The sequence below is a fragment of the Lentzea sp. JNUCC 0626 genome (genome assembly GCF_043632865.1).
Taxonomy (GTDB): Bacteria; Actinomycetota; Actinomycetes; order Mycobacteriales; family Pseudonocardiaceae; genus Lentzea.
Genome location: NZ_CP171636.1, coordinates 57,672 through 165,914 on the forward strand (window position 1 = coordinate 57,672; position 108,243 = coordinate 165,914).

Annotated in this window: 117 protein-coding genes (1 of these 117 cut by a window edge); 42 read left to right on the plus strand and 75 right to left on the minus strand. The window is 70.3% G+C overall.

What is annotated here, in order from left to right; genetic code table 11:
- The 22 genes from JNUCC0626_RS49850 to JNUCC0626_RS49955 form a co-directional block, all read right to left on the minus strand.
- Window positions 1-227, minus strand: partial view of a hypothetical protein gene (locus JNUCC0626_RS49850; protein ID WP_394622454.1) — the beginning only. The gene continues 553 nt to the left of window position 1, outside the view; 227 of the gene's 780 nt are visible here — the first part of the coding sequence; its start codon is at window positions 225-227; its stop codon lies off the left edge, out of view.
- Window positions 220-2,142 carry a type IV secretory system conjugative DNA transfer family protein gene (locus tag JNUCC0626_RS49855; RefSeq protein ID WP_394622455.1) on the minus strand — a complete coding sequence of 641 codons (1,923 nt, stop codon included), beginning with the start codon at window positions 2,140-2,142 and terminating at the stop codon, window positions 220-222. The genes JNUCC0626_RS49850 and JNUCC0626_RS49855 overlap by 8 nt, the downstream gene beginning before the upstream one ends.
- A 6-nt stretch (window positions 2,143-2,148) precedes the next feature.
- The gene (locus tag JNUCC0626_RS49860; RefSeq protein WP_394622456.1) at window positions 2,149-3,612 is read right to left on the minus strand and encodes an ATP/GTP-binding protein; all 1,464 of its coding nucleotides are present in this window, start codon (window positions 3,610-3,612) and stop codon (window positions 2,149-2,151) included.
- A complete protein-coding gene (locus JNUCC0626_RS49865; RefSeq protein WP_394622457.1) occupies window positions 3,612-3,995 on the minus strand; it encodes a WhiB family transcriptional regulator in 384 nt (127 codons plus the stop codon). Before JNUCC0626_RS49865 ends, JNUCC0626_RS49860 begins: the two co-directional genes overlap by 1 nt.
- Entirely contained in the window at window positions 3,995-5,494 is a 1,500-nt protein-coding gene (locus JNUCC0626_RS49870) for an SCO6880 family protein (RefSeq protein WP_394622458.1), read from the minus strand. Before JNUCC0626_RS49870 ends, JNUCC0626_RS49865 begins: the two co-directional genes overlap by 1 nt.
- Window positions 5,495-5,499: 5 nt before the next feature.
- Window positions 5,500-7,653 carry a hypothetical protein gene (locus JNUCC0626_RS49875; RefSeq protein ID WP_394622459.1) on the minus strand — a complete coding sequence of 718 codons (2,154 nt, stop codon included), beginning with the start codon at window positions 7,651-7,653 and terminating at the stop codon, window positions 5,500-5,502.
- Between the two features lie 48 nt (window positions 7,654-7,701).
- Window positions 7,702-8,391 (minus strand): hypothetical protein, encoded by a 690-nt coding sequence (locus JNUCC0626_RS49880; protein WP_394622460.1) that lies wholly within the window; start codon window positions 8,389-8,391, stop codon window positions 7,702-7,704.
- Window positions 8,392-8,407: 16 nt separating this feature from the next.
- Window positions 8,408-8,740: a hypothetical protein gene (locus JNUCC0626_RS49885; protein ID WP_394622461.1), complete on the minus strand. Its 333-nt coding sequence runs from the start codon at window positions 8,738-8,740 to the stop codon at window positions 8,408-8,410.
- Window positions 8,737-9,951 carry a MinD/ParA family ATP-binding protein gene (locus tag JNUCC0626_RS49890; RefSeq protein ID WP_394622462.1) on the minus strand — a complete coding sequence of 405 codons (1,215 nt, stop codon included), beginning with the start codon at window positions 9,949-9,951 and terminating at the stop codon, window positions 8,737-8,739. Before JNUCC0626_RS49890 ends, JNUCC0626_RS49885 begins: the two co-directional genes overlap by 4 nt.
- Before the next feature lie 7 nt (window positions 9,952-9,958).
- Window positions 9,959-11,074, minus strand: coding sequence for an NlpC/P60 family protein (locus tag JNUCC0626_RS49895; protein ID WP_394622463.1), 1,116 nt, complete (start codon window positions 11,072-11,074; stop codon window positions 9,959-9,961).
- A 5-nt stretch (window positions 11,075-11,079) separates the two neighbouring features.
- Window positions 11,080-11,742: a hypothetical protein gene (locus JNUCC0626_RS49900; RefSeq protein ID WP_394622464.1), complete on the minus strand. Its 663-nt coding sequence runs from the start codon at window positions 11,740-11,742 to the stop codon at window positions 11,080-11,082.
- Window positions 11,727-13,034, minus strand: coding sequence for an MFS transporter (locus tag JNUCC0626_RS49905; RefSeq protein ID WP_394622465.1), 1,308 nt, complete (start codon window positions 13,032-13,034; stop codon window positions 11,727-11,729). The genes JNUCC0626_RS49900 and JNUCC0626_RS49905 overlap by 16 nt, the downstream gene beginning before the upstream one ends.
- Window positions 13,031-13,726 carry a hypothetical protein gene (locus JNUCC0626_RS49910; RefSeq protein ID WP_394622466.1) on the minus strand — a complete coding sequence of 232 codons (696 nt, stop codon included), beginning with the start codon at window positions 13,724-13,726 and terminating at the stop codon, window positions 13,031-13,033. The genes JNUCC0626_RS49905 and JNUCC0626_RS49910 overlap by 4 nt, the downstream gene beginning before the upstream one ends.
- A 24-nt stretch (window positions 13,727-13,750) precedes the next feature.
- A complete protein-coding gene (locus JNUCC0626_RS49915; protein ID WP_394622467.1) occupies window positions 13,751-14,872 on the minus strand; it encodes a DUF3558 family protein in 1,122 nt (373 codons plus the stop codon).
- A 120-nt stretch (window positions 14,873-14,992) separates the two neighbouring features.
- Window positions 14,993-15,649, minus strand: a complete 657-nt coding sequence (locus JNUCC0626_RS49920; RefSeq protein WP_394622468.1) for a DUF3558 family protein — start codon at window positions 15,647-15,649, stop codon at window positions 14,993-14,995.
- A gap of 88 nt (window positions 15,650-15,737) precedes the next feature.
- Window positions 15,738-16,322, minus strand: a complete 585-nt coding sequence (locus JNUCC0626_RS49925; RefSeq protein WP_394622469.1) for a hypothetical protein — start codon at window positions 16,320-16,322, stop codon at window positions 15,738-15,740.
- A gap of 97 nt (window positions 16,323-16,419) precedes the next feature.
- On the minus strand, window positions 16,420-17,103 hold the full coding sequence (locus tag JNUCC0626_RS49930; protein WP_394622470.1) for a hypothetical protein: 684 nt from the start codon (window positions 17,101-17,103) through the stop codon (window positions 16,420-16,422).
- A 47-nt stretch (window positions 17,104-17,150) separates the two neighbouring features.
- Window positions 17,151-18,161 (minus strand): L,D-transpeptidase, encoded by a 1,011-nt coding sequence (locus JNUCC0626_RS49935; RefSeq protein WP_394622471.1) that lies wholly within the window; start codon window positions 18,159-18,161, stop codon window positions 17,151-17,153.
- Between the two features lie 15 nt (window positions 18,162-18,176).
- Window positions 18,177-18,320: a hypothetical protein gene (locus JNUCC0626_RS49940; RefSeq protein WP_394622472.1), complete on the minus strand. Its 144-nt coding sequence runs from the start codon at window positions 18,318-18,320 to the stop codon at window positions 18,177-18,179.
- A gap of 25 nt (window positions 18,321-18,345) precedes the next feature.
- On the minus strand, window positions 18,346-20,301 hold the full coding sequence (locus JNUCC0626_RS49945; RefSeq protein WP_394622473.1) for a S53 family peptidase: 1,956 nt from the start codon (window positions 20,299-20,301) through the stop codon (window positions 18,346-18,348).
- Between the two features lie 358 nt (window positions 20,302-20,659).
- Complete coding sequence (locus tag JNUCC0626_RS49950; protein ID WP_394622474.1) at window positions 20,660-21,070, minus strand: hypothetical protein; 411 nt, start codon at window positions 21,068-21,070, stop codon at window positions 20,660-20,662.
- A 137-nt stretch (window positions 21,071-21,207) separates the two neighbouring features.
- Window positions 21,208-22,161: a hypothetical protein gene (locus JNUCC0626_RS49955; RefSeq protein WP_394622475.1), complete on the minus strand. Its 954-nt coding sequence runs from the start codon at window positions 22,159-22,161 to the stop codon at window positions 21,208-21,210.
- A 1,127-nt stretch (window positions 22,162-23,288) separates the two neighbouring features.
- On the opposite strand from JNUCC0626_RS49955, the gene JNUCC0626_RS49960 reads away from it, so the two are divergent.
- Window positions 23,289-24,491, plus strand: coding sequence for a cytochrome P450 family protein (locus JNUCC0626_RS49960; RefSeq protein ID WP_394622484.1), 1,203 nt, complete (start codon window positions 23,289-23,291; stop codon window positions 24,489-24,491).
- Window positions 24,492-24,539: 48 nt separating this feature from the next.
- Here the strand turns inward: JNUCC0626_RS49960 and JNUCC0626_RS49965 are convergent, their stop codons facing one another.
- Window positions 24,540-26,957, minus strand: a complete 2,418-nt coding sequence (locus tag JNUCC0626_RS49965; protein ID WP_394622476.1) for an ATP-binding protein — start codon at window positions 26,955-26,957, stop codon at window positions 24,540-24,542.
- 641 nt (window positions 26,958-27,598) lie between these two features.
- Here JNUCC0626_RS49965 and JNUCC0626_RS49970 point away from each other — a divergent pair.
- Entirely contained in the window at window positions 27,599-28,666 is a 1,068-nt protein-coding gene (locus JNUCC0626_RS49970) for a hypothetical protein (protein ID WP_394622477.1), read from the plus strand.
- Window positions 28,667-28,672: 6 nt separating this feature from the next.
- Here the strand turns inward: JNUCC0626_RS49970 and JNUCC0626_RS49975 are convergent, their stop codons facing one another.
- On the minus strand, window positions 28,673-29,284 hold the full coding sequence (locus tag JNUCC0626_RS49975; RefSeq protein WP_394622478.1) for a hypothetical protein: 612 nt from the start codon (window positions 29,282-29,284) through the stop codon (window positions 28,673-28,675).
- A gap of 290 nt (window positions 29,285-29,574) precedes the next feature.
- Here JNUCC0626_RS49975 and JNUCC0626_RS49980 point away from each other — a divergent pair, with 290 nt between their 5' ends.
- Window positions 29,575-29,844 carry a hypothetical protein gene (locus tag JNUCC0626_RS49980; protein WP_394622479.1) on the plus strand — a complete coding sequence of 90 codons (270 nt, stop codon included), beginning with the start codon at window positions 29,575-29,577 and terminating at the stop codon, window positions 29,842-29,844.
- A gap of 28 nt (window positions 29,845-29,872) precedes the next feature.
- Here the strand turns inward: JNUCC0626_RS49980 and JNUCC0626_RS49985 are convergent, their stop codons facing one another.
- The 6 genes from JNUCC0626_RS49985 to JNUCC0626_RS50010 form a co-directional block, all read right to left on the minus strand.
- Complete coding sequence (locus JNUCC0626_RS49985; RefSeq protein ID WP_394622480.1) at window positions 29,873-30,256, minus strand: hypothetical protein; 384 nt, start codon at window positions 30,254-30,256, stop codon at window positions 29,873-29,875.
- A 137-nt stretch (window positions 30,257-30,393) separates the two neighbouring features.
- The gene (locus JNUCC0626_RS49990; protein ID WP_394622481.1) at window positions 30,394-30,954 is read right to left on the minus strand and encodes a hypothetical protein; all 561 of its coding nucleotides are present in this window, start codon (window positions 30,952-30,954) and stop codon (window positions 30,394-30,396) included.
- A 36-nt stretch (window positions 30,955-30,990) separates the two neighbouring features.
- Complete coding sequence (locus JNUCC0626_RS49995) at window positions 30,991-31,206, minus strand: hypothetical protein (RefSeq protein WP_394622482.1); 216 nt, start codon at window positions 31,204-31,206, stop codon at window positions 30,991-30,993.
- Complete coding sequence (locus tag JNUCC0626_RS50000) at window positions 31,203-31,574, minus strand: hypothetical protein (RefSeq protein ID WP_394622483.1); 372 nt, start codon at window positions 31,572-31,574, stop codon at window positions 31,203-31,205. Before JNUCC0626_RS50000 ends, JNUCC0626_RS49995 begins: the two co-directional genes overlap by 4 nt.
- 25 nt (window positions 31,575-31,599) lie before the next feature.
- Complete coding sequence (locus tag JNUCC0626_RS50005; protein WP_394622291.1) at window positions 31,600-32,250, minus strand: hypothetical protein; 651 nt, start codon at window positions 32,248-32,250, stop codon at window positions 31,600-31,602.
- A 449-nt stretch (window positions 32,251-32,699) separates the two neighbouring features.
- Complete coding sequence (locus tag JNUCC0626_RS50010; protein ID WP_394622292.1) at window positions 32,700-32,888, minus strand: hypothetical protein; 189 nt, start codon at window positions 32,886-32,888, stop codon at window positions 32,700-32,702.
- Window positions 32,889-33,033: 145 nt separating this feature from the next.
- On the opposite strand from JNUCC0626_RS50010, the gene JNUCC0626_RS50015 reads away from it, so the two are divergent.
- From JNUCC0626_RS50015 to JNUCC0626_RS50030, 4 genes are all read left to right on the plus strand, one after another.
- Window positions 33,034-33,417 carry a hypothetical protein gene (locus tag JNUCC0626_RS50015; protein WP_394622293.1) on the plus strand — a complete coding sequence of 128 codons (384 nt, stop codon included), beginning with the start codon at window positions 33,034-33,036 and terminating at the stop codon, window positions 33,415-33,417.
- 160 nt (window positions 33,418-33,577) lie between these two features.
- Complete coding sequence (locus JNUCC0626_RS50020; RefSeq protein WP_394622294.1) at window positions 33,578-33,826, plus strand: hypothetical protein; 249 nt, start codon at window positions 33,578-33,580, stop codon at window positions 33,824-33,826.
- Window positions 33,827-33,855: 29 nt separating this feature from the next.
- Window positions 33,856-34,200, plus strand: a complete 345-nt coding sequence (locus JNUCC0626_RS50025) for a hypothetical protein (protein ID WP_394622295.1) — start codon at window positions 33,856-33,858, stop codon at window positions 34,198-34,200.
- Between the two features lie 45 nt (window positions 34,201-34,245).
- Window positions 34,246-35,154, plus strand: coding sequence for a hypothetical protein (locus JNUCC0626_RS50030; protein WP_394622296.1), 909 nt, complete (start codon window positions 34,246-34,248; stop codon window positions 35,152-35,154).
- A gap of 13 nt (window positions 35,155-35,167) precedes the next feature.
- Here JNUCC0626_RS50030 and JNUCC0626_RS50035 read toward each other — a convergent pair whose 3' ends face one another.
- Window positions 35,168-37,690, minus strand: coding sequence for a DEAD/DEAH box helicase (locus tag JNUCC0626_RS50035; protein ID WP_394622297.1), 2,523 nt, complete (start codon window positions 37,688-37,690; stop codon window positions 35,168-35,170).
- A gap of 251 nt (window positions 37,691-37,941) precedes the next feature.
- Between JNUCC0626_RS50035 and JNUCC0626_RS50040 the strand changes: the two genes are divergently transcribed.
- Window positions 37,942-38,532 (plus strand): hypothetical protein, encoded by a 591-nt coding sequence (locus tag JNUCC0626_RS50040; protein WP_394622298.1) that lies wholly within the window; start codon window positions 37,942-37,944, stop codon window positions 38,530-38,532.
- Window positions 38,533-38,738: 206 nt separating this feature from the next.
- Here the strand turns inward: JNUCC0626_RS50040 and JNUCC0626_RS50045 are convergent, their stop codons facing one another.
- Both JNUCC0626_RS50045 and JNUCC0626_RS50050 read right to left on the minus strand, forming a co-directional pair.
- On the minus strand, window positions 38,739-39,242 hold the full coding sequence (locus JNUCC0626_RS50045; protein WP_394622299.1) for a hypothetical protein: 504 nt from the start codon (window positions 39,240-39,242) through the stop codon (window positions 38,739-38,741).
- A 107-nt stretch (window positions 39,243-39,349) separates the two neighbouring features.
- A complete protein-coding gene (locus JNUCC0626_RS50050; RefSeq protein ID WP_394622300.1) occupies window positions 39,350-40,270 on the minus strand; it encodes a hypothetical protein in 921 nt (306 codons plus the stop codon).
- A 326-nt stretch (window positions 40,271-40,596) separates the two neighbouring features.
- On the opposite strand from JNUCC0626_RS50050, the gene JNUCC0626_RS50055 reads away from it, so the two are divergent.
- A complete protein-coding gene (locus tag JNUCC0626_RS50055; protein ID WP_394622301.1) occupies window positions 40,597-41,520 on the plus strand; it encodes a helix-turn-helix domain-containing protein in 924 nt (307 codons plus the stop codon).
- Window positions 41,517-41,726, plus strand: a complete 210-nt coding sequence (locus JNUCC0626_RS50060) for a DUF397 domain-containing protein (RefSeq protein WP_394622302.1) — start codon at window positions 41,517-41,519, stop codon at window positions 41,724-41,726. Before JNUCC0626_RS50055 ends, JNUCC0626_RS50060 begins: the two co-directional genes overlap by 4 nt.
- A 112-nt stretch (window positions 41,727-41,838) precedes the next feature.
- Here the strand turns inward: JNUCC0626_RS50060 and JNUCC0626_RS50065 are convergent, their stop codons facing one another.
- The 16 genes from JNUCC0626_RS50065 to JNUCC0626_RS50140 form a co-directional block, all read right to left on the minus strand.
- Window positions 41,839-42,870, minus strand: coding sequence for a DUF5131 family protein (locus JNUCC0626_RS50065; protein WP_394622303.1), 1,032 nt, complete (start codon window positions 42,868-42,870; stop codon window positions 41,839-41,841).
- The gene (locus tag JNUCC0626_RS50070) at window positions 42,867-43,472 is read right to left on the minus strand and encodes a hypothetical protein (RefSeq protein ID WP_394622304.1); all 606 of its coding nucleotides are present in this window, start codon (window positions 43,470-43,472) and stop codon (window positions 42,867-42,869) included. The genes JNUCC0626_RS50065 and JNUCC0626_RS50070 overlap by 4 nt, the downstream gene beginning before the upstream one ends.
- A gap of 78 nt (window positions 43,473-43,550) precedes the next feature.
- Complete coding sequence (locus JNUCC0626_RS50075; protein WP_394622305.1) at window positions 43,551-44,735, minus strand: hypothetical protein; 1,185 nt, start codon at window positions 44,733-44,735, stop codon at window positions 43,551-43,553.
- A 95-nt stretch (window positions 44,736-44,830) separates the two neighbouring features.
- A complete protein-coding gene (locus JNUCC0626_RS50080) occupies window positions 44,831-45,028 on the minus strand; it encodes a hypothetical protein (RefSeq protein ID WP_394622306.1) in 198 nt (65 codons plus the stop codon).
- A gap of 188 nt (window positions 45,029-45,216) precedes the next feature.
- Window positions 45,217-46,179: a DUF1643 domain-containing protein gene (locus JNUCC0626_RS50085; RefSeq protein ID WP_394622307.1), complete on the minus strand. Its 963-nt coding sequence runs from the start codon at window positions 46,177-46,179 to the stop codon at window positions 45,217-45,219.
- Window positions 46,176-46,382 carry a hypothetical protein gene (locus tag JNUCC0626_RS50090; RefSeq protein WP_394622485.1) on the minus strand — a complete coding sequence of 69 codons (207 nt, stop codon included), beginning with the start codon at window positions 46,380-46,382 and terminating at the stop codon, window positions 46,176-46,178. The genes JNUCC0626_RS50085 and JNUCC0626_RS50090 overlap by 4 nt, the downstream gene beginning before the upstream one ends.
- A 519-nt stretch (window positions 46,383-46,901) precedes the next feature.
- A complete protein-coding gene (locus tag JNUCC0626_RS50095; RefSeq protein WP_394622308.1) occupies window positions 46,902-47,684 on the minus strand; it encodes a metal-dependent hydrolase in 783 nt (260 codons plus the stop codon).
- A complete protein-coding gene (locus JNUCC0626_RS50100) occupies window positions 47,681-48,286 on the minus strand; it encodes an AAA family ATPase (RefSeq protein ID WP_394622309.1) in 606 nt (201 codons plus the stop codon). The genes JNUCC0626_RS50095 and JNUCC0626_RS50100 overlap by 4 nt, the downstream gene beginning before the upstream one ends.
- A complete protein-coding gene (locus tag JNUCC0626_RS50105) occupies window positions 48,283-49,149 on the minus strand; it encodes a hypothetical protein (protein ID WP_394622310.1) in 867 nt (288 codons plus the stop codon). Before JNUCC0626_RS50105 ends, JNUCC0626_RS50100 begins: the two co-directional genes overlap by 4 nt.
- Window positions 49,146-49,892: a diguanylate cyclase gene (locus tag JNUCC0626_RS50110; RefSeq protein ID WP_394622311.1), complete on the minus strand. Its 747-nt coding sequence runs from the start codon at window positions 49,890-49,892 to the stop codon at window positions 49,146-49,148. The genes JNUCC0626_RS50105 and JNUCC0626_RS50110 overlap by 4 nt, the downstream gene beginning before the upstream one ends.
- Before the next feature lie 206 nt (window positions 49,893-50,098).
- Entirely contained in the window at window positions 50,099-50,374 is a 276-nt protein-coding gene (locus JNUCC0626_RS50115) for a hypothetical protein (protein ID WP_394622312.1), read from the minus strand.
- A 92-nt stretch (window positions 50,375-50,466) separates the two neighbouring features.
- Window positions 50,467-51,042, minus strand: a complete 576-nt coding sequence (locus JNUCC0626_RS50120) for a hypothetical protein (protein ID WP_394622313.1) — start codon at window positions 51,040-51,042, stop codon at window positions 50,467-50,469.
- 114 nt (window positions 51,043-51,156) lie between these two features.
- On the minus strand, window positions 51,157-51,741 hold the full coding sequence (locus JNUCC0626_RS50125; RefSeq protein WP_394622314.1) for a hypothetical protein: 585 nt from the start codon (window positions 51,739-51,741) through the stop codon (window positions 51,157-51,159).
- Window positions 51,742-52,176: 435 nt separating this feature from the next.
- A complete protein-coding gene (locus tag JNUCC0626_RS50130) occupies window positions 52,177-52,404 on the minus strand; it encodes a hypothetical protein (RefSeq protein WP_394622315.1) in 228 nt (75 codons plus the stop codon).
- Between the two features lie 795 nt (window positions 52,405-53,199).
- On the minus strand, window positions 53,200-53,526 hold the full coding sequence (locus tag JNUCC0626_RS50135; protein WP_394622316.1) for a hypothetical protein: 327 nt from the start codon (window positions 53,524-53,526) through the stop codon (window positions 53,200-53,202).
- Window positions 53,527-54,061: 535 nt separating this feature from the next.
- Window positions 54,062-54,886, minus strand: coding sequence for a ParA family protein (locus JNUCC0626_RS50140; protein ID WP_394622317.1), 825 nt, complete (start codon window positions 54,884-54,886; stop codon window positions 54,062-54,064).
- A gap of 244 nt (window positions 54,887-55,130) precedes the next feature.
- Here JNUCC0626_RS50140 and JNUCC0626_RS50145 point away from each other — a divergent pair, with 244 nt between their 5' ends.
- Both JNUCC0626_RS50145 and JNUCC0626_RS50150 read left to right on the plus strand, forming a co-directional pair.
- Window positions 55,131-55,733, plus strand: coding sequence for a hypothetical protein (locus JNUCC0626_RS50145; protein WP_394622318.1), 603 nt, complete (start codon window positions 55,131-55,133; stop codon window positions 55,731-55,733).
- Window positions 55,734-56,178: 445 nt separating this feature from the next.
- Entirely contained in the window at window positions 56,179-57,993 is a 1,815-nt protein-coding gene (locus JNUCC0626_RS50150) for a hypothetical protein (protein WP_394622319.1), read from the plus strand.
- A 591-nt stretch (window positions 57,994-58,584) separates the two neighbouring features.
- Here the strand turns inward: JNUCC0626_RS50150 and JNUCC0626_RS50155 are convergent.
- The 3 genes from JNUCC0626_RS50155 to JNUCC0626_RS50165 form a co-directional block, all read right to left on the minus strand.
- A complete protein-coding gene (locus JNUCC0626_RS50155; RefSeq protein WP_394622320.1) occupies window positions 58,585-59,193 on the minus strand; it encodes an HD domain-containing protein in 609 nt (202 codons plus the stop codon).
- Between the two features lie 5 nt (window positions 59,194-59,198).
- Window positions 59,199-60,293, minus strand: a complete 1,095-nt coding sequence (locus JNUCC0626_RS50160; protein ID WP_394622321.1) for a helix-turn-helix domain-containing protein — start codon at window positions 60,291-60,293, stop codon at window positions 59,199-59,201.
- 82 nt (window positions 60,294-60,375) lie between these two features.
- Window positions 60,376-60,984 (minus strand): GntR family transcriptional regulator, encoded by a 609-nt coding sequence (locus JNUCC0626_RS50165; RefSeq protein WP_394622322.1) that lies wholly within the window; start codon window positions 60,982-60,984, stop codon window positions 60,376-60,378.
- A gap of 214 nt (window positions 60,985-61,198) precedes the next feature.
- Here JNUCC0626_RS50165 and JNUCC0626_RS50170 point away from each other — a divergent pair, with 214 nt between their 5' ends.
- From JNUCC0626_RS50170 to JNUCC0626_RS50205, 8 genes are all read left to right on the plus strand, one after another.
- Window positions 61,199-61,453, plus strand: coding sequence for a hypothetical protein (locus JNUCC0626_RS50170; RefSeq protein ID WP_394622323.1), 255 nt, complete (start codon window positions 61,199-61,201; stop codon window positions 61,451-61,453).
- Between the two features lie 40 nt (window positions 61,454-61,493).
- The gene (locus tag JNUCC0626_RS50175) at window positions 61,494-62,453 is read left to right on the plus strand and encodes a hypothetical protein (RefSeq protein ID WP_394622324.1); all 960 of its coding nucleotides are present in this window, start codon (window positions 61,494-61,496) and stop codon (window positions 62,451-62,453) included.
- Between the two features lie 181 nt (window positions 62,454-62,634).
- On the plus strand, window positions 62,635-63,420 hold the full coding sequence (locus JNUCC0626_RS50180) for a hypothetical protein (RefSeq protein WP_394622325.1): 786 nt from the start codon (window positions 62,635-62,637) through the stop codon (window positions 63,418-63,420).
- Between the two features lie 2 nt (window positions 63,421-63,422).
- The gene (locus tag JNUCC0626_RS50185; protein ID WP_394622326.1) at window positions 63,423-64,778 is read left to right on the plus strand and encodes a hypothetical protein; all 1,356 of its coding nucleotides are present in this window, start codon (window positions 63,423-63,425) and stop codon (window positions 64,776-64,778) included.
- 126 nt (window positions 64,779-64,904) lie between these two features.
- Window positions 64,905-67,331: a hypothetical protein gene (locus JNUCC0626_RS50190; RefSeq protein WP_394622327.1), complete on the plus strand. Its 2,427-nt coding sequence runs from the start codon at window positions 64,905-64,907 to the stop codon at window positions 67,329-67,331.
- A 113-nt stretch (window positions 67,332-67,444) separates the two neighbouring features.
- Window positions 67,445-68,149 (plus strand): hypothetical protein, encoded by a 705-nt coding sequence (locus JNUCC0626_RS50195; protein ID WP_394622328.1) that lies wholly within the window; start codon window positions 67,445-67,447, stop codon window positions 68,147-68,149.
- Between the two features lie 209 nt (window positions 68,150-68,358).
- Window positions 68,359-69,192, plus strand: coding sequence for a hypothetical protein (locus tag JNUCC0626_RS50200; RefSeq protein ID WP_394622329.1), 834 nt, complete (start codon window positions 68,359-68,361; stop codon window positions 69,190-69,192).
- A 176-nt stretch (window positions 69,193-69,368) separates the two neighbouring features.
- The gene (locus JNUCC0626_RS50205) at window positions 69,369-71,393 is read left to right on the plus strand and encodes a M3 family metallopeptidase (RefSeq protein WP_394622330.1); all 2,025 of its coding nucleotides are present in this window, start codon (window positions 69,369-69,371) and stop codon (window positions 71,391-71,393) included.
- A 179-nt stretch (window positions 71,394-71,572) separates the two neighbouring features.
- On the opposite strand, the gene JNUCC0626_RS50210 is transcribed toward JNUCC0626_RS50205, so the two are convergent.
- Together JNUCC0626_RS50210 and JNUCC0626_RS50215 are read right to left on the minus strand one after the other, a co-directional pair.
- Entirely contained in the window at window positions 71,573-72,853 is a 1,281-nt protein-coding gene (locus tag JNUCC0626_RS50210) for a GGDEF domain-containing protein (protein ID WP_394622331.1), read from the minus strand.
- Window positions 72,854-73,300: 447 nt separating this feature from the next.
- On the minus strand, window positions 73,301-74,557 hold the full coding sequence (locus JNUCC0626_RS50215) for an MFS transporter (RefSeq protein WP_394622332.1): 1,257 nt from the start codon (window positions 74,555-74,557) through the stop codon (window positions 73,301-73,303).
- Window positions 74,558-74,803: 246 nt separating this feature from the next.
- Between JNUCC0626_RS50215 and JNUCC0626_RS50220 the strand changes: the two genes are divergently transcribed.
- The 4 genes from JNUCC0626_RS50220 to JNUCC0626_RS50235 all read left to right on the plus strand — a co-directional run bounded on the left by JNUCC0626_RS50220 (window position 74,804) and on the right by JNUCC0626_RS50235 (window position 79,780).
- The gene (locus JNUCC0626_RS50220; protein ID WP_394622333.1) at window positions 74,804-75,811 is read left to right on the plus strand and encodes a helix-turn-helix domain-containing protein; all 1,008 of its coding nucleotides are present in this window, start codon (window positions 74,804-74,806) and stop codon (window positions 75,809-75,811) included.
- Window positions 75,812-75,969: 158 nt separating this feature from the next.
- Window positions 75,970-76,611: a hypothetical protein gene (locus tag JNUCC0626_RS50225; RefSeq protein ID WP_394622334.1), complete on the plus strand. Its 642-nt coding sequence runs from the start codon at window positions 75,970-75,972 to the stop codon at window positions 76,609-76,611.
- A gap of 384 nt (window positions 76,612-76,995) precedes the next feature.
- Entirely contained in the window at window positions 76,996-77,664 is a 669-nt protein-coding gene (locus JNUCC0626_RS50230) for a Crp/Fnr family transcriptional regulator (RefSeq protein WP_394622335.1), read from the plus strand.
- A gap of 376 nt (window positions 77,665-78,040) precedes the next feature.
- Window positions 78,041-79,780 carry a hypothetical protein gene (locus tag JNUCC0626_RS50235; RefSeq protein WP_394622336.1) on the plus strand — a complete coding sequence of 580 codons (1,740 nt, stop codon included), beginning with the start codon at window positions 78,041-78,043 and terminating at the stop codon, window positions 79,778-79,780.
- 110 nt (window positions 79,781-79,890) lie between these two features.
- Here JNUCC0626_RS50235 and JNUCC0626_RS50240 read toward each other — a convergent pair whose 3' ends face one another.
- From JNUCC0626_RS50240 to JNUCC0626_RS50320, 17 genes are all read right to left on the minus strand, one after another.
- Entirely contained in the window at window positions 79,891-80,655 is a 765-nt protein-coding gene (locus JNUCC0626_RS50240; RefSeq protein WP_394622337.1) for a hypothetical protein, read from the minus strand.
- On the minus strand, window positions 80,652-81,239 hold the full coding sequence (locus tag JNUCC0626_RS50245) for a hypothetical protein (RefSeq protein ID WP_394622338.1): 588 nt from the start codon (window positions 81,237-81,239) through the stop codon (window positions 80,652-80,654). The genes JNUCC0626_RS50240 and JNUCC0626_RS50245 overlap by 4 nt, the downstream gene beginning before the upstream one ends.
- Window positions 81,240-81,265: 26 nt before the next feature.
- Window positions 81,266-81,826, minus strand: coding sequence for a hypothetical protein (locus JNUCC0626_RS50250; protein WP_394622339.1), 561 nt, complete (start codon window positions 81,824-81,826; stop codon window positions 81,266-81,268).
- Window positions 81,827-81,883: 57 nt separating this feature from the next.
- Entirely contained in the window at window positions 81,884-82,183 is a 300-nt protein-coding gene (locus tag JNUCC0626_RS50255) for a hypothetical protein (RefSeq protein WP_394622340.1), read from the minus strand.
- Window positions 82,184-82,276: 93 nt separating this feature from the next.
- Window positions 82,277-82,441 (minus strand): hypothetical protein, encoded by a 165-nt coding sequence (locus JNUCC0626_RS50260; protein WP_394622341.1) that lies wholly within the window; start codon window positions 82,439-82,441, stop codon window positions 82,277-82,279.
- 127 nt (window positions 82,442-82,568) lie between these two features.
- Window positions 82,569-83,591, minus strand: a complete 1,023-nt coding sequence (locus tag JNUCC0626_RS50265; RefSeq protein WP_394622342.1) for a hypothetical protein — start codon at window positions 83,589-83,591, stop codon at window positions 82,569-82,571.
- A complete protein-coding gene (locus JNUCC0626_RS50270; RefSeq protein ID WP_394622343.1) occupies window positions 83,584-84,210 on the minus strand; it encodes a hypothetical protein in 627 nt (208 codons plus the stop codon). The genes JNUCC0626_RS50265 and JNUCC0626_RS50270 overlap by 8 nt, the downstream gene beginning before the upstream one ends.
- A gap of 35 nt (window positions 84,211-84,245) precedes the next feature.
- Window positions 84,246-84,779, minus strand: a complete 534-nt coding sequence (locus JNUCC0626_RS50275) for a hypothetical protein (protein ID WP_394622344.1) — start codon at window positions 84,777-84,779, stop codon at window positions 84,246-84,248.
- Window positions 84,776-86,017, minus strand: coding sequence for a tyrosine-type recombinase/integrase (locus JNUCC0626_RS50280; RefSeq protein ID WP_394622345.1), 1,242 nt, complete (start codon window positions 86,015-86,017; stop codon window positions 84,776-84,778). Before JNUCC0626_RS50280 ends, JNUCC0626_RS50275 begins: the two co-directional genes overlap by 4 nt.
- Window positions 86,018-86,126: 109 nt before the next feature.
- Entirely contained in the window at window positions 86,127-87,470 is a 1,344-nt protein-coding gene (locus tag JNUCC0626_RS50285; RefSeq protein WP_394622346.1) for a hypothetical protein, read from the minus strand.
- Entirely contained in the window at window positions 87,470-87,841 is a 372-nt protein-coding gene (locus JNUCC0626_RS50290; RefSeq protein ID WP_394622347.1) for a hypothetical protein, read from the minus strand. The genes JNUCC0626_RS50285 and JNUCC0626_RS50290 overlap by 1 nt, the downstream gene beginning before the upstream one ends.
- Window positions 87,842-87,845: 4 nt before the next feature.
- Entirely contained in the window at window positions 87,846-88,127 is a 282-nt protein-coding gene (locus JNUCC0626_RS50295) for a hypothetical protein (protein ID WP_394622348.1), read from the minus strand.
- 161 nt (window positions 88,128-88,288) lie between these two features.
- Window positions 88,289-88,564 carry a hypothetical protein gene (locus JNUCC0626_RS50300; protein WP_394622349.1) on the minus strand — a complete coding sequence of 92 codons (276 nt, stop codon included), beginning with the start codon at window positions 88,562-88,564 and terminating at the stop codon, window positions 88,289-88,291.
- 88 nt (window positions 88,565-88,652) lie between these two features.
- Complete coding sequence (locus JNUCC0626_RS50305; protein WP_394622350.1) at window positions 88,653-89,111, minus strand: hypothetical protein; 459 nt, start codon at window positions 89,109-89,111, stop codon at window positions 88,653-88,655.
- A gap of 5 nt (window positions 89,112-89,116) precedes the next feature.
- Entirely contained in the window at window positions 89,117-89,365 is a 249-nt protein-coding gene (locus tag JNUCC0626_RS50310; RefSeq protein WP_394622351.1) for a hypothetical protein, read from the minus strand.
- Window positions 89,366-89,370: 5 nt separating this feature from the next.
- Window positions 89,371-89,880 (minus strand): hypothetical protein, encoded by a 510-nt coding sequence (locus JNUCC0626_RS50315; RefSeq protein WP_394622352.1) that lies wholly within the window; start codon window positions 89,878-89,880, stop codon window positions 89,371-89,373.
- Window positions 89,877-90,167, minus strand: a complete 291-nt coding sequence (locus JNUCC0626_RS50320) for a hypothetical protein (RefSeq protein WP_394622353.1) — start codon at window positions 90,165-90,167, stop codon at window positions 89,877-89,879. The genes JNUCC0626_RS50315 and JNUCC0626_RS50320 overlap by 4 nt, the downstream gene beginning before the upstream one ends.
- A gap of 163 nt (window positions 90,168-90,330) precedes the next feature.
- Here JNUCC0626_RS50320 and JNUCC0626_RS50325 point away from each other — a divergent pair, with 163 nt between their 5' ends.
- The 9 genes from JNUCC0626_RS50325 to JNUCC0626_RS50365 all read left to right on the plus strand — a co-directional run bounded on the left by JNUCC0626_RS50325 (window position 90,331) and on the right by JNUCC0626_RS50365 (window position 96,467).
- Window positions 90,331-91,605, plus strand: a complete 1,275-nt coding sequence (locus JNUCC0626_RS50325) for a hypothetical protein (RefSeq protein WP_394622354.1) — start codon at window positions 90,331-90,333, stop codon at window positions 91,603-91,605.
- 82 nt (window positions 91,606-91,687) lie between these two features.
- Entirely contained in the window at window positions 91,688-92,134 is a 447-nt protein-coding gene (locus JNUCC0626_RS50330; protein ID WP_394622355.1) for a hypothetical protein, read from the plus strand.
- A gap of 114 nt (window positions 92,135-92,248) precedes the next feature.
- Window positions 92,249-92,638, plus strand: a complete 390-nt coding sequence (locus tag JNUCC0626_RS50335) for a hypothetical protein (protein ID WP_394622356.1) — start codon at window positions 92,249-92,251, stop codon at window positions 92,636-92,638.
- A gap of 34 nt (window positions 92,639-92,672) precedes the next feature.
- Entirely contained in the window at window positions 92,673-93,209 is a 537-nt protein-coding gene (locus JNUCC0626_RS50340) for a hypothetical protein (protein WP_394622357.1), read from the plus strand.
- Between the two features lie 82 nt (window positions 93,210-93,291).
- On the plus strand, window positions 93,292-94,482 hold the full coding sequence (locus JNUCC0626_RS50345) for a hypothetical protein (protein WP_394622358.1): 1,191 nt from the start codon (window positions 93,292-93,294) through the stop codon (window positions 94,480-94,482).
- A 56-nt stretch (window positions 94,483-94,538) separates the two neighbouring features.
- A complete protein-coding gene (locus JNUCC0626_RS50350) occupies window positions 94,539-94,880 on the plus strand; it encodes a hypothetical protein (RefSeq protein WP_394622359.1) in 342 nt (113 codons plus the stop codon).
- 168 nt (window positions 94,881-95,048) lie between these two features.
- Window positions 95,049-95,564, plus strand: a complete 516-nt coding sequence (locus tag JNUCC0626_RS50355) for a hypothetical protein (protein ID WP_394622360.1) — start codon at window positions 95,049-95,051, stop codon at window positions 95,562-95,564.
- Window positions 95,561-95,836 (plus strand): hypothetical protein, encoded by a 276-nt coding sequence (locus tag JNUCC0626_RS50360; RefSeq protein WP_394622361.1) that lies wholly within the window; start codon window positions 95,561-95,563, stop codon window positions 95,834-95,836. The genes JNUCC0626_RS50355 and JNUCC0626_RS50360 overlap by 4 nt, the downstream gene beginning before the upstream one ends.
- Window positions 95,837-96,014: 178 nt before the next feature.
- Window positions 96,015-96,467, plus strand: coding sequence for a hypothetical protein (locus JNUCC0626_RS50365; RefSeq protein WP_394622362.1), 453 nt, complete (start codon window positions 96,015-96,017; stop codon window positions 96,465-96,467).
- A gap of 60 nt (window positions 96,468-96,527) precedes the next feature.
- Here JNUCC0626_RS50365 and JNUCC0626_RS50370 read toward each other — a convergent pair whose 3' ends face one another.
- Together JNUCC0626_RS50370 and JNUCC0626_RS50375 are read right to left on the minus strand one after the other, a co-directional pair.
- Entirely contained in the window at window positions 96,528-96,833 is a 306-nt protein-coding gene (locus JNUCC0626_RS50370) for a hypothetical protein (protein ID WP_394622363.1), read from the minus strand.
- Between the two features lie 83 nt (window positions 96,834-96,916).
- A complete protein-coding gene (locus tag JNUCC0626_RS50375) occupies window positions 96,917-97,699 on the minus strand; it encodes a hypothetical protein (RefSeq protein ID WP_394622364.1) in 783 nt (260 codons plus the stop codon).
- A 312-nt stretch (window positions 97,700-98,011) separates the two neighbouring features.
- On the opposite strand from JNUCC0626_RS50375, the gene JNUCC0626_RS50380 reads away from it, so the two are divergent.
- From JNUCC0626_RS50380 to ligA, 6 genes are all read left to right on the plus strand, one after another.
- Complete coding sequence (locus tag JNUCC0626_RS50380) at window positions 98,012-98,551, plus strand: hypothetical protein (protein ID WP_394622365.1); 540 nt, start codon at window positions 98,012-98,014, stop codon at window positions 98,549-98,551.
- A 179-nt stretch (window positions 98,552-98,730) separates the two neighbouring features.
- Window positions 98,731-99,246 (plus strand): hypothetical protein, encoded by a 516-nt coding sequence (locus JNUCC0626_RS50385; RefSeq protein ID WP_394622366.1) that lies wholly within the window; start codon window positions 98,731-98,733, stop codon window positions 99,244-99,246.
- Between the two features lie 138 nt (window positions 99,247-99,384).
- A complete protein-coding gene (locus JNUCC0626_RS50390; RefSeq protein WP_394622367.1) occupies window positions 99,385-99,720 on the plus strand; it encodes a hypothetical protein in 336 nt (111 codons plus the stop codon).
- A 435-nt stretch (window positions 99,721-100,155) separates the two neighbouring features.
- Entirely contained in the window at window positions 100,156-100,830 is a 675-nt protein-coding gene (locus JNUCC0626_RS50395; protein WP_394622368.1) for a hypothetical protein, read from the plus strand.
- 169 nt (window positions 100,831-100,999) lie between these two features.
- Window positions 101,000-101,176 (plus strand): hypothetical protein, encoded by a 177-nt coding sequence (locus JNUCC0626_RS50400; protein ID WP_394622369.1) that lies wholly within the window; start codon window positions 101,000-101,002, stop codon window positions 101,174-101,176.
- Between the two features lie 258 nt (window positions 101,177-101,434).
- Entirely contained in the window at window positions 101,435-103,498 is a 2,064-nt protein-coding gene (ligA, locus tag JNUCC0626_RS50405) for an NAD-dependent DNA ligase LigA (protein ID WP_394622370.1), read from the plus strand.
- A 90-nt stretch (window positions 103,499-103,588) separates the two neighbouring features.
- Here ligA and JNUCC0626_RS50410 read toward each other — a convergent pair whose 3' ends face one another.
- Complete coding sequence (locus JNUCC0626_RS50410) at window positions 103,589-104,086, minus strand: hypothetical protein (protein ID WP_394622371.1); 498 nt, start codon at window positions 104,084-104,086, stop codon at window positions 103,589-103,591.
- Window positions 104,087-104,366: 280 nt separating this feature from the next.
- Between JNUCC0626_RS50410 and JNUCC0626_RS50415 the strand changes: the two genes are divergently transcribed.
- The 3 genes from JNUCC0626_RS50415 to JNUCC0626_RS50425 all read left to right on the plus strand — a co-directional run bounded on the left by JNUCC0626_RS50415 (window position 104,367) and on the right by JNUCC0626_RS50425 (window position 107,416).
- Window positions 104,367-104,906 carry a hypothetical protein gene (locus JNUCC0626_RS50415; protein WP_394622372.1) on the plus strand — a complete coding sequence of 180 codons (540 nt, stop codon included), beginning with the start codon at window positions 104,367-104,369 and terminating at the stop codon, window positions 104,904-104,906.
- Between the two features lie 187 nt (window positions 104,907-105,093).
- Window positions 105,094-106,764: an exonuclease domain-containing protein gene (locus JNUCC0626_RS50420; RefSeq protein ID WP_394622373.1), complete on the plus strand. Its 1,671-nt coding sequence runs from the start codon at window positions 105,094-105,096 to the stop codon at window positions 106,762-106,764.
- A 34-nt stretch (window positions 106,765-106,798) separates the two neighbouring features.
- Window positions 106,799-107,416, plus strand: a complete 618-nt coding sequence (locus JNUCC0626_RS50425; protein ID WP_394622374.1) for a hypothetical protein — start codon at window positions 106,799-106,801, stop codon at window positions 107,414-107,416.
- A 171-nt stretch (window positions 107,417-107,587) separates the two neighbouring features.
- Here the strand turns inward: JNUCC0626_RS50425 and JNUCC0626_RS50430 are convergent, their stop codons facing one another.
- Entirely contained in the window at window positions 107,588-107,866 is a 279-nt protein-coding gene (locus tag JNUCC0626_RS50430) for a DUF397 domain-containing protein (protein ID WP_394622375.1), read from the minus strand.
- Window positions 107,867-108,243: the final 377 nt, after the last annotated feature.

A 108,243-nucleotide genomic window follows, 5' to 3' on the forward strand; every position in this document is an offset into this window, starting at 1 on the left:
GCCAGCTCGCCTGCCTGCCCGGTGACCCGGCCATCCAGCTCGTCGACTTGACCGCCGAGCTCGTCCAGCCGCCAGGTGTGCTGCTCGCTGGTGACGGCCAGCTCAGTGACGACTTCCGGCAGCATCTCCTCGTCGAGAATTGGCACCTCCTCCTGAGGTACCTCTTCCGGAACGTCCGACCCGGCGTGCTGTTCCTCCTCGGCCGGTCCGGTCTCCTGCTCATCCATGACCGGCACCTCCTGAGGCCGGGTCGACGTCGTCGGGCTCGGTGTCGACGGGCTCGACGGGCATCCGTCCTCCACTCGCCGCGACCAGCTGCCGGGTCTCGGTGCGGGAGCGTTGCACCCGCTCCTGCAGGTCAGGGGTCTCCCACCAACCCGGAAGGTCCACCACGGCGCCGGGCAGGTTGCGGTAGAACAGCAGCGCCTCGCCGTCGGACAGCTCACGGATCCGGTTGCCGGTCAGAGCGCGCTGCATGCGCTGGGAGACGGTCACCTGGCTGCGGTCCGGGCCGCTGGAGATGCTCGCCTGGTCGATGGCTCGCTCGGGCAGCAGCCGCGACATCTCCTCGAGGTCGCGGGAGTTGGACAGGCCACCGAGGATCAGCTTGATCGAAGCGTTGTCCCAGATCTCGGTCGCCTGTTCCGGGCCCCAGCGCTGCCGCAGCTGCGAGAGCGACTGCACGTAGACATAGAGCTGGATCCCGCGTCCGCCGGAATCGGCCATGAGGCTGGCCAAGTCGTCGAGCGGGGTGACATTCGCGGCCTCGTCCAGAACCGCGCGCAGGGGCGGGTCCAGGCGCAGGTCCCCGGCCGCGGGCGCCGCCAGCTGCTCGGCGGTCGGATGCTGGGAGAGCACATCGGCCCTGTGCAGGATCTCCTTGGCCAGCGCGTTCACGATCGGCGCCGCGCTGTTCTTGCGGCCGCGGCTGACCAGGTAGAGCGTGTCGCAGCCGCCGCGGATGAACGCGTCGATGTCCAACTGCTCGTCGTCGGGTCCAGGGCTGCACGCTGCGCGGGTGGCCGGCGAGGCCAGCGGCCGCAGCAGCAGCGCCAGCGTCGAGTAGATCGCCCCGGCGCCGGAGGAGTCGTTGTTGGACGCCGCGCTGTCGAGGATCTTGCGCAGTTCGGCAGCGACACCGAACGCGGCGCGGGTGTCGGTATCGAGGATCTCCGCCGGTTTGCGGGACTGGGTGTTGGTCCACAGCCGCAGCTCGTCGACGCCCACGTCCGCCAGCGCGGCCGCGTGCAGCAGCGCCGCCATGACGCCCTCGGCCTGGCCGCCGAAATAGCCGGAGCCCTTGGTGTCCCCGAGCGGCCGGGCCGAGCAGATCGCGATGGCCCGGCGCAGCGCGACGTCGTAGTCCTCGCAGCCGACGATGGGCGACCACCGCAGTCGCCGCGTCCACGGTGTGCGGCCTTCGGGGTCGAACACCATGATCCGGCCCCGGCGGCCGCGTTCCATCATGGTCAGTTCCAGCAGGTCGAACCGGGTACTGGTGGCCATCACCGCGCCCGGCGCGCGAACGACGTCGGCGACGGCCTGGCGGCCGGTCTTGCCCATGCGGACCGGGGCGAGGACGAGCTTGGAATCCTCGTGCGTGGCGAACAGCGGGGAGCCGGTGCCGCGCTGCAAGGCGAACCGCGCCCCGGCTTCGTCGGGGTCGACGTGCCGTTCCTCAGCCAGCGACGGCCGTAGCCGGACTGCGCCCTTGGCCACCGCCTTCTGCCCCAGCCGCGCGTCCAGGACGTGCGCCTGAGCCAGCCCGGAGCGCTTCTCGGCCTTGCGCAGTCGCACCCGCCGCCGCCACGCGGAAACCCACGCCCACAGCGCCGTTTCCGCCAGAGCGACGACCACGACCAGCACGTAAGTCAACGCGGCAGGGCCCGGCCGCGGATCACCCGGCCACGCGGCGGCCGGGTCACCGGGGGAGGAGATCCACCTGCTCACGATCGAGGGCAGCGCGCGGAACTCCGGCCACGCCCAGCCGCTGCCCGCCAGCGCCCCCGACAGCGCCGCGCCGAGCAGGCCGGCGACCAGGATGCTGATCGCCAAGGCGGCCAGCATCGGGTAGAAGATGCCGACCATCGGTCGGGTCGGGGAGTGCGGCTGGGACTGATCCTGCTGTTCAGGGGCGGTCACGGCTGCTCACCCCCGGACCCCGGTGAGCGCGCTGTCGGTGTCGGTCAGCGCGATCTCGCTGGGCGAGCGTTCGTGCCGCAGCAGGATCGGGTCCCGGCTGCCGACCTTGAGCAGGCACGTGCCCTGTTCCAGCGCCATGATCGTTTCCTCGGTCCCGGCCGGGAGGTTGTAGAGCTCGACGCACGCCTCGGCGTCGTCCTGGCTTCCCTGGCCGTAGATGAAGACGGTCTCCGCCTCCTGCAACAACGACCGCGCCGGGCTGTCGATCGGCAGGTCGGACACGTGGTGGAACCCGGCCACCGTGGCGAGCCCTAACCCACGGCTGAGCTTGGTGTTGCGCTTGAAGATCTCGCCGACCGAGCCCTCCGCGACGTGCCAGCCCTCCTCGACCACGTTCACCGTCTGCTGGGCCCGCTCGGACCTGCGGGCCAGCATGTTGAACTGCCAGGTGTTGATCAACACCATCACCACGCGCAGCGCCGGGCCGTCGACCGGCAACCCCGAGATGTCGAAGTGCGTGAACCCGCTCGGGTGGTCCAGGTGCACCTCAGGCGAGGTCTCGCCGTCGACCAGGCCCGCCAGGTCCTCTTCGAGGAACCGCTCGAGCGCGAACGCCGGATCGAGACCCCACTCCTGCAACTCGCCAGAAGTCCTGTTCAGAGCCTCGGCGTCCTCGTCCGCCGGATGCAGCAGGTGGTGCACGACGTCGCCGATCACCGGCACCCGGTCGCGTTCGCGGGCACCGCGGGTGGCCGACATCAGCGCCATCCGCAGCGCCTTGCCTTCCCGCTCGGTGACCGGCCGCCCTAGAGCCTCGGCGAGCACCGCGCGCAGCAGCATCATCTGGCCGGTCGGCCGCCCGAGGGCGCTGAGGTCCGCGCCGGCGTCGTCGACCTGGTCCCCGCCCAGCGCGATGACCGGGTCCAAGAGGTTGAGCCTGGACCCGGTGCCGTCGGTGGTGAACCGGATCGACGGCGCTCCCAGGAACCTGGCCAGGGCGGTGTACTCGCCGAGACCGGACTGGAGCTTTTTGTCCAGCACGACCACGCGCCTGTCCTGCAACAGCAACTGCCGGGTGCACGCCCACGTCTTGAGCAGCGAACTCTTGCCCTTGCCGACGTCGCCGATCACGGCCGCGTTCACCGAGGAGATCTTCTTGTCCTCGTAGGCGATGAACGGGTCGTGCGTGACCAGCTGACCGCTGAGCAGGTCGGTGCCGACGATGAGCCCGCGGTAGGACGTGGGCGGGGAGCTGAGCGCGAGGTTGAGCGCCTCGGCCTGCCGGGTCGTGGTGTGCATCGGGTCGATGCGCGGCTCGTACCAGCCGGTCTTGTCCAGCCACCGGCGCCGACGCGGCGGCGGCAGGAATGTCGGCTCGCGCGGCGGGGCAGCCGGTTCCGGCGGCCGCCAGCCCACTGTCGGCGCTGCGGGGCGCCGGGCGGGGGCGCGGTGGCTCGGTCGCAACGACATCACGCGACCTCCTGTTCAACCGGGTCCTCGACGAGCACCGCATCCTGCTTCTGCTCGCGCCACAACCGCGCCAGCACCTGAAAGTCCGGTTGGGCGACCCCGCCCCAACTGCCGTATGTCTCGCCGCGCAGCAACGCGCTGGCCAGGCACTCCTGCCTGACCGGACAGCCCCGGCAGAGGCCTTCGACGCGGTCGCGCTCGACCGCCAGGGCTTCCCGCGAGAACCGCATGCCGTCAGGCGGGAAGAACGCCTCGGGGTCGGCGTCGCGGCACCGACGGCCCTCGGCCGCCTCGACCAGCGCGTGCAGCTCTCGCGCGTCCTCACCGGTGAACCGGCTGATCGAAGCCAGCCGGCGGTGGTGGAAGGGCATCGGCTTGCGCATCACGCCACCGCCATTCCGCGCGCGAGCGGATAGGTCGCCAACACCGCGGCGTCGTGCCAGGTGTCCTGCCAGTCCAAATCGGTCAGCGCGCTCTGTGCGGCCTCGTTCGCCACGCGCATACAGGCCCGCCGCAGTTCGGCCGGATCGGCGGCGGTGACCGAGATCGCCATCGACCAGTCCACGCCCTGATGCCCGGAACCGGGCGCGAGGTCCCGCAGCCGCCGCCGCGACGCCGAGAGCATGACCTCGTCGGTGCCGTCGTCGACCCGGCCCTTCTCCGCGTCACCGACCAGCGACGCGCCGTCCTGCGCGACGTCGGCGACGGCCTTGGCGCGCGCGACCTTGTCCGGCACGAACTCCATCCGGACCGACAGCGTCCTGATCACCGAGGGGTTGACCTTCGTCAGCAGCGGCGCGAGCCAGCGCGGCCCCAACGGTGCCGGAGCGATCCCCTCGCGCGGCAGGATCGCGGTGCGCGTGTGCCAGGTGTCGTTGACGACCAAGCGGTCCCGCTCGGTCGTGTAGGACTGCCAGCAGTTGCTCCACCGCACGCCCTCGTGCTGGTCGATCGGCCACCGCGGGTCTTGCAGCGACCGCAGCACCGCGCAGGTTCGCTGCTCGCCCAGCACCTGCGGCCGGGTCAGCTCGGCCCGCGCGGCAAGGTCGGCCATCCGCGCGAGTTCTTCGCGCACCAGGCCCGCCCAGCCGGCGACGCCCTCGCCATAGGACTGGCTCTCCTCGTAGAACTCCGGCGTCAGCGGGATCCGCGCGACCAGGTAGTTGCGGTGCTGCTCGGCGGCGTGCGCGGTGAGGTCGACGAGCTCCTCGTAGGAGGCGATCAGCGCGTCCAGCCCCGGTCGTTGCGAGACCCGTTCGGCGATGAACCCGCGGTGCATCACCGGGTCGTGCGGCACGATCCGGTTGATCTGCTGCAGTCCGCGGATGAAGCTGCCCGCCTTGGCCAGCTGTGCGAGCAGCACGCCGTAGCGGATGGACACCGACTCGTACGCGCGGTCGGTGCGCAGCCCGGAGGCTTGGCCTTGGACCTCCATCAGCACGCTGAGGTACTGCTGCTCACCCGGGTTGTGGTGGCGCAGGATGAACAGCTGCTCCCATCCGGTGCCGGACAGGTCCAGCGGCTCGACCCGGCCCAGCGGAGTCGGCAGTTCCCACAACGGGCCGGCGAGGTCGTCGGGGTCGCTCTGATGGGCCTGCGCCGGGCTGATGAACACGGTGTGCCCGCGGCGCCGACGTCGCCGCCAGCGCACCGCCCACACCCAGCTCTCCGCGATGGACCTGCGTCGCGACCACGGGTTGACCACGAGATAGGTGCCGCCGAGCACCGCGAACCCGCTGATCGCCCCGGACATGCCGCCGACGGCGATCCACAGCAGGAACGCGAGCATGACGGCCACACCGAGCGCGACGTAGGCGGGCTTGCTCAGCGAACCGAACAGCCCGCGCCGGCCGATCTCGCCACCGAGAACAGCGATCCTCATCTCGATCACTCCTCCCTGGTCGCGTCGTCGTCGAGGTCGGGCAGGTGCCGGTTGTGCGCGGCCTGCCGGGTCTTGTTGATCGCGGCGGCCCCGACCTGCGCCCCGGCCTGGGCGACCACGCTCATGCCTCCCGTGGCCACGCCGGTGCCCACGGTCGCCGCAGTTGTGCCTGCTGTGCCTGCCGCCCCCGCCGTGCCCGCAGCCGTCGTGGTCGCGGCACCGGTGCCCGCTCCGCTGGTCGCCGCGGCCTTGCCGACCTGCTGCTGTCCTGCTCCGCCGCCGCTTCCGCCCGTCCCGGCGGTGACCGGCGAACTCGTTCTGGGCTGCGGTTGCTCGTTGGGCTTGTTCTGCTGCTGGGAGTAGGTCTGTTGGATGGAGTGCTGGCCGCCGCCCTCGCCGCCGGTGGAGGCGGCGGGCTGGCTTCCGCCCCCGCCTCCGCCGGCACCGCGTCCACCACCACCCATCGCGGCACCCACCACGGCGGAGGTGCCGAAGCCCGGTGAGGGCTGCGAGTCGTGCGAATCGGCCGCAGTCGGCAACAGCGGCGCGTACTTGAGCAGCGAGAACGGCGCGAAACCGGCCACGATCAGCGCGACGATGACCAGGACGATCTGCGTCAGCAGCGCGATGCCGCCCTGCTTCATCGCCGGTTCGCTCAAGTTGCCGTCGATGAGCGCGAAGACGACGCCGAGCAGGAAGAACAGCAGCGGTTTGGAGAACAGCACTCCCAGGTAGGTCAACGGCACCTTCAGCGCCTTGCGCCGCCACTTCGGGTGCACCCACATGCCCCATGCCAGGCCCGCGACGACCGCCGACAGCGGCAGCGCGATGCTCTGCATGGCCAGACCCACGAACACGGCGAAGGCGCCGACCACCATGAACAGGAACAACAGCAGTCCGATGAACGCCCCGCCGGGGATCAGCGCCGAGGTCACCGAGCCCAGCAGCGCGAGCTTGGCGACCGCGTTGGTGAGGAACCCAGCGTCCCAGGCGGCGATGCCGTTGGTCAGGCCGTTGACCGCCTCGCCGAGCACCGCGCCGATCGCCGGGGCGAACACCATCAAGAACACGCCCATCGGCAGGTGCTTGACCAACGCCTCCTGCAGGTCCTCCCGGCCACCGCCGCCTGAGGCCGTCCGGGCGATCATCAGGATCGCCATGAACGCCATCACGACCAGCCCCAGCCCGGTACTGGCGGCGTAGGTTGTTAAGAACCAGGGCGAAGATGGATCGAAGTTGCCTATCCCCGCTAGTCCTTGCAGGACTTTCGTGGTGAAGTCCACGGCGGATCCGTGCAGGCTGTTGGCCATGTCGTCGATCGCGTCGCCTGGATTGGCGATGAATTTCACGACGTTGATGGCGAATTTGACGATGCCGATGAACGCCTCGACGATGACCTTGCCGCCGGTCCAGATAGCCTCACCGACCATGCCGAAGAATTGACCGATCTTCTCCAGCCAACTGGTGTTGTCGTCGATGAATTTTGTGATCCCGGTGAACAGCTGCGCGACGCTGAAGTTCCAGTCGATGCAGTCCTGTTTCTTCTCCGGGTTCATCGCGGTGCGCGAGCAGTCCAGGAAGAACGCCTTCTGGCAATAGGGCGCGTTGCCCTCGCCGCAGGCGTTGGTGAACTTGTCGATCGTATCGTCGAGGTAGCTGCTGGCGTGCTTCTTCATCGCCTCCAGCGACTCGGCATCCGGTGCGGCCGCCCAGGTGAAGCCCCATGCGTTGGTCGCTGGATTGGTCCACTGCTTGAGGTTGTCGGCGCAGTACCTGCTCCCGGCGCGCAGCGTGTACGCCTCCCTGCCCTCGACTACGGCAGGGAACGTCTTGGGAAGGTTCGGCGGCTCCTTATTGACGTCGATGTTCGGCGGGATGTTGAGCGGATCGGTGATCCAAAACGCCTTGCGCGCCTCGGGGGGAGTACTCCAGTACAACAGTCGAGGTTCCTGGAACATCACCGCGTTGATGTACGCCCCGACATCACCACCACGATCCTTGCACGCTCCGTGAAACCACGGTGCGTCCAGGAATTCCTTGGTTCCGCCCACATACTGTTTGAGTTCGGATGGGAATCCAGGTGGAACCTGTCCGATCGTTGCCGGTGGCTGTGCCAGCGCGGCGGGCGCTGAAAAAGCCATCAGCGCCGCGATCGTCATGAACAGGACGATTAGCCGTTGGAACATACTCCCCCCATGCGCGTGCCTTTACTCGATGAAGAACGTGTAGAGCCCGTTCGTCAGCGGAGGCAGATTCGAGCCATTGCCGTTCTGACCGGGCTGCGGTCCGGAGACCGACTTGAACGAGGTGACCTTCCAGTCCTCGCGCTCCCACGCGAGCTGGTAGGTCACGGTCGACCACTTCGCGGCGGTGAGCGTGCCCCCGCCGATGCCCGTGGTGGACCCGGTGGAGACGACCCAGACCTCGACGGTGGCCGCCGAGTCGCTGAACGCCGTCACACGAGTGGTGGCGGGCAGCTTGTTGGTCTGGTCGTCCCCGCTGGTGTTCTTGCCTTCCGACAGTGCTTCCCGCGTCTGCTGGTCGGCGTTGCTGGCGATCCAGGTGGACTTCACCGTCTCCGGGTCGGCCTGGCCGTGCGCGACAGCGACCTGCACCTGGATGGCGTTGGCCGCGGCGGTCGCGGCCCCCGCCTTGTCGCGCGTGTACCCCGAGGGAACGCCCTTGTCGACCTTCGCCGGGCCGTGCGGGGCACCGAGCCCGCCCTGGGACGGTGTGCTCGTCGACGAGCCACCGGTGGACTGCTGCCCGCTGGTCGCCGGGAACACCCAGCGGCCCAGCGCGAAGACGCCGACCGCCACGACGACCAGGGCGATCAGCCACAGGATCCAGCCGCGGCTGCGCTGCGTGGGCTGTGCGGGAGGTGCGAAGTTCGCCATCTGTTTCTCCGGTTCGTCAGAAGAGGGCCACTACTGCACCGAAGATGATCCCTAGGGCGGCCAGGCCGGCCAGCGCGAACCCCGACCTCTTGGCACTCTCGGTGTGCTCGTGGACGCTGGTCTGGTAGCCGCCCTTCTTGGCGTGCTGGAGCTCCAGCACCGCTCGGATCGCGCCGAAGGCGGCGATCACGAAGGCGATGCCCCAGATCCCGGCCAGCAGCTTCTGCCACGCCTGCGTGAACTGGAGCCCGAAGACGTTGAAGTCCGGCACCACGCCGTCGAAGGGGTTCCTGCTGCCCGGTGCTTGCTGGGCGAGGAAGTCCGTCGCCGCGCTGAGGTAGTCGATCATTCTCCTTGGGCCTTTCGTAGCGGCAGGTTCGTCACCGACGCCTGGAACTCCCCGGTGCCGCCCGGCTGACCGGGCACCGGCTGCTGCTGGTGCTGGTGCTGCGTCGGCGGGGGAGCGGCCTGCGGTGGTGGTTGCATCTGGTCGGGCCGGGTGCTGCGCACGGCGGCCAGCCGGTCGGCGACCGCGGCCGCGGCGGTGACCCAGGCGCGTCGCGAGGTCTCGCTGAGGCGCGTGTAGACCACGGGCCGTCCGCCCGCCAGTTGCGGGTCGAAGGGCACCTCGACGACCACCGCGCAGCGGGAGGCGAAGTAGGCCACCATCCGCTGCCGGACCTCGGCGCTCGGCGGCGCCGAGCTCGGGCCGATCACGACCACCGCGCTGGCCACCAGGTCGGGCCGGCGTCGTCCCAGGACGTCGAGCATCCAACCCGCGGCGGCCGCGACGTCGGGCTCGAGGGTGATCGGCACGACCAGCTGGTGCGCGGCGGCCGCGGCCCACTGCCAGTTGGGGCTGCGGACGTTGTTGCCGGTGTCCATGAACGTCACCCGGAAGTAGCGGGCCATCAGCACCGCGATGCGGCCGCACTCGCCCGAGCCGATCTGCTCGGCCCGTGCGGGGTCGTTGTCGCTGGCCAGCACCTCGGCCCGCGACGGTTGCGAGCGCAGGTAGTGGCTCATGTCCCCGGCGGTGCCCACCGGGCTGGCCAGCCGCTCGAACGCGCCGAGCAGGTGCCACACCGAGGTCTGCGGCTCGCTGACCTCCGCTCGGTCGGCCAGCGTCCCGCGCGACTCGTTGTTGTCCCAGGCCGCGACGCTGCCTCCGCGCAACGCAGCGAACGTGTGCGCCAGCAGCAGCGTGGTCGTGCTGACCATCGAGCCGCCCTTGGGATTGGCCACCATGACCAGCCGTGTGCCGCCCAGGTGCTGCCGCACCGCGACCTCGGCCTGCCGGTATCGCGCCTCGTCACGGCCAGGCTTCGGCTTGAACAGGCCGAACGTCCAGCGCCGCACGCGCCCGCGCCACCCCCACTGCGCGGGATCGGCGGTCACCGACGGCGGCTGCGTCATCAGCCCGCCCAGCCCGTCAGCCTCGCCTTGGCGCACCGGCACCGGCGGCGGCCCGACCGGCACCGCCGCGCCCGGAACTCCCGTGCGCGTCAGGTCCACCGGTTCCTCGACTCCGTACCCGGATCCATCTCCAGGTTTCGACATCTTTCATTCACCCCCCTGGAATTGGTCGAGCTCCGACATTGCGGAAATCCCCACCAGTTCGCACTTTCGACACTTTGACCACGTCGCCGCTTTGCGGGGCCTCCAACATCATGTGCTGGCCGTTGATCTGCCCCAGGTACATGGCGACGTGATGGGTTCCCCAGAACAGCAAATCCCCAGGTCGGGCCTGGCTGAATGGGACAGTCATCTTCGCGTTCGTCAATTGCGAGTTCGACGGCCGCGTGATTTTCACCCCCGCTTGCGCGTAGCTGTACAACGTCAGCCCCGAGCAATCGAAACCGATTTTGTTGTAGTCGCCGTGCTGATCGGCGACGCCACCGTCTCTCACGCCTTTCGTCGGGCCGTTGGCATCGCCGCCGCCCCAGGCGTAGGTGGTGCCCAGCCACGACAGACCCGCGGCGACGGCCGTGGCGACCTGCGGTGTGGCCGTCTGGATCACGCCGGACACCCCGGCCTCCGCAGGCAAGGTCACCTCGTTGCCGCGCACCTGCACCTGGATCCGGCCCTTGACCGACTTGTCCGAGCAGTCCAGCGGCGGCCCCGACCCGTCGAACAGCGCCGCGACCGCCGCCTCGGCGAACGGCTGCCACTTCGTGTAGTGGCCCGGCAGGCCTGAGCGCTCGACCTCCTCGGCCAGCTCGGCGTTCGTCCGCGGGTCGGTCTCGTAGTTGGGCGCCCGCTTGGTCAACACGGTGAAGAAGCCCTTGCTCGCGGGCTCCGGGTCGGTGCGGTCGTACCCGACGTAGGCGTTGAACGGACCGGGGGCGATCTGTTGGAACAGACCGACCGCGTTGCCGTTGGTCGCCTGCGGGTTGAGCGTGGACTCCTGCATCGCCGCCTGCAGCGCGACCACGGCGCCGCGGCGCGTGATCGACATCCCCTTCGCGACACTGAGGATCTTCTGCACCGAGTCCATCTGCACCGGCGAGAGCGAGATCCCGCCGTAGCTGCCGGTGCCCGGCTGGTTGGGCGTGGCCCCCGGCGCGGTGCACGTCGGCGGCTTGATGATCTGCGCCTCGGCGTCGTCGGGCTGCACGAACACCAGCAGCGCCGCGACGATCAGCACCACCGGGATCAAGGGGATGAGCAGCCATTTCTTCATCGCGCTCAGCCCGCTTCCACGTGCACATCGACCAGCCACCGCCCGTCGGCCTGCCGGATCACCGAGCGGGTGGTGATGACGGGCAACACCTGGAACGGCGTGTCGGCGGCGAGCTGGGTGCGGTCGGCGGTGAGCACCACGTAGACCTGGTTCGGGCCGTGTGGCGCCTCCGGGCTGACCTCGGCGGTGACCTTGTCGCAGCGGTTGGTCAGCTTCTGCTCGACCACGCTGCGGTAGGTCGCCGGGCTATCTCCGGCGGCGAGGTCCGCGGCCTTGCCCGCCGGCGTGGCGAACACCGAGGCCCGCTCGACGTTGTGGTTGATCGGCTCGCGGTAGTCCATGGCGCACCACTGCGTCATCCAGGCGCGAGCGACCACGACCGGGTCGGCGAACGTCGCGGTCGAGGTGTCCGGTGCGGGCGGCGCGGGCGGCACCGTCGACGGCGTGCCCACCCGGCCGGGCGACGGCGTGATCGGTGAGACGGGCGGCAGAACCAGGCGCGAGCCCGATGTCGGCGACGGGCTGGTGGCCTGCGTCGACCAGGTCGGTCCGCTGGGCTGCTGTGCGTCGGTACCGGGGCGCGCGGAGCACCCCGACACGGCGACTGCCGCCGCGGCCAGAGCCACGGCGGTGAGCGTGATTGTCCGCGCGGTCATCGCAGTGGCCACTGCAACGAGGCACCCTCGGGCACCGGCGAACGATGGGAGGGCAGCGCGTCCTCGCGCAGGCCGGGCGCGGCCGGGCCGGTCACCGCCAGCAGCGCGCACGCCACGGCCGCGATCGCCGCCGCGATCGGCGTCAGCGCGGCGACCCCTGTCCAGATCATGACCGCACCGCCGACCAGACCACCCAGGCCCATGCCCAGGTAGATGGCCGATCCCGCCAACGCAAGCAGCAGCCCCGAGCGGTGCGGGGAGAGTTCGACCAGCCACGCGTTGAGCGCGGGGTTGATCACCCAGCTGGCCACGCCCCACAGCACCGTCGCGACCACTCCGGCGATCGGGCTGTTCACAACCGGAGCGAGCAGCAGCAGCACCGCGGCGACGCCCGCGTTGCCGGCGACCATCGGGGCGCGCGGGCCGAACCGGTCGGCGGCGCGCCCGCCGAGCACGTTGCCGGTCACCGCGCCCACGCCGTACCCGGCCAGCAGCACCGTCAGCGGAGCGCCCTGGCCGTGGGCGTGGTGCGCCGCCACGGCCGACAGGTAGGGGTAGACGGTGAACGACGACGTCCACGCCAGCAGCCCGCCGCCGAGTACGGCCAGGACGCGGCGCTGCCCGGCGGCGGCGAGGCGTTCGCGCAGCGACAACACCGGGGGAGCGGCCACAGCGGGCACGACCGTGGCGACGGTGGCGGCGGCGACCGCGCACAGCGCGGCCACCAGCGCCAGCACCGCGTGGTAGCCGATCAGCGAGGCCGCGGCGTTGGCGCTGGGCACCCCGATCAGCAGGGCGGTGGCGATCCCGGTCAGCACGACAGCCATCGCCCGCGCACGCCGGTGCGGTGCAGTGGTCTCCGCGGCCAGGCCCACGGCCACGGCGGTGGCGGTGGCCGCGCCAAGGGCGGTGACCACGCGCGCCGCCGCCAGCACCGCGAATCCCGGCGCGAGCGCGGCTGCGGCGTTGCCCGCGGCCGCGACCAGCAGGGCGGCGACCAGCAGGGTGCGCCGCTCCCACCGCCCGGTGGCGACCGCGAGCACCGGGCCGGCCAGCGCGCAGGTGAGGGCGAACACGGTCACCAGCTGACCGACGGAGGCCAGGCTGGTGTGCAGGTCCGCACTCATCCGTGGCAGCAGCCCGGTCACCGCGTGGCCGCTGGTGCCCACCGCGAGGGTGGCCAGCGCCAGCGCCCAGGTGCTGCCCGGTGTGCGCGGCATGGAGTCCGCGGCCGACGCCGGCACCGCGCGCAGCCGGGTGGGCTGCGCGCGCCGGTGGCGGATCGCGGGGCGGGTGGAGGTCACTTCGCCCTCGCGGTGATGGCGTTCACGAGCGCGTCGGCGATCACACACGGGTCGGTGCCGAAACGTCCGTTGGTAACGGACGCGCCGCCGACGCCGTTGCCGAGCTTGGCCATGGCGATGCAGCTCTTTCCGGACTTGGGATCGTCGGGGAATCGCTGGATCAGGCCCGCCTTGCCGTTCCAGGTCTTTGCCTCGGCGCCTTGGCGCTTGGCAGGGTCGGCGTTGAGCTTGTCGCCGCCGGCCCAGACGACGCTGACGATGAAGTAGCCGCCCGGCGTGCCGGTGCTGCTCCCGTCAGGGTTGATCGCGACCTTGCCGCTGTTGTCGAACGCGCAGCGGATGTCGAACGGGTCGTCCTTGCCCGGCTGGCGCAGCTGCGGGGTGTGGGGCTTGCCGTCGTCGGGGCGGACTTCGGCGGGGAAGTCGTTCCAGGTGATCGTCGAGCACGGATCGAACGGGGCTCCCAGCTCCTGCGCGGTTTTCGGCTTGTTCAGGTCCCCGAGGACGAGCGAGCCCTCGGCGCGGCCGGCGCGCCGCTTCTCGATGCCGGGATCGGCCTGAGCGGTGCCGGTGGCACCGGTCCCGGCCGGTCCTGCGGCGTCGGTGTCGGGACCGGTGCAGGCCCCCGTGCCCAGCAACGCAGCCGTGACGAGAAGCAGGCCAGCCGTCGTTCCCTTTCGGATGGTGATCATGGTGTTTCCCCCTGATGGTGCGGTTCAGCGCAGTGAGGCCAGCAGGACCTCGGCGGCCTTCGACGCGAGTTCGCAGGTCTCCGCGCGGGTCTCGACGACCTGGTAGGACTTCTGCGCGTCGGGCTTGCTCTGGTCGGCTTGCAGCGCGACGTCCTCGTCGGCGATCACGGTCAGCGAGCAGGTGTTGCCCTTGGCTCCGCGCATTTCGCTGGCGACGCCCGGCTTTCCTGCGACGGTCATGGCCTTGTAGTCCTTGGCCGCCGGGTTGCCGATCAGGGCCCGCGGGTCGGTGTCGATGCCGACCTCGGTGGTGACCAGCCCGCTCAGACCGGGCTTGGCGCCGGGTGTGGCGGGCGAGACCGTGCACGAGAACGGGTCGGAGGTCCTCGTGCGGATCGGGCCGCCCAGGGCGTCGGCGAGCGCGTCCAGCCCGGCGCACGGGTCGAGGTCGGCGATCCGCAGGGTGGGGCTGGTGACCTTGTCGGAGCGGGTGGCCGGTTCCTTCCAGTACTTGCCGACCTCGGCGAGGTACGCGGTGGCCACCTGGCATGGCGTCTTGGGTTGCGCCTCGGTGCTGGAACGGCGTACCCGCAGTTCGATGCCGGTGTCGGTGCCGAAGCCCATCACGTAGCTGCACGAGCGGTCGTCGGCGGCGGCGGCACCGCCGGGCGCGGGCAGCTTGAAGAACGCGATGTCGGCGATCTGCTCCTGGGTGGCCTCCTGGCGGCGGCCCTCGTCCAGGTCGACCCCGACCGTGGCGGTCAGCGTCCACGTCGCCAGTTGCAGCGGGCCCGGCGTCAGTTCCACGTCGCAGGCGTTGAGGCTGGTGCCGGGCATGATCTCGTCCGGCTGCATCCCGGTCACCTTCGCCGCGGCCTCCGGCGAGTGCAGCGCGCACGGGTCGACCTTGCGCATCACCGCGTGGGCGGCCGCCCCGGCGTCCTGGCCGGGGGAGGACTTCGTTCCCGTTTTCGGCGCCGCCCCCGACGTCGACGTCGAGGCCGCGGCCGACCCGGAGGTGGCGGCGTTCGGGCCTTGTTCGGCCACCGGTGTGCCCGCCACGGTGGTGGCACAACCGGCGAGCGTCAGCAGCAGTCCGGCGGCCGCGATCCAGCGGCTTGGTGAGCTTCTCCTTCTGGTGTGCATGGTTCCCCCTGTCTTCTCGGCTGTGGTGGCGTCAGGCCGCGGCTGATGTCGTCGACGCCGCGGCGGCTGCGGCTGTGCGCGCACCGGCCGGGCTGGTCGTCGACCGGGCTCGCGTGCTGGTCACGGCTTCGCCGCGATCGTTTCGGCGAGACCGCGGGCGACCGCGCAAGGGTCGACGTCGGGGAACTCGCCGTTGGTGGCCAGGACCCCGCCGACGCCGCCGCCCGGCAGCGAGACGAGCGCGCCGCAGTTCGGTTCGCCGCTGGTCCGGTTCTTGCCCTCGCGCAAGATTCCGGTCCGCCCGCCGAAGGTCGTCGCTCCCGGTTTGGCGTCCCGGTTGGCCTCGGCGGCCGGATCGGCGCTCATCCGTCCTGGCGCGGCCCGGAAGATCGTGACCAGGAAGTGCTTGCCCTGGGGGTCTCGCGCGTCCGGTCCGCTGTTGTCGTACTGACACGCCGCGTCGTAGGGCTCGCTGCCCTTGGCCGTCACCCTGACCGGCTTCGCGTTGCTGTCGGCAGGGCGCACCGCGGCCGGGAACGCGCTCCAGCCCACCTCGCACGGGTCGAACGCTCCGCTTCCGTTGGACGTCGTGGGCTTGGCGCCGGTGGAGGGATCCGCTTGGGCTGGTCCCGAGGCCGTGGTGGACGCCGCGCTGGTGGAACCGGCGGGCGCGGCCTTGCCCGAGGCGGTCTCGGTGGCCGGGGAGCTGCAGGCGATGACGGACAGGCCGATCGCCGCAGTGGCGACGGCGGTGCTCAGGAGTCGGGCGGTGATCACGGTGAGGTCCTTGTCGTGGTCGGATTCGAGGCCGCTCCGCGCTCGAGGCGCGGTGCGCGGCACGTCTTGCCGTGGGAAGGCCGAAGGGTCACCACATCGGCTCCCAACCGGGCCTGGCCTGCGCGTAGTGCGGCAACCTGCCGGGCGCTCGGTGGGTCAACAGCCGCCACAGGACCGTCTCGTGCACCAAGGCGGCGGGACGTCCGCCGCACAGCAGCGTCGCCCGCGCACGCAGCGCGGGTTCGTCCTCGCGCGGCGGTCCGGCCAGGCGGGTCACGTAGTGGGTGGAGCGCTGCGCGTCGGCCAGGACCCGGCCGAGCGGGATCTGCCCGGCGTCGAGCTGTTCGCGGCGGGCCAAGTCCAGTCCGGCGGCCGGCTCGTAGACCAGCGCGCTCACCGCGGCCACGCGGAAGGCCTCGGTGCCCAGCGCGGCCACGAGGTAGCCGTCGCGGGCGGTGACCTGCGTGCCGGGCGGCACGTCCAGCAGCAGCGCCTCGTGCTCGTCGACCAGGCGGCGCTCATCGGGCGAGCGCGGCTCGCGGCGCAGATCGAACCCGGCCCACCAGCGCAGCGCGTCGACGAAGCGGGGAGCACCCCACACCAGGCGGGCCAGCACATCCACCCGGTGGGCGAGCTCGACGTCCAGGCCGGGCCGGGAATCGGTGTGGATCATGGCGTACCTCCTCCTGTGGTGTGGGCTCTGAACAGGGCTTTGGGGCGCGGACCGCCCCCTGGGGAAGCGGGGGCGGTCCGCCGGACTAGCGGTCGTGTCAGCCGGTCACCGGGTGGTGGCCGTCCTTGATCTCGGGCTGCGGCGCGGGCTTGACGGGCTTGTCGCCCGGCTTCTGCGTCCCGGTCGGCTTCTGCGTGCCCGTGGGCTGCTGCGTGCCGGTCGGCTGCTGCGTCGGGTTGCCGGTCGGCGGGTTGCTGGTCGGCGGGTTCGTCGTGGGCGGCGTGCCCTTGCCGCACTTCACGACGCCGACGGTGATCGTCTGCACCGGCTTGTCGCCCGCACCGAGGATCTGGATGGTCGCGCCGGCCCCGCCGCCGAAGGACACCTTCAACTTCGGGTCGCTCGGCGCTGCCCCGCCGTGCGAGTACGTGGTCACGCCGTCGGCGCACTTCGCGGTGACCGACCCGATGCTCTTGCCGCCGGCGGTGACGTTGCCGATCGTCGCCTCGGCCATGCCGGCCCCGGCCTTCACGGTGATCCCGGTGGCGCTCCAGCCCATGCCGGACACCGAGCCCGACGCGGTCTTGACCGCGCCGTCGCTGCTCACCGAGGGCTGGGCGGCCTTGGATTCCACGCCCGAGGCCGAGACGCCGTAGGCGGTGGACGTCGTCGCCTGCGCACTGGCGGGCGAGCCCGTGAAGATCATCGTGAGCGCCCCTGCCGCGAGCGCACCGGCGCCCAGCCCGGCCAGAAGTGTTCGTGAATGGGTAGTGCGGACCACTGGTCCCCCCTTGTCGTGGTGTGGCCCATCGGGCCGATTACGGGTATTCACTTGATCAACACCGCCGTCCCGAGCGGGACCTTGGTGAGGACTTGCAGGGCCTCCGGCGGAACTCGGATGCAGCCGTCTGAACTGGGCTTTCCGTACACATCCGCGGTCGGCCAGGTATGCACGCCGACGGTCCCGGGACCGCCGCCGTACGACTCGTAGGTGTCCGAGTGCGCCCCCAGGGGCAGCACGATCGGAGAGAAGGTGGGCTTGGCCTCGCGGATCGCCGCGAGCAGGAACGTCCGCCCGGCCGGAGTGACCGAGGACGGCTTGCCGGTCCCGACCGTCCAGCGGCCCACCTCGGCGCCGTCGGTGGTCAGCGTCAGCTCGAACTTGCCCCGGTCGACGGTGATCACGCTCGGCGTGCTCGACACGGTGACCGCAGGGTCCTCGACGTACATCCACGCGACGGAACCGTTGGGCCGCAGCGGAAGCCCAACCAGCGCCCACCCTGGCTGTTCGGCGACGATCGGCAGCCACGTGTCGCTCAAGGTCTGGTGCGGCGCGATGCCGATGGGCTGCTGAGCGGGCACCACCGCGACCGGGTCACCACCGGGCGAGGCGAACACGGGCACCGCGGCGTTCGGGTGCACCACCTTCCCGCTGGGCGCCTGATCCGGCGCGGGGTCGCGCGGCGCGTTCGGCGCCTCTCCGAACGTCGTGGCCTGCGGAAGCGTGGCGAGCTCGCTGTCGCTGACCGGACGCGGCGCAACCACCGGTGCGCCGTCGGCCTCGGCCGCAGCGGGTGGCAGCTCGCTGGTGGCCACGGAGACGGTGCTCGCCGCCGGGCCGGAGGAGGTCCGGGTGGCCAGCGCCACCACAGCCAGGATCACGGCGACGGCGACCAGTCCGCCGATCGCCATCAGCACGGGCCTGCGACGCCGCATCACCGCGGGCGGTTGCTCGAACGAGGACCGCTCTCCCGAGGGGGTATTCGGGCCGGTCGCGGGGTCTTGCCGCTCGTCGTCCCGATCCGCCGGTTCGGGCCGGTCGCCGTCGTCGTCGATCACTGGGCACCTCCTTCCTCACTTGTTGGGGGGCATGAACGGGTGGTGTGCGTGCCGGACGTCCCCGACAGCGGCGGAACGCACCCCACCCGCGTCCAGGGGATGCCGCGCCGCCCACCCGGCCGTTCCGGCAAGGTCGAGCCGGTGGGCGACGCGGCGCACCGTCGGTCCTGTGGACCGATCGGGATTACTTGCCGAGAGAGGTGAGGAACGCGGCGTTGGGAGTGCCGACGCCGGTCACGTTGTCCCAGCCCGTTCCGCTCTGCAGGGACTGCGGCTTGGCGTCGAACTCCGCCAGGTAGCTGCCCTGCTGGTTGGGGACGGTGACCTTGCCGTAGCTGATCATGTAGGGCGACCAGACACCCGCCTGAACAGGCTTGACGTCGGTGACCGCCGCCTTGCCCGCGAGCTGGTAGATCGCCGCGTTCAGGAAGCCCATCCGCTCGACGCCCTGACTCTGCTGGGCGTTGGCGACCAGCGCGGCGACGATCGGCGCGGCGGCCGAGGTGCCCCCGGAGGCGTACTCGACGTAGCCATCCGCGGTGGTGAAGCCGACCCCGATGCCGGTGTAGGCGTCGGCGAGCGCGGAGATGTCGGGCGTGGCCCTCTTGCCCTTGGCGACGCCATCCGGGACGACGCCCTTCTGGTACTCGGGCTGGTCGAACAGCAGCGACGTGCCGCCGCCGGCACCACCGGCGAACCGGCCGTCGGCGTCCTGCTGCGCGGCCCAGGTGTTGCCGGACTGGGTGTAGCCGGCGATCTCCCACCCGGCCTGGAACTTGACCTTGTTGTCACCGCCGAGCGCGACCGAGGTGCCGCCCACGGCCGTCACCCATGGGTGGCTGGCGGGGAAGTCGGCCTCGACCTTGCCCAGCGCGGATCCGCCGGAGTTGTCGCCGGCGTCGCCGCTGGAGAAGGTGATCGCCTGGCCCTGGATCGCGGCCTGCAGGGCGATGCCGTCCATCTGCTGGCGGTTGGCCGCCGCCACCGAGGACTCGCCGGTGTAACCCCACGAGTTGCTGATCACGCTGGCCTTGTTGTCCTGCACGGCCTTGTTCAGCGCGTCGAGCAGCGTGTAGCAGGAGGTCGCGCCGTAGTAGACGATCTTCGACGCGGGGGCGATGGTGTGGATGGCCTGCACGTCCAGGGCCTGCTCACCGGCCCAGCTCTCCGGCCCGCACTTGTCCTGGTTGTCGTAGGCCGGCGGCAGGACCGCGCTGTACTGGCCAGCGGCCAGCTGCGGCGAGCCGAAGGTCTGCGCGGCCCGGTTGGTGTCGGACACGATCGCGGCGTGGTTGTACGCGCCGATGATCGCGACGGTGCTGTTCGCGCCGGTGTTTCCGCCGCCCAGACCGTAGATCGCACGCATCTGCGGGGTGTTGTAGCCGCAGATCAGGTTCGACTGGTTGCCCGCGCCGAACTTCTGCGGGGCGCTCGAGTTGTTCGCCTCGCCCCAGTACCGCGCGCAGGACTGCGGGTCTCCCGGTGCCGCCGGGGTCACGCCGGGACGCGCGCCGTTCGGGGCACGCCCCGCGACCTGCTTCGGCGCGATGGTCAGCTCGCTGTCGTCCAGGCCGAGGACGGCCTGCACCGACCCGCGCAGCTCGCGGGGCACCGACACCGCCGACTCCGGGGCGGCCAGCTCGAACGCGCCCTTCTTGGTGGTGTGCTTGAACTTCGACAGCTTCACCCGGAACGCGGTCTGGAGCGTGCCGACGTTGCCCTCGACGCTGATGAAGTGGCGGTTGTCCGACACGCCCTTGACCTTCAGGCCCTGGCTGCCCAGCCAGGCCGAGACGCGGTCGACGGTCGACTTGTCCGCGGCGAACCGGTCGACGAACTGCTTCGCGGACAGGAACTTGCCGTGCTGAGGACTGCCAGGCGTCGTCACGGCCCGCGCAAGGGCCTCGGCGCCGCGCGGGTCCTTCAGCGCCAGGGCCACCTGCACCTGGCGGACTTCGCCGTCCGCGACGTCGCCGACCCTGGCGCTGGGCGTCGCCCAGGTCGGGGCACTGCCCTCGATCGTGGTGCGGTCACTGTCCAGGGCCGTCGGAGTCGCCTGCGCCGCAGTCGTTCCGCCGATCCCGGCCAGCACCGCGCAACTGGCAAGCACTGCCGCCGCGCGGGATGGTCGTACAGCCATGTAAAGCCCCCGATTTCATTGCTCTACCGGACACACCGGACCCGTGCGATGTATGGCCTCATCGCGGGCTGTGAATGGGCGCAGCGGAATGCGGAACAAGGCGCAGAAATGCCCTTGTATGAAATCCCCCTGCGTGGCGACTCTGTCGCCCCCGGTGCCGCCAGCGTCCCCTCTGCTGGCCTCTGACCAGCGCCGATGCGCCGGACGGGTTCACTCTGCAACGTGACGAACGTAGTTGTCAACCAATTCTAAGTCTTTTGTTGAGCGTCTTTTTCTGACGTATTTTGCACAGGCTTAAGCGCCCGGTTCCAAAAGGAAAAGCCGGGTTAGCAAAGGCTGACGGTTTTCTGTTTTGTGACTAGCGGTCCACGGGAGTCACCTTTTCCGTGACGAACGCGCGGCCCGCGCTGCACACCGATGCCCCGGCCTCGGGCACGTACCCGGTGATCCGTACTCGCTGGACGGCTGGCTGCTCCCCGCGGGCGGCGCGATGCTCGTTGTCGGAGGCCACGTCGCCGGTGAGCTGGAAGCTCTGACCAGCAGCGGTCTCCAACCGGATGCAGCCGGGGTGCGAGCTCATCCAGGTCACCGTGCCCTCCACCGTGACCTGCGGCCCACGCTGATCCGGCGGTGGCAGCGCCACCGACGCCGCGGCGCTGGAGTTGGCGGCCGACGACGGCGGGGGAGTCGGCGTGGGACCGCTCGAACACCCCGCCAGCACCGCCAGCGCGCCGCCGAGCAGGACCGCGTAGCCGTGTGCCCTACGCATCCACGTGTCTCCCCAATCACCTGTTCTCCCCTCTTCCACCGGCAGCACGGTGTCCGCCGGTGCTCCCCTGACTGCGCCCCGAGTCGGGCATGCCCGACCAGGGCGACGTGGTGAGCCTGTTCGCAGCCCGTCGCGGCTCATCCGGCTTCCTCGATGTCCGGGGCCTGCGTGCGGCTGGCCAGACCGGCCGGGACCGGCGCGGTCGAAGGGCGCCGCAGTGCGACGCACTGGCGGGTGGGCTGCAAGGTCCGGGCGGCGTGCAGGGTGCCCGCGGCCAGGATCAGCGAGTTCGGCTCCCGCATGCGCGGGGCCAGCCGCACCAGCAACTCGAAGGCCCGCCGCTTCTCGAACCCGCTGCCCAGCAGCCACACCGCGCGCGGCAGGTAGTCGCAGCGGCGGATCGCGTAGATCTCGCCGGTGCGTTCGACGTAGCCCAGCGACCACGGCCCGGCGCGGTCCAGGTCCCCAGCGAGCGGGTCGTCCTCGTCGCCGTCGCGCCGCCAGGCGTGGCCGAACTCCTCGACGCCGGCGATGGTCTGGCCGGCCCATCCGTTCAGGGTGGCGCGCCGGGTGTCGGCGGCCAGGAACGACTCCTCGTCGTCGAAGGTGATGACGCTGGTGGGAACGGCGGGGGAGCGGCGCCAGCCCTCAGCCGCCTCGCGCAGCAGCCCGTCCGGCGCGTCGAGCTGGATGACGAACTCGCGCAGCACCTCCACCAGCGTGCGGGCGTCCTCCAGCGTCTCCACCGTGGCGTCGTGGTCGAGGATGGCCTGCTTCAGGGCGATGTGCGCGGCCCGACGGCGGCCGCGGGCACCCCAGCCGCGCGCCGCGTCCTCGGCGGCGGCCGCGGCACGTGCCTGCGCGACGGCTTGCTCGGCGTCCTCGGCCTTAGCCACGAGCGCGGCGACCAGCGCGCGCAGTCGGCCCTCCAGCCGAAGCAGGTCCTCGGCCGCATCGGCGGACAGGCCCAGCCCCCCAGGGCCGATCAGCCATTCGTCGATGGGCTCGGGCACCGGGTCGGCGCGACGGCCTAGGCGGAGCACGAGCCCGGCTTCGGTGTGCTTCCAGAACGGCTGGCGGTGCGGTGACATCCATCCCCTCCCCGAGATGTTGTGACTCCGGCCGGCGTGCCGTCGTGCTCGGCGAGCACGGGCGACACGGCACGCCAGCCGGTGTCTCCTCTCCGGTCAGCAGTGGTGTGCTGACCCGCAGCCGGACGGCGGGTTCCTCCCCGCCCCGCCGCCCGGCTTGAGCCCTGTCCCCGGCGCGGTTCCGGGTAACGGGGCCATGAGCACGAGGGGAGCAGCGCTATCGGTGTGGTGCTGAGCAGCGCGGGCGACCAGTGCCCCGTCCTGGGACCTGGTCTCGCCGTACGCGCGCTCATGCCACTGCCCCCCTTGTGCCGATGTCGTGTGGTACTCCCGTGTCTCCGAGTGATTCACCGGCCCCCTGCGCTGGTGAAGCCCCCGTTCGGAGAGGGGGAGTCGACTGGAACGGCATCCCGAAGTGACGCTGTCCAGAATCCCTATCGACGTGACAACAATAGGACAAACCTTCTCCCTGTCAACGCGATCTGGAAGAATTTCTGCACCCGTTTTTAGTCATCCACGAAAAGGCTAAGGGCGAACACGTAGCAACCGGCGAGACCACCACGTAGTGACACACCGGCCGTAGTAACTCCTGTTCAGAGCGTTGATCAACCGGTTGCCCGCACACGTTGTCCTGTCGTCGTGCCTGATCACACATCGGGTATCGCCGACTACGCGGCGTCGGTGCTTTAAGTCTGATCACCGAGCTTTTCAGAGTCATTTGAAGGCGAATAGACCTCGTTTTCGGCCGTCACTACGTGGCAATTATCAATGGCCTACGTGGTGCCTGGAAATGACTACGTGGTCCGATCTTCCGAAAATACGTGCTCGCCCTAATGGTGTGCGTCCTCATGATCAACGATTCTCGAATTCGGCACGCACCTATCGCGTGCCGGCAGTCGCCGCGCGCTGCGGGCCTCGTCCGCTCCCCGCCCGGCCCGTGCCGTTCGCCGGTGCGGCTGCCGTCGGCTGACGGGAAGAGACCGGACCGTGAGAGCACCGTGTGCCGCCGCTCGCGGTCTCGTGCCGGAGCAGGTCCCCGGCTTCCCGCCGCTCATCCCGACGCCCACGCGATGCCGCTGCACTCCGTGCCGGTGCAGGGCGTCCATCAGGAAGGAGCCGTCGTGACGATGACGGAGACACCGCTGTTCGGCGACGGGTACTGGGACACCTCGCTCGAGGTGGCCGACGCGTTGCGCGCCGAGGCGACAGCGCACCGCGCCACGCTGCCCAACCAGATCAGGGTGTGGGTCATCGGCCACTACGCGCACGCCCGTGCCGCGCTGGCCGATCCCCGGTTGAGCAAGGACATCGGCGGCCTGACCGCGATCATCCGCGGTCAGCTCGCCGAGACGGGCCAGGCGGACGCGCTGTCGAACATGTTCAGCCCGCACATGCTGTTCAACGACGACCCGGCGCACGCACGACTGCGTGGTCTGCTCACCGCGAAGTTCACCCGCGCCCGCGTGCAGGCCTTGAAGCCGCGGGTCGAGCAGCTCACCGACACGCTGTTGGAGGTCCTGCCCCGGGACCGGCCGATCGACCTGATCGACCGGGTCGCGTTCCCGCTGCCGCTGACCGTGATCTGCGAACTGCTCGGGATCCCGACGGAGGAACGCGGGCCGCTGCGGGACTGGACCGCCGCGCTGATGGAGGACCTGCCCGAGCGGACCCTGCCCGCCTCACGGGCGATGGAGCAGTACTTCACCGAGTTGATCGCCGCCAAGCGGACCACACCCGGCGACGACCTGCTCTCCGCGCTGATCCAGGTCGCCGGCGACGAGGACCGTCTCGCTCCCGGCGAGCTCATGGGCACACTGTTCCTGCTGTTCGTGGCCGGTCACGAGACGTCGACGAACATGATCGGCAACAGCGTGCGGTGGTTGCTGCAGGACCCGCAGCGCTGGCGGCTGCTCGGCCAGCGGCCGGAGCTGGTGCCCGGTGCGGTCGAGGAACTGCTGCGGTTCGACTCGCCGGTGCGGATGGCGACCCACCGGTTCACCACCGAGCCCGTGGACGTCGGCGGGGTGCTGATCCCCGCGGGCGAGCTCGTGCTCGTCAGCCTGCAGAGCGCCAACCGCGACAGCGCGAGGTTCCCCGGTGGTGACCAGCTCGACCTGCACCGCGACGCTTCCGGCCACCTGTCCTTCGGTCATGGCATCCACTACTGCCTGGGCGCTCCGCTGGGACGCATGGAGGCCGAACTCGCGCTCGGCGGGCTGACCCGCCGGTTCCCCGGCGCCCGCCTGGCCGTCGACGAGGCCGACCTGAAGCGCAGGCACAGCGCGATCATGAACGGCTACGTCGACCTTCCCCTGCTGCTGGGGCGCTGACCTACCCGGCCAGGGCCGCCCGACCCGTTGCGGGCGGCCCCGGCCGGGTCAGCCGATCTCCTGCAACGCCAGGTACCAGGCGGCGATCTCCACCCTGCTGGTCAGGCCGAGCTTGCGGTTGATCTTCTGGATGTGCACCTCCACCGTCCGGAACGAGATGTGCAGCCGCTGGGCGATCTCGCGGTTGCGCATGCCCTTGGACACCAGGCCGGCGACCTCGAACTCCCGCTCGGACAATCCACCGGGCAACTCGTGCTCGGTGTCCGCCTTCCGCTCCGGCCGCAGCCGGAAGGCCAGGGTCAGCACCTCGGCCCAGGACAGCGACTCGCCGACGGCCACCTGGATCTCGAACTCGTCGTCACCGAGCTCGCGCCGCGCCTCGGCCTCGGCCTGCTGCTGGAAACGCAGGAACGGCAGCAGCCCCAGGACACTGGCCTGCGTGAGCCGCTGTCCCATGCTCGCTCCACCGAACAGCTGCCCGGCCAGCTCGCACTCGCCCAGCTTCACCGCGACGAGCGCGATCAGCCACAGGCTCCAAGTCGGCCCCCAGGTGTCACCGTTGGCCCGCTGGATCCGCAACGCCTCCTGTGCCAGCGTTCCGGCAGTCGCCGGATCACCGAACTTCAGCTCCGCCAGCCCGCACACCCACAGCGCCCACGAGATCGACCACTGCGCGCCGGCGGATCGGGCGGTCGCCAGCGCCCGCGCGCTCTCGGCGAAGGCCGTGTCTCGGTCCCCGTGGAAGGCCGCGGCCATCGCCAGGAACAGCAGCGCCATGAACGCGTCGCCGGGGGAGCCCTGGACGCGGAAGGCGCGCTCCGCCTCGGCGAGCAGTTCCAGGGACCGGCGGGCCCGGACGGGATCCGGCTCGGCCACCAACAGGCGGGTGCCGCGGCCGTAGAGCAACGGACCGAACGAGTCGTAGCAGCCCAACTCGCGCGCCGAGACCTCTGCCTGGGCCAGCAGCGGCCCGGCCAGCAGCTGGTTGCCCTGGCACAGCGCCACCCACGAGGTCAGCGACAGTGCCGCGATCTGGTTGGGGCTGGGCGCGTCGGGGTGCTCGTCGAGACCGAGCCCCAGCATCCGCCTGGACTCGTTGAGCACACCGGCGAGGAAGAAGAACCGGGTCCTGGTCGCGTTGATCGCCAGTTCCAGAGCGCGGCCGGCCATGTCGGGCCGGGACAGGAAGTGTTCCTGCGCGGCACGGAGGTTGGGCAGGTCGGCGCGCATCCGGCGCAACCAGTCGATCTCGTCGGGGCCGAACCACTCGCGTGCGCTCCGCGCCGCCAGGGCGTCGAAGTACTCCGCGTGGGCCTGGCGCACCTGGTCCTCGATGCCGGCGTCGACGACCAGGTCCAGGCCGTACTGCCGGATCATCTCCAGCATCCGGTACCTGGTCCGCCCCTCGCGGGCCTCGGCCAGCAGCACCGACTTGCGCACCAGCCGGGCCAGCAGGCCGAGCATCTGGTCCTCGGCGATGCCGTGGTCGCGACACACCGCCGTGGCCGCCTCGAGGTCGAAGCCGCCCTCGAACACCGCCGTGAGTGCCCACATGCGCTGTTCGGGCTCGGTCAGCAACTCGTAGGACCAGTGCATCGCCGCGCGCATGGTCCGGTGGTGACGCTGCTCGGACGGTCCGTCGTCCAGCAGGTCCAGCAGGCCAGGGTGGTCGACCATCTCGCGCAGCGTCATGGTGTCCAGCTGCACGGCGGCCAGCTCGATGGCCAGTGGGATGCCGCTGAGCAGCGTGCACAACCGCGCCGCGAGCGGCCGGTCCTGCTTGCTGATCTCGACCCCGACCGCGGCTGCCCGGTCGATGAGCAGTCGCACCGCCTCGTGTGTGCTGTTCTCGCCGTCGACGGTCTCGCAGTCGGCCATGTCGCCCGCGCACAGCGGCGGCACCAGCAGCAGGTGTTCACCCTGCACGCCGAGCCGGACGCGGCTGGTGGTCATCACCTGCAACGCCGGGGCGGCCTTGAGCAGGGTGTTCAGCAGCCGCGGGATCTGTCCCGAGCCGGGCCTCTCGCCCATCAGGTGCTCGCAGTTGTCCAGCATCAGCAGCATCTGCCTGTGCCGGAAGTACTCGATGAGCCGTGCCAGACCGGGCACGGCGGAGTTGTCCAGGATGCCCAGCGCGTCGGCGATCGTGGATTCCAACCGGTCGTCAGCCTCTTTCAGGTCGGTGAGCCGGACGACCACGACGCCGTGCTTGTACGTTCCGCTCGCGGTCAGGTCGACCGCGAGCCGTTCCAGCAACCTGGTCTTGCCCACACCGCCGGTCCCGATCAGCGTGACCAGGCGTGCGGTGCCCAGCAGCCGGGTGCCCTCGTTGATCAGGCTGGTCCGGCCGATGAAGCTGTTGACCTCCGCGGGTAGCGGAGGCGAGGTGACCGCCAGGGTGGATGTGCCCTGCATCCGGTCGTCACAGCGCGACGTGTGGTCGCTCTGGGTAGAGCTGCCCCTCATTTCGTGTCCCCCAACACGCTCGACGATCGCTCACGGCGCCGCAGCACCGTCTTGTGGTGATGCCTCTCGCCGACACGGGCCGGATCCGTCGCGGCCCCTCGCGTTCGCCTTCCCGACCTCCCCGGTCGGGGTAGCGCGTCCTCACGGATGGAGGAAAATGATCACGCCACGTGTCTTTGATGCAGCCTCGTCCCGGCTCGCGGCTTGATGACCGCGAGCCCACTTCTGGGACCGGCTACGCCCGACGACCAACGGGAACGAGCCTGTGACCAGCAGCAGCGCATGGTCACGATGACCACAAACCTATACGAACAGCACACAACGTCGACATGGATTATTCCATTCCGTCAGACACGTTCGGTTGTGCTTGCCCGGTCGGAGCAGCGGAAAATGACGCTACGTGTTTGCCTCGGTTCACCCGATCCGGTGATCCTTGTCCCGACCACTTTGGACCACTCCGCCTAGCGCACTGGTCCACATAGAGTGGCGTGGGTGGGCACTGAGCAGCGAAAACAGGGAATGGTGTTGACAGTGGACCGTCGCAAAGCGGTCCAGACCGGGCTTCGCCCGCGCGGCTGCGCGGCACCCAAGACGGCGCTCATGCTCGCCTTGACCTCACCGGCGCGTTCGCCGTACGCGGAATGAGCGGGTCCCGAGACCACGCGGGACAGTGGATCTTGCTCGACGCGCGGTTCCACCTGTTGGCCGTCGGCCCGTCGCTGTACCAGGGCGTCTCGCCCAAGCCGTCCCTCGACCTGACCGCCCGCCGGATCCTGTTGCCGCAGATGCGCCTGGCCTGCATCGACCGCACGCCCCGCACTGAGGTGCTGGAGGACTTCGGACGCCGATGGGTCATCCGCGTCCAGCCGATTCTTGGCGCGGTCAGCGGGCAACCCGTGGCCGTCCTGGGCTGCTATGGCCCCGCGCACGCCAAACTGCCGGACCCGCCGCTGGTGGGTAGCTGGGAGTGGCGGGTCACCCCGCCCGGCCCTGATCAGCAGATGCGCATCCACTGGTCGAAGGAGGCCTTCGACGTCTACGGCATCCCCGCGCCACCCGGCGCCGGCCCGCACTACTGGGAGGCGCCGCAGTGGCTGGACGAGATCGTCGCTGACGCGCACCGCACCGAGGTGCAGCGGGTGCTGGAGCGGTTCCTGACCATGACTTCCGACGCCCTGCTGATCCACAACTTCGCCGCGCGCACCGCGGACGGCGGCCAGGTGCGGCTGCGCTTGGCCGGGCGCCGCGACGTGACCGCGCCGGGGCCGGACACCTGGCTGCGCGGGGTCACGATGCGCCTGGACTCCGCGGCGGCCGCCGTGACCGACACCAGTGACTCCCCGAGCTACCTCGACGCCGCGTTCGTGCTGGCCCGCGATCCGCTGTGCGCGATCGACACGCTCTTCGAGCACGTCTACCTCACCTCGGCCCGCTTCGCCGAGCTGGGCGTCGCCCTGCCCGCGCACCGGCATCTGCCCGAGATGTGCCATCCCGAGGACCTGCCGGCCTTGCGGGCGATGCTCAAGCAGGCCACCGCCGACATCGGTGTCCCGGCGGGCCCGGTGCGGGTGCGCCTGGCCGCGGCCGATGGCGAGGGGTGGCGCGAGGTCGAGGTGACCGGCAGTGGCATCCGCCTGTTCGGCGAACCGCCACACCACGTGCTGTGCCTGGTCACAGCGGCTGCCCAGCCGGGCAGCCCCGCCGGGTAACGGCGGCTAGCCGGCCTGCCCGGACAGACGACGGGTCGCCGTCGTGTCCAGCTCGGTGGTCAGGGTCAGCTGTGCCGCCAGCGCGGGCGGGGCGCCGAACAGGCCGCAGAGCATCTCGGCGGCGCCGGTGATCGCCTCGGGCAGGGTGCGGCCGAAGGCGACGTCGTAGTGGTCGGGAAGCGAGGCGGCGAAGTACCCGTCGGACCAGCTCACCCGCAGCGCGAACGGGTGGCTCTTGAGCACGCCCCAGTCCATCGCGCGGGCCATGTCCAGCAGCAACTCGCTGGGCTGCTTCGCCCGGTCCTCCCGTGTGGACAGCCAGTCCTCCAGCGCGGGGATGCCGTCGACGACGTCGTCCTGGTCGGTGTCGTGGTCATGGCAGTGGAAGCGCCGGTCCTCGGTGACGTGGATGTTCAACCGGGACTCCCCGAGCAGGCCCAGGCTCCACAACGCTTCGCCGTCGTTGACCACGTCGAAGTGCCACCCGGAGCGGTGCGCGAGCAGGTCGCCCAGGTCCCGCCAGGCGGGCAGCAGGTCGTCGCCGCCCCCGAAGCTGACGCAGACGTTGTCGTAGTCGCTGTTGGCGAACTTGACCCGGACCGAGCCGCACGGACGCATCCGCAGATCCTATTGGCCGGCCCCAGGGCTGCTCGGCGGCCGCACGGCGGACGCGCCGACGACGACGGGCCGCCCCGGTGATCGGAGCGGCCCGTGGTGGTGCGCGTCGGCCTGCTGTCCGGTCCTTCCCCGACCGGCAGCGTTCCGCGCTGGCGACCGAAGGTCAGCGTCGCCGGCAGCTACGATACCCGAATGGTCGAACGGGTGTTCGACGCCGTGGCGTCCGACGGCTGGGAGGGGACCGTCCGCGAGGTCGAGCCCCCGAACCTGTCTGGCTCAATCTCGCGGCGGTGTTCCCGCCCAGCCGGATCGGCTCCGGGGCGACACCGCTGCGGGTGCTCGCCTACGGGCTGGACAACGGCGAGGTGATCCCCGCCGAGCTCTGCCAGTGGATCCAGACGCGCACCGGCGAGTGGTGGGGGAGGGTGCGCGGCGTCGCGCATTCGGCGAACGACCGGCTCAGCTACCCGCTCGACGGCCAGGTGGTCCCCGGCGCGGCGCTTCGGCCGCGCGAGGTGGGACGCGACGGTGTCCCGTCCTCCCCGCGCCCGGCCCCGTAAGTCCTGTTCAGGGCCGGGCGCACCGGGATCACTCCTCGTCGAGATCGCTGTTGTCGGCGAAGCGGGCGTACCAGCTCTCGAACCACTCGTTCTCGTCCTGGTGGGCCTGGAGCATCGCCTCGTCCGCGGTCAGGTCCGGGTTCTGCTCGCGCAGGATCGCCGCGTACCGGCGCAGCGCCCAGGTGCTGGCCGGCTCGTACCGCTCGGGCTCGACGCCCTCCGGCAGGCCCTTCAGCTGCTCGATCTCCCGGCCCGTCTTCTCCAGTGCCTCGTCGGCCAGGCGCGCGGCCCTCTGCAGCTCCTCGTTCTGCGGGTCGGCGGCCAGCGCCGCGGCCCGCTCCTGGACGCGCACGGCGGCGGCCCGGAGCTTGATGTCGAGGATCTGCTCGATCGTCCGCTTGGTGGTGTTCATCTCGGCCTCCATGTCGCCCTGTGTCCCTCGCTGCAACCAACGTTACCAACATTACCAACCTTACGCAAGTTGGTTCGACGAGCAGACGGGGCGCCGTGGACACGCCACAACGCCCCGCGCTGGTCACGCCTGCCGGATCACTCGGCCTCGGCCAGGTAGAACACCCCGTCGCGCAGCCGCGAGATCGCGCTGATCAGGCGCCGCTGAGCCAGGTAGCTGTCGGCCTCGTCGGCGTAGGTCCACGCCCAGCACAGCCGGGGGTGTTCTCGAGCCTGTGCCCAGCCGCCGGGGGCGAACTGGTCGAGCAGCGTCCCGTAGAGCTCGCGCGCCTGCCGGTAGAGCGAGCGCGCCGTGTCGAGGTCGCGGGCTGCCAGCTGCTGCGCGGCCCAGTCGAGCAGCCCGCGCAGCACCATCGCCCACGGGTGTCGCCGGGCGTCCTCCTGCTCGGCCAGCGCGACCGCGATCCGTTCGGCGGCCTGACGCGCGCCGGAGGTGCCGTGCGCGTCGACGGCGTGCTCGACGCGCACGATCGCGCCCAGGCCCTGCTCGTCCAGGCGGCCCAGGACTCGCGGCCCCGCGGCGCCGACGCCGGTCTCCGCGTCGACGGTCCACCGAAGCCCGGCGAGCACGTCGCCCGGCCTGGCCGCCGGGCTGTACCAGGCGGCCGAGACGTCGTTCGTCGGCAGCGGCGGCTGCATGGAGTTCCTCCCGAAATTGCTGTTCAGGGCGGTCGATCACAGGTTGCGCAGCGTCTGCCGCAGTCGCTCGGGTCCAGAGGAGCCGTTCCACCAGGCGTCGCGCAGCTGCTGCCGTGCCCAGCAGTCCGGGCACGGGGCGGCGTCGACGACGGCCTGGCCCCGGCAGGTGCCGCAGTCGCGCACCCCGTTCGGGTCGTCGGGGTGGGTGCCGAAGTGCAGGTTGTCCTCGGTGACCGCAGCCGGCCGGGTCACCGGCCCTCATCGCTGGACAGGCGGACCTTGCCCTCCGGGCAGGGGACACCGGTGTCGAAGGTGTCGTCGTAGGCGTGCTCGGCGGGGATGTGGATCTCGCGCCAGTGCTCGCGCCGGGTGCGGTCGAGGGCCAGGTCGGCCTCCGGGATGCAGGTCACGAAGTGCTCGCCGGACCCGCCGGGCAGGTTCTGGCCGCGGGGTCCGCTGTAGGAGGGGCCGTCCTCCACGACCCACTTCCCGCCCGGCGCGGTCGGGGCGGGCGTGCTGGGCGTGCTGGGCGTGCTGGGCGTGCTGGGCGTGGAGGCGGCCGGGGCGATCACCGCGAGCACGGTGGCGATGACGACGACCAGGGCTGAGGCGCGGGACATCGGGGTCTCCTTCTTCTGCGAGTGGCTACGGGCACCAGGTGAACATCGACGCGAGCGCGTCGAACTCGGCTTGGTCGACGGTGAGGTCCCAGTCGATCTTCGTTTGGGCGTAGGGCAGGGCGTAGAAGCACTGCCACGCCTCGACCGGCTGCCAGTGGGCGGCGTCCCGGCCGTCGTGGGCGTGCGCGGTCACCGCGGTCGTCGGCGCGAAGTTCTCGGCGTCGTCGAGGAACTCGGCGCGCCGGGCGTCGCTCCAGGCCGCTGCTCCGGAGCGATGGGCTTCCTGCGCGGACACGCGGCGGTCGAGCACCAGCTGGCCGGCGTCGCTGGTGTGCACGTTGTCGTAGTTGCTGGTCCAGCACGCCACAGTCGGACAGGCGGGATCGCACCCGGTGCCGTGGACGTCGCCGGTGCCGAACTCGCGCAGCACCGCCGCGCGCAGATCGCAACCGGGTTGGTGCTGGCCGTTCCAGACCGCCGGGTCGTACGCGGCCGTGTCCTCGGGGGCGATGCGCAGCTGCGCGAGCAGGTCCTGCCCGGTGTAGCCGCTGCCCTGGATCGGCGTCGCGACGATCGTGCCGGGCGCGCTCGGGGCGTGCGCGGTGTCCTGCCTGTCCACCACGACGGCGGCGGCCAGGACCACGATCACCGCGGCCGACACCACGATCCTTCTCACGACGGGAACTCCTCGGTGGCTTGGACGAACGGGGTGGTGTTGGCGGGCGTGGGGGTGACGCGCCAGCACGGCGCGCAGCACGGCGGTCGCCGGGGGCGCGAGGTCCGACCGGGGGAGGGGGAGTCCCCGGTCGGACCTCGCTCGCGGGGCCGGCGGCGTGGGGGCGCCGTGCGGCCGAAGCTGGGGCCGAGCCGTCGGGGGAGGCGATGGACGGCTCGGCCCGGAGAGGCCAGGTGCGCTCGAGCTGGACGCGCTCGGGGTAGCGCTCGACTGGCCGTGGCTGGAACGGAGCCGGGCACGCGGGGAAGTCGTGCCCGACTCCGTGCGGAACCGGCGGTGCGCCGGGGTGGCGCTGACGGGAAGGGGTTGCCGCCGGTCCGGGCTGGGACCGGCCGGTCCGCCGTCATCCGCCTGGTGGGCGGGACCGACGGACCGGCCGGAGCTGGGAACTAGACGTCGTCGTGGCTGAGGCTGTTGACCGCGGCGCGGTCCTCGGCGGGCAGCGACGCCAGGAGGGCGTCACGGCCGTGCACGTTGGCCCAGAACTGGCCCTCGGTCAGGTCGCCGGTGCGCAGCCGCTCGTTGTCGGTCTTGGACCAGGCGACGATGCTGCGGGCGTTCTCGGCGCTGATGGCCATCTCGGTCTCCCTCGCTCCCGGCCTGCTCGCCGGGGGCTCTCGCGGTTCTGGCGGGCCGCCCCGCCTTGACATCACCAACGTTACCAACCTGACCAACGTTACGCAACCACTTTTGTAAAGTTGGTAATGTTGGTACGATCCGCGCATGATCACGAAGACCATGGCCGAGGTGCGCCTCGAGTGGGGTGACCTCATCGAGCAGGTCACCGCCTCCGCCGCACCCGAACACCACCTGCAGATCAGGCGCAGCCGCGGCCGCCCCAAGGACCGGGAGCAGGCCGCCGTGCCGGTCGCGGTCGTGGTGTCGATCGACTGGTACGAGGCCCTGCCCGAAGGGCGCCGGCCCGCGGAGTCGCAGGTGCAGTCGATGCAGAGCAGCCAGGCCCGCGCGCAGCTGACCGCCATGGTCGCGGCCGCGTCGCGCGGCGTGCACACCAAGATCGAGCCCTACGGCAAGGACCCGGTCGCCGTCTTGGTTCCGCACGACTGGTACGAGGCGGAGGTTGGCAGCCCCGGCGGGGACGAGTAGGTCCTCGCCGGGCGTTCGCTCGGCCCGTCGGTATCCGCATGGCCCCTGAACAGCATGTTCAGGGGCCATCTCCATTTCTGTCGGACGTCTCGCTTGCCTCATGGTCCGTCATGTTGGTAACGTTGGTTATGTTGGTGACGTTAGCGGGAGAGGATGCGACATGAACGAGTGGGAGCAGACCCAACGGGACCTGGCCAAGGACGCGGTCCGCGCGACGCTGCCGGACGACGTGGCCGAAGCCGTGATCGGCTGCGCGGCGTTCGGTGCCGTGGCAGGGAAGTTGTTCAACGCCGACAAGGCCGGCCACACCCGCGAGGACGTCCTCGCCGCGCTCGACCCGGACGACGTCGAGTTCGCGGGGCGCGCCCACACGCCCGCCGCGTTCCTCGCCTCGCTGATCGACCACTGACCGACTCCAGCACCGACCAGGAGACGCAGATGAACCAGCCCCAGCCGGACATGGACACGGAGGACTACCGGGTCGCCGTGACCGTGTTCGCCACGGTCCGCCACGGCGACGTCCGCGACCAGCGCGACGCCAACAACCGGGTGGTCGACGCGGTCCAGCAGGCCCTGGACGCCGTCGACGCCGGACTGGACCCCGACCTGCCGACCGTCCCCGCCGGACACCGCACCCTGCCAACCGTCCACGTGACCACCTACGGGGTGATGGAGACCGCCACCGCCGGCATCAACAGCTACCTCGCGGTCGTCCCGACCAGCCGGGCGTTCCCCCGCCCCAGCCCGCCCGCGGACACCGACTCGCCCACCGACCACCGCTGAACAGCGACAACACACCAACCACCGCCGCCGACCGAAAGGGACACCGTGAGCACCTACCTGCCCGCCGCGCAGCCCGCCGAGGCGACCGGACCCGACGCGAAGGTCACCGCGCTGCTGGACCTGCTGCCCGCCCGGCTCACCCGCCGCGGCCCAGCCTGGCGCGACCTGGGCGGCTGGATCCTGGACCCCGCCCACGTCGACGACCCGCGCACTCCGGCGCGCGGAAACCCGGACACTTGGTGGACCCGGCTCAGCCCGTGGTGGTCGAACTCCGGTCCCTGGCAGGACAACGGCGAACCCGCGCACGGGATCTACCACCGCCCGGCCGCCAGCAGCCTGACCGACTGGGCTGCGGCCGTCGACGGCTGGATGATCTGGCGCTGGTCCGGTCCGCGCATGCACTGGCGATCACCGCTGGTGAGCCCGTGGAACCCGATCCTCGCGCAGTCGCTGACCCTCGACGAGCTCGGCGGCCGCGCCCCGGATCTCGGCGACTGGGAACGGTGGACCGCCGACGCCGTCGCGGCCGGGCAGAAGCCCGCCGGGTACTTCGGCATCCGCCCGCGCCGGGAGATGCGCGACCGGGTCGACGCGGCCCGCGCCGCCGGGCTCGCCGTCAACTTCCACCCGCGCGGCTGCTGGGCGTTCGCCGCTCAACCCGGCACGCTCGGCCACCACTTCGACCTGGCCGCGCTGGCCGCCGAGTACCGGCAGGCCCTGCCGTCCGCGCTCGGCGACGAGGTCGCCGTCGCGCTCACCGCAGCGGCCGACCTCGACGTGCTTACCGCCGCTGAACAGCACGAAGAGCAGCACGAGGCGGTCTGCGGCCTCGTGCTGGGCTACCCGCCCGAAGTCACCGCGGGTCTGCTGCTGTCCGCCGGGCACCGCGCCGGACACCGGCCGGAGGCCGCCGAGTACGGCGCTTGGTGCCCGACCTGCCGCCGTTGCCCCTGACCGGCCTCCGCCGTCACGGCGCCCGGCGCGCCGCGACCGAGTACGCGGTGATGATGCGTTCGCCGGTAAGGCGGTGGAACGCCAGCTGCTGCGCGACGGCCTGCTCGCTGCCCCACAGGGTGCTGCCCTGTCCGAGCGCGGTGGCGAAGGCCTCGACGGCCGTCTTCAGCTCGGCGAGCTTGGCCGGGGTGATCACCCGCATCCCCGGCACGAAGACGGCCTTCCCGTCGAGCACCTCGACCGGGTGAAGCATGACCGGAACGTTGATCACCCCCGGATTCGTGCCCTCGTTCCAGCGCACGCTGCCGCCGAGCTGGTCGGCGTCCTTCTTGGCGATGCCCTCGCAGTCGCGTTCCACGCCGGTCTTCAGCTCGATCACCGCGTGCTGGGTGGCGCTGAGCGTCCACAGGTTGTCCGGGCCGGTTCCGTAGAGCCGCTCGGGCCGCATGCTGTCGAACCCCAGGTGGCTGCCCAGCTTCTCCCAGGCGGCTTCGGCGTCGTCGGTGCGGTCGTTGTCCCACACGAGGTCGTCGAGCACGGCGCGCAGCCCGAGGACCAAGCCCGTGCTGTCGGTGTAGGCGGCGGAGAGGTACTCGGCGGCTGCGCGGGCCTGCACCGCGGCGGCGCGGGCCCGCCGAACGTCCACGCCGACGACCGGCCGCAGCACGGCCGGGTTGTCCCGGATCGCCGCGCCGAGCTGCTGCTGCGCGATGGCGGGGTCGACGAAGTGCAGGTAGGTCGCCTTCTGCTCACGCACCCAACCGCGCAGCGCCGGGTCGACGATGCCGTCGATGACGGCCTGCAACCGGTCGACGGCCTGGTTGTGCTGGCCAGCGGTCGCGAAGTCGAACGCCTCGCGTGCCGCGACGGCCTCCGGGCGCACGGCGCCGACGTTGTTGTAGCGGACCGAGGCGACGGCGAGCTTGCTGCGCCGGACCCACTGCGGGTCGCGGTCCAGGCAGACCGACAGCGCGGTGCGGATGCCGTCCAGGCCAGCGCCCTGCAGCTGCAGGGCGAGGTCGCGGCTGAGTTGCAGCTGCGCGCGGGTGGCGGGGGAGAACAGGTTCAGCCAGGTGTCGTCGTGCACGGCCATCCCCATGCCCGCACCCATCAGCAGCACGGCGCAGTGGTCCTCGACGTCGCGCACGCCCCGGCCCATGCCCTGTTCGATGCGCTGCACGTCGCGCATGCGCCGCAGAGGGCTGTCGAGCAGGGCGGACGCCTCCCGGCGTTCGGCGGCGTCCAGCGGACGCGGGATGCCGTCGATCACGAGCAGCTCGCACGCGGTGCCGGGCAGGTCGATCCCGTCGTACTTGTTGACCAGCACGACCAGACCGACGTGCCCGGCGACGAGTTCGGCGACGCCGTGTTCGAGATCGCGGACGTAGTGCACCCGGTCGGCCAGGTGCGTCCACTGGTTGGCCTTGGCCGTGCTGGGCACGAGCACCACCACGTTGACCGGCCGGGTCTCCGGGACGCCGTCGCCGTCGCGGTCGCCGACCGAGAAGCCCTTGGCCATCCGGCGGATCGCCTCGTCGTCGAGGTGCGGGTTGAGCTCCACCGGGGCGAGCACCAGGCGGTCGCCGAGGTCGGCCGCGCTGCCGGGTGTCACGACGGCGGCCAGGTTCCTCGGGTCGGCCTTGAGGTTGGTGACCAGCACGCTGTCGTCGGACAGGGTGGCAGTCAGGAACACGCGCCGCTTGGCGTTGACGTACGAGGGGATCTTGCCGATCGGGGGAACGGGCGGCCGGATCTCCACGCCGCGGCTGGAGAACATCGCCGTGCACAGGCTCAGGCAGTCGGCGATCAGCGGCCAGGCGAACTTGAAGTCGTCGTCGCGCTGGTGCGGGTGCAGGATCTCGAGCACCTCGACCTGCCTGTCGGCCCAGGCCCAGAACGGCACCCGCGCCACAGCGGTCTGGTCGCCCTCGGTGATGTCGAGCCAGGTCTTCTGGCCCTGCTCGGCCACCGCCGGCCCGAACAGCTCGAACAGCTTCAGGCACGCCGGGTGCTCGACCGGGATGCTCAGCCGGAACTGCCCCTCGGTCGTGGCCAGGGCCGCGTGCGCGTCGTCGACGACCACGACCCCGAGGTCGATCGTCGGGTACCGGCCACCGACCACGCCGAACACCGACAGGCCGTTGATCAGCTTCTGGAAGGTGGTCACCAGGATGGCGCGACCGCTGGTGAACCGGATGTCGTCGTGCCGCTCGGCGGTCGGCAGTCCCAGCCGGTCGGCTTCCCGCCGCACGCGGCCGGCCAAGTAGGTGTCGGGCGCAAGGTAGACGGCCTTGCCGACGCCCTCGTTCAGGGTGCTCTGCGCGATCAGCAGACCGATGACGGTCTTCCCGCCGCCGGTGTTCTGCTTGATCACCACGTCGCGGTCGTCCTTGCGGGCGAACCAGCCCTCCAACGCCTCACCCTGCTCCTGCCGCAGGTACGACCAGGGCTTGTTCGGCAACGCCGCGAAGATGTCCCGTGGCCGCAACAGCAGCTCAGGGGAAGACGAGCCGATCCGGTTCCAGTCCAACGTCACGTGAGCGCCCTTTCGCCAAGAGTGCGAGGTTACCCGGCGCCCGCTCCGTGGCACCGAGGGTCACGGCCCTGCGCGGTCGCGTCCCTGACACCTCTGAACAGGGCGTACACCGACGGCTTCGGCGCGACCTCGGTGACGCGACCAGCAGGCCACACCCAGGGCGGGGTGGGCCGCTGCGCGAGGACGCCCACCCTCCCCGCGCGCGGCGGACCGGAACGCGTTCACCGATCGTCCGCCCGCAGGAGGCGCCCATGCCCGTCACGTCCCCGCCCATCTCGCTGTTTCCCACCGGCCCGCTCGTCGAGGACTGGGTCACCACGAACGACCCGCTGGAGTCGCACTGGCTGACGCTGGCGATGACGACCCGCCTGATCCGCGGACCGTTCCCCGACGCCGCGGCCGCCGAGTTCGACATGTTCTACTTCGCCGCCGGCGAGGGGTCTCCGGACCTGATCAAGGTTCTCGACCGGCGCGGCCGGCCGCTGTGGCGGACGTCGTGGCTGGACGAAGCCGAGGTCACCTGGACCACCACCGAGGGCGCGGACTGGGACGAGGTGCGCGGTCAGCTCGGCGTCGACCTGGGCGAGGCGCTGCACCGGATCGGCTTCCCCGACCGGGCCAGGAGCTGGACGCGCTCACCGTCGCCCGGCCAGCTCTACCGGCACCCGCTGTCCGACCCGGACGTGCTCGCCGGCCGCTGGCGTCACGTGCCCCGGCTGTCGGCCGAGGTCGACCACGCGGCGTTGCGGGCCTGCCCGGATTGCCACGGCTCCGGGCTGCGCCTCGTCGGACCGGATCCGGCCGCGCCGACCATGTGCCCGTGCGTGCGCCGGTTCCCCTGACCGACTCCGCCCGACGTACGACGAAGGCCCGTCACCGAGCGCGCGGTGACGGGCCTTCGCCTGCTGCACAGGAGAAGTCGCAGCGGACCGGTGCGTCGTTACCGGCTGCAGTTCGCCTGGACAGCCGAGCGGGTGGAGACAGACCACGGCCCCGGAGCCCTTGGGGGAAAGGGCGCCGGGGCCGTGGTTGTGGTGCCGCCAGTTGGTCAGTGGGCCGCCAGCGCGACCGTGCGCTCGGGGCGCGCCGCCTGCTCGACCTCGGCGGTCTTCGGCGGGCGGGTCATGTCGTAGGCGGTGAACGTGCCGACCAGGTCGTCCCACAGGTGACGGCCCAGCAGCCCGCCGTTCTCCACGACGGTGCAGCCCTCCGGGCCCTGCCGGTAGATGACGAACGCGCCGGTGCCGGTGCAGGTCCAGGTGTGGGTGACGGTGCCCTTGCCGTTCGCGCCGCGGCTGCCCTCGACCTCGTAGGCCAGCTCCGGGTACTCCTCGGCGATCAGCATCCGGGCGTCCGGGTCGCTGACCCCGCGCAGCGCGACCGCGCGCCGCTCGGGCAGTTCGCCGGCGAAGTCCCGCAGCATGGCGATCACGGCGTCGACCTTGTCGGCGGGGACGTCCTCGATCAGGTTGCGCAGCTGGGCGCGGGCGTGCCGCTCCTCGCTGGCGATGGCGACGTCGACGTCCTCGGGGGAGCACAGGTCCTTGATCATCGCGGTTGTTCCTTCGGTTGGTGGAAGGGTCGTCCGGTCGTGGCGTGCTGCTCCACACCTCGACCGGTCAACGCGGATCTCGTCGATCCGCGAGGCTGCGGGGGTGATCATGAGGTGATCGCCCGTTGTTGCCGCTGTTCAAGCTGCTGCTGGTGGTGGACCTTGTAGATGGCGGCCACCACGTCGATGTCGCGGCAGCGCAGGTCGTTGCTACTGCCGAACACCGCGTCGCCAGGGGAGACGCCCCACTCGAGGTAGAACTCGCCCTCGTGGTCTGCGACCACGGACGGGGGGAGCGGCACCGCCGCTCCCAGCCTCTGCACGGCCGGGGGCATCGGCACGGGCACGGGGGTGCGGCTGACCACGAACAGGGCCTCGTCGGGCATGGACGGCAGGTACAGCAGCGGCGCCTGCATCTCACGCTCGGCCAGGTCGTCCTGCACCTGCCTGGCCAGGTCGACAGGCACGGTGAGCACCACGACGTCGGAGGTGGTGACGGCGTCGAGAAGCAGCTGGCCGCCGTGTTCGATGACCGGCCAGTCCAGCTCGGTGTAGTAGCGGAGCCAGCCGTCCCAGCCGTCGTCCTCGCTCTGCGCGGAGGGCAGCGCGGGCTTCTGGTGCTCGGGCACCGGTCCCATCATGAGCAGCTCGCACTGCTCGCACGGCGCGCCCATCGGCGTATCCAGTGCCTCGGCGAACTCCAGCGCCCACCAGTCGAAGGTCAGGCCACAACGGGACGTCAGCTTCGGGCCCACCTGCTCGCCGGGCTGGCAGACGAACAGGTGGGTGCGCTTCTGGTCGAGGCCGATCTTCAGGTGCCCCTGCAGGCGGCCGGACATCACGATCGGCTCAGGCAGGTTCTCGTTGACCAGCCACGACAGGCTCGCCTGGGGGTCCTGGCGCAGCCACCGGTTGATCACGGCCACCGCGCCGGCGGGGGAGTTGGACGGGATTTGCCGCTCGTCACCGGCGCCGCGCTTGAGCACGAGGAAGGCGTCCAGCGAGGCTGAACGGCTACGGCTTCCCATCGCGAACCCCCGAAGATCCGGTGGAGGACGGCGACCCCGATCCGGGTCGGGGGTCCGAATCGGAGCCGCCGTCAGCGAGAGCCAGGGGCGGAGATCCGAGGGGAGATAACGCGCCTCCGAGGAGGGGCGTGGTCGACCTCCGACCCTGGCAGACTACGGTTCTCACCGGGGCTGACCTGCTGGTCTTGTGCCCGGCGGGAACTTCAGTAACGTTACTGCGTGAACGTTACTGCCGGGATCGTTCGTTTGGGTGAAGTTCCGCTCAAGGTCTTGCTCACCCAGACGTGCCACAGAGACGCGCGGCCGTGTTAGGAGATGCTGACCTCATGTCAGAGGTAATTTCACCGGCGGTCCTCAAGCGATGGATCCGCTCTGAGCTGCGACGACGTCGTGAAGCCGCCAAGAAGGACCAGAAGGACGCCGCGAAGCGACTGGAGTGCGCACCGTCCCGGATCAGCCATCTGGAGTCCGGCCGCAACCTCCCCGATCGGGCGACGGTCGAGACGTTGTTCGGTTTCTACGGCTGTCCCGAGGCGATCGAACCGTTCTGGTCGCGGGTCAAGCAGGCCGACAGCGGTAAGCAGGTCGACATCGCCAGCGACATCGACCCCGGCAGGTTCGACCTCTACGCCGGTCTGGAGGAGGGCGCGACCGAGAAGCACGGAGCCGACCTCATGGCGCTCAACGGCCTCGTCCAGGTTCGCGGCTACAGCGAACCGCTGCTGCGGTTCTACGACCCCGACGCCTCCGACGAGGAGATCGAGCGCCGCCTGCACCTGCGGCACCTGCGCGGGAGCGCGCTGACCCGTCAGGACAACCCGCTGCGGCTGTGGCTGGTGATCTCCCAGCACCTGCTGCTCGACAACGTCGGCGGCCCGGCCGTCATGCGCGACCAGCTGGAGCACCTGCTCGAGCTGAGCGACCTGCCCAACGTCGACATCCAGGTGCTGTCCCCGGAGAACGACGACGACGATGACGAGACGCTGCGCAACCCGCTGCGCTCCAAACTGCCGCGCCTGGCCCTGCTCGGCGGACACCGCGCCGTCCACGGCCCGTTCGCGATCCTGAAGTTCCCGATCCCCGAGGACCCCGGCCTGGTCTACATCGACACCGCGGTCAAGGGGATCTTCTTCGAGGAACTCGACGAGATCCAGCGCTACGAGAAGATCATGAACAACCTGCGGGCTGCTGCGCTGTCCCAGGCAAAATCAAGGCGCCTGATCGACAACCTGCGAAAGGACATCATGTGACAGAACAGGACGAGTTGGCCGGCGCAACCTGGTGGAAGGCCAGGGCCAGCGGCGACTCGGGAGGGTGCGTCGAATTCGCCCAGTTGACCTTCGGCGGAGCGGTGCGCGACTCGAAGTACATCGCCGGTGGAGCCCTGCGCGGTAGGCCTGAGGCGATGGAGGGGCTCGTGATCAGCGCCAAGAACGGCGCGCTCACGGCCCCGTAGCAGCACGAACACCGCACAGGAGTGCCCCGGACCTCGAAGTGGGAGGTCCGGGGCACTTTGCATATCGTGGCCTTGCCCGCCGCCTGACCGGTAGTCCGGCGCGCCGTCGTGATCATGCCGCGACGGGGATCCACCGTTCGGGCATCTGCTGCCACTCCTGACCGCCCAGCGCGCGGCCCGCGGCCTTCTTGCCGACCTTGCTCATCCACCAGGCGCTCGTGCTGGGCACCGCGTCGACGGTGATCTCGCGGGTGTCCCAGCGCACCGGCCGCGCCCCGTCGAGCTCCAGCGCGCAGCCGGTCCCGTTCACCTCCAGCATCGTCGCGTCGAAGTCCGCCTCGGTCTCGCCTGCGGCGTAGACCGGGCCGTCGGGACGGAACTCGCCGTGCTGCTTGTGGAAGAAGGGCACCCCGGCGGCGAGGGCCTGGTCGCGCAGCGACGTCGCCCACGCCGGGTGCATCGGCCGCGCTCGCGGCCCGGACTCGCCGCCGCCGATGATCCAGTGCAGCCCGCCGGCCGGGCCGACCCGGCCGGCGAGCGCGGCGCCGAGCTCCTGGCCCCAGCCGAAGGAGTCGAAGTGCTCGATCCCCAGCCATCGCGACAGGTCCAGCTGCTCCAGCAGCGGCTCGCACGACAGGAACCGGGTCCGTGCCGGGAGCGCCAGCAGAGCGGGAATCCGCTGTTCAGCGCGGGTCTGGTCCTCCACTGAGGTGCCCAGCCACACGTTGCGCGGCCAGTCGTCGCCCCACGGCACCAGGGCGGCGACGTTCTCCGGGCGCTTGGTCAGCAGCTGCCAGGTCAGCCACGGCGTCACCGCGATCAGGTCCCACAGCCGGGCCCGCGCCGCGTCCTGCCGCGCGCCGATCTCCGGGTCCGGGTGCACCTCGGCGAAGTCGCACATCGAGCCGCAGAACACCAGCGTCGACGTCCCCGACCGGCGCGCCGCCCGGTTCCAGGCCAGCGGCTTGCGCCAGTAGCCCTCCGACAGGAACGTCCGTGGCCCTGCGAGGTGCCACTGCCCCGGCCAGAACCGCTCGGCGTCGCGCTCGGCGTAGCAGAACCGGCAGCCGGGGCTGACCCGTGAGCAGCCGATCCACAGGTTGTGGGTGTTGTGGGTCCACTCGATCGCGCTTCCGGCGCTCATCGCGGCGGCCCGGCCTGCTCGATGACGCCGTCCGGGGCGGGCACCGTGGCGACGGCGGCGGGCTTGCGCAGATCCGCCTCCAGGACCACGAACACCGCCAGCGCCGCCACGAGCAGCGACTCCGCGACCGACACGACGATCAGTCCGACCGGCACGGGGCCCAGGACCCAGAACGTCACCAGCGCCGCGGCGGGCGCGGCGCAGAACGCGACCAAGTCCACCACCAGCTGCATCACCTTGCGGGCCCGGCGCCGGGGCCCGTTGCGGTGCGCGATCTCCCAGCCGAACACCGGCTCCGAGGCGTTCGCCAGCGCCTCCAGCCGGGGACCGATGCGCTCGCGCACGTAGCGGCCCGCGGCCGAGACCTTCTCGTCGTTGGTCAGGTAGGTCCAGCCGAGCAGCACCGACACCGGCGGCAGCACCAGCAGCAGGGCCGGGGCCTTCGCGCTGATCACCGCGGCGATCACCCCGGCCATCGCGGCGATCGTGGTGTAGACCAGCCCGTCGCGGTGGGTGATCCGGGCGCGCTGTTCGCCCTTGACCTGGTCGTACTCGACCAGCAGCAGCCTGCCTTCGGACACGTCCTCCGACGCGGTGCTCATCGTGGCCTCCGGTGGTTGTGGATGTCGTTCGACCCGGACCGCTCGCGGCGGCAGGGGAGCAGCGGACGAGTGACCTCGTCAGGGGCGGGAGTCGGCATGGCCGGGCTCACGCACTTCCCGCTCGCTCATCCGGGCGCGTTCGGCGACTTCCTCGGCCCCTCGGCCCCACGCGGTCGCGGCGGTGGTCAACGTCGCCCGGGTCGCGCGGGCCTGCTCGAGCTCGCGCTCCAGGCGGACCACGTCGGCACCGACCACGGCCAGCTGGTCCCACTCCCGCGCGCGCAGCTGCCCCCGGTGTGCGCGCGCCGCCTCCTGCGCGCCGAGCAGGTGCACGTTCGCGCGCGCGGCGCGGACCTCCTCGCGCTCGGCCCAGGCGTCCAGCTCCTCGTCGGTGCTGGTCGAGACGATCTCCCCGGCGGCCAGGCGCTCGTGCTCGGCGTCCCAGTCGGCGAAGTCGCGCAGCTCCCGCGGGTCGTCGCCCAGCAGCACCGTCCGGTACCAGGCCCGCACACCCAGCGTGTCCAGCCCCACCCCGCTGCCGTCGTGGTAGGGCGTGCCGAACACCTTCTTGACCTCGCTGTGCCAGCGGTCGTTGGTGCCGAGGTACCGGGTGACGTATTCGCACTGCTTGGCGAGCGTGTCCAGCGACAGCCGCAGCAGCTCCGGCTGGTAGACCTGCGGGAACCGCTGCGTGATGACGCCGAAGTCCACCAGGTCGCCGTCGCCGTCGGGGGCGCCGACCTTCGGGTCGCGCTGGCACAACCTGCCGATGTCGCGGCCGGCGCGGGCCGAGTCGGCCGACCAGTCCAGCTCGCCTCCGGCCTCGAACAGGCCGTCGAGCAGGTCCTGCGCGTGCGGCGCCAGCCTGTCCAGCAGCGCGGTCGCGGCCGCGACGTCCAGGTAGGGCAGCTCCTTGACCCCGGAGTCGATCGTCCAGCACAGCAGGTCCGGCACCGGCTCGAACCACATGTGCGGGCCGCGGAAGGAGAACGGCGTGCCGGGATACCAGCGCTTCCGCGTCTCGCGCGGTACGTCGTTGAACGACTTCCACTCCGGCAGCCACCGCTCCCGGTGCTGGGTGCCCTCGTGGAAGCTCAGTTCGCCGGTGACCACGTTCACCAGCACATGCTGGTAGTGCCCTGGGGCCGACCGGCCCTCGATCGGCTCGATCGGAACCACCTCCGTCACGGCGGTGACGCTGACCCGCGGCGCGGTGTAGCGCGCGACGGTGACCTCCGGGATCTGCCCGGTGGTGTTGCTCATCGAAATCTCCCTCGACGGGTGTCGGGTGCGGCGGAATGAAGGTCTGGTACGTCTGCGGCCGACCGGCGGGGTGCCGGTCGGCCGCAGACGGGTGATCAGTTGCTCTGGGTCTCGTTGACGCCGTCGGTGGTGATGCCGCGCAGCGTCTCGGCGCGGACGCTGTTGTCGCCGGGGTCCAGCCGCTCGGCGGCCCCGCTGATGAGCTGGCGGGCGTTGGCCACGGCGGCGGGGTCGGAGTCGGCGGCGGCCACCGCGAATGCCCTGCGGATGTCGTCGGAGCTGACGCTGACCATGGGTGACGAACCTCCTGGTGTCCGGTGCTCGAATGCCTTGCTTGACATCACCAACATTACCAACCTAACCAATGTTACACAACGAGTTTCGTAAAGTTGGTGATGTTGGTGCGGTCTGTGTCACCGTGATAGGGCCCTGAACAGCAGGTTCAGGGGACCGTCGCGCACCGGCGCGATCGAGGCGGCGCTCACGCCACCGCTCCGAGCACGTCGAGGACCGCCGCCGGGACGTTGCGGTACAGCCGCTGCTGTCCCGGACCGGCGACCGGGGCGCTGAACATCAGCGGAGCTTCCAGCCGCCAGTGGTAGGTGCCCGGTTCGCCCCACGGGCGGCAGCAGGTGACGCCGAAGTGGACGTCGACCAGGTCCACCAGGCCGAGGTAGCCGCTGGGCTCGTCGTCCTCGACCGTGGTCCGGAGCTGGGCGGCCACCTCGAGGCCGCGGGGATCCCAGCGTTGCCCGGCATGGACCAGCAGCCGGCCCCGGTAGCGGGTCGGCCAGCTCCGGTTCTCGACGTTCTTGCCCCTGAACAGCAAGTTCGCCCACGGGCGGCGCACACTCAGCGCCCGCCAGGGCGCGGGCGCTGCCCGCCACAGCCGCAGCTCGGCGTCGTTGCCCAACCGGCTGGGGTGCCGGGGGAACCCGTCGGCGGTGGCGCCCAGGCACAGCACGTCCAGGCCCGCGCCGGTCAGCACCTGCGTGACGTCCCGATCCCGCCCGACCGCCAGCGGACTGCTCGCACCCCACGCGGCGAGCACCAGCCCGACCGGCATGGCCGTGGCCAGGGCGGCGGCCGCGGCGAGGATCTGGTCGTTGAGCGCGCCGACCGGGTCCGGGTGGGTCGGCAGCAACCGCGGGTCGGTCGAGATCAGCGCGAACAGGTTCACCACCACCAACGCGCCGCACCCGGCGCGGCGCGCGAAGTGCAGGCAGCGGCGGATGGTCTGGTCGTCCGCGGCCGCCGTGGCCGTCGAGGGGTTGAGCATCACCACCAGGGCGACCGCGCCGGGCCCCCACTGCCTGATCAGCAGGTACCGGTAGACGCGGTCGAGGTCGAACACCGCGGCGCTGCCACCGACCAGGTCGGGGTGCTCGTCGACGGCCAGGCCCGCCCGGTCGACGTCGGCCAGCAGCAGATCGAGCAGCGTCATCGCGGTTCACCGCCGCAGGTGTCGAGCATCCCGGCCAGCGCCGTCTTCTCGGCGGCGTCGACGCGCAGCCCGAACGCGATCTTGACCTTCGCGTACGCGGTGGCGTACTCGCACCAGTAGCCGGCCACCGGCTTGTACTTGGCCGGGTCGTTGTCGCTCTTCCGCCCGTTGGACTTCCCGGTCACCATCACCAGGTTGTCCAGCGAGTTGTAGAACTCCGAGCGCCGCGCCGCCGTCCAGTTCCGGGCTCCGGAGCGCGGCCTCGGCCAGCGGCACGATGTGGTCGGCCTGCAGCAGCGCGACGTCGTAGACCGCGACGTCGTCGTAGCGGCTGGTCCAGCACGCCGGCCCGGCCGGGGACGCCGTCGCGGCGGGGCAGGTCGACCGGCACGCGGCGTCGACGAGCTCGCCCTGGCCGTCGCGGATCAGGATCTCCTCGCGCCGCGAGCACTTCGTCTTCGGGTCGTAGACCCAGTCGCCCCAGTCGGCCCGCTTGTACGGGGCCGTCGCGTCCTCGGGCACCGGCGGCCCGAGCTGGTCGAGCAGCCCACCGGGACCGGCCGGGACCGAGGTCGTCGCCCCGGCCGGGGCGCCGGTGGCGTTGCCCGAACCCAGCACCGCGCAGCCGCCGGTGGTGGCGATCGTCGCGCCTGCGGTGAGGGCCAGCAGCAACGTGGTCGTGCGGTTCATGTTCGTCCTCGTGTTCGTCGTCGGAAGCCGGGCTACCAGGGCAGAGCGGTGCTGATCAGGGGCTCAAGTCGGGGCCACACCACCGGCCACACGCCGGGGATCAGCAGGAACGCCGCAGGGGTGAACACCACGGCGACCAAGGCGATCTCGGCCGGCCCGCGGGTGCGGAAGCGCAGCAGGTCCGGCGGGCGCAGCTCGTAGAAGGTCTCGCCGCGAATCGGGATCGGCCACAGGATCGGGCAGCCGTGCTCGGTGAGCGCGTCGCCCAGGTCGTGCACCAGGCAGCCCAGCGCCACGGCGTAGCCCAGCCACCCGGCGACCTCGTCGAGCTGGGCCAGGGCGGCCGGGCCGAGCCCGGTCTCGGTCAGCCACACCACCACGACCACGGCGACGGGCAGCAGCACCAGGTCGCCGAGCGCGGTCATTGCGAGCAGGACACCGAGCAGCAGCACGGCCAGGACCGCCCACCGTCCGCCGGCCTGAGTGCCGACGCCGGTGGCCACGCCGAGCAGCGCGGCCGCGGCCGCGGTGTGCCAGAACGTGCGGTGCGTTCCGCTGCCGGGTTCGTCCCTGGGGCCCTTGGTCGCCCGGTAGATCACCGCCGAGGAGGTCCGCACCGCCCACGACAGCGCCCCGGTCACCGGCCCGAACAGCCGCGATGCGGTCGAACCGCGGTGGTCGAGGTCGGGCAGCAGGGCGAACCCGGCGCACGCGGTGGCCACCAGCAGCGCTCCGGCCAGGTCGTGCTGGCCGAGCGCGGGCGCGGCCAGCAGCCCGGCGCACCAGCCGGTCAGCGCGTGCGAGGAGCCCATCATGCCGACGCCCCCGGCCCGGTGCCTGCCGGAAGTTCGGCGAACAGCACCTCGTCCCAGCCCTCGCCGCGCAGACCGTCGAGGTCGCCGAGGATCTCGGCGTGCATCGCCGCCACGATCTCCTCGGGCACCCGGCGGGCGAACCCGCAGGCGCACGGCCGGTCGTCGCGCAGCGCGTTGCGGGCCAGGCACACCGCGAGGTCGGGCAGCTGCACGATCGCCGTGCTGCGCGCCCGGTGTTCGGCGGCGAGCACCTGCAGCGCCAGCCGATCGGCGCGGACCGCGCTGGTGGCGTCCCACAGCACCGGGCGCCCGGCGGCCAGCAGCGCACCGGCCTGAACGGTCGCCATCTGCACCGCCGCGGCGGTCACGGCCTGGTCGGCCTCGCACCCGAACGGGGAGAGCAGCCCGCGGTTCTCGTCGAGGTGGACCACCTCGACGCCGGGCAGGTGCCGGCGTCGCAGCGTGGTCTTGCCCGCGCCCGGCGGCCCGATCAACGCGATCAGCTGCGGCCCGCCGACCACCACGTCCGGCAACCCCTGCTTCCCCGGCAACACAGGGGTTTCCGGGGAAGCAGGGGTTGCCGGGAACACCCGCGTGGTCATCGCGTCTCCTCGTGCTCGGTCCTTGAGGGCTCGCCGAGCACGGCGAGAACCTGGTTCAACGTGGCCAGCGCCTGCTCGTGCGCACCGGCGAGCCGCCGGGTGTGACGCGCGACCTCCTCGGTGCTCACGCCGGTCGGCCCGACCTCGGCCGCGAACACCGCTCGCAGGGCCTCCCGCAGCCACGGCGAGGGCCGCTCCAGCGCGAAACGCAGCCGCTGCGCCGACAGGCCGGTCACCTCGGCCAGCTGCGTCCCCAACACCGCGTCCGCGCCGGTGTGCCACCCAAGTTCCACGCGAGCCTGTTCGACCTGTTCACGGGCCTGCCGCAGCAGCTGCAGGCGGATCTGCTCGGCCAGCGCGGCGCACTCACCGGCCCGGCCGCGGTCGATCTTCTTGACGATCTCCCACAACACCGGCCACCCCACCGAGGGCTCACGGGTGTCCGCACGCACCACGACCTTCATCCGCGTCGCCGAACGCGGGGACGGCACCATCAGGCCCCACCCGGCGGGCAGCTCCTCCGGCCGCACCACCTCGGTCGACGGCGCGGCCACCCACCAGCGGTGCGTGGCCGCGAACCAGAGGTCCGCCTTCGCCGGTGCCGCCAGCTCGGCCTGCCAGTCGGCACGGGAGACCTTGACCTCGAACCCGTCCAGCCCCTGGCGGGCGCTGGTCAGGTTCACCACCAGGGCGTCGATCCGCCGCCGCCCGCCGCCGGGGGAGGGCACCTCGGTCAGCAGCACCGCGCCCGGCAGCAGCTGCTCGGCGGTGATCGGCACGCCGCACGGCGTCTTCGGCGTCGGCAGGTAGTGCGCGCGCAGCCGGTCGACGAGCTCTCGCGCGGTCATCGTCGACCGGGTCATGGCGCACACACCTCACGGTCCGCGCTGTTCAGAGCCGTCGGGCCGTGCTCGCGCAGCCGCTGTCGCGGCGCCGGGACGATCGACCGCGCCGGCCGGACCGGGTGCACCCGCGGGTCGTAGGCCCGCCACCCGCCGCCGTGGGCCTTGGCGTCGTACATGGCCGCGTCCGCCGCCGCCATCGCCTCCGACAGCAGCCCGACCCCCGCCGAGGGCAGGTCGGCGCGCCACGCCAGGCCCAGCGACACCCCGACCGACACCTCACGGCCGTCCGCGAGCACGACCGGCTCGGTCAACAGCGCGACCAGTTCGTCGAGCTCGCCCGTCATCTCCGGCAGCGCGGCGAGCGCGGCCACGAACGCCACCTCGTCGCCGCCGACCCGGCCCACCAGGCCCGCCTCGCCGAGCCGCCGCCGCAACCGCTGCGCGACGACGCGCAGGACCTCGTCGCCGGCGGCGTGCCCGAGCCGGTCGTTGAGCAGCTTGAACTCGTCCAGGTCGACGAAGCCGAGCACGGTGTGGCCCTCGGCCAGCAGCGCCTGCGCCTCCGGTTCCCACGCCCCGCGGGCCAGCTGCCCGGTCACCCGGTCGAAGCGCAGCCGGTCGGCCTCGCACTGCTCCCGCTCCAGCCGGGCGGCCAGGTCGTCGCGCTCACGGGTTCGCCCGCGCAACCGGCAGGCTGTGGCGATCCACCCGGAGGTGGCCGCCCCAGCGGCCAGGGCGCCGGTGATGGTCCAGACGGACACGGTCTTCTCCTCGGATTCGTGGTGTGCTCGGGCTTTGGCGGACCCAAGCGCGGTGTGTTTGACCAGGTAGAGATAGGTTTCGTAGATCTTGTCGAGGACTGGGTGGCGCGGCCGCCGCAGCGAGCGGCACACGGAAAACTTCTGCCGTACACAAGTTGTGTACGTCGGTGGGCAGGGGTGTGCGTGCTCAACCGGCCCGGCCGGAGTCAGCCGTGCCGGGCCTCCGGCGCCAACGCGGTGAGCTCGACTTCACGCCAGATCGCGAACACCTCGCACCGGCCCTCAAGCCGCACGGCCCGCTCCCGGTCCTCGGCCGTCCAGGCGCCGGCGACCTCGAGCTCCAGCCGATCGACCAGCTCGGTCAGGATCGCCACCCGCTCGGCCGGGTCGCCGGTGGCGTACAACTTCTCGATCCAGTACTCGGTGCTGTTGCGCCGGTGGCGATGAGCACGGTGGAGACGTTCTCGCGCAGCAGGGATCATCGGTCCTGCTCCATTCGTGCCTGGTGGGACATCGGCCCAGGCGGGCGACCTGCCGTGCACGGAACCCGGCCGCCCGCCGAAGAAGGCCCTGATCAGCGCAGATGCGCTGCGAACCGCACCGAACCGCCGACCACCGGGCGCAGCAGCACCCGGAACCGGTCGACCCAGGCCGAGTCCGGCCTGAACCCGTTCGCCGCCAGCTCGTCCAGCGCCGCGGCCGCGACCTGCTCGACCGTCGGCGCGGCCGCGGCGCGGGACTCGCCGCGCTCGCGCGGCCGGGTCGCCTCGGCCAGCGCCCGCAGCAGCATCGCGTCGTTGCCGAACTGCTCGACGTGGGAGAAGCCGTCGGCACCGTGCCCCTGAACAGGGAAGACCCGCTCGTACACGAGCGCCAGGCCCTCCGAGGCCGCCGCGCCCACGGCGTAGAGTCGGTGCCGATCCTCACGGGGCACCCGCCCGAGCTCCCGCTCGACGGCGGACCGCGCGGACAGCAGATCCCGGTACACCCGACGTGCCCGCTGCCGGCGCCCCACCGCCTCGCACCACTCGATGAACGCGTCGACCTGCGGGAACCCGCGGCTCTCCAACCGATCCACGAGCCAGTCGGCCCCGTCCTCGGCCACGTCCCCGAGGTGGCCGATCACGTCCTGCCACCAGTGGGTTGGCACCCTCGGTAGCTCAGCTGCCAAACTCATCCTGACCTCGTTCCTCGCGGTTAGGGGTCGGTTACGTGAGGCTCTGGTGGGGCACCACGGGGCTGCTACCCCCGCCCCACCAGGGACTCACGACCTGGTCAGACCCATCTCGGACAGCGGACGCTCGCTCTCCGCGTGGTGCTTCCACACCTTCGCCATCTGCTGGACGAACTCGGCGTGGCCATCGGCCTCCAGCACCAGCGGCACCAGCTCCTCGTACAGCGCCGCCATCTCGGCCGACGTCACGACCGCCGGGTCAGCCAGCCGGTCCAGCACCGCACCGGCCACCTCCTCCAGCACCGGCCAAGCCCCACGGGGCCGTTCCGCACCGGTGAGCTTCGCCCGCGCCGCCTCAGCCAGGCGCAGCACCACCCGCGCGCCCTCGACGTGCTCGGAGATCAGCTCGGCCCGCTGGGTCGGCGTCAGCTCGCTCTCCCCGTCCTCGACCGGCTCCCGGTACACCAGCTCCGCGACCGCGGCCATGCACATCTCCGCCTCGGCCACCGACGCCAGCGCGGCGGCCTGCGTGTCCAGCGAAGGGTCGCTGAACAGGGCCGTTACCGCGACCATCGACAGATCCTGGTGCCGCTCGTAGTAGCTGTCGGCCTGCTCCTTGGAGATGACCCCAGTCGCCCACTGGTCCGGGTGCACCCTGGTCGGCTTCGCGCTCATCACGTTCTCCTCGTCCTTCCCTGCACTACCAGTAGTTCTGACGCAGCTGGTGGGCCGTCAGCACGGCAGCCGACGGCCCCACCTGCGGAGTCGGTCGTTACCAGCGCCGCAGTACGCCGACCGAGTCCGCCAGGGCCTCGATGTCGTCGTCGCCGTCAACGCGCAGAACGAAAGTGGTAGACATGCAGTGCTCCTTTGGGAGTCCTGGCCTGGTCAGCGGCGTTCTTCGCGGGACCCCCGCTGACCAGGCCTCTTCGATTCGTGATCCGAGTGGACCCGAAACACAGCAAGCGCTCGGCAGACTTGCTGTGCAACGGCACCACTTGATCCATACAACCCCGGTAACCCAGTAAACCCATGGGTTTATGAGCTTTAGTCTGCCTCCTTCAGATCGATGAGCTGGTCAGCGGCCTTTGTGCATAGCGGTCGCTTCCCCTAGTCGATCCCGTGATCCCTCAAGAGCTGGTAGACCCGTCCCTCGGTTATCGCCCACTCCTGAGCGATGACCGACGCCGGCGTGTTGATCGCCCGTGCTTCGCGCAGTGCCGTGACCGTCTCGGCCTGGATCTCCTTGTCGAGCCTGTTCCTGGCGCGTCTCCAGCGTCCGACGGCGTGCAAACGAGACTCGTTCTCGTCTCGCTCGATCCACGCATCGAGGTCCATCCCCACCTACTCTCAAGCTTGTCTGTAGCGCCTACAGTAGCCGCTACAGTCTTACCCAGCAACCCAAGGAACCCATGGGTTCATGGGGTAGTTGGGTTGACTTCCCCGATTGCACCGCTAGAACCCATGGGTTACAGGGGTTCTAGCGTCCGCTGACGCTGTCGGGGCCGGCCTGCTGCGACGGCTGGTTTCCCATGGGTTTCTGGGGAACCGGTAACGGTGGACGGGGCTGGACGGCGACTCTGCAAGCCAGGTTCCCCGGGGTTTCCGGGATTGCCAGGGTTGTTCTCACGAGCGGCGCCCGGAGCCGTCATTCGCGCTGTTCACGACAGTGTTCCCAGGGGCATCCAGGTTCCCTTGGGTTACTGGGGTTGCCGGGGAACGGCGAGCGTGAGCGCAGCTGGCGTTGCCTGGTTCACCGGGGCTTCCTGGTTCCCAGGGGTTACCGGGGTTACCGGGGTTACCGGGGAAACTGGGGGCTGGACCGGCTGGTCATCGACGGGCTGCTCGACGACCTGGTTCCCCTGGGTTTCCGGGATTACCGGGGTTCCCGGGACAGCGGCGGGCGTGAGCGCAGCTGGCGTTGCCTGGTTCACCGGGGCTTCCTGGTTCCCAGGGGTTACCGGGGTTGCCGGGGTTGCTTGGAGGGCGGACACCCCGCCGGTGGTGTTCTCGCTGTTCACGGCCGGAATCCCAGGGGCTTCCTGGTTCCCCTGGGTTACCGGGGAAACGACCGAACACCGGGAACCCAATGGTTCCTGGTGTTCCGGGGGATTAGAACACCAGGAACCCAGGTCAGCTGAGTGGCCGGCCGCCAGCGAAGTTCTCGCCACGGCCGCGCTGAGGACGATGCGGGAACGGCTTGCCGTCGTTGAGCTCATCCCGCAACTGACTGGTACGAGAAGCGAGAGCGTCTTCGATGAAGTGTGCCCACTTGTCCACCTGTCCGAGCCGCTGAGCTGCCCAGTACGCATCCTTCGCGTCTTCTCCAACCTCCAAGTCGATGTCCACGGTGATCCGCATTTTCGACTTGGCGGATTGGGTTGCCGGGGCTGCCGGTTTCCCATGGGTTTCCGGGGAAACCGGTGTTGGTGCGGCAGGTTGTGCGTCGATCGGCGCCACCTGGTTCCTAGGGGCTTCCTGGTTCCCCTGGGTTGCCGGGGTTCCAAGGGGGGATGGAGATGTTCCCTGGTTCCCAGGGGTTACCGGGGTTACCGGGGAAACTGGGGGCTGGACCGGCTGGTCATCGACGGGCTGCTCGACGACCTGGTTCCCCTGGGTTTCCGGGATTACCGGGGTTCCCGGGACAGCGGCGGGCGTGAGCGCAGCTGGCGTTGCCTGGTTCACCGGGGCTTCCTGGTTCCCAGGGGTTACCGGGGTTGCCGGGGTTGCTTGGAGGGCGGACACCCCGCCGGTGGTGTTCTCGCTGTTCACGGCCGGAATCCCAGGGGCTTCCTGGTTCCCCTGGGTTACCGGGGAAACTTCCGCGGCTTCTTGTCGCGGAGAGGCCGGGTGACGTCCGGCGAGCGCCGATCGCCGCCGGCGGTTGTCCGCCGGCCGCGGTGCTTGGGTTCCCGGGTTCCCCTGGGTTCCTGGGGTAGCGGCCGACCTGTCTGCCTGCCCTGGATCCGTCACCGTCGAAGTTGCATTGTCCATCTCACGTACCCATCAGCTTGTTGACGTGTGTGCTGTAGTCCTCTGCGATCGCGCGCATCGGAACGCTTCGCCACTGGTCCAGGCCCACGCCCTCGTCGATCGCTTCACCGATGTGGGTGCGGAACGGGATGAAGGGCCTGAGCACCGGCGCCTCGGTGAAGTAGGACTGGATGTCCGTCAGCACCTGCTTGTTCCGCTTGGTTGCGCGCTCCTCCGTAGTGCCCTGCCACATGTTGATCAGAACGCCGGCGTAGGTCAGCTGCGGGTTGAAGTGCTTCTGCACCTGACCGACGGTCTTACTCAGTTCAGCCATTCCGTCCGCTGACCACTGTTGCGGCTGAGCCACAACAAGTACCTGATCAGAGGCGGTGAGCGCGTTCACCGTCAGCTGCCCGAGGCTCGGCGGCGAGTCGATCAGGATCAGGTCGTACTGCGAGAGCACGGGCTGAAGCGCGGTCTTCAGCTTGTACTCCCGCGCCGTCGCCGGAATGATCATCTCTTCGACAACTGCCAGCGGCGTACCAGCTGGTGCAAGGTCGATGTTGTCCCAGATGGTCGGGATGATCACCTCTGCCAAGGGCATCTTCGATCGCGGCTCGATGACGTCGGCAACCGTGACCTGCACGATTTCGTTGTCTTCGTCTCGTTCCAGCGGTTCCTTCGCCAGAGCCGAGGTGGTGTTCCCCTGCGGATCGAAGTCGACGATCAGTACGCGTAGGCCCTGAACAGCAGCTGCCCGGCCCAAGTTGATCGTCGAAGTGGACTTCCCGACACCACCCTTTTGGTTGGCGGCTGTGATCGTTTTCGCCATGTTGAGGCCCTTCACAACAGTCGACGGTCGACGCGAGGTCGTCCCCAGCATCGCCAGGAACCCCGGCTTCGCCGGGGTTCCCAGTGTTCCAGGGAGTCGCCAGCGGGGTTGCCAGGGTTACAAGGAAGCCTGGCAACCCCGTAAACCCCTGGGATCGCGGGGTTACCAGGTTTTCAGGGGTTCTGCGTTTTCCCAGGTCGACACGCCGGGGGACCGTCGAGTTGTGTCCCCCCTTGCGCTGAGGGGTATGGTTCGGCCCATGATCGAGGCCACCTCCAAAACCGCGCGGAGAGACTTCCCTCAGCTGATGGACGCCATCGAGCGAGGCGAGCACGTGCGGATCACCCGGCGCAGCCACCAGACCGGTGTGCTCGTGCCCGAGGAGTGGCACGACGCCGCCGACCGCGCCCTCGCAATCATCGACGGCCTTGCCGTCCTCGGCACTGGTGGCACGGACGTGCGGAGCTTCCTCGAGTTCGTGGTGCACCCCGCTGCGGTCAACCCTGAAGAGATTGCGCTGTTCAGCAGCCGTCCCGGCCGTCCGCGGATGGCGCCAGCGCTGGAAGCGGCCGCCGCAGTCGCGCGGAACGACTTCGCGGGCCCAATGGACGCCATCGAGCGAGGCGAGCACGTGCGGATCACCCGGCGCAGCCACCGCACTGCGGTGCTCGTGCCCGAGGAGTGGCACGACGCCGCCGACCGCGCCCTCGCGATCGTCCGCGGCCTGGTCCAGCTCAGTGGGGCCAGCTCAGACGTCCGGAAGTCCTTCGATGCCGTCCTGCGAGGCATCGCCTACCACCAGGACCAACTGGACCTGTTCGACGATGACCCCAGCAAGGGAGGGATGGCTAAAGCCTCGTAACGACTTCGGGGCGGCCCCGTATGGGACCGCCCCGCCAAGTTCAGAGGGGCTTCACCAGCCCCAACTCTGAGCACTTCGTTCAGTTGTAACTGGCCCCGGGCACCACCCCGGTTGCCAGCACTCCCGTTCAACAACTTCAAAGGCCGTCGAGTCGGGCACCACCCCGATCTCGTCAACCCCGCAAGACCGGTGCCGAGGCACCTGCCTTGCGCTGACCCCGAAGCCAGCAGCTTCGAGATCAAGGAACGCGTGCTGTGTCGCCCACAGTGCGCTTCCGGTGCTTGAGCATACTCAGCACCGGAAGCGCAGTCTACTTGCGCGCGCGTACGCCCAGGTGCGTCGCGTCGATACTTTCCCTGGTCACAGGCATCGTCGGCACCTGGCGTGTCGTGCAGTTCACCTGTTTGCCCTGGTCGAGCCAACATGATCACCGCAGGACTGCGGTATGACGGCCGCGACGAGCTACCCGGATGTTGTCGCGCCTGTTCAGCGGCCTGAGTGTGTTTCGTGCACCCGACCGATGGGGCGTCGCCGAACGCCGCTCATCAACGATGAACCTCTGTACGTCTGCGACCTCTGCTGGCATTTGGCCGGCGGCGCCCAGGCCGTGGCCGCCAAGCTGGCTGGAGAGCAGCCTCAGCCCCTGCTGGAGCTCGACCCAGGGGCAGAAGCGCTCATGCTTGCCGTTGCGGAGCAAGACCAGCTCCATCCTCTGGACCGCTTGTTGACGATGTCCGGCATTCGCTGGGCGGTCCTGCGCCAGATCGTTCCCGCGGCCCGGGTCGACCTCGCGGGGAGGGTCCTCAATCGGATCGCTCCCGAGCACACTCGGCCGGCCCAGGGCGCGGCTACGTGGATGGAAGCGGTCGAGCAGCAGATCCGAGACTCCACGGAATTTCGCTACAAGGCCAAGCAACGGCGTTGGTGGCGCATCGCCAGGGTCTTCGCCATTTGTGCTGATCGCACTGGTCGTCCGCTGACGTGGGTCTCCCAGGAGGAGATCGCAGCGGCAGTGGGGTGCTCGGATCGAACCGTCCGCCGATGTGTTCGGTGGCTCCAGCAGGTCGGCCTGCTGTGGGAAGTCGTTCCAGGCTGCAGGCTGCCGATGATGGAGGTGCCAGAAGGAGAGACGCCCTCCGAGCGGGAGGCACGGCTCAAGCGTCGCGCTGCTGCACTTGCTGCGGAGGAAGCTGCCCGAACCAATGCCCGTTGCGAGGTCGACGCCGTTCGAGCAGGCCGCCGCGGCCTAGCTGCCGTCGCAGCGGCAGCGGCAGCTAGGCCGAAGCAGCCTCTGATCAGCGAGGACGGTGACGACGAAGCGCCGAAAGTGAACCTCGTTCCTGTCTACGAACTCCGCGTCCAGCTCTCGCCGGACGAAAAGACTGAAGCCGACTCGATCGTGCAGGCCTACGCGCAGCAGCGCACTCCTGGCGAGCTCGTGGCGCAGCGGAACCTGGACCGGCTCGTTCACCCCCGGAACGCCCATCTCTACCAAGAGCTTGTTGCGATCGGGCACGACGGCACCCAGGTGGTCCTCGACGCACTAGAAGCGACCGACGCTCTGACCTGCGGTTATGCGGTTGCGCTCATGCGTCTCGATAAAAATGGCCACCCCCCGCAGGTGGGTTCAGTTGATCAATTGAAGTCCAACTACGTACGCCCTGTGGATAACCGACGCGCTTCGCGCGGCTGTGACGAAGAGAGGGCTCCTTCGCCCGAAGATGGCCCTGATTCGTTCGCTGACGAGCAAACAGGGGTGCCCGAGAGTGATCGAAAGCGGAAGCGGCCGTCTCGCGCTCAGCGAGCCGCTGAGCGCCTCCTGCGGTCGCTTCTTCGGCCGGAGGTCTGCGAGGGCGTCTCGATCCGATGGCTCACCGCTCGCCTGCGGGGCTCGCGCCTGCTCGACGCTGGCTGGACGGAGCAGGACCTGGCCGACCACATCCACGGATTGCCTGAATTTTCTCAACTCCCGCACCACATCCGCAGCTGTCGGTCCTGGATCAATGCCCGCCTTGCGCGAGCGATTCCACACCTGCCACCGAGCAAGCAATATGAGATTGCCAAGGTGGAAGGCGTCGAAGCTGATGCACGCCGTGCGGCCCGCCAGGCTGCTGTGGCGCGGTCGCGGCGCGAAGAAATCGCAGCCCGTCGAGAAGCAATTGACGAATGCGTTCTCTGCGACGAGCTGGGATGGTTGCACATTCCCGACGACGGACCAACCGTGCGGTGCTCACATGACCTGGAGGCTGGCGGTTGGTGACCTCACCTGACGGTTGCCGAGTTGGCACCCTCGACGTCCTTCACCGAACCGGGACAACGATCGCACCCGGCCGGCGGCCTGGGTCGCGTTGGACAGGCCGCCGGGCCGCGGGGTGCCGGGGTGCTTCACGGACGCTGCCAGCGGTCAAGGGTCACCGAGCGTACGTATCGCGATCGCCTGCCTGCGCGTTGTGCATTCGTGAGCCCCCGTAACGCGCAGGGGCGCGCGGGCGCGTACGCGCGCGTGTACGCTCGCGCGCGCACGCGTAGTAGAGGTATGCCCGATGAGATATGCCTACACAAACGGCCCGATTGGCGTTTCAGAACGCCTGTGGCGGCAACCGTCAGGTTGGCGTTCTGGTGGGGATTCCGTGGCGATTTACGGGCAAAGGATGGTCACGCAGCGCCACGACGAGTTGGCGTTCCTGGGAGGTCCAACAGCCAGCTCGCATCCTGGACCGGGAACGACAGATGGGGCCCGCGGCCGAAGCCACGAGCCCCATCAGCAACCTCGCTAGAGCCAGCTTTCGATCCTGGGCAGGTACCGCAAGAAGACGTAGCAGGGCTTACAGGCCCCCGCCCGCTGGCCCTGTTACTTGGCAGCGGGCAGGCCGTACGAACTCACAGTCGTGTACCACCATTCTCCGGGGGAAATCCTTTGCGCGTCCTGCGCGATCTGTTTCCCGGCTTGGGTCTGCACCGCAGCGACCATCGTGTCGATCCAAGGCTGGACGGGATATCCACGGCCAACATATTCACGAGCCGTCAACAAGCATTCCAGCTTGTCCGCGTCACGAGCGCATCGTGCTTCTGCCGTTCCGTCAGGATTTTTTGCCGACTCAAATTCGTCGATTACATTCGTGATGTGCGCCGCCAGTGCTGAAGGCAACCCGGCAACTTGGTCAGCCACGACCTGGCGCGGGTCTACGGCGGTCACGTAGCGCTTCGCCACGCTGTTCAGGTCTCCGGTCCTGACCTCGGGTACGTCGTGGAACAGACCCAGCGTGGCAGCCCTGTCTGGGTTGCAGCCCTCTTGAACAGCGATGATGTAGGCCAGAATCCCCACGCGGAAGCTGTGTTCGGCGACAGACTGCGGTCGCTCCAAGCCCGCGAGTTGCCATCCGCTCCGCGGGGTCCTCGTCAGGTGTCCCACCTCGAAGCCGAACACGGAGATCGCGGCGTTGCTGTCGGATGAGCTCATGTTTCCTACCTCCGTACGCTGTAAAACACCTGGTCAAGGCGGGATCGAGCAGCCTGTGACAACGCATCAGGATGATCGAGAATCTGTGCGATCCGGCTGCGCAGCAGGTCAACTACGTCAGGATCTTCTGCGAGTTCACGCCGGATAGGCAGTAGTGCGTGGATCGCGTGCGCGGCCAGGTCTCGGTACGGCACGGCGGGGTCCAAGTTGAGCGCAAGCGCCCGAAGAAGCGTGTCGCCGCGCCATTTTCCCTGATCAGGCGCGGTCATGGTCGAATCTGATGTCCACAAAGCCGGCACTTCGCCTACCCAGTAGGCCCAGTAGGTCAAGTTGGCCAGTTGGGTGCCATCGTGCGCTAGGCCCTCGCGAATGAACCTCTCCAGGGGTTCCGGGTCTCCTGCGACTGACCGTGACACGGCCAGAGAACGGGCAGCCGCCCACTGCGGTGTCCACTCCCGCAAGTTCCGCGTCAAGCTCTGCTCCTGCTTGCCCATGTCCTCCAGCCACTCCCGCGAGCCTTCATGCTGGGCCAGCAGGTAGTAGGTCTGCCGACGAAGCAACGGGCCTGATTCAGCGTCTGTTGCCTGTTCAGCGGCCATACGCAGCTGAGCGGCTAGAAGATCCCGTTGTCCCGCCGGGAGAAGAAGTCGAGCGGATGGGCTGTTGCGCAGAGCTCGAGGTGGCTTGCCAGTGAGCGGCCAAGCCAGCAGGTCCGTCAGCATCCTGTCTGTCACCTGGGTTGCTAGTGGATGGGCCGCGGACGGCGGTGCCTCCGCGATCTCCGATAGCAGGTAGTCAGCGGTTACTGCGTGATCGAGCAAAGCCAGTTTTTCCAGGTCTGCGCCGAGCAGTTGCAGCCGACGTCGGACCCGTTGGAACACTTCGACCCGGACGGAGGTCAGCGGCCGGCGACCGGACTCCCAACCTTGTGCCGTGTTCGCATCGACACCGAGCGCCTCGGCCAGGCCGGCCTGAGTCAGGCCGAGCTCACTTCGTAGCGCGCGCAGCACCGCTCCGGACACCTGTCCTTGAACTGACAAGTTGCTGTCTTGTTTTCCTACCCCGCTGTCAGTACGTGTCGATCGCTCGCTGCTGCCCATCGCGGTCGCTCACCTCCCTCAGATCCGTACTGCCGGTCAGTCCACAAGGCTCTGAACAGCCAATACATTTTTGGTCATGCAGCTATCCATCCCTGTCGCCCAGGGTGAGCGTGGAAGCGGCGCCGACCGAGGTCACCCGTTCGACCGCCACGGCGCCCCCACCGCTCGCGCGATGGATGCGCACCATCACGAGGACCGGAGTGCCGGGACGAAGTCCAAGCAGGCCGCGCTCGTCGGCCGTACCTGCTCGCGCCTGGACGTAAGTCTCGAACCGCTCGGGCGCTCCGGTCCTCGTGGGATGCAGCCAGGTCGAGAGGGCTCGTTCTTCGAGGACGGCATCCGTCCTGTCGACCTCTGTGCCGTGTTCGACTTGGAGCAGCTCGGCAACCCATCGCGGCGCAGGAACGCGTCGAGCCGCTGGCTTAGAGAAACCGCTGATCAGCTCGTCGGGTGTGAACACCACCGCCGGCGGTCGCACGAATGCGCCCGCTCCGCTCCGGGTGACGATCAGTCCCTCCGCCGCGAGGTTGTTGAAGACGCTCTGTGCGACGTCGTTGCTGCAGCCGTACTGCCTCCTCAAGGAGCTCTTCGACGGCAGAGCCATGCCTTCTCGATACATGCCGGCTTCGATCGCCTCGCGCAGCTCGGCAGTGATGAGCTCTGCGCTCGCTCTTCTGGTCGTCACCGTCACCTCGTCAGTGTGCCAAACCTGACCGGTCTGATCAGGCCGGATCGCCGTTCAACACTATCGGCCGAACCGGTTCGAGCGAACCGGATTGATCGAACCGGTTAGGTTCGTTAGGCTCTTGATCGTGCAGGAACGCGTCAGTAACGTGACGATGTAACATCACGCGGTAACGGTTACTAGGACGCGGCGGCGTGTACTCAACGGAGGGACAAGGCCTGTGAACAGCAACGACGAGCTCACGTTCGACGTCCTAGACCGCCACCCCAGGGAGGTCGACTGGCTTGAGGTCTTCGGTGACTTGGATCCGTGGCACCTCGCTGCGGCCGAATCGGACACCGTTGCAGAGGCATTGGCGGACGCGGTCGAGGTCTTCCTGACCGCAGAGGCGAAGATCGCAGTCGAGCAGGTTGCCGCCGTGGTTCCCCTGCCCGCCGTCGTGGTTAGTTGCCATTCGACCGCGACGGCCGCGTAACCCACCCCTGAACAGGCAAAACGTTCGAGAGGTACAGCTGATGACGACAGTCGCCGAGAGGCCCAAGCTGAACGGGCACTCCTTGGACAACTTTCCAGTCCCCGCCCAGGGAAGCCCAGGAACCCAGGTTTCACCGGTAACCCATGGGAACCAGGGAGCCCCAGGAGCCCCGGAAGCCCAGGAAACCCCGGGGAACCTGTCCGGTGAGACCAAGGTTGTTCAGAAGCTCCGGGCACAGCTCGCCGAGCGCACCGCGATCCGTGGGATCCAGGACGACCCGAACTGGACCGAGGCCGACACCCCGAAGGTCATCCAGGAACGGTCCAAGTCAGCCGAAGCCGCGAAGCTGCACAACCAGTTTCGCGACCCGGCTCGGCGAGCTCTGTCGACCTCGCGCTGGCGCAAGGGGATCACCTTCGCGGCCGGTTCCGGCCTCGTGCTGAGCCTCATGGTGTCCACCGCGAACGTGCAAGGCACCGTTGCTGCTGGAGCGCCGCCGTTCAGTGGCCGTTGGTGGTTCGCGTGGTCGGTCGAACCCGCCATCGCCATCCTGATGCTCTCGCTGTTCGCGTTCCGTGCCTTCATGGCTAGCCGCGGTGAGCACGTCGACGACCGGTGGATCCTCGGGACCGAAGTCGCCCTGCTCGGCACCACGTTCATGCTCAACTCGTGGAATCACCTGCCGTACGTGGCTGAGAAGTTCGACGTCGTTTCCCTTGTTTCCCATGGGGTGTGGCCACTTCTCGCCGTTCTGATCGTCACCTGCCTCCCACGAATCTGGGCCTACTTCGGAGACCTCGACCACGGCGGGGCGGTCGCTGACGAGGACCTCGTCGAGAAGTCGGCTGTGGTTCGCCAGTGGATTGCGGACCGCGTTCTGCCACCGACGCCTTCCCGCATCGCGATCGAGAAGACGTTCCGCGAGCACGACATCAAGATCAGCACCCGCACGGCCCAGCGCGTCTACCGATGCCTGACAGGCCGCACGGAACTTCTCTGAACAGCACGAACCCGATGCAGGTAGTGCAGGTGGCCGCCAGTTCCGACTGGCGGCACGCCTGGGGTACCGAGCCTCGACTCACTAACCGAACAGAAATGCCCCTGCCGTTATCGAGTGGTTGGGGCTGGTGCAGATCCCACGTGGGCTCGCACCACGACCCGACGGCCCAAGGAGTCTCCCGATGTCCACATCAGTCGATACGGAGGAGTTCACCACCGCCACCTACGCCGAGATGGCCAGCTCTGGCAAGTGGGCGTCGGCCCCGGCTCCGGATGCCTCGAAGGGCACCAAGCCTGCTGCAGGCACTCCGGCCGCAGCAGACATGCCGAAGGACCCTCCGCCCGCAAAGGCGCGGAAGGTCAACGCCAAGGCCGCCGATGAGCCAGCCTCGACGAAGGCGGACAAGCGCTCCTTTGCCCTGCTCAATGCCGCTGGGTGGAATCCCGGTGACTTCACGGCGGTCCCGCCTGCGTCGCTCAAGGACGTTGTGGCGGCGCACCGCATCCGGTGCCAGGCCATCGACGCCCCGGCTGGCAGGTTCCTCTACTGCCTCTACGCGCCGCCGGCCGCCGTGATCGGCATCGCGCTCAACGCGCTGTCGTGGCTCACCGCGAAGCTGTCGGCGTTGCTGGTCAACCCGAAGAACACGACGGCACCAGCGTCGCTGCGGGAGACCATCGACACCCATGTGCGGCGGGCGCAGAACATCTCGTTCGTCGTCGGCAAGGTCGGCTACACCGGCTACGCGGTCGTGACGACGCCGATGACGGTCGTGCTCAACGGCACGTCGTGGTTCACCGCGCAGACCGCGGTCGCGATCAACGACCCCAACCGGTTCGGCCGTGTGCTGCTCGGTCTGATGTTCCTGGCCGTGACGGTCGTCGGCATCGTCATGGTCGCTGGACCAGGTGAGGCCGAACAGCCCGCGCCCGCGGTGAGCGTCGAGCAGTCCAAGCCGGTGAACTGACGATGGCTTCCACGAAGACGCGCTCGAAGGTGGCGGGACGGTCGACGACCGCCCCGCGGACGCACCTGGGTGCGCGCCGTCCCGAGCGCTACGACATGGACAGCTGGGTCGCGAAGGCCGAGACGGCCACCGGCGAGTGGGCCAAGGACGTCGCGCACCGCGGCCGCCAGGCGCAGCGGCTGGTCTACAAGAAGCGCAAGAAAGTCAAGGAGGGCAAGGGAAAGACCATCCGCGTCGCCGGTCGCGGCGCCGTCGTGGTCGGCAGGGGAGCGGCCGGTGCGGCCGTCTCCGCCGTCGCAGGCACCTACCTGACGGTCCGGTGGACCGCTCGGCACGCCAACCGGGCCCGGAAGTGGGCGGCGCCGCACGTGCGGCGGGCAACCAACCACGTCGGGCGCGCGGCGTACAGCAACGCCGTCGTCTACGGCGACGCGGCAGCTCGACGCGCGGTCCGGATCCGGGCCCGCAACCGGGCCCGGATGCGCAAGATGCGGACCGCGGCCGCCGTCCGGCTCGACCAGGCGTCCACGCACGCGATCTCGCGTGGCTGGAACCGCACCGGCCGGGCGGCCCTGAGGGCCGCTGCGGTCGTCGCGCCGCCCACGACCAGGAACGCGCTGTTCAGGGCCATGCGGGCGACGCCGGCGGCGGCGGTCCGCGCCGAGGAAGAGGCGATGGCCAAGGCCCGCGAGGTCCTGAACACGCCGAAGAGGAAGGAGCCCCGCGGCCCCGCCGGCCAGAGCCGGACCAACGAGCAGATCGTCGACGACCTGAAGAACCGCACGCCCGGCGACGTCTACGTGCCCGGCTGGAAGGGCAAGGACGTCTACGCCGAGTACGCCATCCCGCCCGAGCGCAAGAAGACCGACAGCACCACCGATTCCAGCCCTGAACAGGGACGACGTGTCTTCGAGATGCCCTCCGGGGCGACCGCAGAACCCCGCAGCACCGCCGGTGGCGGTGAGTCCAGCAACACCCGGACGCCGAACGGCGCCGCTACACGAGGAGGACCCATGGCCACCGACCCCGTTGCCCTGATCCAGCGCGGTTTCCAGGAACTGGCGGAGTACCAGCCGGAGGACTACTACGACTGGATCCAGATGCTGATGCGCCTGTCCGGGGCGCTGCGCGCTGGTGCCGAGGGCATCACCGTGCTGTCCGTGCGCATGGACGTCATCGAGAAGATGGACCCCCGCGCGCTGGAGAAGCTCTACATGGCCGGCATGACCATCGCCGTGGCGATGCAGATGACCGCGGGCTCCACCAAGGACTTCATGAAGCTCTACCGCGACCGGTTCGAGAAGGACGGCGAGCGCGGCCGCACGATGCGCGACGAGTCGAGCTTCTTCGGCGCCTGACCGGTTGATCCAGGTCGATCCCGCCCGAGGCCGCAGCCTCTCCCCACTGCACCACCACCCTCGGGCGGGTGTCGTCCCTGATCAACCAGTGCATAGACCTCGAGCTGATCAGAGAAGGCGGTGAACATGAGCAAGAAGGCAACCCCGAAGCCGAAGTCGCCTCGCCAGAAGCGACGGGCCGAGAACCGGGCGCGCAAGCGCAAGCAGCGCAAGGACGCTCTCGTGGCGCTGGCGTGGAAGAACGCCCACCACTCCCGTCCGCTCGCGATCAACGTGGAGGCCCTGGCGACCGCGTCGGCCTACCACTACCTCGACCCGAAGATCGCCGCCGCCGTCGGCGGCGCTTCCGCGCTGATCACCGCCATCAACACCTGGATGGGACGCCTGTCGACCGAGGAGCAGAAGCTCATCGGCTACCACGGCCTGGCCGCCGCCACCTGGACCGCCATCGCGAGCCTCGTCGGCCCGTTCGACCCGTTCCTGGGCGGCACCGGCCTGCTGGGCGCGATCGCCTCGCACGTGACCTGGGCCGAGCGCCGCAAGGTGCGCAAGCCGGCGCTGGCGGAGCGCCCGGTCTTCGAGGACTGGAACGGTGCGGAGAACGAGGACGAGGACAACGGCATCCTGTCCCGCGCCGGGTTCCGTGGTGCCCGGATGGTCGGCCGCGAGCCGATGCACAACGCCAAGAACCAGCAGATCGGCATCCGCTACCACGTCGACCTCACCGGCTCCGGTGTGTCCGCGGAGACCATGCTCGCGCTCGGGCCGAAGAAGATCGCCGCCGAGCTGCCGGGCAAGACCCGCCAGGGCGCGGTCACGATCCTCGACGACGAGGACGACGTCAACCACGTCGTCATCGAGGTCATCTGGCAGAAGCAGTGGTCGGCCAGCGCGCCGGTGCTGCACCCGATCGTCGAGCACCTGGCCGAGCTGAACCAGTTCGTGCAGTCCGCGGTCGAGCACCGCCTGTCCGGCGACACCTCCAACGCCGTGCCGATCCCTGAGCACCTGCGTCACCTGCTGCCCGGCATGGCCACCATCCGGGACAAGGTGCTCGCCGGCGTGAAGCCGGACCAGTCCCTGGCCTACGAGCAGATCTACAAGAAGGGCTACGGCTGCTACCACGAGTTCGGCGTCGGGTTCACCGGCTCGGGCAAGACCAGCTCCATCAACTGCGAGATCTGCTCGCTGCTGCCGTGCAACGACGTCGTGATCTGGGCGATCGACGTCTCGGCGAAGCGCGGCAAGCACTTCAAGCCGTGGGGCGGCTGCATCGACTGGCTGGCCACCGAGGCCGCCGACGCGCTCGAGATGCTCAAGGCCGTCCGCAACATCGCCAACGCCCGCGGCCGCGCCTACAACAAGTCCGCGATCGTCTCGCCCAGGACGGCCCCCGTCCTGGTGATCATCATCGACGAGCTCCCGGCGCTGTGGGACGAGCTGGGTTCCGAGCGCTGCAACGAGTTCCTCGGCAACCTCACCAAGCAGGCCCGCTCGCAGGGCATCTCGCTGAAGTTCTGGGGCCAGCGCGGCATCCAGACCGACTACGGCCACGGCTTCCAGTCGGTGATCTCCCAGGCCGCCCAGCGCCGCCTGATGAAGGTCAAGAAGGCGCACGAGGCCGGGTTCGTGCTGTCCAACGCCGACCTGCTGCAGGCCGACGCGTCGAAGTTCCTCGCTGGCGAGACCGTCATCGAGGACGGCGAGACCGGCGAGATGACGCACTTCCGCGGGTTTCTCGTGCGCGAGGCCGACGACGAGGTGGAAGACGACCTCGGCGACATCCCGCTGATCGCCGCTCTGTACGCCCCGTTCCGGCCCAAGCTCGACGCCGTGTCGGCCCAGGCCGCCGGTGACGCGTACGCGAAGCGGCAGGTGATCATCCCGGACAACCCGATGCTCACCCCGCAGGAAGTGATGTCGCCGCGGATCACCGTGCCGCCGGCCACCGAGGCCGAGGCCGACGAGGTCATCCGCGCGCTGACCACCAACATCGGCTGGCTCGACGCCATGCTCGACGGACGCCTCACGGTGTCCGGCATCACCTTCGATTCCGACACCGAGGAGGACCCCGTGGTCTCGTCCGCACCCGAGCTCGACACCGGCGCCGTGTTCGCGGACGCCGGAATCCCGTTGGGAGACAGCGACTCCGCCCGCGAGAAGCGGTCGGGCATGCTCACCGAGCAGCTGCACACCCAGATGGGCCCGGCGATCGCCGACCTGGCCGCCCTGCAGGCCGAGATCGACGCCATCCCCAAGGGGGTGTCCCTGGCCGCGGCCACCATGCGCACCGAGGACCCGAAGCGGTTCGCCGACGACGACGCCATCGCCGTCGCGGCCCTGGAGGTCATCGGCCGCCACTCCCACAAGGGCGCGCAGAACGCCGACATCGCCGCCGCCATCGAGAAGGCCACCGGCAAGAAGCCCTCGCCCGAGGCCATCCGGCAGCGGCTGCGCGACCTGTCGCACCGCAACCTAGTCGTGCTCGACGGCAAGAACCGCGGTGCGCGCTGGTACCTGCCGCACCACGCACCGACCAGCGACAACAAGTAGGCAACCTGTGCGCCAACGCCCCGGCCACCCGGCCGGAGCGCCGCACTTCCAGTGGATTGGTTCAGGTGATGGCAGTGCGGGACAATGGCGGAGTCCGACCTAGGGAGCCGCGTGTGAGTGAGCAGAGCAGGGATCCGATCCGGATGGCTCACGAACTCGACATGCTCGAACTCGGCAACGAGCAGTTCTGGGAGACCAACCGCACCCAGTTCGAGGAGATGGCCCGACGCCACTCCAAGAACGAGGCCGAGGTCGCCGATAAGATGCGCTTCTACGACCAGCACCGCGGCCAGCTCGGCAGCTGGGCGTCCAGCGCGGCCCGGGAGGACGGCGCGCCCACGACGGACGGAAGCCTCGGCAGCACGCCGCCGCCTCCCGCACCTGAGCAGCGCGCTGAGCCCCAGGCCGCTCCCACGCCTCCGCGCCCGCGGCCGCAGCCGCGGTCCCGCCCAGTTGACGACGTCGAGACCGAGGACGAGGACGAGGACCCCGTGCGCATCCGCCCCCCGCGCTTCGAGTTCGACATGCAGCCGACCGCGCCCGCGCCTGGCCGGGCGACCCGCTTGATGCACGCACCCAAGCTCTATGGCAAGGCGCTCGCGATCGGTCTGCTGATCGCCGCGGTGCTCTGGTTCATCGTCACCGGCGGTCTCCACTGGCTGTTCGATAGCGCCTGGTGGGGCTGGTGGCCGGGGGTGCCCTCCGTGCTGATCGCGGCCATCGGCTTCGCCGCCTGGATGTACACCGCGCACCAGGACATCCGGTACTGGCTCCGCAACGGCGGCCCTCGCATGCCGCTGCGGATGCGCCTGTTCTGACCGCACACCGCGCCCTGCCCCAGGGGCGCGGTGTGCCGCCTCGCGACGGCATTTCTCCTGTTCCCCACCGGTTTCTCGCCGCGCGCATCATCCTCATCAATCTCTATTGCTTCAGTGTTGACCGAACTCAGTCCCCCTTGCCGACGGCTCAGTAATCGTTACTATGTAACGTTACTGAGCTTTTTCGCGTCGACCACCAGGAGCGTTCGATGACCTCCGTGCCCACCGTGTCCGTCCTCGAGATCGACGCCGCCGGGTTGCCACCGATCCCGGCCAGAGAGCCGATCGACCGGTGGATGCGCCGCTACGACGAGGTCGGCTCCACCCTGGTGGGCCCGCCGCCCGAGGGCGCGAACGCCGGCCGCTACCAGCACGTCCTGCTGAACACCCGGACCGGCGAACTGGGCTTCCACTGCGGGGATTGGCGAAACACGCCGATCCACGGGCGCTGCACCGCCGCGGAGTGGGAGGCCCACTTCCCGGGCAAGTCGTTCTCGCGCAACGGCGGCCCGCACCAGTGGTTCGAGCCGGTGCCGGACCTGCTGTGCTGGGTCATCGACTCCGGTGTCAAGGAACGGCCCTACCTCAACGCCGTCCAGGCCGCCCACTTCCTGCCCCTGCTCGTCCCGCTCGCCCAGCGCCTGCTCGACCACCTGCTTCCCGTCCCCGGCACCAACGACCGTGACTACTCCCCGGAGGCCGCCTCGGCCGGGCGGGACATCGACCGGGCATGTTCCCGGCACGTCGACCCGCCGCTGGGCCTGCGCCCCAACCTCGTGCTGATGGACCGGGTGGTCGAGGCGATGCCGGAACTGGTGAAGCCGAAGTGGGCCGCCGCCGACGACGTCACCCTCGACCGGGAGGCGGAGATGTTCACCCGCTTCTTCGCCTACCACCACCCGCAGCTGCACCGGCTGCTCGACGTGCCCGAACCGACCTCGTCCTTCGGTCGGCTGGAGATCCTCGGCGCGCGTGCCTGGATGCACCGTCACCGCCTGGAGAGCTCCGCCGCCGACGTTCACGCCCTCGGCGCCGCCGGATGACCGCGGCAACCGTCAGGTCATGATCATCTGAGGGCTCCGGGCCGTCGACCACTTCGCACGTGGACGACGGCCCGGAGCCTTTTCTGCTGTTCAGAAGGTCGACGGGCGTGCGTTCGCCCGCGATCTCCCCACGGTGACCAGCCAAGCTGGCACCGACCACACCCAGGAGGACTGCTGTGGAACTGCGCACCGCCCTGCCCGAGGCCGCCGACCCCTTCGCCGCAGCGTGGCCGCTGGGATGGCCACCGCTGCACCTGGTCGTCGACGAGCACATCGAGCCCGCCGTCCGGGCGGCCGTCGACGCCCGCGCCGCAGCCCTGGAAGCCGTCAGCACCGCCGAGCACCCGCCCGCGTTCGGCGACGTCGTGAACATCGAGCGGGCACACGCCTTGCTCTGGCCGGTCAGGCAGCTGTGGTCGGTGCTGCTCAAGACGGCCGGCACCCCGGCCCGGCACGCCCTGGACGCGGTGGTCACGCCGCTGCTGGCTGCCGCCGACGCCGCAGCGTGGCTCGACCCACGGCTGTACGCGCGGGTGGCCGCCGTGCACGCCCGCCGCGCCGAACTAGACCTCGACCAAGAGGACACCGCGCTGCTGGACCGGGTGCACCGGCGGTTCGTCCGCGTCGGCGCGCACCTGGACGACGGCGCCCGCGACCGGTTGCGGACGCTGACCGCCCACGAGGCCGAACTCGAGGTGGCCATCGAGGCCCGGCTGTCGGCCGGCCTGGCCGCCGCCGCGGTGCACGTCACCGACCGCGCCGAGCTCGCGGGCCTGGACGACAACGAGGTCGCCGCGGCGGCCGCGGCCGCCGCCGAGCGCGACCAGGACGGATGGCTGCTCACGCTGTCCGCGCCGACCGTGCAGCCGATCCTGGCGCGCCTGGCCGACCCAGGGCTGCGCCGCCGGGTTCACGCCGCTTCGGTCTCGCGCTGTTCGCGCGGCGACGCGCACGACACCCGCCACCTGGCCGTCGAGTTGTACCGGTTGCGCGCCACCCGCGCGCGCCTGCTCGGCTACGCCCACCACGCCGACTACGTGCTGGCCGAGCAGACCGCCGGATCATCGGAGGCCGTCGCCACGCTGTTGCATGAACTGGCACCGCTGGCCGTACGCCAGGCCGCCGCCGAAGACACCGCCCTCACCACCGGTTCGGGGCCGGTCGCGGCGGCCGACCGGCTGTTCCTCGCCGACCAGGCCCGCCGCGGCGCCGACGTCGCCGACGTGCGCGAGTACCTGCCGCTCTCCGCCGTCCTGGACGGCGTGCGCCAGCTGGTCCACCGCCTCTACGGGATGCAGCTGCGCGAACGCCTCGACCTGCCCGTCCACGCCCCCGGCGTGCTGACGTGGGAGGCCGTCGACCACGACGGCCGCCGCCTCGGGCTGGTCCTGGCCGACCTGCACCGGCGGCCCGGCAAGCGGCCTGGGGCTTGGTGCACCGAGCTGTCCGCGCAGTCCCGGCTGCTCGATCAGCGTGCGGTGGTCTGCTTGTCGCTCAACCTGCCCCCGCACCCGGACAGTGCTCTGAACAGCGGCGATGTGCTGCTCACCGCCGATGAGGCGGTGACGGTGTTCCACGAGGTCGGGCACGTCGTGCACGTCATGCTGAGCGACGTCCGCTACCCCGGCGACAGCGGCTTCAGCCGGCTGCCGCGCGACGTCGTCGAAGCCCCGTCGGTCGTGCAGGAGATGTGGGCGCTGGACCCCGGCCTGCTGGCCGGCTACGCCCGCCACCACGTCACCGGCGCCCCGATGCCCGCCGACCTGGCGGCCGCACTCACCACCACCCGGCACGGCGTCGGCTACCGGCTGGTCGAGGACATCGCCACGGCCCTGCTGGATCTGGCGTGGCACTCCATTGGCCCCGACGACGAGATCGGCGACGTGGAGGCCTTCGAGCACCAGGTCCTGACCGCGGCTGGCCTGGCCGACACCGTCCCGCCCCGCTACCTGACCGCGTTCTTCCGGCACTCGCTCGTGGGCGGCTACGACGCCTCCTACTACGCCTACAGCTGGTCCGATGCCCTCGCAGCCCAGCTGCACGAAGCGTTCACCGCTCTCGGCGGCCCCGGTCGCGCCGCCGGCGACGCGCTCCGCGAAGTCCTGGCCCGCGGCGGCACCGACCCCGGCCTGTACCTCGCCCTGGTCGGCGGGCAGCTGCGCACCGGCCCCTTCCTGGCCCGTCTCGGCATCACCGGTTAAGGCCCAGTTCAGGGCAGCGGCCGCTGCACGCGGAGGTCACGGTGACACCTGCGTGCAGCGGTCCGCGCAGGTGCTGGCTTCGCCGTCGCAGCGCCGGGCCTCTCCAAAAATTCAGATCATATGATTTGAATTAACGGTGTAATGCCAGCTCATCCGCCTTTTTCTGAGGTGTATCCGGCTCAGCCGACGGCGTCCGCGCCGGTGGTCTGCTCGGGGATCGGCGCAGGGCTCAGGCAGGTCTGGTTACGGCCGGCGCGCTTGGCCTCGTACAGCGCGACGTCGGCCATCGACAGCAGGTCGTCGACCGTCTCGACGCTGGCGACGGGGAACATCGAGCCGCCGATGGACGCGGTGAGGTCCTTGACCTCCACGGCGTCCTGGCCGTCCTGCGCGGCGCCGGTGACCTCGACGACCACCGAGCGGATCCGGCGGCGAATGCGTTCGGCCACGTTGAGCAGGTTGCGCCGCGATCCGACGTCGGGGATCAGCACCACCAGCTCGTCGCCACCCCAACGCCCGCAAACGTCCTGTTCACGGGTCTCTTCACGCAGTGCGTCGGCGACCGCGGCGAGGACCCGGTCGCCGACGAGGTGCCCGCCGTGCTCGTCGTGCCCGTCATTGACGTCCTTGAAGTGGTCCAGGTCCAGGATCAGCACGCCGACGGTGCCGTCCCGGTCACGGGCGCGGGCCAGCGCCTGCTCGGCGAGCTCATGCCACCACCCGGCCGTGGCCAGCCCGGTCTTGGTGTCGGTGCGGGCCGCTCGCTGGTACTGGTGCACCAGCAGACCGCGGTGCATCGCCACCAGGGCGATCACCACCCCGGCCAGCACGGCCGGGTTGTGCAGCACCAACGTCGCGGCGACCAGGCCCAAGCCCATCGACCCGGCTTCCAGCAGGTGCTCGGAGAAGTTCTTGAACAGGTCGGTGACGTTGGCCTGCGGGTTGCTGATCAGGATCGCGGCCATCACCAAGCCCGCGTTGATCGCCCAGCGCAGCACGGCCGCAGCGGCGACGACGCCCAGTTCGGGTAGGCCCGCGAACACCGTCGGGTCCGGAACGCCGGGGTAGGTGTGCATGCCCAGCGCCAGGACCGCGACCGCGGCCTGGGTGCCGCACAGCACCGTCGCACCGGAGAAAGCCCACCGGTACAAGGGAACTGGCCGTTCACGTGGCCAGATACGCCACCAGGCCACCGCGTAGGTCAGCACGACCATCGCCGAGGCGAGCGCCGGCGGCAGCACCAGCACCGCGGCGAAGCTCCACACCGACTTCGTGTCCAGGTAGGGCGAGACCGCGCCGCGCCAGTACTCCCGCTGCCGCTCAATCCGGCGGGTGACCTCGATGTAGACGACAGCGCACCCGGCGAGCACGGCGAACCGGATCAGGTCAGCACCGGTGACCGGCAGCAGGAACGCGGTCGCGGCCGCGACGGCCACCGCGACGACGTAGGCGGCGAGCACGTAGGTCCGGACGTGTGACGGGGCCTGCCACAGGCCCCAGCCCGTGACCCATCTGTATGGTCTGCCGATCCGCCCCAGCACCAGCCCTCACCTGCAAAAAGAGCGCAGCTTGCCCGCTTCCGGCCCTCACCGTAACCGAATCTGTACGCGGCGTCGCCGCTGCGACCAGGGACGATGGTGGGCGCGACCGGAAAGCCACCCGGTTAGCCCAACGGACAGGCTTCTCCTCAAGGGAGGAGGTGTGCCCGCCATGCGCGACGTGAACTGGTGACCCCGCTCGCCGGTCCGGCCTGCTCGGCCGCAGCTCCGGCGCTTCGTTCAAAACCCCTGTTCACGGCCCCTTTCGCGGCCGAATGACACGACGAGGAGGTGACCGTCGTGCGCAACGACGTCAACTGGACCCGGTGACCCCGGACCGAACCCGACAACCGCTCTCGACCACGCCGCTCAACCCGAGACGTCGTCGTCGGCCTCGTCCCGCCGCTGTGGTGCCGGCGCGGACGAGGCCGCACGCGAAGTCGCACGAGACCAGGCACCGGCCGCCACGGTCGCCGCGAGCACACCGGCGGCGGCCGCGGCCGTGATCACCAGCGAGGGCGGCAAGAACTGGGCCGCGAGACCGGCCAGGACGATGGCCAGGCCCTGTGCCGCGCGCAGGGCCGCCATCGCCACGCCGACCGCCCGGCCGCGCAGCGCCTCCGGCACGGTCGTCACGTACGCCGCCTGGACGATCATGTTGTGCGCCGAGCACGCCCCGCTGACCATCCACAGCACCACGGTGACCGCCAGACCCGGCGCCCATCCGGTCGGCAGCAGCACCAGGCTCGTGGCCACCGCCAGCGGCCCGAGCAGCCGCAGCCGCCGCGACGGCGGCACCCGCTTGAGCAGCACCATCCCGGCCACCATGCCCACCGGGTTGGCCGCGAGCAGCCAGCCCACGGCGGCGGGGCCGCCGCCGATCTGCGCCGCGTACGGCACGGCCAGGCCCTCGGGCACCACGTACCAGCCCGAGCAGCACGCCAGCGCCAGCAGCGACCGCAACCGCCCGTCATCGGCCACCACCCGCCACCCCGCCCGGACCTTCGCCCACGTGCCCTGCGCGCTCGAGCTCCCGCGCGGAGCGTGTGGCCGCAGCCCGAACCGGATCACCGCGGCCGACACCGCGAACGTGGCCGCGTCGACCCACAGCGCGCCTGAGGTGCCCAGCCCGGCGACTACCGCGGCGCCGCCGCCGAAGCCGATGACCAGCCCGGCCTGGTACGTCATCGCGAACACCCCCAGCCCCACCGTGAGCTCGTCGCCGGCGAGGACGTCGGGCAGCACCGCCTGGCGCGCCGTGGCGAACGGCACCGCGAGCAACTGCACCACCGCCAGCAGCCCGACCTGCGCCAGCAACGGCACGCCGGGCACCGCCATCACGGCCACCAACCCGGCACGCCCGACATCGGCGAGCACCATGACCGTGCGCCGCGGGTAGTGGTCGGCCAGCCCGCCCAGCGTCGCGCCGCCGACCAGGTCGGGCAGGTACGTCACGGCGTAGGTGAGCGCGGCCAGCCCGGCCGAGGCGGTCCGGTCGAACACCAGCACCGTCAGCGCGACCCTGGCCAGCTGGTCCCCGGCCACCGAGAGCACGTGCGCGAACCACAGCCGCCGGAACTCCGCCACGGCGAACACGTCCCGGTAGCCCGCCGCCTGCGTCGTCATGCCCACCAGCGTGTCGCCAGCCGAGCACGGACAGCAAGCGGGCCGAGCCGCGAATCCACGATCAACCAGTCACTATCAGCTATCAAGATGTCCGATGATCTGCTCGGAGGCAGTCCGTGCCGGAGGGCCTCGGCATGCCATTCGTATAACGCCTTGTACGGCACCGCCCGAACCGTCAGTCAGCGTCAAAGCTGTCTAGCTGCACTTTCTGCCTAAACTGCACGTGTGGTGGTCTAGGCTGAGGACATGCGAGGACAGGGTTCGTTCGCCCCACAGGCGCTGGATGAGTTCCGGCGCGCCGTCCCACGCGAGGACCGGCCGAAGCCAGGGCTGTCCGTCGACGAGCTGGCCGCCCGCGTCGGCATCAGCCGCCAGCAGGTCCTGGCCTACCTGCACGGGCGGACCGTGCCCGAACCAGCGCGGCTCAAGGCCCTCGCCAGCGCTGTGGGCGTCCATCCCCGTGAACTGACCTGCGTGCCCGCGGAGGAGGTCGACCTGGCCGTACTGCGTCGCCAGGCCGGGCTGACGCTGAAGACGGCCGCCGCGCGGGCCCGCACCCTGCTCGTGCGGCCGGTCGTGCGGTGTTCGCACTCGATGCTCAGCGAACTCGAGGCCGGGCGCCTGCCGTTCACGTGGCGCACCCCGGAGGTCGGCGAACGCGTGATGGTGGTGCTCGCCGAGATCTACGCCGTCCCCATTGACCAGATCAACTCGCAGTGGCCGACCACGACCACCAGCACGGCCGTCCAACCGGCAGCCCTGACGGTTGTCGAAGTCGACCCCCCGCCCGCGCCGGCATTCCGGCTGGTCGGTCCGTCGATCTGGACCTGGTACGCCCGGTGCCCCTCGTGTGAGCTCGTGGCCCCGCCGGGCTCGGGTAGCTACACCATGCGCCGCGACAAGAGCGTCGACTGGAGCAGGCCGGCCGAGCTGCGGTGCAGTCAGTGCGGCGTCCAGCACCTCGTCACGCCGTTCGAGCTGCAACCGCACGACGCCGAAGTGACCTGCGTGCGCGCGACCTGCGGCCAGACGTTCGCGGCACCGTCGACCGCGGTCGAGGCGACCTGCGAGCACTGCAGCCTGGTCAACCGCGGCCCGGCCGCTCTGGCCGACCCCGGTGTGCACCACCAGGCCGCCACCGTCCGCTACGGCCGCACCCTGGAGATGCAGGCCCGCCTGGCGGCCGCCAAGGACCGTGCCCGTGACCGCGGGCTCGACCCTGGGCACGTCCTCCTGCTCGGCCTGGGGGAGTAGGAGGGGTTTCCGCGGTTTCCTGGTCCAGGAAACCCTCGGCGCGCGCCTTCTCCGATGCCCTGGTCACGCTGGCCGCCGGGTGTTTCCTGCACGCACGCTCCATAGTGGAAACGGGAAACCCGTTCTCTCCCAAGGGTTTCCGGTCGAATCTTGTTGGCATGAGCACTGCAACGGAGATCATTCCGAACATCACCCTGGACGACGAGCTGTACGCCGCGGCCGCCGCCGGGCTCGCCGCTCACGCCCCGTCGCAGCCCGCGCTCACCTGGGAGGAGTTCACCGACCCGGTCCGCTGGTGGTTGGTGCCGAGCCCGGACGACGACGCCGCCGGCGTGCCGCTGGCCTACAAGGCCGAGTTCGTGGTCGCCATGACCACCGACCTCACGGTGAAAATCAACATCTGGCACCGGCCCGACCTGCGCAACGCGGAGACCTCGAAGCCCCACACCCACCCGTGGGAGGTCATGGAGGCCTACCCCGTGCTCGGCGGCTACGAGGACGAGCACTGGCACCGCACCGCCTCCGGCCGGCTGGTGCGGCAGGGCAGCGTGCTCAACCTGCCCGGCAAGGTGAACAGGATCTTCGCCCGCGACTACCACGAGGTGACCTCGATCGCCGCGCCCGGCCGGACCGTCTCGGTGCTGGTGTGCGGCCGGTGGATCCACAACGAAGCCCACCAGGGAATCTGGGGCCACCTCGACCTGCACACCGGCTGCCACGTCCCGGTCCAACGCGACGACGCCGAGCGCGAGCGGTTCCGCGCCCGGCTGCACCGGATCAATCCCCAGCACGCGGCCTGACGCTGAACGCGACCGTCGTGAGACGGGCGGCAAGACCAGGCGCGCCGACACCGCCGCATCAAGGAACGTGTGTTTTAGCTCGAAACCGCTGCTCTGGGCGCTAACGCGCGAGCGTCGCTCCTGGTGCCACCAGCGCTCGCCCGGCTTATCGAGCGCTATCACGCCACCCGGCCGCCCACGAGGTGACCGCCCTACAGCCGGAACTATGCGCGCAGTGCGCTTCGTCGTGACGGAAATCGGCTCTCCGTCCGGTCGGGTGCGTGTCGCCCCGCTCAGCCAAGCACACCACCCCGCCCCGCACGGCGAACTACAGCCAGTGCGGGGCGGGGTGGCGCGCTCCTGCTCGCGGGGTCAACACGCACCCGACCGACCTGGAGCTGCACGATGTCTGCTACCCACGCCGCTCGCCTGCCCGTCACCGACCAGGCCCTCGCCGTTGCCGACGTCGTCGGCGGCGAGGCCTTCGAGTTCCCCCGCAGCCACGAGGTCTTCGCCGAAGGCGAGCCCGGTGACCGGCTCTTCATCATCCAGTCGGGCAAGGTGAAGCTCGGGCGCACGACCTCCGACGGCCGCGAGCACCTGCTCGGGGTCCTGGGCCCGTCGGAGATGTTCGGCGAGCTGTCGATCTTCGACCCTGGCCCGTACGCGGCCACCGCGACCACGGTGACCGAGGTGCGCGCGGTTGGCATGGACAGGGCCGCGCTGCGGCGCTGGATGAGCCGCCAGCCCGAGATCGCCGAAGAGCTGCTGCGTGCGCTGGCCCGGCAGATGCGGCGAACGCACTCCACGCTCGCCGACCTGATCTTCACCGATGTGCCCGGCCGTGTGGCCAAGGCGCTGCTGCTGCTCGCGCACCGCTTCGGCAGCAACGAGGCGGGCAGGCTGCGTGTCAATCACGACCTGACCCAGGAAGAGATCGCTCAGCTCGTGGGCGCCTCCCGGGAGACCGTGAACAAGGCGCTGGCCGACTTCGCGCGCCGCGGATGGCTGCGCCTGGAGGGCAAGAGCGCGCTGATCCTCGATCCCGACAGGCTGGCCCGCCGGGCGCGCTGACCGGGACCGGCCGCTCGGAGCGCGGCCACACCAACCGCACCACACGCCGCGGCCGAAGCACACAAGGTCGTCGGAGTCCGTCCGGTCGACCGGACGGACTCCCGATCCGTCACCGGCGGAGGCCCGACGACAACGTGCTCGTCGAGGAGCCGTCCGGCGATCGCCACGACCAGCCGGCCAGCGGCCGCATCACCGCCGATCAGCCCCCTCACGGGCGCCGGCGGGCGAGAGCACGTCGACCCCGCCGCGCAGCCGCACCCGGTTCACCGGTCTCGATCGGTGTCGCCCACACCTGAGCGGCTCCACGCCAGGTCCACCAGTCCTTCCTCACCGCCACTGGCGGTCCACCCCCACCTGTTCCGAAGGGATGCTTCCCATGCCCACCCCCGCCAGCCCCGCTGACGCCGTGGACGTCGTGCTCGAGGACGGCCGCCATCTCCGAGTCCGCCCGGTTCTCGCCGACCGGGTCCGTGGCATCGACACCGACGGGGACCTGCTGGTCCCGTTGACCGACCCCGCCCCGCGCCTCCTGGGTGACTACGGCGACGAGTACCTCGTTCCGCTCACGGCCTGCTGCCACGCCCACGGCAAGGGTGCTGACTCCGCCACCGGAGTGGTGTGCCGCACGTGCTACCGCGAGGTCGACCCCAAGTACGGCGGCCCCGGGGATCTCAGCGTGCCCGTCGCCGGCGCCCGTCCAGCACTGCGGTTCTTCCGTCGCCGCCTCGCGCCACACGCCGCGTCGACGGCGCCGTGGACGACGACCGAGGCCGCCGTGCGGTCGCTGCGCGAGGCCGCACCGCCGACCGCCGAGGTGAGCACGGAGGTCTGGCGCAGCCGCGTGAGGGCGACCCTCGCCCTGCTCGAATCCGCCGCCGACGTGCGGTTGTCCCCGGCCGGGCACTTCCTCGCGGTCCGTTCACGGGTCCACCGCAACCGCCCGCATCGGTGGTACGTAGTGCACGTGGCCACCGGGGCACACCCGATTCGCCTCGGTGACTACCGGCTGGAGGACAGTGCCGATCCCCACGGTGCCGAACTGGACCTGTCCGACGAGGCGGTCTTCGGCTACCTCGACGCCCTTGAGCGGCTGCCAGGCCGTCGCGGCGGCCTGGTGGACTGGAGCGTCGCGCCCGTCGACCTACCGGCCGAGATCAGCCGGTGGGAGGACCCGCTGATCCACCGCGACGAGCACGACCCCGAGCACGCCTACCACCGCCGCCCCGACGCGGTCCGCGCGCTGCACCGCACCGCGGTACTGCACGCCCTGGCCGCCGATCCGACACGCGACGCCACGACCGAGACCGTCCAGAAGGCGGTGATCGGCCTGCTGGAGGAGCCGCTGCCGCCGGTCTACGACCGCAACCCCGGGGTGGTGGTGGACTACCTGCGCCGGCTGCTGGTGGACTTCAACGGCGGCCGCCGCCTGGACCGCAGCGACCACCGCACCCCCGAGGCCCGTACCAGCGACGCCCGCACCGCCGAGGCGACAATCCTCGCGGCGCTGGCGGCCTTGGGCGGTCAACCCCGCACCGCGGTCGACTCACTGCGTGCCCGCGCCGCGCAACTGCGACAGGACCAGGGCTTCTACGCCCGCGCGGACCGTGCGGAACAGCTGGAGCGCGGTGCCCTGCTCATCGCGGAGCTCGCCTCGCCCGTGCCCATCGAACGCCAGCGGCTTCGCCACGTCGTGCCCGGCGAGGTCATCGCCTTCCTCCACCCGAACTTCCTGCGGCCTCTCGACCAGCACTTCGTCAAACGGGTCGTGCAGGTGACCGGTCCGGTGAGCTACCTGGGGCTGGGTCTGGCCAACGGCGACGAGGAGTTCATCCTTCCGGTCGTCGACCTCACCTACCACCAGCCGACACCTGCGGTCCTGCTGGTCCTTCCGGGCAAGGCGTTGCAGCTGCACGCGCTGGAGGAACGTCCTTCGGTCCACACGCTCTGGAGCGTCGACTCGGCGGTGGACCACTGGGCCGTGCTCCCCGCCGACGCGGCCCGCCTGGAGCACGACGCGCTTGCCGAACGCATCCGCGTCGCGTCCCGCCGCGCGGCCGAAGCCTTCGACCCGGTCGCGACCGCGACTTCGACGCCGCCGCTTCAGTCGCCCGCGTGATCCATCGCGGCCGGTCCCGGACAACCCGTCGTTGCCGGGACCGGCCGCAGCGCGCGGTGGACCGCGCTGAACCTACGTGTGTTTTAGCCTGAAACAGCTGTTCAGGGAATTTATCGGGCGCTGTGGAGGGTGACCGGCACGATGCCGCCGACGAGCCGCCCGTTCCGCGCGGCGCGGTCAGCGGCCACGACAGCCCCCTCGATCAACCAGTTCGACAGGTACTTCGAGCCCATGATCACCGCGCTGCCTCCGAGCTGCTGTACGGCCAGCAGCCAGCCCTGTGCGTCGTACACGGTGGCCTCGGTCTCCACCTCGCCGCCAGGGTTGATCAGCTCCAGCCGCCCGCGCCCGGCCTCGAAATCGACGATGCCGAACCGGGCACGCCAGCCGTGCGGCGCGAGCCCTGGGACGACGGCGAGCGCGTCGACGGGATGCCAACCGAACATGGTCAGCGCGGCGACCACGCCGTCGATGCGCTCCGGGCCGTCGCCGAGCAGGACTTCGTCGCGGAAAGAGATGAACAGGGCCGGGTAGCCGGTGCCGTCGCCGAGATCCCACATGGTGGCTACCACGTCCAGGTCCGCGTCGGGCCCGGCTGGCTGTGAAACCGTCCGGGCTTGCAGTTCGGCCACCGTGGTCCGGCGGATCTCCGAGCGGGCGCAGTTCTGGTGGACCTGCACCGGTAGCTGGACGGTGCCCGCCGCGGCGTCGACGGGCCACAGCAGCAACACCGCTGCGGGCTCCTCCGGCGGCAGCAGGCGGCCGCACTCCCAACACTGCACGACCTGGTCCCAGGCGTCGCTGGTCATCCGGTCGACCAGCTCGGGGCCGAGCACGCCGGCGACATCGGGGGAGATCTCCACCGGGCGCATCACGGTGCCTCTCGCTTCGGCCCATCGCCATCTTGGCCGCGTTCGAGGGCATCCAGCGTGTCGCGGTACTGGTCGAGCAGATCGTCCACCTTGTCCAGGGTGTTGCCCGCGGTGGGATCGGAGGGGTTCGGCGCGGCCACGTTGATGACGTCGCGGACATCGGCCAGTGGGTCGATGCCGTCCATCGGGCCGCTCATGTGCAGGTCGAGAACCCGTTCGTCGACCTCCCCGGCGCGGTAACGCTGTTCGGCCGGATCCCACACGAACATCCCCAGGGCGATGGCCGTCTGGATGCGCACACCCAGGCGCATCGCCTCGTTGACCAAGGCGTCGGCGCCGGCGTTCGGATCCGTGTTGTCCCAACCGAGTTCCGCGGCGAGATCGCAGCCGGGGATCGTGCCGTGCCAAAGCGACGGTCGGCTCGGCGGCCGCGCGCGCTCAGCCGGTCGAGCGCGGCAGCGGCTGTGCGGCAGTTCGCCGCCGCAATCAGGGCACATCGCCCACGTGCACCCGTCCGTGTGGACACTGCCCGGAGCAGCGCCACAACCAGGACAGTCGATCAGGTTCTCGGCGTGCTGGCCGGTCACGGTTCGGTTCCCTCGGTCGCGGGCGGTTACGAAGGCCACAGCAGCAGGCACGGCGCCGGGAGCTCGCCGTCGACGTACTCGTCGGCGTCGTCCGGGTGCGGCACACCGAAGTCGTCCTCGTCGGGTTCGGGGTCGTCACCGTCGCCGACGTCGCCCAGCCGCTTGAACCCGTTGCCCTCCGACGTCGCCGCGAGCACCACCGGCAACTCGTCGGGCAGGTGTTCCAGGCTCGCCAGCTTGCGGCGCAGGTAGCCCAGCGTCCCCGGAGTGCCGAGCGCTTCCTCCGCGGCCTGGCGGGCCGCCTCCTCAGCCGGGTCGACGGCTACGGCCGGCTCGTCCTTGATGACGAGCACCTGGCCGCCGCGCGTGTCGTTCATGAAGGGGGCCTCGGTGAAGTCCTCGGCCGCGGTCCACTCGGTGTGCTCGCGCATCCAGGCCAGGACCCGCGCGGCCGCGGTCTGCGCGTCGACATCGCCGTCGATGACCGGCGGGGCGACGTCGGTGTCAGCGAGCAGAAGAGCCGGGATGTCGACCTTCCAGTGCTGGGCGTGCCCGTGCTTGATGATGACGATGGTTCCGTGTTTCACGGGAAGATCTCCAAGTCGTGTGGTCGTCACTGGCCAGCGCGCTCCGGTTCCGGTGCCTCACGTCGAGGTGGTCGTCGGAGGATCGTCCTGAGCCGCGGTGTTCTTCCGGTGTCCCCGCCCTGGTCCTGGTGCTGGGTGCCGTCCCGGCCGGATGATGTTCAGCGCCTGCTCGGCCGGGTAGCCCCGCACCTCACCGATCTGGTGATCGGACATGAGCCGCCGCACGCTGCCCGGCTTGATGCCGTAGTGCGCGGCCAGCGCCTGGGTGCTGATCAGGCCGTGTTCTGCAAGCCGGGCCTCTGCGTCGCTGTCGCTGGCGTCGCCAGGTTGCTGAAGCTCGTCGTCAATGGCGTCCACGTCGGGACCGTACACAGCGTTGTGGCCCGCATCCGTTCCCAGGATGCGGGCCACAACGGAGTTGGGCGGAGGGGGAGGCATCCGCAGTTCCTGCTAGCCCCAGAGGTTGTCGGTGGGGAGACCGACCGCCTTGTGCGCCTCTTCGACGCTCGCCTGGTAGTCGCGGACGTGCTGCTCGGTGACGACCTCCCCCTCGGGGGCGATGTCGTCCTGCTCCGCGATCCGTCCGACGCCCCGCAACGGCTTCGACTCGGCCATCGTGTCCTCCTGGTTGGTACGGCTGCTGTCTGCCAAAAACGTAACACGCGCAGCGCGTGTTTTGTTTTTGAGCTGTGCTTATGTACCTGATTGGAGTACGGGAAGGCGGGTTGGACGCCGTGTCGACTCAGCGCGGTTCGTCGTGCCGCAGGCCTTGGTAGAACCACAGGGTGGTGGAGTGGCCTTGGCTCGACCTGGTCCCGAGCCGGTAGTGGTGCTCGACGCCGTCGACGGCGGGGTACCAGTCGTCGCCGTGCCAGAACTGCCCGTCGTTGTGCTGGGTCTGGCCGGCCAGCGGGCCGCCGTCGACCAGCACGTCCAGGTCCTTGAGCGGGTTGGGGTTCTCCCTGCGGTGAAGGGTCAGGATGTCGCTCAGCGTCTGGGGGAGGCGCCGCAAGGTCTCCTCGGTCGCCGCCGCCCGCGCGGGGTCGACCACCAAGTCCTCCTCGTCGTCGGGCAGGGCCTCGTCGTCGTCCAGGTCGTCGTCCAGGTCGTCGTCGTCGACCAGTGCCTCGGCGGTGGGGGAGTAGGCGGTCAACGACGCGGCGACGGCCCGCAGCCGGGACGCCTCGGCCTCCAGTTCAGGGAAGTCGCGGTCGATGGGGAACCAGCGGGTGACCCCGGTGTCGAGGTTCTCGGCGATGCGGGTCAACTGCTGGGCGACCAAGGTCAGGTAGGTGCCGACCTCGCCGTCCTCCAGGGCTTCCTCGGCCCGGTCGTGCAGGTAATAGGCGCGGGTCTGCCGTGGCGCGGGCGTGTCGGGCGTGGCCAGGACCCGGACTCCGAGCTGCAGGGCCGGTTCGATCACGTCGTGCTCTTGGCCGTGGTGGTCACGGACCGGCGTGGTCGGGGGCAGGGTGACCATCGCCATCTCGGCGACCACGGCGGACACGACCTGCTTGCCCGTGGCCGGGGTGTCGCGGTCGGTGCGGACCTGGTCGTCGACCAGCAACGCGACCTCCGGCGGCAGCCGGTTGACGATCTGGGCCAGGTCGCCGACGTTGTCCAGGATCGGCCGGCCACCGAGCACCTCGCGGACGGCGGCGAACGCGGCCTCCGCGCGCTCCACCGCCGCGTCGTACGACGGGCCCCGCGAGTCCTGGCTCGGCATGGCCATGGGCCGCTGGCCAGGCTCCCAGTCCTCATCCATGAACGGTGTCTCCTCCGGTGTTGGTGGTGCGGTCGGCTTCGGCGGTGAGCTCTCGCAGCAGCCGGACGGCGCGCTGCAGATCGGTCGGCATCATGCTGCCCCGCATGGTCGCGAGGACTTCCCTGGTGACGTCCGCGAGGTGCGCGGGCAGCGCGGTGGTGAGCTCTCCGTGGTGCTCGCGCAGGCTCAGCAGCGCGGTGAACACCTCGACGAGATCGGCTCCATGCACGGCGGGCCGGTTGTCGCGCGGGCTCACCAGGACGGGGTGCACGTCCTGATCAGGGCCGGTGCGCAGCAGCGTGCTGAGACGTCCGGCGGTGTCCGGCACGGCCGTGACCCTGCCGAACGCGTCGTAGTCCATCAGCAGCGCCACCACGGTCTGCGGGCCGGCCGGGCGGCTCAGGGCCAGCTGCAGGCCCTGCGAGACCATCTCGTCGGGGCGGTCGTTGCTGGTCCACGAGGGGGTGCCGGGGAACGGGCCACCGCAGTGCCAGAGCACCAGTTCCCGCCCGGTGCTCTGGACGACGCCGCTGGCGGAGACGGTGAACCGGCCGTCTGCGGCGTTCACGTCGGGCGGACCCAGGTGCGGGCCGGGCTGGTCGGGGTCGATGCCTGGCATCGGAGTGCTCCAGTTCTGGACGTGGTGAGAAGGGGTCAAGGCCGCTGACGGCGCTTTCGGACGGTGGCCAGATCGACGACGTTGTCGCCGAGCCACTGCTCGACCTGGTCCCAGCCGCGGCCGCAGTGCTCGCCGAGCAGGCGGATGACCTCCCCGGACAGCCAGCCACCACCCGCGCGCAGCAGCGCGCGGGCCCGGTGCTGCAGCTGCTCGTCGAGCTGCTCGGGGAACGCGGTCTGGTCGAACGCGACGTCCACGGTGAACGTGTTGAGGAAGTCGAACTGCTCCGGGTGCTGCGGGAGCCAAGCCAGCAGCGCCGCGGCCTGCGCGAGGTCGGTGTGGCCGCGCCAGAACCCCAGGCGTGCCACCTCGAGCGCCGGATACCGCGCGGCGCGGTGCCCGATCTCCGCGACCACCGCGGCGCCGGTCGGCCCATCGGTCCAGTTGACCCGCCAGTCCCCGTTGCCGTGCCGGTCGCGTTCGCCGTAGTAGACCGCCGTGAACGGCACGCCGAAGTGCTCACTGAGGTCGGCGGCGAGCTGGTGGGCCTGCCGGGACCGCGCGGTCACGATTCGCCCCGTCCGCGCGCGGCCGCGACGAGCTGCTGGGTGGCCTGCTTGGTCGGTGTCGGCGCCTGCCCGTGGTGCTTCTGGTGTTCGCGCCGCAACACCGCGGCGATGGTGAACACCGGCGAGGTCTCCAGGCGGTGCCAGGAGTCGTCATAGCCGCGAGTGGTTCGAGGATCGGCGTGCCCGAGCAGGTCCTGCACCTGGGCCAGAGTCGCGCCGTTGGCCAGCGCGAGCGTCCCGGCGGTGCGCCGGGTGGAGTGCGGGGTGATCGTCTTCCACGCCTTCACCCCGGCCTGCCTGGCCAGCGTCTCCAGCCGCCGGTCGACGTGCTTCTGGTTGAACGGGCGGCCCCCGGTGCGCTCGGGCTGCTGCGGGTGCGGGGTGGACACGAACAGGTACCCGGACAGCTCGTCGACGGAGATCTGCTTGCCCTGCTCGCGGCTCTCCCGCTCAGCGCGGATGCCCCAGTAGCGGTTGAGCACCACGAGCAGGTCCGGCGCCAGCGGCACCCAGTCCCACTCGTCGGCCCGCCCCTTGACCTTCTTGCGGTACCGCAGCACGCAGAAGCCGCCCTCGAAGCCGATGTGCTCGAACTCGGCGAGACACGCCGCGGTCACCCGAAGGCCGGTGGCGAACATCAGGTGCAGCTGCGCGCAGTCCCGCCAAGCCGCCTCGGTGTCCAGCCGCTCGGCACGCTCGACCAGCCAGTCCAGGAACATGCTGGTCTCGTCGGCGGCCAGCGCGGGCAGCCTGGAGCGCTTCGGCGGCGCCGGCCGGTCGACGGCGCCCGCCGGGTTACCGGTCGTGATGTCGTTGGAGGACAGGTACTTGTACCAGCTGCTCACCACCGCCAGCCGCTTCCCGATCGTCGAGCGGGACGCCGGGACGTGGGTGATGACGTGGCCCTTGCCGCGCTTCTGCGCGGTCATCTGCGCCACCCAGGCGTCGGCGTCGGCCCGCCGTGCCACGCACGGGTCGAGCTCATGCCGATCGCACCAGGCCAGCCAGTCCGCCAGCGTCTGGAAGTAGCCAGCCCGGCTGGTGTCGGACAGCTTGAGCAGCCACAACGTCGTCAGCGAGCGCAGGTGGTAGCGGTCGGACGGGTTCGGCGGCGGCAACGCCGGCAGCAGCGCCACCGACGCGGCGATCTCGTGCATCAGCTGGTCGGCGGCCTCCCGCACGTCGGAGGCCACCTCGGTCACCGCATGCTGCGGAGTCGGCACCAGCTCGGAACTCACGATCAACTCCTCAGACGATCAAGAACATGCCCGCGCCGCGGGCCAGGAAACCCCTGTTCAGGGGCGATCTCCTGGCGCGCAGCCCGGTACAGGGAGGTCCCGGCGTGGGTCACCGGGCATCCTGGGCGGGGTCCGGCCCGGTGTAGCGGATCCGGTCTCGGCTGACTTCCTCGTCCTGGTCGGCGTCGGCGAACCGGACGAACAGCCGCGGCCCGTCCTCGATCGCGGCACCGTCCAGCACCGACACGACCCGTCCCGGCCGGTTCGGGTCCGCGGCGTCGACCACCGGGTCGCCGACCTCGTAGCGGCGTCCGAGGTAGTCGACCCGGTCGGCGGACGGCCAGTTCCAGCGGGCGTTGGCCAGCGCCTCGTCCCGGCCGCGACCGCGGATCGCCTCCTCGATCTCGTGTGCGTCGACCAGGCGGTCACCGGGGAAGTGCACCCGCACGGCGTGCCACGGCTGGCCGGTGTCCAGGCCGAGCATCCGCTTCGCGGTCAACACGTCGTCGACCTCGATCAGGTCCAGATCCGTGTGACCCCGGCGCAGCAGTTCGGCGCGCAGGTCCGCGAGAACCGCGTCGCCGCTCTCCTCGCTGCGTGCCCACGGGTTCCACTTCAGCAGCGGCGACGTGCCGTCGTTCGCCTTCGGGTCGAACACCTGCACCTGAGTGCCAGGCCAGGACATCAGCCGCGCCAGCAGCTCCGCGCGGCTGCTCGATGCCCCCGCGACGTCGTGCTCACCGCCGCCGGTCGGTCCCTGGAGGATCGGGCCGGCCTCCTCCTCGATGATCAGGACCGTGGGCGGCTCCTGGCCCGACGGCTTCCGGTCCCACAGCTTCTTCCAGCGCCGCACCACCGCGGTGTCCCACACGCCGTCAGCGGCCCGCACAACTTCCCGCGCAGCCTCCGTGACCTTGTTGAGGGGCGCATCCGGCGCCGCGACGTAGTCCGGGCCGAGGACGGCAGCGGAGAGGTCATCGAGCCGTGGACGCAGCAGCGAGAACAGCGCGGCGACGTAGGACTCGTCGGCCTGGGCGAAGTCCTCCGGCCCCATGTCGATGCCCTCGTTGAGGTCGCCGAGCACCCGCAGGAGCACGGCGAAGTCGGTGCCGTGCACGTGGTCGGGGTGTCGGTCCAGAACCGGGTGGACGTCGACAGCCGGGCCAGTAGCCGCCAGTTCACCCAGCTGGACGCGGGACTCGCGGGTGGCCGTGGCGGCCGCGAGCGTCATGGCGTCGAACAGCAACACCAACGGCTTCACGCCCTCCTTCGCGGTCGCACGGTCCAGCGCGTTGCGCGTCTGGACCACCCGCAGCGCGTCGCGGATCTGCTCGGCCGGGTCGTCAGCGGTCCATTCGCTGACGGGGCCGACACCCCATACGACCGCAGGTTCGCCGTCGCGCATGGCGAGGATCGAAGCGATCAGGTTGCTGGTTCCGCTGGTCTCGGGCATCAGGGGTTCCTCCGGTCGTCCAGGTCGTGAAGTCGTTGGTGTTCGTCGAGCATCAGGCTGGCTTCCAGGTCGGCGGCCGCCGCGGTGTAGAGCTCCACCGGCCAGTCCAGCGCCACCCGCACGACGCCCTGCACCGCGGTCAGCGTGACCATCAGCTCGACGTCGGGCCGGGACACCTCGACCAGGTCCAGTACCCACGGCTCCTGATCGAGCGGGTTGCGCACCGCCAGCCCAGCGCTCAGGTGCATCGCCCGAACCCAGCCCGGGTCCAGCACGGGCAGCAGCGGCTCGTGCGTCCCGCTCCACCGCCACAGCCGCCAGGCTCGCACCAGCGGTCGGACGGCGGTGAACAGCACGTTCGTCGACGGCATCGCGTCAGCCCGTGATCCCGACCGACCAGCGGCCTTCGCCGGCCTCGGTCAGCTCGACGCCGGTGACACCCAGGTACTCGGCCACCCAGTCGGCGACGTCCTCGTCGGGCGCCGCGCCGGCGACGGCCCCCGGCTGGGCGAAGCCGTCCTCGGCGTAGAAGCCGATGCCGGGCTCTTCGGTGCCGAGCACCCACCGCGCGGCCGCGGTGCCGGCCTCGGTCAGCTCCACCAGCCACGCGGTCGGCTCCACGGTGCCCGCGTCGGTGTGCGTCTGCGGAGTCATCATGATCGTTGTCCACCTTGAGTCAGTTCGAGGATGCCGGGCGGCTGCCCAGCGCGGAGGGAGCGGGCGCACCTGCGCGGCACCGGTGAGATCACCAGTTCGCTCCCTTCTTGAGCCAGCCCCGGCCGGGCCGGGCGGCACGGCCGGGGGGAACGGCGGTTCGGCTACGCGGCGGCGGCGACCTTGGCCGCCAGCCACCGGGCCGGGCTGGTCAGGTGCGTGGTCAGCCACTTCACGCGGGCGACGTCGTGGGCCAGGTCCTCCGCCTCGACGACGGCGTGCAGCGCCGCGACCGGGTCACCGGCGGCGCGCAGGCGGTCCGTCAACTCGTCGAGCCGGGCCGGGGCATCGGCCAGCACCGCCGCGGCGAAGGCGGGCGCGAACTCCAGCACCTGCTGGACCGCGTCGTGCGGGCTTTCGAGCACTTCCTGGCTGGTCATCTCCGAAGTCCTTCCATCCGGTGTTCGTGGTGAAGTTCGTCCTGCTCAGCCGCGTTTGGCGGGCGCGGAGGCGCAGGGTCATGCGGTCCTACTGCTCGATGAACTCGGCGCGCTTGTCGTACTCGCCGCGCCGGGCGGTCCAGTTCTCCAGGGCGGTCGTGAGGCGCTCCTGACGGCGCTTGCTGCCGTAGTGCCGTTCGCCCTTGAGCCACGTGCAGATCGCGACCGTCGCGGTGTGCGCGCGTGTGAAGTCACCGCGCTCGAGGAGACGGTCGACCTGGAAGGCGACGTCGCGGAAGTCGCGCTCGCTACCGATGGCCGGCGCCCGGTCGATGTTCCTCAACGGCGCACGCCACCGGTCGATCAGCACGACGACGCCGAGGACGAGGCCGATCGCGCCGGGACCGGCAACACCGCGGAACACCAGCCCGGTGCCCCACAGGATGAACGCGATGATCGGCAACGCCACCGAGAGCACGGTGAGCGGGAGGAACAACCGCGTCGTCGGATCGGCCAGCCAGCGCCGGGCGGGGCTCGTCATGGTCATGTCGGTCATCCTCTGGTCGGGGTCGGGTCAGCGGGCGGGGTCATGGCCAGGCGCGCCAAGGCGCCTGCGGCCAGCGCGGCCACCGCGTCGGCGGGCTGGCGCTGGAGCCAGGCGTTGAAGTTGGCCACGGCCGCCTCCTTGCCGTGCGCGGCGATCAGCGCGCCGATCTGCCGGGTGTACCGGTCGACGCCTTCGTCGACGCGGGCCACGCTCTGGTCCAGGTTCGCCTGTGCGGCGGGGGAGAGGTCGGCCATCCGGATCACTCCTGCCCGGTCACGAAGCCGGGGAACGCCACTTCGACGCGGATCGCGGTCAGCCACCGTTTGAACTCCTTCGGCTCGCTGGGCGCCCAGCCCTCGCCGATAAGCCGCTGCTCCGCCTGCTTCGCGGTGTAGTCCAGCGCGTCGAGCGTGGTCTTGTCTTTGAGGACCAAGGCCACGAACACCTGCTCGCCCGTCGACCACGCGCCGCTGGGCTCGCCGTCGAACTGCTCGATCGCCATGCGGCAGCGGGCCACGAGGTCCAGGGAGTGCCGGCCGAACCTCGGCGGGTGCGGGCGCTCCACCCAGCCAAGCTCGCCGAGCTGGTCGCGGGTCTGCGGACCGAGCGCGGCCGACGCGGCCTCGGGGGACAGCACGTACCACTGCTCGTCGGTTCCCCAGCGGACCGCGACCCGGCCGCCGTCGCCGACCATGACGTGCGTGTCGCGCGGCTTCACGCTGGTGGCGGAGCGACCGCTCTCGGCGTTGACGCCGTTCTCGCTGCTCATCGCTTCTCCTGCTCCTGATCCTTGGTTTCGCGGGGGAGATTCGCCGTGACGGCCAGGATGCCCTCCTTCAGGGCCAGGTCGAGCAGGGCCAACCGCCGCACATGCACCGGCGACTGCCCTCCGCCGCGCGTGGGCGCGGTCAGCTCCGTCTCGGCCGCGGCGAGCGCGCGCTCCACGGCGTAGACCGCCGCGGTGTCCGGCGACCGCACCGCGGCCGGGTCGACTTCGACGAACACCACCACGGGGACGACCTTCCCCGGCTCTGCCGAGCCGGTCGACTCCGTCACGGGGCCTCCCAGTTTTCGCACCCGGTCTGCGGAGTCCGCCCGGTCGGCGGGGGCAGGGGTGATAACAGTCATTCTCACCCCTGGGGGCGGTGAACGCAAGTCGCAGTTAAAAAACGACAACTATGGCTTTGAGTTTTTTAACTCAAACAAGTACGATCGGATCATGACCGACGATGACCTGCCGACCGGCGAAAACGCCCAGGTGAACCGGGGTTCGGCCACCCCGGCACCCCAGGACGAATCCGGGGCTGACGAAAGCCGTGACGGAAAGACGGTCGCGCTCGCCGATGACGAGGACGTCCCGCGCTGTCAGCTCCGCCGGTGCCGGAAGGTCTTCCCGCCCGAGCTGCTCGCAGGGACCGGCCGCCGCCGGGACTTCTGTCCGCCGGAGCTGACGACCTGGGGGCCGAAGAAGCGCACGTGCGCTGAGCTCGGGAAGCACGAACGCCTCTACATCGAGGTGTTCGGCGAGCAGTCGCTGGTCGGAGACATCGACGTGGAGCGGCTCACAGCCACGATCGCGACGCTGCTCGGCCCGATCGCCGGCCTGCACGCCCAGCTGAGCGGGGTGTCCGGCCAGCTCGACGACTCGGTGGCCACCGCGGCCGCCGACCTCGAGCGCATGCGAACCGAGATCACCGCCGCGCTCACCCAAGCCACCGCCGACGCCCGCCTGCGCAAGATCGCCGAAGACCAGGCCGCCGAGGCGATCCAGAAGCAGATCACCGCCGACCGTGCTGCGGAGAAGGACCGCAAGGACCGCGAGCAGGCGGTCAAGGACAAGCTTCAGGCCGAGAACGAACAGGCCCGCCTGGAGGGGGAGAACACCCAGCTCAAGGCCCGCGCCGAGCAGGCCGACGAGGCCGCCGCCCGCGACCGGGCGCTCGCCGAGGAGACCAAGACCAAGAACACGGAACTGACCACCCAGGTCGAGCAGCTCACCGAGCGCCTCCGACTCGCGGACGAGCGGGCCGACACGGAACGGGAGCGCGCGGACAAGGCCGTTACCGCGGAGAAGGAGTTCCGCGAGCAGACAACCCTCCGGATCGAGGAGATCCGCACCGAGGCGAACGGGCTGGTCGAGCGGGCACGGCAGGCTGCCGAGGAGTCCAGGAAGGAGGCCGAGCAGAAGGTCGCGGCCGCCAACGCGGCGACCACGGCCGCCGTGGAACGCCTCGGCCGCGAGCACGCCACAGACCTGCAACGGATCATGAGCGAGCACGCCGCAGCCCTCGCCGAGCGCGACCGCCAGCTCGCTGCCGCCCAGCGCACCTTCCAGCGGACGCTCCGGCAGACCAAGGACGACGTGTTCCGCCTGCTCGACGACAACACACCCGACCCGACGACTCCGCCGACCGCGACCGAGGAACGGCTCCGAACCGACCTCGCCGCCCTGGCCCACGGCATGGACGCCGACGACACCGACATCGACGACTGACTCGCCGCTTACCCACGGGACCAAGCCACCCGGCGCCGCCAAACGCCGGTCACCACGAACCCCGCTGAAGGAGAGCACGACCATGAACGCACCGAGCGAGACCATCGCCCGCTTCCAGCGCAACGACGTCGACTACGAGCTGGACCACCTCGGGATCGCCGTGCCCGAGCAGTGGGGCCAGTTCGCGATCTTCACCGGCGGCGAGATGATCGCCGAGTTCCGGATGGAGTTCTCCGACGCCGTGCTTGTTGGCGGCGATTGCCCGACTCTGCCGGACATCGCCGTGCTGGAGAAGCTGGCCCGGCACGAGCTGGACGTCACCGACGGCGCACCGGACCAGATGACGCTGCGAACGGGCAACCGGGACGTCCTTGCCGCCTGGTGCGGCGGAACCGCCCCGGACGACCTCGGCAGCGACGTGCTCTACGTCGACCGGCCAGAGGGGCGCGCGGTCATCGTCCTGGGCCAGACCGTCGAGCGCACCGACACCGGGTTCCGCATCCTCGACTGCACCGACGGAGCGGTGTGATGGCCACCGACCAGCGGCTGAGGGTGCACTGGTTCGTCGACGTCGGCGCCGCAACCCAGGCGTCCGTCCCGATCACCCGCGTCGCCTGCCAGTCCGCGAACAGGAGCCTTCGCCATGCCAGCTGACCGCCCTGAGCAGGACGACCAGCCGCCCCGTGTGCTCTACAACTACGGGGCGCGCGACGCCGAAGAGTTCCATCGGCTGCTGGCCGAGCGGCAGCTCGTCGACGAGGCCGAACTCCTGGCCGCCGGCTACCGGTTCCTGACCGTGGAACACGGCGACGCCGAGGACGAGGACCAGGCGGCGCTGGTCAAACGCGTGTCCGACACCGCATGGGCGACCGGCCGGGTACGCCGCACGCAGGGCGGCAACGACTACCTCACCGTCTACGTCGAACCACCCACCGGCGATCAGCCCAACGCCGACGAGATCGTCAACCAGCTCGAATTCCTGGCGCACGAACTGAATCCGGGCTGGTGGCGGATCCGCCGCAGTACCCGCTGACCACAGCCGTCCGACAGACCACGGGAGAAGCACCATGCCCGCCACCCCGGCCCGGCGCGACAGCGCCCAGGTCCAGTTCACCCGCGAACTCGACGTCGACGGCGCCCATTACCAGGTCACCGCGGCCACGTCCGCTGAGCTCGCCGACACCATCGTCATCGACGTCCTCGGCGCAGGCCCCAACGGCGAAGCGATCCAGGGCACGCTCACCGGCCCGACCAGCGCGCTCGCGCATCTCGGACCGCTACTCGACCAGGTCCTCGGAGGCCTCGCCCAAGCCCACGGCGTCGCCGTCGACCGCACACTCGGCGCCACAGCGGCCACCCGACGCCGCGGTGACCGCCGGGCCGGAACACCACGCAACGCCGGGCAGCCCTGGACCGACGAGCTGAAGGCGGATCTGGATCGGCGGTGGCGCGCCGCCGACCCGGCAGCGGGCGCCGAACCGCTCATCAGCACGATCGCCGAGGAGCTGGGGCGTACCCGCGAAAGCATCCGGTCCCAACTGCAGCGGCAGCACCTGGACCCCGACCGGCCGGGCTCGACCTTCGGCGGAGCGGGTAGGCCCTGATGCGGACGCAACCCCCAACATCCCCCATTTGCGCAGCTCGGAATAGTCGGCAATCTGATTGCCGACCTGACAGGATGGGGCGATGAGCCGCAGTAGCGCGATGCGCACCTTGGCCTGGACGCTGACCAAGAAGACCGGCGTCCAGGTCGAGCCCACCTACGACAACTACCGCGGCAGCCGATGCTGGTACCTCACGTGGAGCGACGGCCCGTGCGAGGCGACCATGCGCAAACGCGTCGCCGCCGCAGCCCGCGGCGTGGCCAGCATTGACGTCAAAGAGCTGCGTTACCTGCGCAACAAGACCGAACTCAACATCGTCGTCGCGTTCCTCGCCTACGTCCTGCCGCGGCCGGAGATACTGGCCGACCCGCCTTGGGACGCGCTGTACGCCTACAACGACACCGACTTCCCCGGCGAGCGCGACGACCCCGGCAAGATCGACCCCGCCCCGCTCGACCCCGAGGCGTGGGACCTGGCCCGGTTCGCCATCTCCCAGTTCACTGATGAGGACCGCTTCCCTGATGGCCGCGAGACCATCAGGCACATCGTCAAGATCGGCCTCAACGGGCTCCGGCTCGATCACTGGCTCTCCCAAATAGGTCGGCAATCGGATTGCCGACTGCTCCCACCTGCAGTGAACACAGATGTGGTGAGTGAGCGGGTCCAGCAGGACCTGGCGTCCGCGATTAATCACGTTCAGGCCGAGCTTGTCGGCGGCAGCGCCCACCGCAACGACCCGCGGGTGCAGTTGCTCGTTGCCGAAACCACCCGCAAGCTGCTGCTGAAAGCGATCGACCAGCAGCAGCTCCGCACTACCGCTCACGCCCTGGCAGACGGCAGCGCCCTGGGCCCGCTGAGCACCGCGATCGGTCTCTCCACGCGCACCCTGGGCATGAGGTTCGGCAAGGAGCTCGACGACAAGGTCGCTCCGCTGACGTGGCTGCGCGACCACGCCACCGAATGGGCTCACGCGTGCACTGCCGTGGCCAGGGCGGCGAAGGAGGACCCGAGCATCCGCTCCGACGCCCGGCGTGTGCTGTGGACCCTGGAGAACGCCGACCCCGCTCACGGTTGGCGCGACCTGCTCGGCACGATCGCCGCCGCCCGGACACTGCTGGACGCGACGCGCCGCTGGCCACCGAAGGGCGCGAGCGCCGAGCCCTGCCGTCACCTCGAGGAACTGCTCGCCGCCCACGACCAAGCGCCACCGCCGGGGCGCCGCGAGCGCGCCCTGCGCCGGGCGTTCCCGTCTAAGCCAGCCGACACCCCGTGACCCACGCCGCGCCCTGCCCGCCGACCAGGGCCCATCGACCAGACCAGGAGCTTCTCGTGAACGCGCAGAGCGACGCCTACGCCAACGGCCCGCTGCCCCAGTGGACTCAACTCGGCGGCTACGGCAGCGGCACCTTCGAGGCACCGGACCCCACCGGTGTCATGTGGCGGCTGTGGGCCGTGGATGACCCGGCACCGGACGACCCGTTCCCCCGCGGGTACCGGCTGGCGCCGCGCGACGACCTGGACAACACCAACTTCATCACCCGCGAGCACGGCCTCTACCACGCACTCGACACGGCGGGCATGCGGATCGCCGGCGACGCGATCCGGCTCGATCCGGACGGCGCTCGACGTCAACTCGGCCTGACCGAGGAACGGCCTGACTCGCCGCAGTGAGCCCGCGGCTCCCGGCCCGTCGAGCGAGGCCGCGCGAGCCCAGCAGACCTTCGGTGTCCAGGGCAAGGCCGCAGCCGCTGCGCGGTCGGCTCCGCCGAGCCTTGCCCCGGACACCAGGTCTCGCTGACTGGCATCGCGTCCCGCACGACGCACCCGCCAGGAGCCTCGATGACCTCACCGCACAGCAGCGCCTCGACCGGCCCCGACGTCACCCACGCGAACACCGTCTTCGGTCACCTGAACCGCCCCGCGGACGGCACCTCGGCCGCCGACAGGTACGACCGCTGGTCCGCGCAAGCCCGGTACGACGGCACGGTGACCTTCGCCGTGATCGGCCGCGCCCTGGCCGGCCTCGACGAGACCACCGGCTGGTACCTCTACGAGCCCGCCAAGCTCTACGCGCCGACCGCGAACCTCGATCCTGGGCACTGCGGCGTCAAGTACGCCTACGCCCGCGTCAACCCGGATGGCAGCGCCGACTACCTGGCTGTCGCCGGCCTGGACGAGCAGGCGGCCGAGATCCACCTCAACGGCCGCCCGCTGACCTGGATCGAACTGTGCGCACTGATGGCCCGCGACCACCGGCCGCTCCACCACGAACCGCTGGTCAACCCGCCCCGGCCGGCTATGCCCGGCGACCGCGACCAGGAGCTCACCGAGCAGGCCGCGCTGGAGACGGAATGAGCCAGCAGGTCATCCGCCAGCCGAACGGCAAGTACGGTGTCTTCTCGTCCATCACCGACACGATCATCGTCTGGGACGCGACCGACGAGGAGCTCGTCGAGTGGTTCGCCGAGCAGGCTGCGGAGAATGCCCGCCAGGCCGCCAGGCGCGTACTAGGACACGTCGCAGCAGGTCAGCCCCGCAAGGCCTACTTCCAGTTCACCCTGACCTGGCAGGAGGCCCTGGAAAGCGACCGTGAGCATGGCGGCACCGTCTGGCAGGAAGCCACCTGACCTTCGCATCGGTCGCCGAGCTCCTGGTCGCGATCGGCGGCCGCGCCAGCCGAGCAGGCCGGGGGTGGTGGCGGCAAGGCCAGGCCGCTCCGCGGTCGGCTGCGCCGAGCCCTGCCGCCACCACCCTCAACCCGCTGGTCAGCACACGTCCACCCACGTGCTGACCAGGAGAACCCTCATGCCCAACCCGTTCGGCTACGCCGGCGTCTTCCGCTACTCCGACCAGTACCCCAAGGCCGTCGAGCCCTGGTGGGAACCGGACGACAACCTCGAAGACGTCGCTGACGAACTGCGCGAGCTGACCTACGACGAACTCACCAGCCCGACCGCCGCCGAGTTCGAGGCCCACCGCGACATCGAGCGCTCGGACTACCGCGTGCGCGCGGCCGTGTTCATGCTGCCCAGCCCGCCGTGGCCCGTGAAGGAAGGCCAGCGGTGGGCCTGGATCCTGTACTGGGAGGACGACTCCGAGATCAACGTGGTCGAGCACCCCGACCGCGATACCGCGGTCGCCGCCTTCTTTGCGCACGTCGCCTTCTGCGAAGCCGAGGGCACGCGGTACGACTACGTGGTCAACCCCCGGCAGCCGAAGACCGCCATGCCGCCAGGCTGGAAGCCCCGCCCGGCGTGACCGCCGCTGAGGCCGGCCTCGGATTCCGGGGCCGACCTCAGCACGCGTGATCGGGGGCGCTCAGTCGGTCTCGCCGTCGTCCACACGCTCGTACTCCCCGGCGGGGAAGTCGCCTTCGAGGTAGAACACGATGTCCTGGTCGTCGATCCGGCCGGTGAGGTTGGACTCGGCAGCCGGGTCGATGCCGATCACGATCTGCTCGCCCTCCAAGTCGCCGTCGGGCTTGTCCAGGCTGGCGATGACGACCAGGCGGTCGTCGGGGATCGCCAGCGGTACCTCGTCCGGCACGCCCAACGCGCGGGCAAGATCGCGCACGGTCCGCGGCGGCTGCGCGGGTTGGTACTGGTAGTTCACGTAGCGGATCATCGGGCTCCTCGTGCTCGGTCCGGGAGGCGGGCTGCGGTGAAGCGCCTGGATTGCGCGTCCAGTGGGGGAGTGGGCGTCAGTGATCACACCGAGGCTTCTGACGTATCGCGCAGCTGGTTGAACTCCAGGCGCAGCCGCGTTCCGCGTTCGAGCCCGTCCCGGATGACCGGGTCGAGCACCTGCGCTGGACCGCCGGGACGCAGCAGGAACATGGCGTAGGCGATCGCGCCAGCGAACCCACGCCGCGGGTGTGCGCTGAGCTGTTCCCCGGCGAGGTCGATCGCCTCGACGAGCTGTTGACGCTGCTCCGGATCCGCCAGCGACTCGACCAGTTCATCCCGCTGGTCGACCAGCAGCTCACCGACGTTGATCAGGTCGGCCCGGTTCGCCGACAGCCATCGCTCGACGCGGTCGTCCTGTTCGGTTTCGCGGCGGGTGCGCGGGCCCGCGCCGTTCATCCGCAGTTCGATGGTCAGCCGGGATCGGCGGTTGAACACCGCCTGCCGGGACGGCAGGCCCATCAACGGCCCGTACGTCCGAGGCGGCGCGTCGACCTGCCGCGCGGTGTCCAGCAGCGCCAGCGTCCGCCGCTTGTACCTCGCGGTGTCGCGTTGGTGCTGGTACTCCACCAGTTTCGCCCGGTAGGGCAGCTCGGCGGCTTGGACGTCCGCCGGGATGTCTCGGTGCTTCGTCAGGTAGTCCAGGACGTCGTCGACGTCCATGTCGTCGTGCAACGTCGAGGGGAAGTAGTCCAGGTCCGGATCGCGGGGTGTCGCCTCGGAGCGCAACTGCTTGATCGCCAGTGCCGCGGCCAGGGCGTCCGCGAGCGAGTAGTTCGGCGTCCGGATCTTCGGAGGGCGGGCCATGTGCTCCATGATCCCACCTCAAGACACAAGTTGTGTACGCCCTGACGGGTTGTCTTCCGCAGCCGACAACTCGCTTTCGCCGCCCACGCTTCCGCGTGCATAGGCCAAAACCATCGCCCTGAACAGGGCGAACGCGACACCACCCGATGATCCGGCCGCCGCAGCACGTGGTCCACCGGACACCAGCAGACCCAGGCCGGCCAGGGCAAGGCCGATGCCGCTGCGCGGTCGGCTGCGCCGAGCCCTGCCCTGGCCGGCCTCAGCCCACTGGACACCACCCGGTCCACGCACCGCACCGGCCGGAGGCTCGTCATGACCGTCACGTTCACCGCCGAGATGGGCGCGATCGTCGCCCACGTCATCACCTGCACCTGCAAGGACGCGGTCGCCCAGGCGCCCCGGTTCGGCGACTACGCGGACGCGCGCGACGCCCTGCTCGCCATCCCCTTCGCGCTGGACTACGGCAGCAGCGAGCACCGGTCCGTGCTTCCGGGGTGCACCGAGCCCGAGCTCTGCCCGGACTACCCGCTGTCGGTGCACGCCATCGAGGACCTGGAGCGCCCGGAGGTCAACGTCAGCAACCTCAACGCCGCGCACCTGCTGTACGCCTTGGGCTACGGCGAGCCGGGCGAGCTCGACGAGTTGTTCGGCGACGCCACGCCCGAGGAGTTCCGAGGCCGTGTCCTCACCGCCCTGGCGCTCGCGCCCGTCGACGCGGGCGTGCCCTCCTACCAGGACGGCAACTGGATCGAGGGTGGTCGACGGCCCGCTTACCTCCAGGACCGCCTCACCGAGCTGCTCGACCTGGCCGACTGGTGCGCCCAGCACGCCCGGCCAGTGCAGTGGCACTGACCAGCAGGCCCGGCGTGCCGCCCGACAGGTGGCGCGCCGCGCGCCGACCCCAGCAGGCCGCCGGGTGGTGGTCAAGGCCGAGCCGCTGCGCGGTCGGCTCCGCCGAGCCCTGACCACCACCCGGCGGCCTGCGTTGGCGTGCGCCCGTCCACGCCAACCATCTGCCGAGGAGCGACACGATGGGCCACACGACATCCGACCAGCAGCCGACAACTCGAACCTGGGACTCGCTGACCTACAGCGAGGCGCACGCGATGCGGCACTTCCTGGACCACGACCACGACCTCGGCCGCGAGGCACGTCGCATCGCGGGCGACGACCACGACCTGGCGCTCTGGCTGGTCGACGCGGGCGGCGCCTTCGCCGACCTGACCAAGACGTTCCCGGACGACCTGAACCACTCGTGCTGGCGCGAGTGGCGTGCCGCCGGCCTGACCCCGCAGGTCGCCGCCCAGGTCGCCCTGCACCTCAAGCCGATGGCCCGCATCGTCGACGAACGGCTTATCTGCCCGGTGTGCGGCGCCGCCGACCGGATCGCCGAGCGCGACGTGGCCGTGCGGCACAACCCGCTGCACGTCTCCGAGGGCCGCGTCTACGGCGCGACGGAGAGCTGCGAGCACGACCACGACCGGTTCGTCTGCCAGCACTGCGGCGTCGACGTCCGTCTCCCGAGCCGCGTGGAGGACTGGAGCTGAATCCCCGAGCCCGGTTGACGGCCCGCGTGCACGTCGACCGGGCACGGCCTGAACCCCTTGCCCTGTAACCACTTCATCGACTCGCCACGCCCCGGTCAAGGGTGACCGGGGCGTGGCGAGTCCGAAAGGATGGCCACGATGGCGGAGACAACTCCGCTGCGACGCAGCGCCCAGCGCCACACGTTGCTGCACCAGATCCGCACCCACGCGGACACGTCCCGGCGCTGGATCCGCACCCGCAATCCCCGCAAGACCGACCCGGCCAGCGGCCTGCCGGACTTCCTCTACACCGTCGCCGACCCCGCTCACCGGCCCAGCCCACCTCTGCAGAGAGCTGTGCGCGAACTGGACCAGCACGGCCTCCTCAGCACGAGCACGGCCGACGCCGACCAGCAGGATCTCGACGTCTCCGCTGTTGGCGCGCAGACCCTCACCGCCTGGAATGCAACCTTCGGTGAGCCGGACCTCCGGTGACCAGCCCGGCGGCCGGGCCCTGGCTCGGCCGCCGGTCCTGGCCGATCAGCTCGGTGGTTCCCTGCGCAGCAGGCCAGGACCGATGACCCGCCGCAGCGCCCTCCGGACTGGACTTCGCCGCGGCGAAGCAGTCACCTGCGGCGAAGCAGTCACCTGCGCAGTCCACCACGGCGTTGCGCTCGACGGCGTGGTCAACGCCGACCTGATCGACTCAGTCAGTTGGTCGCGATCACGAGAGGGTGGTGTGTGCACCGGGCCATTGTCGATCTTCCGGCCAGCTCGAACTCCGCCTCCTCAGCTGCAGCACCAGCCGTCCACCGCCACGACCAGCGCAAACAGGACAGGTGCCCTCGGTACGGTCAGCACGAGGTTCCCCCATCTCGGTGACCACAGCAGACCTCGCCACCCATGAAATTCAAAGCATATGATTTGACGATGCAGTTCGGCGTCTACCTCACCGCAGATCAGCGCAAGAAGCTGGCGGCGCTGATGGCTGCCGAGCGGGCGCGAATCCGGCGGTGGAAGCAGCCGCGGCAGAAGCGGATCGCGAAGATCGAGACGCCCGCCGACCGCACGCTCGCCCGAGGCAAGCTCAAGAGGGACTTCAACGCCGCGGTCGCGGCCGGCAAGTTCATCACCAAGCGCGACGTCCTCATCGAACCCGCCGTGGTCGCCCAACTCGACGCCCGCGGCTGGTTCGGCGAGGTCGACGACGACGGCGTGATCAACCCGTACCCAGAGGTGCCCGAAGAGCATCGCGGGCCTGGCCGGCGGTACGGCTCCACCGACATCGAGCAGCGCTACCGCAAGGGCGATCCGTACCCCGGCGGCAGCACAACCCGCCGGGTCGGCGTGGTCCTGTCGGACGAGGTCGGCCAGCGGCTTGAACGCGCGTGCTATCACGAGCACAAGCACCTGGTGGCCCAGCTCGAAGCGTTCTACGGCGTCTACGGAGACTCACCGGTGCTGCCCGATCCGCGGCCGGGGGAGGAGCCCAGCGAACTCGCCAAGCGGTACCGCGACGAGCTGCGCTCCGAGATCACGACGACCGGCGACATCCTGCGCGCGGCGATCGACCACGTGATCGCCAACCCGCCGCAGCACGGCTGATCCGCACCTTCGCGCGGCCGACACCGACCGCACCAAAATTCAAAACATATGATTTAAATTTTGCCATGGGGCCAGTTCAGACCAGCTGAATGCTGTAGGTGGGGGACGTGGCAACAGGATGGCAGCCGACTCCCAACGCGTTGGCAACCGCGCTTGGAACGCTCGGCCCATGACCAAGAACATGCTCGTCCTGCTGGACAACACCCTCGCCAGCACCGCCCGCACCGTCCGCGCTGTGGCACTCATCGCGGCCGTCACCGTAGCCACCGGTACCGCGCCGGGACTGGACCTACTCGTCCCGGCCGCGCCAGCCACAACACAGACCACCATCGACCCGGTCCGGTGACCTCGCACTCGAACACGAGGGAGCACCGGTTCAAGCCCCGCGCGTCGTTCGCCGAAGTCATCCGGCGTCGAGCGAACCTGGATGTTCCTCCTACGGCAAGGCCGGGTCGCGTGCACCACGGCATCGGAGCAGGCCGGGGGGAGCGGGGCAAGGCCGCGCCGCTGCGCGGTCGGCTGCGCCGAGCCCTGACCCCGCTTCCCCTTCGGCCTGCTTGCCCTCGCGTGGTCCACGCAACCGACCACCGAGGAGCACGTCCTCATGCATCCAGCAACCAACCCGGTGCCGTTCGCCGATCGCGACGACTTCGACCAGGCCGTCACCGAGGCCCGCGCGGCAGGTACGGCGTACCACGACGGCGCCGAGCCGCTGATGTCCGACGGCGACTACGACCTGCTCACCGCCCGGATCGCCGCGACGGTGCAGCTGAACCCCGACTGGCACAGCCACGGCATCACCACCGACATCGCGGCGGGGGCGTCCGGCGGCACGGTGAAGCACACGGCGCCGATGCTCAGCCTGGACAAGGCCACCACCCCGGAGGAAGTCGCCAAGTTCGTCGCCGAGCTGGCGAACGGTGCCATCGCCGTGGAGCTCAAGCTCGACGGCATGGCCGTCAGCGTCACCTACCGCGAAGGCCGCCTGATCCAGGCCGCCACCCGCGGCGACGGAACGACCGGCGACGATGTCACCGCCCAGGTCACCCGTGAACCTGGCATCGCAGGTCTGCCCGCCGCTCTGGCCAGCTCCTGGTCAGGGGTGATCCGGGGCGAGATCTACATGACCGACGCCGACTTCGAGTCGGCCAACACGGCGCGGGTCGCCTTCGGCAAGAAGGCGTTCGTCAACCCGCGCAACGCGGTGGCCGGCTCCATCCGCAAGGTCGACCCCGGCTACCCCGTGCCGATGAGCTTCGCCGCCTACACCGCGGCCGGCGACGAGCTCGGCGGTTTCGACAGCCACGTCGAGCGCATGGCCTACCTCAAGTCGATGGGGTTCACCACCGCCGCGTCGCTGACCGCGGGGGCAGTGCCGCCCGGCACGCCGATCGTCTGCAACGACGACGAGGAGGTCCTGGCGGCGATCGCCGCGATCGGCGAGTGCCGCCCGCGGCTGATGGTGCCGATCGACGGTGTCGTGGTGAAGGCCGACTCGCGCATCGAGCGGACCCGGATGGGCGCCAGCAGCAGGGCGCCTCGATGGGCGCTGGCGTACAAGTTCGCGCCGGACCAGGCGTTCTCGATCCTCCGCGAGATCAGGGTCTCCGTCGGTCGGACCGGGCGCGTCGGCTTCCGGGCGGTGATCGACCCCGTCGCCGTCGGCGGGACCACGATCACCTTCGCCACCGTGCACAACGTCACCTGGATTCTGGGGCAGGGGCTGGGCATCGGCTCCCGCGTCGCGGTGTCCCGCGCTGGTGACGTCATCCCTCGGATCGTCGCCGCGGCCGGTACGCAGCCCGACGACGTGATCGAGTGGACGCCACCGTCGAACTGCCCGCAATGCGAGCAGTCGTTCGACACCACCGGCGAACTGTGGCGCTGCACCACGCCGTCCTGCTCCCTGGTCTCCTGGTTGACCTACGCGGCCAGCAGGGACGTCTGGGACGTCGACGGCATGGGCGAGGAGATCGCCGGCGCGCTCGTCGACGCCGAACTGGTCCGCGACGTCGCCGACCTGTTCACCCTCGACGCCGCGCGGATCGCCGCCGTCCAGTACCCGCGTCCTGCCGAGGCCGAGGCGGTGGCCGTGCGCCGGATCGGCATGGCCACCGCCGAGAAGCTGGTCACCGGTATCGCTGCCGCGAAGGACCAGCCGCTCGCGCGGCACATCACCGCGCTCGGCATCCCCAAGACCGGTCGCAGCGTGGGTCGCTGGCTCGCCGCGCACTTCCAGACCCTGGAAGCGCTGCGCGCCGCGACGCCGGATGAGCTGGCCGACGTCGACGGCATCGGGCCGGAGAAGGCCCGGTCCATCTACCAGGGGCTGCGCGAGCGGACCGACGTGATCGACCGGCTGATCGCCGCCGGGATCACCACGCAGGTCGAGCAGGTGCCTGCCGAGCAGGCCGAAGCCTTGCCGCTGGCTGGCAAGAGGGTGGTGATCACCGGCAGCATTCCGGCGCTGAACCGCACCGAGGCGCAGGAAGCCGCGGTCCGGCTGGGCGCCATCGTGTCCGGCTCGGTCAGCGCGAAGACCGACCTGGTCATCGCCGGGACCGGTGGCTCCACCCGCAGCAAGCTCCTCAAGGCGGAGGAGCTGAACATCGAGACCATGACCGGGGAGGAGTTCGTCGCGCTGCACGACAAGTTCCTGGGTCGCTGACGCTCGCTGAGCGGGACAGGCTCAACGAAGAAGGGCTGGTTCTCCCGGATTTCCGGGAGAACCAGCCCTGAGCCTGTGATACCCGGCTGGTCAGTCGAAACGCCAGAGCGCTGCCTCACCAGCATCACCGCCGCCGGCCGTCTTCTTGTGCGCATCGCGGATCGCGTCCAGCTGTTGCTCGCTGAGCGAGGAAGTGAGCGCGCTCTCGGCATCTTCTTCGGACACGATCGCCACCCGGCCGCACACATCCTCCTTCATGCGCAGGCCCAGGATGTGCGCCACCGCACTGCCGAAAGCGTTGGGGCGCAACAAGTCCGGGTATCGAGACGCGTTGCCGGGATTGACGAACTTGATGCGCATCGACTGCTCAGGCAGTGGAAGGCCGTCGATCGTGACCGGGTCATCCGGATCAACCTCGATGTTCGGCGCGACCGCTTCACGGACCGCTGTCCACAACGCGGACTGGTAGGGGTCCTCAGGATCTGCCCGGTCCGGGCGGCCGTCGGCGCGCAGTTCAAGCAGTTCGCCGTCCGGCGTGATCACTACGTAGACAACCTCGTCGGCGTCGCCGGCACCTGCGGCCGTCATCCCGCGCCTACCAGCACGTATGCAGTCATCATCACCACGTGAACGTTACGCCCACTCGTCTGGGGCAATGAGTGCCCGATGTTCTGTTACGCCGCGTCATCGGGCGGCTTGATCATTAATTCAAACCATATGATTTGAATTTTCCGCATAGCGCCTGCTCAGACCCTTTTGATGGGTTGCGTTGATGTCACGTTTACGCCATCCTGAACTGGCTTCCGAGTGTCGTGTTTAGAGCACGCACCGTGACCGTACGTGGAACTGTTCAGCAGGGTGGGTGTCGATGGCAGTGGATGTGCAGCTCATGGGCGAGCGTGCTGCGGTGGAGCGGCTGATCGCGGCCTTGGGTGAGCCGCTGGAGCTCGCACTGAAGGCTCGGGTGTACCCGATGCGAGGTGAGCGTGTGCCGGATGGTGTTCGCCGGTTCGGCGAGGTCCGGCCCCGCGCGTCGGCACCGGGTACGGCGGTGGCGGTGCGCCAGGCCGTGCTCGAGTTGCCGACCGGCGCGGCCGAGGACCCGCGGGTTCGGTTGCGGTTGACCGGGGAGGAGGCGGAGGTGCTGGCGGTGCTGGTCGCTGCCCGCCACCTGCTTCACCTGGCGTTCCCGCCGCGTGACTTCCCGCAGGACGGTGGCTTCGGAGTCGACCTCTACCTGCACATCTATACCGGCCACCTGCCCGAACCGGCCTCGACAACCTCTCCTAGCACCGCGGTGACGCGGTCCGAGACGCCGAGGCACGGCCGCAAGTGGGCTGCGTCCGAGCGAGCGGACCGCCCTCGTTTGCAGGGCCGCCGGGCGCTTCCGGGAAGGAAAAAACCGTGATCAAGACCCATCGGCGCTGGTCGGATCTGCCGCCGCGTCTGGTGAGCGGCGCGCGCCGGCATCCAGCGGGCTGGCGGTACAACGCCGATCGGGTGAAGCCCCGCGGCTCTACTCGGCAAACGGGCCGATCTTGTCGGTGTTCGCCGACATCCTGGAACTTGAAGAACTCGGCTGTGAAAGGAACGGCGTGACCACCGATACGACGGTATCGACCGACCCCGGCCGGGTTGAACTCCCGGTGGGCCTGCACAAGTGCGCCACACGGCTGGCCGCCCGTCTGGATCTGCCGGTCGCGGCCGACGATGTGGCCGCCCTTGCCCAGGCCGGGCACCTGACGGCGGTCAAGCAGTTCAAGGGGAAGTACGACCTCTACGCCCCGTCCGCGGTCGACGCCCTCCAGGCCGACCTCGTCGCCGAGATCGTGGCTGCCCGGCAAGCTCGGGAGAAGTCCTCGGTCCCGGTGCAGGAACTGCTTCAGGAGCTGGGCTGGCGCCGTTCCGAACTCGACGCGGTCCTGGCCGAGCGCGGCGCGCAGGTCGGCGAGGACTGGCGGATCTCGGCTGAGGTCGCCGAATGGCTTCGTGCCGACCTCGCCCTGCGCGAGCGCGTCCTGGCGGACCGCACCATGACCGTGTTCGACGCCGGGCACCTGCTGGAGCGGGAGTTGGAGGTGGCAGACGGGCGCCGACAGGTCGACGCGGCGACCGCACTCGGCCTGCTCACGACCGTGTCCGCTCCCGAGACGCGCGGTCGGCGGCGACGCGTGTTCGCCGGCCCGTTCTACCGCGTCGGTGACGTGGAGTCGCTGGCCGAGCGGATGTGCACCGATCCCGCGTTGCGTGAGCAGATCCGGGCGGAGCAGACGATTACCGCGGACGCGGCCGCGCAGCTGCTGGAGAACGCGCTGGACATCCAGGGCGCACGACGGCACTTCGACATCGCGGTCAAGGCCAAGCTGATTGGCGCCGCGGACAGCCACGAGAAGCAGGTAGGGCGGGAGAAGTGGATCACCATCCCGCTGTACCGCACCGGCGATGTGGAGTCGCTGGCCGAACATTCCGTCTGGCATCTGGTCCGTGAGACCAGGCCCGGCGAACGATCCCCGCTGTGGGACCTGGTCACCGAACGACCGCCGGAGCGCGCGACGCTGTTGCGGCGCTGGCTGCGCGAGCTCGGCGACGCCCACGGCGTCGAGATGTGGGGCTGGTACCGGCCTGGGGCCGAGGCGTGGGAGATCGACTGGGAACGCCATCCGGAGTCCGTCCTGACGCGGGACCAGGTGGTGGACTCGCTCAACTCCCGCCCGGAGCTGGCGCCACACCGGCGGTCGATCACGATCGGCTCGGCCGCCGGCGCGGCGGTGAACTTCGCCCGCGCGATGCTCGAACCCGGCTGCGCCGTCATCCTCGACACCGAGACCACCGATCTCCACGGGGCGATCTGCGAGATCGCCGTGATCGACGCTTGCACGGGCCGGACCCTGTTGAACACCCTCGTCAACCCAGGTGTGCCGATCGAGCCGGGAGCCCACGCGGTGCACGGCATCACCGACAGCGAGGTGACCGCCCCCGGAGTGCCGACCTGGCCAACCGTCTACAAGCGGCTCTTGCGCGCCACCGCAGGCAGGATCGTGTTGGCCTACAACGCGAGTTACGACCGCAACGTGATCACACTCGACTGCGAACGGCACGGGATGCGCCGCAGCAGGCTGACCAAGGTCGAGCACTGGGCCGACGTGATGGTGCCCCGGTCCGAGCACGCTCACTCCCGGCGATGGTTGCGCAACGGCGGCGGCCACCGCGCCCTGGGCGACGTGCAGCTGACCCGCCAACATCTGCTACGGATGACCAAGCCCTGACCTGCGACTACGTTCCACCACAGGAGGAATCAGCGTGAGCAAGACCGTGTCCACGGTGTGGCTGCAGCACGCCGCTTTGATTGTGCGGCAGCACATTCTGGACGCCGGATACCAAGTGCAGACATGCCTGGAGTCGACCCGCGCGATGGAGTACGTGCTCCGCGGGCACGGGTTGCGGTTCGAGCCGCAGCCGGTGGGTGTCTGGGCGTGCTGCCCGACGTGGTGGGCCGACATGACCTCCGGCGTGCCCCAGGACCAGTGCAAGGGATTCTCGTTTGCGGTCGGCGACCCGATGCCGGGAGAAAAGCCTCTTCCGGCCGTCGCGGCCGGCGGAGCGTGGGACGGGCACCTCATCTTGAGGTCGCCGGACGGCGACGTGCTGATCGACGCATCCGCCGACCAACTCGGCCACCCAGAACGGGGCATGCCGGTGCCGGGGCCGTTTGTCGCAAGTCCCGGGGACCCGGAGGCCTGGCTGACTGGGCAGCGAGCGTTCTTTCCCAACAGCGCCACGGGCGTAGTACTGGCGTACCGGGCGACGACGGATCAGACGTGGCGCCGCACCCCGGTGTGGACGGGAATGCCGAAACGACTGCGCGAGGTGGCCGATCAGGCGCTGCGGCGCACATGGGCCATCGAGGTCCCCAAATAGCCCGCGTCGACGTCGGCCAACAGGCACTCGGCGACCGCCAAACAGCCCGAGAACTCTTCGTCGAAATCGACCGGCTCAGCCAGGGCTGACCAGCCAACTACGTTCCGGACGCAGCTGCGCCCCGACCTGCTGAAGGTCGGGGCGCAGCCGTTTCTGCTGTTCAACCACCTACTACCAGGCGACGTCGAACTCGCCGTCTTGTACGCCGGCGAGGAACGCTTCCCACTCCACCGGCGTGTAGACCAGCACCGTGCCGTCCGGCTCCTGGGACTTGCGCATCACGGTGTAGGTGACGCCGTCGGAGTGCTTGATGAAGCCCACCTCGAACCAGTCGCCCGCTGGGTCGGCGCCCTCCGGAGCAGCGAGCCGCCACTCCAGCACCTGCGACAGATCCAGGTGGCCTCGAACCTGCTCTTTGTCGTCGTAGATCGCCGCGGTGCGCTTGCTCATTGCCCAGTTGTACCTCAGCCGGGCCCGTGAGCTCCCGCAGGCGTGCAGTGCCCGCCGGGATGGTGCCTGGGCCCCGCCCGGTGGGTGGTGGCTGCGAACTCTGGACCGCCGGCCCGGCTGCGCCCGATGCGCCGCTGCCCGCGCCGACACGGGTGAGACCAGCCCCTTCGGGGTCGCGCTGCGCGCGATCTCACGCCGGTCGGGCGAGCGCGGACGCCCCGGCCGTCCGGGCCGGCGGTCCGGACGAGTCGCACCCCACCCACAGCCGGGAGGGGCCAGCACGACCACGGCGACTTACCGCGACGACCGCGGCCGCCGTGCAGCCCTCCCTCGGGTCCGCCAAAGCCCGAGGTCACCACCAACCGAAGGAGTCCCAG

What these genes read in the sequence shown, in the direction of transcription:
- JNUCC0626_RS50270 (WP_394622343.1), bottom strand. Translation starts at nt 84,210, where the DNA reads ATGCCAGGCATCGACCCCGACCAGCCCGGCCCGCACCTGGGTCCGCCC.
- JNUCC0626_RS49970 (WP_394622477.1), top strand. Translation starts at nt 27,599, where the DNA reads ATGAGCGGGTCCCGAGACCACGCGGGACAGTGGATCTTGCTCGACGCG.
- JNUCC0626_RS50430 (WP_394622375.1), bottom strand. Translation starts at nt 107,866, where the DNA reads ATGAGCAAGCGCACCGCGGCGATCTACGACGACAAAGAGCAGGTTCGA.
- JNUCC0626_RS50365 (WP_394622362.1), top strand. Translation starts at nt 96,015, where the DNA reads ATGCCCAACCCGTTCGGCTACGCCGGCGTCTTCCGCTACTCCGACCAG.
- JNUCC0626_RS50380 (WP_394622365.1), top strand. Translation starts at nt 98,012, where the DNA reads ATGACCGTCACGTTCACCGCCGAGATGGGCGCGATCGTCGCCCACGTC.
- JNUCC0626_RS50385 (WP_394622366.1), top strand. Translation starts at nt 98,731, where the DNA reads ATGGGCCACACGACATCCGACCAGCAGCCGACAACTCGAACCTGGGAC.
- JNUCC0626_RS50010 (WP_394622292.1), bottom strand. Translation starts at nt 32,888, where the DNA reads ATGGCCATCAGCGCCGAGAACGCCCGCAGCATCGTCGCCTGGTCCAAG.
- JNUCC0626_RS50040 (WP_394622298.1), top strand. Translation starts at nt 37,942, where the DNA reads ATGCCCGTCACGTCCCCGCCCATCTCGCTGTTTCCCACCGGCCCGCTC.
- JNUCC0626_RS50075 (WP_394622305.1), bottom strand. Translation starts at nt 44,735, where the DNA reads ATGAGCAACACCACCGGGCAGATCCCGGAGGTCACCGTCGCGCGCTAC.
- JNUCC0626_RS50085 (WP_394622307.1), bottom strand. Translation starts at nt 46,179, where the DNA reads ATGACGCTGCTCGATCTGCTGCTGGCCGACGTCGACCGGGCGGGCCTG.
- JNUCC0626_RS50150 (WP_394622319.1), top strand. Translation starts at nt 56,179, where the DNA reads ATGACGGCCGCGACGAGCTACCCGGATGTTGTCGCGCCTGTTCAGCGG.
- JNUCC0626_RS49990 (WP_394622481.1), bottom strand. Translation starts at nt 30,954, where the DNA reads ATGCAGCCGCCGCTGCCGACGAACGACGTCTCGGCCGCCTGGTACAGC.
- JNUCC0626_RS50300 (WP_394622349.1), bottom strand. Translation starts at nt 88,564, where the DNA reads ATGACCAGCCAGGAAGTGCTCGAAAGCCCGCACGACGCGGTCCAGCAG.
- ligA (WP_394622370.1), top strand. Translation starts at nt 101,435, where the DNA reads ATGCATCCAGCAACCAACCCGGTGCCGTTCGCCGATCGCGACGACTTC.
- JNUCC0626_RS49950 (WP_394622474.1), bottom strand. Translation starts at nt 21,070, where the DNA reads ATGCGTAGGGCACACGGCTACGCGGTCCTGCTCGGCGGCGCGCTGGCG.
- JNUCC0626_RS50315 (WP_394622352.1), bottom strand. Translation starts at nt 89,880, where the DNA reads ATGAGCAGCGAGAACGGCGTCAACGCCGAGAGCGGTCGCTCCGCCACC.
- JNUCC0626_RS50310 (WP_394622351.1), bottom strand. Translation starts at nt 89,365, where the DNA reads ATGGCCGACCTCTCCCCCGCCGCACAGGCGAACCTGGACCAGAGCGTG.
- JNUCC0626_RS50375 (WP_394622364.1), bottom strand. Translation starts at nt 97,699, where the DNA reads ATGGCCCGCCCTCCGAAGATCCGGACGCCGAACTACTCGCTCGCGGAC.
- JNUCC0626_RS50070 (WP_394622304.1), bottom strand. Translation starts at nt 43,472, where the DNA reads ATGAGCACCGCGTCGGAGGACGTGTCCGAAGGCAGGCTGCTGCTGGTC.
- JNUCC0626_RS50330 (WP_394622355.1), top strand. Translation starts at nt 91,688, where the DNA reads ATGAACGCACCGAGCGAGACCATCGCCCGCTTCCAGCGCAACGACGTC.
- JNUCC0626_RS50045 (WP_394622299.1), bottom strand. Translation starts at nt 39,242, where the DNA reads ATGATCAAGGACCTGTGCTCCCCCGAGGACGTCGACGTCGCCATCGCC.
- JNUCC0626_RS50130 (WP_394622315.1), bottom strand. Translation starts at nt 52,404, where the DNA reads ATGGACCTCGATGCGTGGATCGAGCGAGACGAGAACGAGTCTCGTTTG.
- JNUCC0626_RS49910 (WP_394622466.1), bottom strand. Translation starts at nt 13,726, where the DNA reads ATGATCACCATCCGAAAGGGAACGACGGCTGGCCTGCTTCTCGTCACG.
- JNUCC0626_RS50015 (WP_394622293.1), top strand. Translation starts at nt 33,034, where the DNA reads ATGATCACGAAGACCATGGCCGAGGTGCGCCTCGAGTGGGGTGACCTC.
- JNUCC0626_RS50025 (WP_394622295.1), top strand. Translation starts at nt 33,856, where the DNA reads ATGAACCAGCCCCAGCCGGACATGGACACGGAGGACTACCGGGTCGCC.
- JNUCC0626_RS49890 (WP_394622462.1), bottom strand. Translation starts at nt 9,951, where the DNA reads ATGTCGAAACCTGGAGATGGATCCGGGTACGGAGTCGAGGAACCGGTG.
- JNUCC0626_RS50020 (WP_394622294.1), top strand. Translation starts at nt 33,578, where the DNA reads ATGAACGAGTGGGAGCAGACCCAACGGGACCTGGCCAAGGACGCGGTC.
- JNUCC0626_RS50115 (WP_394622312.1), bottom strand. Translation starts at nt 50,374, where the DNA reads ATGATCCCTGCTGCGCGAGAACGTCTCCACCGTGCTCATCGCCACCGG.
- JNUCC0626_RS50175 (WP_394622324.1), top strand. Translation starts at nt 61,494, where the DNA reads ATGACGACAGTCGCCGAGAGGCCCAAGCTGAACGGGCACTCCTTGGAC.
- JNUCC0626_RS49960 (WP_394622484.1), top strand. Translation starts at nt 23,289, where the DNA reads ATGACGGAGACACCGCTGTTCGGCGACGGGTACTGGGACACCTCGCTC.
- JNUCC0626_RS50260 (WP_394622341.1), bottom strand. Translation starts at nt 82,441, where the DNA reads ATGGCCGAGTCGAAGCCGTTGCGGGGCGTCGGACGGATCGCGGAGCAG.
- JNUCC0626_RS49955 (WP_394622475.1), bottom strand. Translation starts at nt 22,161, where the DNA reads ATGTCACCGCACCGCCAGCCGTTCTGGAAGCACACCGAAGCCGGGCTC.
- JNUCC0626_RS50145 (WP_394622318.1), top strand. Translation starts at nt 55,131, where the DNA reads ATGATCGAGGCCACCTCCAAAACCGCGCGGAGAGACTTCCCTCAGCTG.
- JNUCC0626_RS49945 (WP_394622473.1), bottom strand. Translation starts at nt 20,301, where the DNA reads ATGGCTGTACGACCATCCCGCGCGGCGGCAGTGCTTGCCAGTTGCGCG.
- JNUCC0626_RS50305 (WP_394622350.1), bottom strand. Translation starts at nt 89,111, where the DNA reads ATGACCATGACGAGCCCCGCCCGGCGCTGGCTGGCCGATCCGACGACG.
- JNUCC0626_RS50395 (WP_394622368.1), top strand. Translation starts at nt 100,156, where the DNA reads ATGCAGTTCGGCGTCTACCTCACCGCAGATCAGCGCAAGAAGCTGGCG.
- JNUCC0626_RS49860 (WP_394622456.1), bottom strand. Translation starts at nt 3,612, where the DNA reads ATGTCGTTGCGACCGAGCCACCGCGCCCCCGCCCGGCGCCCCGCAGCG.
- JNUCC0626_RS50345 (WP_394622358.1), top strand. Translation starts at nt 93,292, where the DNA reads ATGAGCCGCAGTAGCGCGATGCGCACCTTGGCCTGGACGCTGACCAAG.
- JNUCC0626_RS50185 (WP_394622326.1), top strand. Translation starts at nt 63,423, where the DNA reads ATGGCTTCCACGAAGACGCGCTCGAAGGTGGCGGGACGGTCGACGACC.
- JNUCC0626_RS49895 (WP_394622463.1), bottom strand. Translation starts at nt 11,074, where the DNA reads ATGAAGAAATGGCTGCTCATCCCCTTGATCCCGGTGGTGCTGATCGTC.
- JNUCC0626_RS50190 (WP_394622327.1), top strand. Translation starts at nt 64,905, where the DNA reads ATGAGCAAGAAGGCAACCCCGAAGCCGAAGTCGCCTCGCCAGAAGCGA.
- JNUCC0626_RS50095 (WP_394622308.1), bottom strand. Translation starts at nt 47,684, where the DNA reads ATGATGGGCTCCTCGCACGCGCTGACCGGCTGGTGCGCCGGGCTGCTG.
- JNUCC0626_RS49870 (WP_394622458.1), bottom strand. Translation starts at nt 5,494, where the DNA reads ATGAGGATCGCTGTTCTCGGTGGCGAGATCGGCCGGCGCGGGCTGTTC.
- JNUCC0626_RS49865 (WP_394622457.1), bottom strand. Translation starts at nt 3,995, where the DNA reads ATGCGCAAGCCGATGCCCTTCCACCACCGCCGGCTGGCTTCGATCAGC.
- JNUCC0626_RS49875 (WP_394622459.1), bottom strand. Translation starts at nt 7,653, where the DNA reads ATGACGATCGCGGCGCTGATGGCTTTTTCAGCGCCCGCCGCGCTGGCA.
- JNUCC0626_RS50295 (WP_394622348.1), bottom strand. Translation starts at nt 88,127, where the DNA reads ATGATGACTCCGCAGACGCACACCGACGCGGGCACCGTGGAGCCGACC.
- JNUCC0626_RS50325 (WP_394622354.1), top strand. Translation starts at nt 90,331, where the DNA reads ATGACCGACGATGACCTGCCGACCGGCGAAAACGCCCAGGTGAACCGG.
- JNUCC0626_RS49965 (WP_394622476.1), bottom strand. Translation starts at nt 26,957, where the DNA reads ATGAGGGGCAGCTCTACCCAGAGCGACCACACGTCGCGCTGTGACGAC.
- JNUCC0626_RS50390 (WP_394622367.1), top strand. Translation starts at nt 99,385, where the DNA reads ATGGCGGAGACAACTCCGCTGCGACGCAGCGCCCAGCGCCACACGTTG.
- JNUCC0626_RS50155 (WP_394622320.1), bottom strand. Translation starts at nt 59,193, where the DNA reads ATGAGCTCATCCGACAGCAACGCCGCGATCTCCGTGTTCGGCTTCGAG.
- JNUCC0626_RS50340 (WP_394622357.1), top strand. Translation starts at nt 92,673, where the DNA reads ATGCCCGCCACCCCGGCCCGGCGCGACAGCGCCCAGGTCCAGTTCACC.
- JNUCC0626_RS50180 (WP_394622325.1), top strand. Translation starts at nt 62,635, where the DNA reads ATGTCCACATCAGTCGATACGGAGGAGTTCACCACCGCCACCTACGCC.
- JNUCC0626_RS50370 (WP_394622363.1), bottom strand. Translation starts at nt 96,833, where the DNA reads ATGATCCGCTACGTGAACTACCAGTACCAACCCGCGCAGCCGCCGCGG.
- JNUCC0626_RS50080 (WP_394622306.1), bottom strand. Translation starts at nt 45,028, where the DNA reads ATGGTCAGCGTCAGCTCCGACGACATCCGCAGGGCATTCGCGGTGGCC.
- JNUCC0626_RS50335 (WP_394622356.1), top strand. Translation starts at nt 92,249, where the DNA reads ATGCCAGCTGACCGCCCTGAGCAGGACGACCAGCCGCCCCGTGTGCTC.
- JNUCC0626_RS50125 (WP_394622314.1), bottom strand. Translation starts at nt 51,741, where the DNA reads ATGAGCGCGAAGCCGACCAGGGTGCACCCGGACCAGTGGGCGACTGGG.
- JNUCC0626_RS50065 (WP_394622303.1), bottom strand. Translation starts at nt 42,870, where the DNA reads ATGAGCGCCGGAAGCGCGATCGAGTGGACCCACAACACCCACAACCTG.
- JNUCC0626_RS49885 (WP_394622461.1), bottom strand. Translation starts at nt 8,740, where the DNA reads ATGATCGACTACCTCAGCGCGGCGACGGACTTCCTCGCCCAGCAAGCA.
- JNUCC0626_RS50230 (WP_394622335.1), top strand. Translation starts at nt 76,996, where the DNA reads ATGTCTGCTACCCACGCCGCTCGCCTGCCCGTCACCGACCAGGCCCTC.
- JNUCC0626_RS50215 (WP_394622332.1), bottom strand. Translation starts at nt 74,557, where the DNA reads ATGACGACGCAGGCGGCGGGCTACCGGGACGTGTTCGCCGTGGCGGAG.
- JNUCC0626_RS50355 (WP_394622360.1), top strand. Translation starts at nt 95,049, where the DNA reads ATGACCTCACCGCACAGCAGCGCCTCGACCGGCCCCGACGTCACCCAC.
- JNUCC0626_RS50235 (WP_394622336.1), top strand. Translation starts at nt 78,041, where the DNA reads ATGCCCACCCCCGCCAGCCCCGCTGACGCCGTGGACGTCGTGCTCGAG.
- JNUCC0626_RS50055 (WP_394622301.1), top strand. Translation starts at nt 40,597, where the DNA reads ATGTCAGAGGTAATTTCACCGGCGGTCCTCAAGCGATGGATCCGCTCT.
- JNUCC0626_RS49925 (WP_394622469.1), bottom strand. Translation starts at nt 16,322, where the DNA reads ATGATCCACACCGATTCCCGGCCCGGCCTGGACGTCGAGCTCGCCCAC.
- JNUCC0626_RS49915 (WP_394622467.1), bottom strand. Translation starts at nt 14,872, where the DNA reads ATGCACACCAGAAGGAGAAGCTCACCAAGCCGCTGGATCGCGGCCGCC.
- JNUCC0626_RS50105 (WP_394622310.1), bottom strand. Translation starts at nt 49,149, where the DNA reads ATGACCCGGTCGACGATGACCGCGCGAGAGCTCGTCGACCGGCTGCGC.
- JNUCC0626_RS50220 (WP_394622333.1), top strand. Translation starts at nt 74,804, where the DNA reads ATGCGAGGACAGGGTTCGTTCGCCCCACAGGCGCTGGATGAGTTCCGG.
- JNUCC0626_RS50050 (WP_394622300.1), bottom strand. Translation starts at nt 40,270, where the DNA reads ATGGGAAGCCGTAGCCGTTCAGCCTCGCTGGACGCCTTCCTCGTGCTC.
- JNUCC0626_RS50400 (WP_394622369.1), top strand. Translation starts at nt 101,000, where the DNA reads ATGACCAAGAACATGCTCGTCCTGCTGGACAACACCCTCGCCAGCACC.
- JNUCC0626_RS50290 (WP_394622347.1), bottom strand. Translation starts at nt 87,841, where the DNA reads ATGCCGTCGACGAACGTGCTGTTCACCGCCGTCCGACCGCTGGTGCGA.
- JNUCC0626_RS50100 (WP_394622309.1), bottom strand. Translation starts at nt 48,286, where the DNA reads ATGACCACGCGGGTGTTCCCGGCAACCCCTGCTTCCCCGGAAACCCCT.
- JNUCC0626_RS50225 (WP_394622334.1), top strand. Translation starts at nt 75,970, where the DNA reads ATGAGCACTGCAACGGAGATCATTCCGAACATCACCCTGGACGACGAG.
- JNUCC0626_RS49985 (WP_394622480.1), bottom strand. Translation starts at nt 30,256, where the DNA reads ATGAACACCACCAAGCGGACGATCGAGCAGATCCTCGACATCAAGCTC.
- JNUCC0626_RS50160 (WP_394622321.1), bottom strand. Translation starts at nt 60,293, where the DNA reads ATGGGCAGCAGCGAGCGATCGACACGTACTGACAGCGGGGTAGGAAAA.
- JNUCC0626_RS50000 (WP_394622483.1), bottom strand. Translation starts at nt 31,574, where the DNA reads ATGTCCCGCGCCTCAGCCCTGGTCGTCGTCATCGCCACCGTGCTCGCG.
- JNUCC0626_RS50200 (WP_394622329.1), top strand. Translation starts at nt 68,359, where the DNA reads ATGACCTCCGTGCCCACCGTGTCCGTCCTCGAGATCGACGCCGCCGGG.
- JNUCC0626_RS50265 (WP_394622342.1), bottom strand. Translation starts at nt 83,591, where the DNA reads ATGGATGAGGACTGGGAGCCTGGCCAGCGGCCCATGGCCATGCCGAGC.
- JNUCC0626_RS49975 (WP_394622478.1), bottom strand. Translation starts at nt 29,284, where the DNA reads ATGCGTCCGTGCGGCTCGGTCCGGGTCAAGTTCGCCAACAGCGACTAC.
- JNUCC0626_RS49880 (WP_394622460.1), bottom strand. Translation starts at nt 8,391, where the DNA reads ATGGCGAACTTCGCACCTCCCGCACAGCCCACGCAGCGCAGCCGCGGC.
- JNUCC0626_RS50410 (WP_394622371.1), bottom strand. Translation starts at nt 104,086, where the DNA reads ATGACGGCCGCAGGTGCCGGCGACGCCGACGAGGTTGTCTACGTAGTG.
- JNUCC0626_RS50360 (WP_394622361.1), top strand. Translation starts at nt 95,561, where the DNA reads ATGAGCCAGCAGGTCATCCGCCAGCCGAACGGCAAGTACGGTGTCTTC.
- JNUCC0626_RS50285 (WP_394622346.1), bottom strand. Translation starts at nt 87,470, where the DNA reads ATGCCCGAGACCAGCGGAACCAGCAACCTGATCGCTTCGATCCTCGCC.
- JNUCC0626_RS50415 (WP_394622372.1), top strand. Translation starts at nt 104,367, where the DNA reads ATGGCAGTGGATGTGCAGCTCATGGGCGAGCGTGCTGCGGTGGAGCGG.